Origin of the sequence: Vagococcus lutrae (assembly GCF_003987555.1) — a bacterium.
Taxonomy (GTDB): domain Bacteria; phylum Bacillota; class Bacilli; order Lactobacillales; family Vagococcaceae; genus Vagococcus_A; species Vagococcus_A lutrae.
The window spans coordinates 1-115,343 of record NZ_NGJW01000001.1; the positions used below are offsets into that span (position 1 = coordinate 1).

The window sequence follows — 115,343 nt, forward strand, 5'->3', positions numbered from 1 at the left end:
TTGCTAGCGAATTGACTTCACTATCAGTTTTTATAAAAAACTGTAAAATTGTGTTTGTTTTTACACTTGTAAAAACGCCCTACACATTTGGTTCGTCTTACTTTGTTCAGTTTTCAAAGGTCTACTTCGTTGCCGTTTGTGACAACTTCTAAATAATATCACAGTTAGTTGACTGTGTCAACAACTTTTTGAAATTATTTTTTATTTGTTTTTTCCGTTGTCGTTTGTGACAACTTCTAAATAATATCATGATTAGTTGAATCCGTCAACTATCTTTTTTAAAAAATATTATTTATTTTTTTGTCGTCTCTTTTAAAAGCGACAACTTTTAAATCTTAGCACATGATTAATATTAATGTCAACTATAAAATAAAAAAAGCTAGGAACGATTAATATAATATTTGTGCTGATAAATACTATATCAAACTTCCTAGACTTTTGCAAGTATGAATTATTGAAAGATTGGAACGCCAGTCACTTGACCTCGACTTAAGACTTTGCGTAGTGTTTCAGGTGTTTCCCATTGAAAAGACTTCGCAATGTTTTTCACTTCTTGATTTTCATCAATTTCAAAAACATATAATGGTATCTTCTTATCATCGACCTGCACATTTGTTAATTCAACTAAATTCAAATTTGTGACATCAACTAATACATCTGTTTTTAAACGATGAAGAATTGAGGCTAAACTTGTGTAAGTTTCTTCAATTGTGGTCATGATAAAATCAAATTCTGTTTGATTTTGCTTCACTAAAAACTTTTTACTTCCATCTACACCATTTAATATCACTGTTCCAGCAACAAGTTGATTCCCCACAACTTCCACCTCTGTTTTCATTGATTTCCAACATTTGCCAACCTTTTTAATCAACTATAACATATTTTCAGAAAAAAAACACTTATTTATCTGAAAGGCGTGTCATGGCTTCATCAATCCAAGCTGGCATATTATCCGCTAATGATTGGAAGCCTATCTCATGATGTGGATGCGTAAAGAAATGCTTTTTTCGATAGCGTCGCGTGTAATTTTCTTGGCTAAGACTTCTTAATGAAAGGCTACATTTTTTTGTATACTCATCTATATCAATAATTTGGACAGTTATCTCCTGTCCAATTTCAAGATATTCTGCAATATCTTTGATATAACCTGATTTTACTTCCGAAATATGTATTAACCCTTGAAACTCATCATCCACTAAAACAAACGCTCCGTATGGTTGTATACCTGTCACGACACCTGTTACAATGTCTCCTATTTTATACGTCATGACCATCACTCAATTATAAAGTAATCTCGATCGTGTCAATGACCACATCATGGACAGGTTTGTCTTGTGGGCCACGTTGAACGTTCGCGATTTCTTCCACAACCGACATCCCATCTAATACGTGACCAAAGACTGTATGACGGAAGTCTAACCAAGGTGTACCGCCTTTTCGGTAAGCTTCTACGATTTCTTCAGGAAAACCTGCATCTTGCATTTGTCCAATCATATTATCAGGCATTTGGTTGCTTTGAACGATAAAGAACTGACTACCGTTTGTATTTGGGCCTGCATTCGCCATAGAAAGAGCCCCTTTAAGGTTGAATAATTTATCTGAAAACTCATCTTCAAATGCTTCACCATAAATACTCTCACCACCCATACCTGTACCTGTTGGGTCGCCACCTTGAATCATAAATTCTGGAATAACGCGATGAAAAATAACGCCGTCATAATAACCTTTTTTTGATAATTCAATAAAGTTTTCAACTGTTTTAGGGGCGTGTTCTGGGAATAATACTAATTGAATATCGCCTCTATTGGTTTTGATTGTCGCTTTTGGACCTTGTTGATTTTGTAAATCTAATTGTGGGTAACTCATATTTATCGCTCCTCTTCAAATTAACTGTTCTTTACTATCATACCCAATAATTTCTCTTTTTACTATCATAAAGTTTTAAAATAAAAAGTTTGGCTTATCTTTAAATTTTCACTATAATATGAAAGGATAAGGTAGATAAATGAAAAAGATGGAGGTCTTTTCTTAATGACTGAAACAAAAGAGATATTCGATATTATTATTATCGGTGGCGGACCTGTTGGTATGTTTGCTTCCTTCTATGCTGGAATGAGACAAGCAAAAACGATGATTATTGAAAGTTTACCCGCTCTAGGTGGTCAACTAACAATGTTATATCCTGAAAAAGAAATTTATGATGTCGCTGGCTTTCCACATGTAAAAGCCAAAGATTTAGTTACTAATCTTCACGAGCAAATAGATATGTTTAATCATGATATTCACTTAGAAGAGACGGTTAAACACATTGAGCCTCTAGAAAACCAATTGCTCGAAGTAACGACATCAAAAGGATTCTATATAACAAAATCAGTGATCATTGCAGCTGGTAATGGCTCTTTCCAACCACGTCGACTAAAAATAGACGACATTGAACCGTGCGAGCAAAAATCTATGCACTACCATATTACTAATCTTGAGCGTTTTAGAGATAAAGAAGTATTAATCGCTGGCGGTGGTGATTCTGCTATTGATTGGGCGCTTACTTTAGAAAATATCGCCAAGACCGTGCATGTCGTGCATCGTCGTAATCAATTTCGCGCACTTGAACATAGTGTCGACTTACTAAAACAATCGTCCGTTCAAGTTCACACTCCTTACGTCATTCAAGCAATCGAACACGAGGAAGGTCAAATTCACACTGTTACCTTACATAACCCGAAAGAAGACTTGAAGGAAACGTTGATGATTGATGAATTAATCGTCAATTACGGTTACAGTTCTTCTCTAGGTCCTATTAAAAATTGGGGTCTCGATTTAAACAAACAATCTATTTCGGTAAATAGCGATATGTCTACCAATATTCCAGGTGTTTATGCCTGCGGTGATATCGTAACGTACGATGGGAAAGTGGCACTCATTGCTACTGGTTTTGGCGAAGCTCCCACAGCTGTTAATAATGCGTTACATTTTGCTAATCCTGATTTACGTGTCCAACCTGGACATAGTACTAGTTTATTCGAAAAAAACAGAACAGAGAAAAGAGGAAACTAAATGGTAACAGATAAAAACATTTTAGAAATGACAGCACGCAACTTACTCAATGAACGTGGTGTTTCCGTTGATGATATAGCGGAACTCGTCCATTTTTTACAAGCTCCCTACGTTGAAAATCTGGATTTAAAAACCTGTGCTGAAAATGTTGATAACGTCTTGAAAAAAAGAGAAGTCCAAAATGCTATTGTGACAGGAATTCAACTTGATATATTAGCGGAAAAAGAAGCATTGCTTGAACCACTTCAAGAAATCGTGACGAGCGATGAGGGGTTGTATGGAATCGATGAAATCATGGCGCTATCGATTGTCAACGTGTACGGGTCAATTGGTTTTACCAATTATGGTTATATTGATAAAGTAAAACCAGGTATCCTTGAAAAACTAAATGACAAAAATAGTGGGCACGTTCATACATTTTTAGATGATATTGTCGGTGCAATAGCTGCCGCTGCTGCCAGTCGTCTAGCACATGCCAAAGAAGGTATTGAATCATAAAAAAAAGAGTTGCGATGATGAAAATCGCAACTCTTTTTAATTTATGACGCGCCATTGACGTTTTCCTTGAACATAAGCAATCCCCACAAACAGTTCAAACAATATAATCGCTAACACAAAGGAATGCATGAAAAACATCTCTGGTAAGACGGTTATAATGGGGTCTGTTACTGGATCGAAAAGCCACGCATCGTTATTAAAAAACAACTGATGAAATAACACGAAAAAGGTATCAAATCCTACAAACATAAAAAAGGCTAACACAACTGGCACAATCGCGGCTAATTGGAAAAATCGCGTAAAACGCCACCATTCATTGCGTTTCCAAGAATAATGCATAAACCAAATAGCTGGAAAGGAAGATAAAAGTAATACGGCGTAGTTTAATAAAAACAAGCGTTTCACTTCATAAAAATGTAAAGCACCTGATGCTGAAACAGGAAAATCAGGTAGTGAAAGTGTTGTATTCCACGGGATATTTAAATATCCTAACAAGGCACGGTAATTTCTTAATAAATCTTTTTTGCTTAAATCAACCTGATCAAGAATATTCAAAAACGAAATATCAAACTTATAAAGGGGTACCGCATTAATTGTTAACGTAATTGCTAACGAAATAAAAAATAATAAAACGATGGTAAGATAGGTCCGCTCTTGCCATTTCATCATAGCTTGTTACTCCATTCATCCAGACTGTCCAAAACATAAGTTGGCGCTATTGGAAGAAAAGCTACTTCTTCTTTTTGAGTAAATCCTGTTAAGACGAGCAAGGTGTCCATCTCATTTTGAATCCCTGTTTGTATATCTGTTTCATAGTTATCACCCACCATGATGACTTCCTCTTTTTTTAAACCTAGGCGAGCTAGAGCTCCGTCTAAAATATAATGATAAGGTTTTCCGATATATACTGGGTCGACTCCAGTGGTCGTTTTAAAAAATCGTACCATAGAGCCTGCGCCTGGCAACAGTCCTTGCTCAGTTGGAATGTTTTTATCAGGATTTGTTCCTATAAAATGCGCCCCATTTTGAATAGCTAAGGTGGCTAGCGTCATTTTATGATAAGAAATCTCTTTATCTAATCCCACTACGACATAATCTGGATTCTCTTCATCCCAAATGTAGCCCGCCTCTTCAATGGGATTAACAAGCCCTTCCTCACCTACAACATACACTTTCTTGCCAAGATTTTTTTGCTTCATATAATCGACAGTTGCCAATGAAGCGGTATAAACTTGTTCTTCTTCCACATGAATATCAAACGCATCTCGCAAACTTTCAACAACGGTTTTGGGGCGACGTGTCGTATTATTCGTGACAAATAAAAAAGGAATATTTTTAGCTTGTAACGTTTCGATAAAACGTTTGCCTGCTGGTATCAGTTCATTCCCACGATAAATCGTCCCATCTAAATCAATTAAATAACCTTGATATGTCATTTCTCTGTTGCTCCCTTTTCATCTGTTTGTCGAATAGTAAAATTACGCGTTGGTTTTGAAGTCGCTTCTTTACGCTGGTCATCTTGTTTCTTAGCAGTTTTTTTTCGTATTTTACCTTTGCGTTTATTTTTATTTTGTGAGACTGTTTGTTTTTTCTCATCAATATGAGCCGCTGCTTTTTTCTTTTTCTCAGGTTCACTTTGGATTTTTTCTAACACAAAGTAGGCACAGCCAAAATTACAGTACTCGTATAAATAATCAGCTAATGTTTCGATACGTTGATCGACAGGCGTTCTTTTTTTATGATTATGAAAGAATCCTTTTAAACGAAGCTGTTCGTAACCCATATCTCCTACGATAAAATCATATTTTCTTAAAATGTCACTATATCTTTCATCAAACAGACTCATATCAAAAGATTCACGATAATCTTTTACTAGTTCGTATATGTCTTGATTGATTCGATAATGTGTATCAGATATTTTTTCAATATATTTTAACGGTTCTTTTACTGTTTCTTGTACTTGTTCGTCAATCACTTCTTGAATATTCTTTTCTGTCATGTTCGTCACGACCTTTCTAATTATCTCTAATCGCTTGACCAATCACTTCTCTTAAAAGTGAAGGACAAAGCGACGTCACATCTCCTTTTTCAGTAAGCAATGGAAAAAAGGGGATAAATATAAGATGATCGACCGTCACCATCGTATACACCCTTTCATCTTCTAACGGTTGTTGGTGAATGAAATAACGACCGTCTGCTTGACGTGTTACTCCTCTAAATGCTAAATCACCAAACACTTTCCCTCTAAACCCCATACCTATCATTGGGTAGTGCGTATGTTGGAACGATTGTTCATACAAGTCATCTAATACTTCAACTAACTCCGTTCCTTTCACAGCAATACGGACTAAATGCATGGGATGCGGCAGACTTTGATGTAAGTCGTAACGCGTAACTTTCCCTTTCGGTAGGGCTTTTAAAAATAACCCCGTATTCAAAAGACTAATATCCGCTTGTGCATAATCTTGTATTATTTCAAGACTTTTTTGACAAAAAGTACTTGATGCACCCTCGACATCCCATTCTTCATCTATATAGCCAATTGTTTGTTTTTGTAGCTCTTGATTGCCGGTCATAAACCAACCGTCACTTTCTGCTTCATCTGTGACATTCGTAGGTAAACTTGTTAAAGGATAAGTTCTTGCCTGTAAAGGTTGAAGTCCTAAGGCTGTAACTTCTGCCGTCACTTCACCAACGGCGTAACCAAATTTCCCAGCCGCCGCAATCAATGTTTCTCCAACCCACTTTCCTCGCTCATAAAGATGATGTGTGTGAGAACCCAAAATAATTTTGATCATAGGAAACGCTCGTGCGATTTCATCGTCTACATCTTTTCCTAAATGCGATAATAATAAAATCTCATCGCAATCGTTTAGCATCTTTGGAACGAGATGCGTTAATGTCTCACAGGCTTCCTGAACGCACCAACCAGCTGGTTTATAGCTAAATGGAAAAGGAGCCGTCAAACCGACGACACCAAGCTTCAAGCCATTATCTAATGGATAGACTGCATAAGACTTTGCCCAATGTGGGAGCGACTGAGTATCACAGTCGGACAAATTAGCTAAGACGACTTCAAACTCGGCTGCTTGATATAAAACGTTAAGCTCATCCTTTGTATTACTTAATCCTTCATTATTACCAATTGTTGCATAGTCATACGCCACTTGATTCATCAATTGAACATTCGCTTGTCCACTGGTTGCTTCTGTTAACGGATGAATACGATCTGAAAAATCACCTAAATCCACCGTCAGCACAGTATGTCCTTTTGCTTCTAATTCTTGTTTTCGCTGGTTTAAAAAGCGCCGAATGGCAGGCCAGTGAGCTAAATGTGAATGTAAATCGTTCGTATGTAGAATTGTAAATTGTGACATTTATCCACCTGAATTCTTTGAAATAAAAGACTATTCTTAATCGTAAGAATAGTCTTTTGTCTATTATTCAGTATAATCGTTTTGTAGCTTTTCGACAAGCTTATAAGATAGTCCTAACCCTTTCTCAACATATCCCATAACATCACCGTACTGTTTATGAATTTCTTCTAATGACGTGTAAAGATAGTCAGCTTTAACTTCTAACATGGTTTTAACCCCTGCTTGTTGCTCTAAAGATGCCCCGTTTTTAGCCATCTCTTCAATCATTTGTTGATTAGCAGCCGCACGCAAACGATTAGTTTCAAGATAATCTGACATGATTTGTTTTTCATCAACCTCTAACAGTGATAGCAACAACATGGCTGCAAACCCCGTTCGATCTTTCCCAGCAAAGCAGTGAAAAATAAACGGTTGTGTATCTTGCGCAATTTCTGTGAGAAAGGCGGCATAGCCTTTGCGTGCTGACTCTGTGGTAACAAAATCACGGTATAACTGATACATATAATTTTCAGCGTTTTCTCTAGACGAAACCAGACTTTCTAAACTACCAGAATGGTCTCCTGAATCTTTTGAAATATCAATCGCAAACGTTTTGACATGTGGAAATGACATATTAGGTCGTTGACGTCGTTCGCCATCTCCTCTAAAGTCAAAAATACGTTGAATCCCATACCTTGTTTGAAAATCACGATAATCATCCGGTGTTAAAGACGTAATTTCACCACTACGATACATAGCATGAGGACGCGTCACGCGGGATTGTGAAGTGGACATGCCACCAAGATCACGAAAATTTACTAAAGACTGCATACTTTCTACCTTCTTTCCATCTCTTTCATTTATCATACCATTTACATTATGTTAAAATAAATATACTTTTCAAATTTATTTAATCTTAATTGGAGGCTTATAATGAATCAAAAAAATCGCTCTTCCTATTTACTCATACTTTTATCTTTACTTGGTATTTTTCATGTCGCTTTTCCACTTTTACAAATCAGCACGGCTCCTGTAAATAAACAAGCTACTCTTCTTTTTAACAGTCTCCAAGTTGCCTTAGGGATATTGCTCCTCTATTTACCACCCTTTATCGAAAAAACAGCCCGTATTTGTTTACCAAAACAGTTAGTCACACTCTATTGGCTATTTATATACTTTTCCGTCTTCTTAGGAACTGGCTTAGGTTTTTATGGAAAACTACCTCTCTGGGATAAATTCTTACATACATACAGTGCCATGTTATCCGCTTCAGTTGGACTGACATTAATGTTAACACTCATCCCACCTAAAAAGTTTAAAAAAAATGCTCTTATCGGCTACTTGCTATTTGCGTTTACCTTCTCGATGACAGTGGGAGTTCTTTGGGAGTTTTATGAACACACATTTGATGGCTTGCTCTCTTTAAATATGCAACGACATACGCGTAAAGGAACCCCTTTAATAGGAAGAGAGGCTTTAAAAGACACGATGGGCGACTTATATGCAAATGCTTTAGGTGCGACCATCTATTCGGTGGGAACTTATTTTCAACTGCGTCACAACAAGCAAAAACGCTCTCACTTAACCACAAGAAAAATCACTCGCTCTTAGCTAGAAAAACTTATTTTTCTTTAATTGCCATATAATAATAACGCTTAGCAAAAGAATCAAGAGACTGACAAACCAAAAAGCAAAAGGACTTTCTGCAAACGGTAAAGCAACATTCATCCCATAAATACCACCCACAATCGTCGGGACGGTCAGCACTATGGTAATAGACGTCAAAACTTTCATCACGTTGTTTTGATTATTTGAAACAATGGATGAAAACATATTACCTAACTCACTCGCCACTTTTAATAATGTCTCCGCCGAAGAATGTGCTTGCTTAAACTCTACTAAAACATCTCGCAGTAGCTCTTTTTCTAAAGAGGTCGTAGCAAATGTCGTAAGCTGTTTCAAGTCTTCTATCACTTTTACATTTTGTTTTAAGGCTTCAATCATAAAAATCAAACTTTTTTGTGTATCCATTAATTGATAAAGCTGCTCATTTTCTGTTGCGACACGCAACTCACTTTCTAGCGTTTCAATTGAATCACGAAGTTGTCTAATTTGATCATTGTACTGATAAGCAATATACCAGCATATTTTTAACATTGTGGCTTTGGCAAAATCCACACCTTCAAATCGTTTATTAAAGCTTGGCTGATTGACAATTTTTTGTAAAACAGTCGTCGTGTAGTCACCTGCCGTAATCAAATGGTTATCGACTAAAATAATGCTAAAAGGTGACGTATCTATCTGACGAAAGCCACTTGGACTCATCGTTTCTTCTGAAAACTGCATAAGCACTAATTTCGGCTTATTTTTCTCTTCAGAATAAAATCCTTCAATACGCGAAATTTCTTGAAAATCTAAAACACTTGTTAAGTAATCTTTAGGCATCTCATAAAGGTCATGAAGTTGATTAATCTCTTCCATAGTTGGTTGACAGAGATGCACCCAATTAGCTTCTTTTACATCCCGCACTTCCGTAACCATTCCCATCTCATCTATTTGAAATAATTCCATTTTCTAACACCCCTTTGATTGTCTCTTCTATTATAAGCTATCTTAATACAAAAGTATGGCATCTCATAAAAAAAACGACCAAAAATTGGTCGTTTTTTTAAGATTGGATAGTCTCATGATTTACAATGATTCAAAGGGGGACAGATAAAAATCAATCGAGAGCTATCCAATGATTCACTTTTTCTTAGTCTACTTTGTATGCCCATTTGTAATCATAAGGAGCGCCAGCAGGATTCACTACGACATCTTTCACTTTTGCTGTACGTAAATGAGCCTCTGCTTTTTGATAAAGTGGAATTAAGCCCATTTCATCCATTAAAATTTTCTCTGCATCAAGCAAATCTTGCCAACGTGCTGCTGGGTCATTCGCATTATCAACCGCTGCTGATTTTACTAATTTATCATACTCTGGATTAGAATATTTACCTTGGTTGTAAGAAATGTTTGAAGCAAACAAGTCGATAAAACTACTTGGGTCATTGTAATCAGCATTCCAACCAGAGTTTAACATGTCAAAGTCTTGTTTTAACCCACGTTCAATACGAATCGTAAAGGTTACTGGACTGACCGTCACATCTAATCCGTCTAAGTTTTCCATAAACGTACCTTGTAAGTATTCTGATACTTTTTTCGCTGAATCCGTATCTGACGTTAAGATATCAAAAGATAGTTTATCTTTGCCTAGCTCTTTTTTCGCTTTTTCCCAATGTTCTTTCGCTTTGTCTAAATCAAATTTCGCAAAATCACCTGATTCTTTCGCAAAGTCGTGTTCCTTACCATCGATATTTTGTACCATACCGCTTGGAACAAGGCCAGTAGGAGCAATCGAGCCATCTCCAAGAATTTGTTCGACTAATGCCTCACGGTCAATTGTGTAAGATAACGCTTTTCTTACATTTTCATTTTTGAATAGCCCATCATCTTCACTTTGGTTCATTTCCAAATACATCATGGAAGCTTTCTTATCCGTCACAAAGTCCGGATCACTTGCCATTTGTTGTGCTAACTCCCCTGTCAACACGACATCTTCTGCTTGACCGTCTTGATATAAATTCAATGCCGTTGAGGCTTCTTTAATTACTTGTACTTCTACTTTATCTAGTTTAACAGCATCTTTATCCCAGTACGTATCATTTTTCTCATACGCCCACTCAGTATCCGTTCCTGGACCGTCAAAGTCAGCTAAAGTAAATGGACCGTTATAAACTGCTTTGTCACTTGTGCTAGCATAATCTTTTCCATATTTCTCAACAATGTCTTGACGTTGAGGATAAAATGTTGAAAAGGCTACTAAATAATCAAAATATGGCGTCGGTTTTTCAAGCGTGACTTCTAGTTCATAATCACTCAACGCTTTCACACCTAATTCCTCTACGGGTTTATCCCCATTAATAACATCTCCACCATTTTTTAAGTTTTCCATGAAAAAGGCATACTCAGAACCAGAATCAGGGTTCGCTGCTCGTTGCCATGCATACACATAGTCTTTGGCCACTACTGGTTCTCCATCTGACCATTTCGCATCTTCTCTTAATTTAAACGTATAAACTAAACCGTCATCACTCACTTCTGCCATTTCTGCTGCTCCAGCAGGTTGTGCTTTTCCTTCTCCGTCAAAACGATACAGTCCTTCATACACACTGTTTAAGGCAACTGAGCTGATAACATCCGTGCTTAACGTTGGGTCAGCCGTAGGCATCTCCGAGCCGACAACCGTTTTAAAAACTTGCTCCTGTGCTAAATCTGCTTTCCCTTTATCTTTTCCGGAGTCACTGGCATCCTTTCCTTCATTGGTTGTGCTACATCCTGCTAACATGACTGGTACCACTAATGCCAATCCTAATTTTACTAATCGTTTATAATTCATTCTTTCCGCCCCTTTTCTCTGCTAGTTTTGCTTGATACATTGGTACTTCTTCATCACTACAATAAACAAAATGTTCTGGACTTATCTCTTTTAATGACCTCACTTGATTATCTTGTGGAGGTGCTTGATATGGAATACGTTGACGTTGGCGCTCATACTCTGGATCGGGTAATGGAATCGCCGAGAGCAAACTTTCGGTATAAGGATGAACACCGTAGTGATAAATTTCATCACTCGTTCCAATCTCTACTAATTGACCATAGTACATGACACCTATACGGTCACTAATATATTTCACCATCGATAAATCGTGAGCGATGAAAAGATACGTTAAGTTTCTTTCTTCTTGTAATTGTTTTAATAAATTGACCACCTGTGCTTGAATCGAAACATCCAAAGCTGAGATGGGTTCGTCACAGATAATAAATTTAGGTTGTACGGCTAAAGCTCGAGCAATACCAATCCTTTGACGTTGTCCCCCTGAAAATTCATGAGGGTATCGAGTCGCATGACTTTTATCCAAACCGACAAGTTGTAACAACTCATTTACTTGTCGATCACGATCGGCTTCATCTTTGGCTAATTGATGAACATCAATCCCTTCAGCAATAATATCCTTTACTTTCATTCTCGGATTAAGTGAAGCATACGGGTCTTGATAAATCATCTGAACATCTCGTCGAAACTGCTGCATTTCTTTCTTCCCTTTAATCTCACGAATATTCCGTTGGTTAAATAGTATTTCTCCGTCTGTCGGTTCATATAAACGGATAATGCTTCGACCCGTTGTTGATTTCCCACAGCCAGATTCACCAACTAATCCAAATGTTTCTCCTTCAAAGACGTCAAAACTGACATCTTGAATCGCGACAACTTCATCATCACGACCTTGATTAAATACTTGACGTAAATGATTGACTTCTAAAATAGCGGATGACATCGACTTCCCCCCTCTCTAACTCATTTGTTCTAAATATTTTTTCTGACGCTCTTGAATCGCAACGGGTGGTAACACTTTCGGTGCTTCATCGGCTAACAACCATGTTGCCGCCTTATGCGTTGGAGACACCTCGAAGAATGGCGGCGCCATTTCAGCATCGATTTTCAAAGCAAACTCATTTCGTGGATAAAAAGCATCTCCTTTAGGTGGTGATAATAAATCCGGTGGTGAGCCTGGTATAGCGTATAATTCATCCGTCGTATCCAATGTTGGCATCGAACTTAACAAGCCCCATGTATAAGGATGTTGTGGATTATAGAAAATCTCTTCTGCTGTCCCAATTTCAATAATTTTCCCTCCATACATGACGGCAACTCGGTCAGCCACATTGGCGACGACACCTAAATCATGCGTAATGAAAATAATCGAAGTGGAAATTTTATCTTGAATTTCTTTCATCAGTTCGATTATTTGAGCTTGAATCGTCACATCTAACGCAGTCGTCGGTTCATCGGCAATTAAAATCTCTGGCCGACAGATCAACGCAATCGCTATGACAATCCGCTGACGTTGTCCACCTGAAAACTGATGAGGATAGTGATGTATCCGTTCAGTTGGATTAGGGATTCCCACTAATCGCAACAACTCGACAGCTGTTTTCAAGGCTTCCTTTTTACTAATCTTTTGATGCTTTCTTAAAGGCTCTGCTACCTGATTACCTATCGTCTTTGTAGGATTAAGCGACGTCATTGGATCTTGGAAAATCATCGCGATTTCCTTTCCTCTAATCTTTTGCATCTCTTTATCTGTTTTTTCTAATAAATTTTGTCCTTTAAAACGTATTTCCCCTGATTCTACGACCGCATTGGTTGATAATAATTGCATAATGGCACGAGTCGTCACTGATTTACCTGAACCAGACTCGCCTACAATGGCTAACGTCTCACCTTTTTTTAAATCAAAATCAACACCTCGAATGGCTTGAACTTTTCCAGCAAACGTTTCAAAGGAAATGTTTAAATCTTTTACTTCTAATAATGTTCCCATCTCATCACTCCCTATTCTGCCATTTTCGGATCAAAGGCATCTCTTAAACCGTCTGCAAGAAGGTTAAAACAAATCATAATGACCGATAACATGATAGCCGGATACCACATTAAATGCGGTAAAAATCGGAACGTTTTATACCCTTCACTCAATAACATCCCTAATGATGAAAGAGGTGGACGAATACCTAACCCGATAAAACTTAAAAAGGCTTCAAAGAATATCGCAGAGGGAATACTAAACATCATCTGAACAATGACAACACTCGAAATATTAGGTAGGATATGCTTCATCGCAATTTTTCCACTGGATTGTCCGAGTGTACGTGCAGCGAGTACATATTCTTGATCTTTTATCTTTAATGTTTGAGCACGAACAATCCGTGCCATTGTAATCCAACCTGTAATCGCCATAGCTAAAATAATGGTTTTCATTCCCGGCTTAAAAATCGTCAGCATGAGAATCATCACGACTAAGTTAGGAATACCGGATAGTATTTCTAATATCCGCTGCATGATATTATCGGTTCGCCCACCTTTCATGGCGGAAATCAAACCATACGTCACGCCAATCGTTAAATCGAGAAAAGCAGCCACAAAGGCAATAATTAAAGATGAACGAGTACCCATTAATAAACGGGAAAGTAAGTCTCTTCCTAAGCTATCCGTACCGAGATAGAAATGCACATCATCTGGTACTTTCATCTGTTCATATTTATCAACCCGCTTATCTCCTACTACCGCCGTCCCATTAAAGCCATTCAAGGAAACACCAGGTATTTTAGGGGGGAGGTTAATATAATTAACATTTTGTTTTGCTGGGTCATGCGGTGAAATCCATTGAGCACTAAAAGCAATCACGGAAATAACCAATAATAAAAATAATGAAATGACCGCTCCACGATTTTTTTTCAAACGTCTCCAAGAGTCTTGCATAAACGTTAAGGACGGAGCAGCTATCTCATCGCTTTGATGAAATTCACGATGTCCTACTGGTTCAAAAAGTTCTGGATTTATCGTTGTTTTTTCAATAGATGTCATTATGAATGTTCACCTCCTGATACACGAATACGAGGATCAATTAAGCCATATAGTAAGTCGACAATTAAAATGACTACGACTAACATGGTTGAAAATAGTATCGTTACCGCCATAATCGTCGGGTAATCATTATGTAAGATAGATTTAACAAACTGCTCACCAATTCCCGGTATTGCAAATATATTTTCCACAACTAATGACCCCGTCATAAGTGAAACCGCTAAAGGCCCTAGTAACGTCACAAGTGGAATCAGACTGTTGCGCAAGCCATGTTTAAAGGCAACTTCCCAACTACTTAATCCCTTAGCACGCGCTAGTTCAATGTAGTCGCTATTTAACACTTCGACCATTTCCGTTCGAATAAAGCGAGCGGTATCAGCGAGTGGTGACATAGCTAAAGCGACAGTTGGTAGAACGGTTGAAGCAAACCCTTGATTCCAAAGTGCAATCGGCAACCACTGTAACTTAATCGCAAAAACATATTGTAAAAGAACGGCAAAAACGAAGTTCGGTATCGACCGACCTAAGATAGCAAGTAAAGTGGCACCTGTATCAATCCAAGTGTTCTGCCGCATGGCTGCAATCAGCCCTAATAATATTCCTAATACTGTTCCTAGAATAATTGCTTGAATCCCCAACTGCACTGAGGGTCCTATCCTGTCTACAATCAATTTAGAGACAGGTTGATTTTTAAATTTAAATGAGGTACCAAAATCTCCTTTTAAAATATTACGCAAATAAATGACGTAACGCTCGGCAACTGGTTTATCAAGACCAGATTGTTTGTTTAAAATTTCAATTTGTTCTGGTGTTAATTTTTGTTGATTGACATACGGTGAACCTGGAATAAGATTCATCAAGAAAAAGGTTACCGTGATAATCAACCAAAGCGTAATCAACATATACATCACACGCTTTAAAAAATACTGTGAAAAATATTTCATCGTTTCGTCCCCTTTACTTTGCTTTGACATCTTTAAAAAAATGCATTAAGGTAATCTTGACATTCCTTTAATGTTAAAAAATACGAAACAGGTGACTTATGCAAAAATTCCGACTGCCCATTGTAACAAATATTTTCTTTTTAATACTTATCACGCTAATCTCTGTCATAAAAAAGGAAGAAATAACGGTCATACTATTGTCCGATCGCCTTTTTTTATTTGGCTTATTCACTCTCATGATGAGTGCCTTTGTCCAAATCGTGCGTTCAGGTTTTATCGATAACTTTCAAAAGTCATTTCATCAGCGTTCAAAAAAGAAAAAGTATTCATATGTATTAGCGTCACAGTGGTTTAAAACAAAACCTGTGGTTCTCTTTGCGACAAGTGTTGTTTCTTTCTCCTTATCCTTTCTCCTACTCATCTTTAAATGATAAAACGATAAGTAAGATTAGAAAATAATGAGAATGTTTTTTTATTTAAAGACTATAATAGTCTATTTCTAATCTAATTGCAATCATTTTTTAAGTAAGTTTTCAAATATGTTTCAATTATCAAAAATAAACCACTTTGTTTGACAAGTGACACAATGTCATCTACACTGTGAAGTGACGCTGTGTCATCAATAGAAAGGAGGTCACCATGCCTACAGCGACTTTTTTTAATTTAAGAGAGGACAAACAAGAAACCATTGTCCAAGCAGCTCTTTTAGAGTTTTCTCAACGGAGCTTACCTGAGGCATTAGTTTCTAATATTGTAAAAGAAAGTGATATAGCACGAGGTAGTTTTTATAAGTATTTTGAGGATATGGAAGATTTGTATTTATACGTTTATAGTTTAATGTCAAAACGTGCTCACTTAGATGTTATTCAAGCTATTCAAGAAGCGGATGGACATCTGTTCAATGGACTTGAACGTTATATGGAGCAAGTCATCCACCTTTATGAAAACCCTGTTTACTATCATTACTTTAAAACCGTCACCTTAAATTTAAACTACACATTAGAACAGCACATACTTGACTATCGTCAGCAAAATGCTCGTGAAAATACGATGGCCAGTTTCATTGATAAAATTGACCTAAGTTCTTTAGACATTCACTCTGTCGAAGAGCTACGTAGCTTTTTCAAAGTTTTAACCCCTGTTATTCATCAATGCATGAGCGACTATTTTGCTCATTCTTGGGATAACGAAACACTCAAAAAAGAATATCAACGTCGAATTAATTGGCTTAAGAAAGGCGTTGAAATATCAGAATAGAAAGAAGGATTATCATTATGACAAAATTAACACGCACAAGTGCTTTTTACGGAATATTAGGATTAGTTTTAGGTGTTTATTATCGTGAGCTATCAAAAATGAATAATTTTACTGGTACGACACAGTTAGGAACAAGCCATACCCACGCTTTTGCTTTAGGGATGTTAGTTTTCTTAATCGTGTTACTCTTAGAAGCGAACTTCAAACTTTCAGAACAAGGTAAAACGTATCGCCTTTTCTATATTTTTTATAATATTGGATTAATTATGACGATTGCGATGCTTACTTTCCATGGTACGATGACAGTATTAGGTAATGAAACAGGCGCAGCCGTTTCTGGTATTGCTGGTTTAGGCCATATTTTTCTAGCAATTGGAATGATGTTATTATTCCACACATTAGCGAAAGCTGTTAAAAATAAATAAAAAAAAGTGTTAGGTTGAAAACCTAACACTTTTTTATTTGATATTATAATTCTGGTGCACGATTTAATTTCGCTGTTAGCATCCAAATATTTTTTTCAACCGCACCTTTTATCTCGATGAATAAATCTTCTGTTACATGATCTTCTTCATCTCCTGCAGCATGAATCCCTTCTAATGCTAACTTTTGTAAATAGCGATAGCCATTAATTAGTGTTTCAATATGCTCATCCATACTTACATCATAGCTTCCAGGTTTGTCTTCTAATTTAGTATGCTCCGCAAATTCTTTTAAGGTTGAGTAAGGAGCGCCACCAATGGTGATTAAACGCTCGGCTACTTCATCTAAGAAGCCATCTACTTCATCCATATACTCGTCCATTTGAGGATGTAAAGTTAAAAATTCTGAACCACGCATGTACCAATGAGCTTGATGAATCATAACTGAAAATTGACTTAAATCAGCTACCATTTGGTTTAAAACTTTTTTTGTTTGTTCAACGTTCATATTCTTTCTTCCTCCTTAATTGTTTCTACTATAAGTATACGCTTTCGTGACATTTCTTTCAAAGAATCTGCTTGTAAATATAACAAAAACCTATCACTAAAGTGATAGGTTTTTATAACATATTATAAATATTTTTCTAAAATACTTGCTAGTTGTTCTTTACGGTGAACACCGACTAATGTTTCAACGACTTTATCGTCTTTTTTCACCATTAATGTTGGAATACTCATAATTCCAAACTTGCTAGCTGTTGCTGGGTTTTGGTCCACATCAACTTTAGCGATAGTCACTTTGTCGCCCATTTCTGCTGCTAATTCGTCTAAGATAGGCCCTTGAATACGACATGGTCCACACCATGGTGCCCAAAAGTCAATTAAGACTACTCCGTTTTTTGTTTCGCTTGCAAATGTTGCATCTGTTACTTGTTTAACCATTAAAAAATCCTCCTAAAATATTAATATTTCTTTATCTAGGAACATTATAGCAAACGGTTATCGAAGTCCCAAAAAGTCTGCTTGTGAAACAAAAGTTATTTAAACTCTACCACTGTAGCTCCTGAACCACCCTGATTTTGAGGGGCTAAGCCAAATGATTTAATCCCACGATAACTACGTAAAAACTCATTAACACCCGTACGCAGCGCACCCGTTCCCTTACCGTGTACGATAATAATCTGACTGTACCCTGATAAAATCGCTTCATCCAAATAATTTTCTAATTCGTGCATCGCATCATCGTAGCGTTTCCCTCTTAAATCAAGTTGACTTTCAACTTTACGACGGCCTACTTTTCCGTCTGAATCTTTAATCGTTACAATTGAAGACCGTGTTTCTTTTTCAGGCGCTAATTTGGTTAAATCACTTTCCGGAAGCGCCATTTTGATAATCCCCATCTGCACTTCCCACAATCCTTCTTTTTGTTTACCAATAATCGTCCCACGTTGCCCAAAGCTTTCGACTTTCACATCGTCGCCAACTTTTAATTGCTGTTCTTTTTTCGCTTTTTGTAAGACTTTATTTTTCTTTAATTGTTTTTGCTCGTGTCGTAAATCATCTAGCTGAGCATGCATCTCAATAAACTCATGCTCTTTGACTTGCATTTCTCCTACCCGTTTTTGTTTTTCGCGAATATCTGACACTATCGTTTCTGCTTCACGACGTGCTTCTTCGATAAGTTCATTTGCAGCTTCTTTTGCTTTTTCTAGTTCTTTTTCTCGCTCTTGTTTCAAATAGCCCACTGCATTTTTCAACTCAGCTAAAAGAGTTTCACTTTCTTCTACCACTAAATGCAAGTGAGAAGCTTCTTCTTCCGCTTGTTTTTTAGACGATTCCAAGTCAGAAATCATATCGTTTAAATCATGACTTTCCCCATCAATAAGTTGTTTAGCTTGGGTAATAATCGTAGTGGAAAGACCTAAACGTTGAGAAATTTCAAACGCATTACTGCGCCCTGGCACGCCAATCAATAAACGGTAAGTCGGACTTAGCGTATTCACATCAAACTCCATACTCGCATTCGTTGTAAAGGGACGATTATAGCCATATACTTTTAATTCTGGATAGTGAGTTGTTGCCATTACATACGCATTTCGAGACCCGACTTCATCTAAAATAGCAATCGCTAAAGCGGCACCTTCTTGAGGATCAGTCCCCGCTCCTAGCTCATCAAAAAGCACAAGAGAGGTATCATCTACTTCTTCTAAAATCGACACAATATTCGTCATGTGAGAAGAAAACGTACTTAAGTTTTGTTCAATCGACTGTTCATCGCCTATATCAGCAAAAATATTGCCAAAGACACCTAACACACTATCTTCCGCTACGGTAACAGGAATTCCTGCTTGTCCCATTAGTTGTAACAACCCTAATGTTTTTAAAGTAATGGTTTTCCCACCAGTATTCGGTCCCGTGATAACGATTGCTTGATAGTCTTTTCCTATTGTTAAGTCATTGGCAACCGCTAGTTCACGGTCTAAAAGTGGATGACGAGCTTGACGTAAAGACACATGATTCTCTTCACTTAATGACGGAATCACTCCACCAATTTGTTTTCCAAACAGTGCTTTCGTATTAATCACATCGAGCTGTGATAGTACGTAGGCATTGTGACGAATCTCTGGCACGTGTGGGGCTATTGCAGCTGAAAGTTCTGACAATATCCGTTCAATTTCCTGTCTTTCCTCACTTTGCAACTGTTTCAGACGATTATTTAACTCGACAACTTGTTTTGGTTCAACATACACTGTTTGCCCAGAAGCACTTTGATCGTGCACGATTCCACCAAACATACTGCGATACTCACTTTTAGCTGGAATAACGTAACGGTCATTTCGAATCGTTATAAGTGTGTCACTTAAATAACGGGCTTGTTTACCACGTACGATTTTTTCCAATTCTTCACGAATCGTCATCTCACTACGACGCATTTGACGGCGGATTTGCTGTAAAGCAAGCGATGCTTCATCTTGAACACGTCCATCCTCATCTACTGCTTGGCGAATTTCACCCGATACAGCTGGTAAAACAACAAGCTTATCTCCCCAAGCGAAAACAGCTGGAAAATCATGTTCATTGTCTTTTAGCTCTTCAAAGAAACGCACTGTTTCAGACGTGGTATATAACACTTTTCCAATCTGAGCTATTTCCAGACCATTTAGATTGGCGTCCATCTCTAAACGTTTTAAAGCCGGACGAATATCCGCCAACTTAGGAAGTGGTAAACCCCCTTTAATCCGTAAAATATCTAACCCTTCTTTGGTTTCTTTTAATCGTTCTGCGACGCGTTCGTAGGTTGTTTCTGGTTTTAAAGATAACACGTGTTCACGGCCTAGCTCGGTCACAGCATGCTCGCTCATCATTCGAATAATCTTATGATAGTCGAGCGTTTCATATATCTTATGATTCATTCTTATCACTTCACTTTCATTCATTAAAAAAGAACACTCGAGAGTGTCCTTTTACCTCGCTATTTTGGTACACTCGACCAAAGTAACATGATTTTATTAGAAAAATAGGGAATATGTTCAATCAATCCTTGCGCTAGCCGACTGCCTTGTAAAGTGTTTTGAACTATATCAAGCGGAATCATTGCTACAAGTGACAACACTGTTCCCCAAGCAATCAATGATACGGCTAAAGCCAGTCCTCCCCCAACGGTAGCGTTAAGTGTTTCAGGAATTCGAGCAAACGTTAATTTATAACACAGTATGCCTATTAGCCGAGTTATCGCCCAGCCAATAACTAGCAGTATTAAAAACGAAACCCCTGCATAGAAATAGCGATCTAAGTCAAAAAAAACGTCTGGTGAAAAAAACAATAATTTAGACTCTGGTGTTGGCTGTGGATAAGGAATCAACAACTCTAACTTATCAACATACTTAATATAGTTTTTCGCGGCGTAAATAAAGCTAAATAAGTACCCCAATGTATAAACGCCTTGTAACACTGCCCCTCTACGTACACCTGTATGAACCGTAAACAGCAGCGTCAAAATAATGATTAATGATAACATAATTTTACCCTTTTCTTTTTTTGTCTTGTTCAATCTTTGCCAAAGATTGCTTGTTCATAATTTTTTGAACCTCTGCTGGTGATAACTCTTGACGACTTTTCGTTGAATTTATAATGGCTCGTTTTGCTTCAGCTTCAATCGATTCATAACGATGCAAACGTTTTTCAAGCTCTTTCACTTTCGCTACTTCTTTTTCCAACACTTCACATTCGGATAATTCCGCTTGTAAAATAGCCATTTGATCTTTTAACTCATTAATCGTATGTTGTAAGGTTAGCTGATCTGATAAGGCATTAATCGCTAACAATACCGACTTTTGCTCCAAACTAATATCAGGACTTTTCTTTCCTATCATTTCTAGCTGATGATTAGCTAACGACACGACGGCGTCCATATGTGCTTTTGATTCATTACCTATAATAGTATAATTTTTATCCCCTATCACAGCTTTATAACGTTTTTTACTTTGTGACATTTTCTTTCCTCCCCATTTGTCATTGGAAAGCATTCCCTATTATTATAAATTAGTTTATTTTAATTTACAAACCTTTCTCCTCTTTCCTTCTCGTGATTGTTATTCTATCATTTATTCGTTAAGATAAGAGAGAACGAAATAGAAATGAGGTACATTATGTCTAGTTATACACTCAAAAAACAATCACCCGAAACGTTAAAAAAAATGGCCACTTTTTATAAAGATTATATTCAGAAAAAAGTCCCACAACATGCTCTGTTTCAAGCAAAATATCAAGGAGTCACTATTACCGCTTATAAAACAGGCTCTGTTTTATTTCAAGGAAACCAGGCAGAAACAGAAGCGGCACGGTGGACATCTCTTCCCACCACCGCTACTCCTAAGAAAACTAGTACGGCTTCTCCTCAAACAAGCGCGACACTGCCTCGTGATTTTTCACATTGGTCTGTTATCGGAAGTGATGAAGTCGGAAACGGCAGTTACTTTGGCCCCTTAGTTGTATGTGCTGCCTATGTTAGTCGTGAGCAGTTAGCCGCCGTCAAAGCGCTTGGTGTGAAAGATTCTAAACTGTTAAAAGATAGCGATATTCAACGGATTGCGTCAAAAATCCAAGACCATATTCCCCATCAACTATTAATCGTTTCACCAAGTAAATATAACGATATACAACCAACCTATAATGCCACGCACATGAAAGTGGCGTTGCATAATCAAGCGATTCGTTTATTGTCCGAGAAAATAGCTCCTACTAAACCAGAAGGAATACTTATCGACCAATTTACAAGCGAAAAAAATTATCGCAAGTATCTTGCGAGTGAAGCTCAACCTGTCACAGAAAATTTATATTTTCAAACAAAAGGAGAAGGTGCGCATTTAGCTGTCGCTGCCGCATCGATTCTATGTCGTAACGCTTTTCTTGTTTCACTTGAACAAGCGAGCCAAGAACTTGGTTATACGATCCCCTCCGGTGCAGGTCACGTCTCTGATACGGTCGCTGCTCGTCTTTTAAAACAAGGGGGTATGCCTTTGCTCCGTCAACATGCGAAACTCCATTTTGCCAATACCAAAAAAGCACTAAAATTAGCTCAGCGCTAAACCAAAGAACCCTTCTGTCATAGAAGGGTTCTTTTATTCATCTAATTTATCTTTGATAGCGCTTGGTATTTCTGACGCCGCTACTTCTTCCCATTCACTCACATATTTACCTTTTGTAGCGAGTTTTAAATAAGCATCTTCTCTTAACTGGTGACCTGCAAAAAATGACAATGTGACCTCTTCTTCTCCCTCGCTTATCCCAGTTTGCGTATATAAATAACCTCCCGGCTCTTGTTGCGTGCCGTACTGATTAGCTGTTTTCACATAGACATCTTGTTCAGCAACTAGCGGATTAAAACGGTCGACTAGTTGTTTTAACTCTGACGTTGCCATACCGGATTCGTCCGGCATTAAATAAGTAAACCCAATCGGAACGATTAAAACAATCGTCATGATAAAAAATAGTGTTCTGCCGATTTTTTTCATACAAACACTTCCTTTCCTATCTAACATTATCTCAACTCTTCTCCCATTTAACATCCGTAATAAGATGGAATTTAAGTCATACTTGAGGCCGATAAAATAACAGCCACTCCTCTGAAATAGTGCGATTATCACAAACGTATGATTTGCAAGACTGATTTATTTTGTTAGTATTCTTTCTTTATTAAAGAATAGCTCTTTACAAAAAGAACGTATGTTCGTATAATAAACTTAACATGACTCACAAGGAGGCCGTTACATGGTAGAACTTAATCATTACTATCATGACCGTGGTATCAAAAAATATCTAGGTTTTTATTTATCGGAACACACGAATGCACTTGAAACGCTTAGTTCTAAAAATAATGACGCTGATTTTGCTGAACAGATGATGTCTGAAGAGCAGATAACAGAGGTGATTGACTATGCCCTAGTTAAAAATCTTCCCGTGCTAGTTCAACCGAATATTTATGAAGAAACGGTCGAACGACCACTCCCTCCTATTAAAGGCTATATTTCCGGATATACGTCACAGAATCTTTTTATTCACAATACACCTGTACCGCTGTCTTTAATCCGTTCCGTTCGCCTACTTTCTCCAACCAAGTGGTTCACAGAACAGACAGTAGATGATGACCATGTCTTTTAACTATACGCAACACTTTAATTATGCCTTAGAGCGTCAAGAAGACTATCTCTGTATTGATATGAAATCTTTTTACGCGTCAGTCGAATGTGTCGAACGTGGTCTTGATCCTTTGACGACCTTACTTGTCGTCATGAGTAATAGCGACTCACCTGGTGGACTCGCATTGGCGACATCTCCCCGTGCCAAAAAGGAACTAGGACTAACGAACGTTTCACGACGCTTTGAAATACCAGACCACCCAGATTTACATATCGTGCCACCACGCATGCATCTTTACATTGAAAAAAATATTGCCGTCAATCAAATTTTACAACGCTTTGTAGCGGATGAAGATTTACTCATTTACTCCATTGACGAGTCCTTTATTCGAATTACAGCGTCTAAAAAACTCTTTGGTTGGAATGCTTATCAGTTCGCCAAAAATATTCAACAATCTATTTTTCAAGAACTTGGCCTTTATTGTACGATTGGCATTGGTGATAATATGTTACTGAGTAAATTAGCACTGGATAACGGTGCTAAACTACAACCAGATATGATTGCAACGTGGCACTATCAAGACGTGCCTAATACCGTCTGGAAAATTGCACCTATGACAAATTTTTGGGGAATTAATACTCGAACAGCTGAACGCTTAAATAAAATGGGGATTCGCTCGATTTACGAGCTGGCTCATTTTGATTTTTTTGAAATGAAAGAACGCATGGGCGTGATCGGACAGCAGTTAATCGCTCATGCATGGGGAATTGACCGTGCCTTTATTTCAGAAAAATATATCCCTAAATCAAAAAACATCAGCAATAGTCAGATTTTAATGCGTGATTATACGGAGCCAGAAGAAATCAAACGTGTGCTACGTGAAATGCTCGAACAAATTGCCACACGTCTTCGAACGAAAAAATTACAAACGAGTTGTTTGCAAATTGGCGTAGGCGTTTCAAAAAACGAAACACTTCCAAGTTTCTCGCGACAAGTGACCTTTACCCCGACCAATCACTCTGCCGACTTAGTAAGAGAAGGCATTGCTTTGTTTGAACGCTACTATACCCGTCAAGTCGTCAGACGATTGAGCGTCAGCTGTTCACAGCTACGAGAAGAAGCAGGTATTCAACTCAATCTCTTTGAATCTCCTCTTAAAACACTCGATAAGCAACAATTAGACACGACAATCGACCTCATCCGTCAGCGCTACGGTTTTGATGCTATCATTCATGCCTCATCGCTTATGGAAGGCGCGACTGCCATTCAACGCAGTCACTTAATCGGTGGACACGCTGGTGGCTTAGACGGTATTTCCACAAAAAAAAGCTTGCTAGAAAACTAGCAAGCTTTTTAGATATACATTTTTTGAAGAAATGATGTTTTCATGTTTTTAAGCACTTCAAGCTGACGCTGATGAAGAGCGATAGTGTCGTCTAGTTGTTTGAAGAAAGTGCCGATTTTTTGTTGTTCTTCAATATTTGGAATAAATATGTTGATATTTTCAATGTCTGAACTGTTGTAACTTGGTAGTGCTCCAACTTGTGCGTACTTAGGAAGATTGATAGTTTCAAACATGGTTTTACCAAAATCAGCATCCCAACTATTATCAAATATGTACGCCATAGTATTATTATCTAACAAGAAAAGAGATCGAACAATTCGCTTTCTATTAAGCATTATGGCAGCTCCAACTTTAGCAAATATAACTGCTGGAACATCTTCTATAGGCTTCCACTTTTTTCTTTCAATTTGTTCTTTAGAAACATAGTTGTTAGCTGTAATCATCTCATTTTCATTTCCTTCATTATTCATGTCAGAAACTTTAAAAAAAGGAATTCCTGCCGTTCCACCTTGTTCCGTATTTGGAAAACCAACCCCTGACTGAGTTTTTCCTATTTCCCCCAACTTACGCTGTTCCCAATCGTCAGTAAATCCTGAAAAACGAATTTCTGGTTTTGTTTCGTCTTTTTTCGGAAACATCTTTTGCAAAAAAGACTTTTTAGTTTTTTCTAACACTTCAAGCTGTCGCTGATGAAGAGCGATGGTATTATTAATATTCTCAAAAACATCAGCAATTTTATTTTGTTCCTCATATATTGGCATTAAAACATCAATTGAATTTAAAATTTCTTGACTAACATTAAACCTTGTACTTCCTCCAGCTTTTCGTTCTATTTGTTTTCTACCAGCGCCATTATTCAAATTAATCTCCATAAATAATGGATTGTACTCTGCTTTCCTTTTTCCTCTAATTGAAAAGCCACTATATAAGGCATACTCACTATCAGTATAAGCTTTTGATAATCCTACTTCTTGAACAATTTCAGACGACCTAACAAAAATCAAATCCCCATTTTCAACCTTATTTTTTGATTCAATAGCTTCAGAGACACTTACAGAATTTCTTATATTTTGGTAGGTAATTTTATTAGGAGAAAGAATATCCATTACACTTATCATTTTTCTGCCCTTGCCATAATTTTCTTTAGGCGCATTTATCCCATTAGAAAAATCCATGAATTCATTTAACTTACGCTGTTCCCACTCGTCCGTGTAGCCTTTAAAACGTATTTTTGGTTGTTTATTTATCGTTTTCATATGTCATTCCTACTTTATCTTATTTAACTTTATCATAGCATATTTTAAACAATCTGGTCGTCTATTCCAATAAAAAAAGAACGCTTATCTAAGATAAACGTTCTTTTAACTTATTATTCTTCTTCCGCTGCGAAAGCGTTGAAAACTTCTTCAATCATGTCCCATTCTTCTTCTGTTTCAATGTTCAATAATTGACCTTCCGTACCGGATGGGCCTTCGATATATTGGTAAGCAAGTAAATCTACTTCTTCCTCATCATCTTCAGCGTCATCCATTTCAGCTGGATATAATAATACGTATTGTTTATTGGCAAAATCTTCTTCACCATCAATAGTCATTAAGATTTCAAATAACGCTTCGTTACCATTTTCATCTACTAATGTGATGTATTCTGATTCTCCATGGTCGTGTGTGTGTTCTTCTGTCATGAGTGCCATCCTCTTTTCTTTTAGTTATGACGATCTAAATAGCCTTGTAAAATCATTACCGCGGCTAATTTATCAATCACTTTTTTTCGTTTTGCTCGTGAGGCATTTGCCTGTTCTACCAACATACGCTCTACTTCTGCCGTAGACAGTCGCTCGTCTTGGTAAATCACTTCGACATCAAAATGGTCGACGAGATACTGACCGTATGCTTGTGACGCTTCTGCACGTGGTCCTAGCGTATTATTCATATTTTTTGGCAATCCTACTACGACTTTCTGACATTGGTATTCATCGAGCAATTCTTTTACGCGATCATAACCAAAGTCACCTTGATTTTCATTGATTTGGATGATTTCTAATCCCTGTGCGGTCCATCCTAACCGGTCACTCATCGCTACGCCGACTGTTTTAGAGCCGACATCCAATCCCATTATTCGCATTAAACGTCCATCCCGTGATGGGTTAGGTAAGTTTTAATTAATTCTTCCATAATCTCATCTCTTTCGTGACGACGTATGAGATTTCGAGCATCTTGGTGACGTGGTATATACGCAGGGTCACCTGAAAGTAAATATCCCACTATTTGGTTAATCGGATTGTACCCTTTTTCTTCTAATGCTGCATAAACCACCTTTAAGGTTTCACTGATTTCTTGTTTACGATGATCATCAAAATCAAATCGAACAGTTTTATCGGTATAACTCATCCATCTCCACCTCTTTTCTTTCTTTATGTCTTTCATTTTACAAGATAGCCACTGAAACTACAACTAAAGCCACTCTTTAACGCTTATCTTTTAATGTGACTTCCGCAATAGGTTTTCCGATAGGTGTCTCATCAACTAATTCCATAATCCCTGATTGCGCCTCACTTTGAGGTAAGCCTAATTCCCTAGCTGAGCAAATCATACCATAGCTATCGACACCACGTAGATTCCCCGGCCAAATAATCAAGCCGTTTGGCATCATCGCACCGGGTTGTGCTACGACGACACGTAGTCCTTCACGAATATTCTTCGCACCACAAACAATTTGTAACACTTCGCCATTTGCAACTTCTGTTTGTGTCACAGAAAGGTGGTCGGAATCTTCATGCGGTACGCATGATTGCACATAACCTGTCACTAACTTGCCATAGCCGTTATCACTTAAACGATCTTGAACGCCTGCTTTTTCTAGTAGCTCGTTTAAGACGTTCATCTCTTTTTCTGATGGGTAAATTTGCCCATTTCCTTCTATTTCAGGTAAATACTTACTAATGTTGAAAAAATTCAATCCGACTGTTTCTTTCGTGTCCTCTAAATAAATACGTGCGACATCATCCACACGTTCTACCGCTACTTCGCCACCTTTGGCATTAGCAACCACCACAACTAAACAATCTCCAACTGCTTCTTTGTTATACGAAAAAATCATGACTATCTCCTTATGCGTTATTTACTCATTTTCTTCTTTTGGACGAACAATTAAAACATCACATGGCGCGTGGCGAATCACATGATCACTCACACTTCCAATCATGAAACGTTCTACGGCATTTAAACCAGATTGTCCGACCATGATTAAATCAACGTGATACTTTTCTGGCAACTCCTCGGCCATTAACACTTTTGGTGAACCAAATGTTAAGACGGATTCCACATTATCAATTCCTTGTTTCTTAGCAAATGCGACATATTCTTCCAGCATCTCTTTTGAACGGGCAGTCTCAACATCAATTAATTCAGAGGTCGTTAGCGTATACCCCATGTTACCGTACAAACGGTTTTCAATAATATGGGCCACAATCACACGTGAATTATTACGTTTAGCTACTGCCAACGCTTTTTCAAACGCCTCACGCGCTTGGTCACTACCATCTGTTCCAACTAGAATTGTTTGATACTCTTGTGCTTCCATCATTTTTTTCACCTTCCTGTTTTTTTAAAGATATGTATGTAAGAATGATAAAACTTCTTCTTTTGTTTTACGATTCTTATCAACAAAACGTGCGACCTCTTGACCGTCACGTACGATAACAAGGCTTGGGATACCAAATATTTGCATGCTTTCACATGCTTCAATAAATTTATCACGATTAATCTCTACAAAATCTATTTTGGGAAACGTCGCAACAATATCAGCAAGATGCGGTTTCAAGTAAACACAATCACCACACCAATCTGCCGTAAAGTAAAAAACATGCGTCCCAGTTTCTACCAAGCTTGCAAATTCTTCTAACGTCTGTGGGATAAGCATCCCATTTTCATTATTTTTTTCCATAGACAATTTCCTCAATCTTTTCGGGTGTTAAAGTTTGCATCGTTGTGATTAACATCTGACGCGCTGCTTCGTAGTCTTCAATATTAAACATCGTTTGATGCGTGTGGATATAACGTCCAGGGACACCAATAACAGCACTTGGGATACCGTCACGCACTTGATGTGCCGCTCCAGCATCAGTGCCACCTTGTGAAACAAAGTATTGATATGGAATGGCGTTTTCTTCTGCTGTGTCGATTAGGAAATCACGCATACGATGTAACATAATCATACCCGGGTCAAAAATACGCATTAAAAATCCTTTTCCAAGATGACCAAAAGCCAATGGATCATCACCCGTATCATTGGCAGGAGAACAGTCAACCGCAAAGAATAAGTCAGGATTAAACTTGTGCGTAGAAGGACGAGCACCACGCAATCCAACTTCTTCTTGAACGTTCGCACCTGCGATTAAGGTAAACGGCAACTCGACATCTTTTAAAGATTCAAGCAGTTCAATAACTGCTACACAGCCATAACGGTTATCCCATGCTTTACTAATAATATGTTTTCCATTAGCTGTACGAATTGTCTCAACATCTGGCACGATGCTATCTCCTGGTCGCACGCCATAAGACAATGCCTCTTCTTTAGAAGTAAAACCAGCATCAAATAAAATATCCGTCACAGCAACTTTGGCTTGTGCGCCTTTTCCACGCAATAAATGCGGAGGAACTGAAGATGAAATAACAGGATAATCTCCTTTTTTTGTCTTCAATGTATAACGCTGTGCTGATACGACGTAAGGGTTCCATCCTCCTAGTGGGACAACTCTAAACAAACCATTGTCTTGAATCTGAGCTAACATAAACCCGACTTCATCCATATGTGCCGCGACCATTACTTTTGGCGCTCCGGGTTGTTTACTCTTCTTAATACCAAAAATACCACCTAGACCATCGTACTCAATTTTATCCACATAAGGACTCATCTTTTTCTTCATGACGCGACGTACGTCATCTTCAAAGCCGCTTGTTCCTTGTATTTCTGTTAATTCTTTAATAAGTTCAAATGTCTTATCTCCCATGAAATTGTTCTGCTAAGGCAGAACACCACCTCGCTTTCTCTTTAATACTATTATACCGTATTTCAGTTTTTTTTTCAGTGTTTTATCTTACCTAGATAGACTGATAGTAAAAGAAGTCATCTATTTTTTTGATAAAATGTGCTACAATAAGAACAAGAAGTTTGACAGAGAGGTGGGAGAAACATGACAAAAAACAAAACATTAAAATGGACGGGGATTGGATTATTATCTGGCATCGCTATCGGCATGGTAAGTGGCGTCGTAGCACATCGTTATTATCAAGAAAAGAAACATATTGATCCAGAACTGATTTTACAACAAGTAAAAGAAGCCTTTTTAGAACAAGGGGAAATCGAGGGTTCATGGATTGAGTTTAATACCTATCCACTTGAAAAAGTGGCTGTTACTTATGATACTTACACTGGTGGTATCACACGTTGGGAAGAGGGAGAACTCGTTCAGCATGAGTTTATCGCTGACGCTAATACAGGCGTTGTGTTGGATTTGTATCGTATATAGTAAAAAAACGTTTCATTGCTCTTTAGCAATGAAACGTTTTTTTAATTGATATATGCCGTTTCAACACGGTAAATCGGTTGTCCTTTTGCTGAGAACTTTTCTTCGTACTCCGTCATAATATTCTCTGGACAGTCATCTTGATGTAAATCAAGTGAGACCTCTTTTAATTGCATACCATAGGTTGAAAAACTAACCAGCGAGTATTCAAACAAGCCGCGATTATCGGTTTTAAAATGAATTTCTCCACCAGGAACTAAAATTGTTTCATACGTTTCTAAAAATTGAGGTGACGTTAACCGACGCTTAGCATGACGCTTTTTAGGCCAAGGGTCTGAAAAGTTTAAGTAGACTAAGTCCACTTCTCCCACTTCAAAATATTCAGTCAACGCCGCACCATTCGCATGTAATATTTGTAGGTTTGGCAATTGTTCCTCGATTTGTTTTTCTAAGATACTTACTAAAACATTAATCTCAATTTCTACCGCAACATAGTTGATCGAAGGATTTTGTTTCGCCATCCCGACAATAAATTGTCCTTTTCCAGATCCTACTTCAATGTGTAACGGTTGATTCTTAGAGAAACGTTCTTGCCATTTTCCTTTGTAAGCCGTTGGATTTTCCACTACAAATTCAGGATGAGCTAGTACTTTTTCTTTTGCCCATGGTTTATTTCTTACTCTCATTTATGTTCTCCTTCATTAAAAAACTCTCAGTGTTTACACTGGGAGTTTTAAAAATTAAATATTTTTTGTAACAATAGTATCTCTCGGTTCATTTTTTGTAGTTCAAATTGTTCATAGTAATGTTTAATACGACGCAAAAAGTCCATACCGCTATACCAATAAACACGTTCTAAAACTTCTTCCGTCACGTGATAACCGTAAAATTCCAACCATTTTCGCCATTGATTATAAGGGACATAGCGGCCCAGTATAATCCCTAAATCTAAAGCTGGGTCAGCTAGCACGGTCGCGTCCCAATCGACTAAATATAAACGATCTTCTTCCGATAAAAACCAATTGGAATGGATGGGGTCTCCATGACACACTTGGATATCTCCATCGTTTGGCAAGTGGTCTTCTAAATATCTAAAGACACGATGCAAATAAGGATTATGACGCAGCTCTGCTGGCAAGTCCGTACTATATTGACTTAAAAAAGCAAATGCGGTCATCTCTTCGCCACCGAGTCGGTATAACATATTTTTAAGGGAACGTGAATGATGTATATCGTGTAAAAGTTGAATAACGGCAGGAAACTCACTCATCTCTGTTGGCGTTAACGTTTCTCCTTCTAACCACTCTTGTGCAGTCAAAACATTGCCGTCACCTAAGCGTTTCGTCCAAACTAGCTTTGGCACAATCCCTTCACGCGATAAGGCAGCTAAAAAAGGGGTAGTATTTCGTTTTATAAAAACTTTTTGAGAATCTTTCATCCCCATAAAAGTTTGACCGGTTTCTCCATCTATTGGCTGGAGAGACCACGTCTTATCAAATTGAAAATTTAATTCTGTCATTGCTCTCCACCAATCCTTTATTCTCTAGAAACACGTGCCAGTATTATTCATTTTAAGACTCTATATCTCACTCGTCAAGTCTCAAAAGTCTTTTCTCATTTTACCTTTTTAGACGTTTTGGTAAATAGTATTTAATTAAAAACAGTAACTCTATCATCATCGCTGTAATTGTAATGAGTAGATAATCTAGGGACACTGGTCCTATTATCGCAATAACGCTAAAAACGACCAAAACAGCGCTAAGAATGACTGTCCATAACCGTTGAACAGCTCTCGCCTTTTCTGTAACAGGCACAGGATACAGCTGTGTCATCACTTGATAATCATAATGTTGATAAAGTGGCACAAGTTGAAAGCCTATGCCGAAGATAATAACTAGAAAAAGGGGTAACAATAAGCGGCCATCATCGATAAACAGCCCACTAATCATGCCAATTAACACTAAGCGAAAAGTAACCCCTAAGTAACTCGTCCCTCTTAAAAAACTTCTAATATATAAATAATCGTATGTTTGTGGGTAACGTTGACTATAGCGTTCAATAATGTTGTCCAAATAGCGGCGGCGACGTATCGGTGTTGCCATATTAGGAACATCCGTAAATAAATTAATCATCGCAGCGATTCTCTTTTGACGTGCCTGTTCCAATTCTATCGCTAATAGCCAGTTAAAACTTCCTCTTCCACCTTTTTTTTCGGCATAAAAAAGTATCATACCATAAATAACGATTAAAATGCTACCTAGCCAACTATAAAAAAGTGTACTTGAAAATACAATAATCACTGAAAAAAGCCAGTGGTACACTAATGATGTCTGTGAATATACTGATGACTGTTTAAATGTGTAAAGTCGGTCTATTAAGACTCTGAGATGAATCATCTTTAAACCAAGCAGAGTGACTAAGTAAAAAATTAATTCATACCACTCAACATGACTTATTCTTATTAAAAGTGGCATCGCACCTAAAGTAACTGCAAATATAATAACCGATGGAATTTTCAAAGAATGAAAAAATGCGGCGCGGAAATATTCGCTCATTTCATCTTCTTTCGGTAGCAAAAACTGTGCGTCAGCTGCCACTACTAGCGTTGCTAAACTGCCAATGCTTAAAGCTATAAGCCAAACCAGTGCGACAATGATTTTTCCAACAAAAAAAGTAGCATCGACTTGTTCTAAAAATTGACTGTAATAGAACATGCCGCCTCCTAAAATAAAAATCAATACTAACCCAATATGGTCGTTAAAAACATATTTTAAATATTTATTGAGTTGTTTTTGATGACGGCGTTGTCGTTCTCTATAAAAAGCTTTCATCACACACGCTCACCTGCTTCTTGTGTTAAACGTATATAGATATCATCTAGGGAACCTGTTGGTAAAGAAAACTCTGAGCGCAAATCAGTCATTGTTCCACTCGCACGAAGTTCTCCCTCGTGTAACACGACTAAACGGTCACAATGTTTTTCTGCTGTTGATAAAATATGGGTCGACATCAATATAGCTGCGCCACGTTCTTTTTCTTGATGCAATAATTCTAAAAAATCATGAATGGCTAATGGATCTAGTCCTAGAAATGGCTCATCAATAATATAGACATCTGGTTGAATTAAGCACGCACAGATAACCATTACTTTTTGTTTCATTCCTTTTGAAAAACGTGAGGGTAACCAATCTAAATGTTCTTCTAAACGAAACATCTCTAATAACGGTTGAGCTCGAACGAACACGTCCTCTTTATCAATCCCATAAGCCATAGCCGTAACATTTAAATGCTCCCTTAAGGTAAGCTCTTCGTATAAGACTGGTGTTTCTGGAATATAGCCAATTTTCTTACGATAGTTATCACCATCTGTCTTCAAACTTAAGCCGTCGATTTCAATTGTTCCACTCATCTTAGGCAATAATCCAATAATGTTTTTAATGGTCGTACTCTTACCTGCACCATTTAATCCAATCAAGCCGACAATCTCGCCGGCATTGACTTCAAATGTTAATTCTTTAAGGACGGGAGCTAGACCATAGCCACTCGTCAATTTATTTATTATTAAACTCATGTTTGTTCCTCCACTGTAATAGTGTTCATATTATACCATATTTTACTATTAGACAGACACTAGCTTTTGACAGATTGCCCCCTTTTCCGTATGATTAAAGAAAAGAAGAGAAGGATGGTGTTAGAATGGAAAACTGTATTTTTTGTAAAATCATCAACAAAGAAATTCCTAGCTACCCTGTCTATGAAGATGACGTCGTCTATGCATTTTTAGACATCACTCAGACAACGAAAGGGCACACGTTAGTCATTCCTAAACAACACGTAACAGATATTTTTGAATATGATGAAACACTTGCTGGTGAGCTTTTTTCACGGATTCCTAAAATCGCTCGTGCGATTGAACAAGCTTTTCCAGAGTGCCAAGGTTTAAACATTGTCAATAATAATCGTGAGTTAGCTTATCAGTCTGTCTTTCACTCACATATCCACCTCATTCCACGATATTCAAAAGAAGATGATTTTAGCTTAACGTTTAATGACAATAGTCAAAAGTATTCTACTGAGGATATGACGTCGATTGCCCAAGCCATTCAAGAAAAGGTGAAAAATCATGATTAAAAACTTTACAAAAGGCTTACTATTCGGTGCTACTTTAGGTGGGACCTTGGGTATTCTTTTCGCCCCCAAAAGTGGTAAAGACTTACAACGAGATTTAACACAAGAGGTCGATGAAGCGACGGAAATTAGTATGGATTTAAATCGTAGCTTACAAAATTTTAATCGCTCTGTCATGAATTTAAAATTGACGGCTGAAAATACCATTCCAGCCTTTAAAGAAGATATGGAAAAGCGTCTGACACGTTTTCAATTCGAAGCAGAACCCCGAGTAAAAGAAATTCAACAATCCGTTTCAGATATTCAAAATCAACTATAATCACAAATCGCCAACGTCTCTTTGATAGAGGTTGGCGATTTTTATTTACAATTGTGAAAAAAGTATGACTTCATTTTAAATATTCTTTTGAAGGACTAGGCGTATTCTCTGATATTATGGTATAGTGATTAAGTGATGACTAAATTTTTATTAAAGAAGAGGAGTACAGAAATGAAAGCAAAGAAACTGACATTAGCAATGCTTGGATTGGTAAGCGCGTTTACATTAGCTGCTTGTTCAAATAGCCAAGATATTATCACGATGAAAGGTGGCACCATTACTGTTGATGAGTTCTACGAAGAAGTCAAAACTGATCAAAGTGCTCAACAACGCTTAACCACAATGGTCATCTCCAAAGTCGCTAACGATAACTATGGAGACAAAGTCGATAAAAAACAAGTCGACAAACAATTTAAAGAAACAAAAGAACAGTTTGGCGATAGCTTTAGTCAACAACTTGCTATGGCTGGGATGACTGAAGATTCTTATAAAGACTCTATTAAAGACGGTCTAGCTTTCCAAGAAATGTTGAAAGCTCATATTAAAATTACCGACAAAGACTTAAAAGAAATTTGGGCGACCTATCATCCAGATGTCGATGTACAATTAATTTCAGTTAATGAAGAAGATAAAGCAAAAGATTTAGCTGAAAAGGCTAAATCAGAAGATTTTGCTAAATTAGCGAAAGAAAATTCAACACACGCTTCAGCAACCGATGAAGGAAAGGTAACTATTAAATCAACAGATGCTACTTTACCTGAAGAAGTTAAAGAAGCTGCTTATAAACTAAAAGACGGTGAAGTTTCTGACTTAATTACTGTCTCAGGTTTTAACGGTTACGAAGAAACAAAAGAGTTTTATATCGTAAAAATGGTTAAAAACAAAGAAAAAGGCAACGACATGACGCCTTACAAAAAAGAGTTGAAAAAAATTGCGACAGACCAAAAAATGTCTGACCAAGCATTCCAAACAAAAGTATTAAGTGATGAGTTTAAGAAAGCCAATGTTAAAGTCAAAGATAAAGATTTAACATCATTACTTGCTGCTTTCTTACCACAAGAAGAAAAAACAAACGAAACCAAAGAAAATAAAAAAACAGAGAAAAAAGATACAAAAAAAGAAGACGATAAAAAAGAAGAAAAAACAGACGAAACAAAATAATAAAAAGCACGACGTTGCCCAAACGTCGTGCTTTTTTCTTTAATGTGGTAAATAAAAACTACGATTATCTAAACCAAATATTCGCTCCGTTCTTTCTCCAGGTTCAATCGATTTTAATGCCCCTAACATCATTTGAATAGATGCATCTAAATTATCTATCTGATGTAAGATTTCTGCTTCCATAATTTGCGGTCTGACTGGCGAACCGTATTCCAACTTACCATGATGAGCTAAAACCATATGTTTCAAAACAATCACATCTTCGCTATATTCATCAATTTTAAGAGCCAAACATGCTTTCGTAATTTCTTCATCCATAATCACTAAATGGCCTACTAAATTACCTACCAATGTATACTCTGTCGAAACAGGACCACTTAGCTCGACTGTTTTCCCAATGTCATGAAGTAAGATGCCGGCATAGAGTAACGGCCCATTGATTTCTGGATATTGCTTAGCTAGTGCTTTCCCTACGCGTAACATCGATACCGTGTGGAAAGCCAAGCCGCCAGCATACGCATGGTGATGTCGTTTAGCTGCTGGATGTTCAAAGAATGACTGGGCGTATTGTTTCATTATGTAACGAACAATCCGATTCCAGGTAGGATTCGTAATCTCAAAAATAGTTTGATTGATTTCCTCTTCCATCTCTTCGCGACTAACAGGAGCTTTTTCCATATAAAGACTTGGATGGTGTGGCTCTGTTTCCGTTGCTAGACGCATTTGTAAAATTTTAATTTGTGGCATGTTTTGATACATTTCTCTTTTACCACCTAGTAGAACGACCTTACCTGCTTCAAATCGTTTAATCTCTTCTTCTGACGCATCCCAAAATTTCCCGTCAATACTACCTGAAGCATCTTGAAACGTAAACGCGATAAATTTTTTGCCATTTTTGGCAACGCGGACATCGGCTTGTTTAATCAATACAAACATTTCAAATGTTTCATCGACGACTAATTCTCTTAATTTTTTCATTGATACCACTCCTTTTTATTCCCTATAAATACGAAGGAGAGCCTGTTTCATCTTCATATTTTCTACTTTCATCATACCTTTTTCTAGGTAATTGTCCAGAAAAAAACAAAAAAGCTCCTCATAAAACGAGGAGCTTCCTATCTTTTATTCTGCGTATAATTCTTGGATAGGTTGCATGATAATGCGGTTTAAATCGTTAATAATCATGCTGAAGGCTTGTTCTTTAGCCATTAAAGTATTGATGCGCTCTGATTCTTGCACTTTTTCTGCTAATTCTTGCGCTTGTTGAATTTCTTCCTCTGTGAAGTCTTCACCTTGGAATTGTTTTTCTTGTAGTTGACGTTGTAAGTTTTGGAATTCGCTAAATAAGGCAAAGTCTGCTTCGTCTGCTTTAATTGCTTCGTAAGCTGCTTTTAACTCTTCAAATTCTGGTAATTGGCGAATCTCTCTTTCAATCTGATTAGCACTATCATAAATATTCACAGTCATGTAATTAGCCTCTTTCTCTTCATAATTAGTTTACGTTTTCATTGTAACATGTTCGCTTTTGTTTTCATAGACTAACGGTTAGTTTGAAAATCTTGCCATAATTCACTCACACGGTCACGGACATATTTAGCGCCTTCTTTGACTTGTCCACCCCAGTATTCAGCTCCCTCTTTCACTTTTCCTTCAAAGTCTTCCATGAGCTTGTCCCTATCAATCTTATCTTTTTGATTTTGAGCGTTTTGAGCAGCTATATCATCCGCATCAAAAGGCGTTCCCGCTGTGTGTGGTAAAATACGCTGTGCCTCATCTTTAAAGATTTGAGAAACAACTTGTCCACTTGTCCCAGTTAAATAGTGCGTTTCACTACTTTTATCAAAGCCTATCCAAGTAGCCAGCACAACGTCAGGTGTATAACCGATAATCCACTGGTCTTTTGATTGAGAGTCTGCATAGACACTCTCGGTTGTTCCCGTTTTACCTGCCATTTCATAGCCATACGGTTGAGCTGCCATGCCTGTTCCTGAACTAAAGACACCTCGTAACATCCCTGTCATTTCATTTGCAATTTTACGGGTCGTCACGGCAGTGGATTTCGCCTCTTCATTTTCATAAACGACAGCACCTGAAGCATCTTCAATCTTGCGAATAAAATGCGGTTCTTTGCGTCGTCCTTGATTAGCAAAGACCGTATAGGCACTTGCCATACGCATTGGTGTGGTTCCTTTTGTCATTCCTCCAAGAGATAAGCTATAGTTGAAATCCGCTTTTTCTAGCTTAATACCAAACTTCTCAACTTTTTGAGCACCACGCTCGACGCCAATTTCATTATATAGCCAGACTGTTGAAGCATTTAAACTTTCTCGTAACGCATCGTACATTGTCACTTCGCCACGATAAACACGGTCGTAGTTTTCAACATCATAGAATGGCAATGCCTCATCTTTTAATAATGAGTCAGGACGATAGCCTGCCTCTAATGCTGGTGTATAAACTGCAAGTGGCTTCATCGTTGATCCTGGTGAAAGTGACGATTGTGTTGCACGGTTGAGTCCTCTAAAGGTATGTTCACCCCGTCCACCAACAACCGCTCTTACACCACCTGTTTGAGGGTCAATAGCAATCGAAGCTCCTTGAACCATCTCACCATCTTCAGCATTCGGTGGAAACAGGGCATCATTTGCAAAGGTCGTATCCATTCCTTGTTGATGCATTTGATCCATAGTGGTATAGACTTTATATCCCTTATTTAATAAATCATCTACTTTTATCGACGTTTTTCGTTCGACTTCATTGATGACCGCATCAAAGTAATAAGGATATTGATACCCTCTATCTCCTTCTTGATAATTATCTTGCGTGTAAAGAGGTTCGTTTTTCAACTGGTCGCACGTCGCCTGATCGAGTTTACCGTTGTCGACCATCACTTGTAAAACAGTATCACGCCTTGCCACTGCATTATCCATATAATCAATGGGGTTATAGATTCCCGGTCCTTTTAACATCCCTGCTAAAACAGCCGCTTCATCAATCGTTAAATCTTTTGCACTTTTAGCAAAATAACGATGTGACGCATCTTCCACGCCCCATACACCATTAGCAAAGTAGGCATGATTTAAATACATTTCTAATATTTCATCTTTAGAATATTGTTTTTCTATTTCAATCGCTAAAAATAATTCTTTAGCTTTTCGCACCATAGTTTGATCTAAATCGAGATAGGCATTCTTTGCCAACTGCTGTGTCAATGTACTCCCACCGCCAGTAATGCCACCTGTCCTTAAAATCCCGAATACAGAACGCAATATCCCTCTAATATCAAAGCCATTATGTTCGTAAAAACGACGGTCTTCTGTTGATATAACAGCATCCACGACATACGGAGAAATCTCATCTAACGTCACAAAGGTTCCAGTTGCTCCCCTTAGCGTCCCTGCTTCATCCCCGTCTTTATCATAGACGGTTGTCACACGTTGTAAGCCATCTCGCAACGTCTTAACATCGGACTGCTTGGCAAGATAGAATAAATAAATACTTACAATTAAGACACTTAACATCGCCAACAATAACAACACTTTATTGACTTGATACTTTTTCCATATACGCTTGCGTTGTTCGTGAAACCGAATCAGATATGGTTTTAACCATTCCCAAAAGACAAACCACTTCTCTTTCACCTTTTCTATAATTGCTTTTATATCCATTCTTTTACCTCTTTATCATTTAATAGATTTGTATTACACTAAGTTTACCATACTTTCTAAAACGTACATCCGACTCAAGTATGAACTCAGTCGGTGTGTATGTTAACATTAACACGAAAAAATTAATAAAGTATGATACCTTTTTTAAAAATATATTAAGAAAATGAGGAAACAAGATGTTAACCTATCATATTACCTTACCCGATACGTTTGAAACATGTGATTTACGCACGCTTTTACAAGATAAGTGGTTAATCCCAAGAAAGGTACGCCATTATTTACGAATGAATAAACAAGTTTTAGTGAATGATGTCTCCCAACACTTTCACGAAAATGTCCACGCTGGCGACCTAATTACGATTCACTTGGATGAAAAAGACTATCCAAAACCAGAAATTATACTAGGCGATCGAGAGAAAATAACCCCTTTATATGAGGACGAGCATTTGTTGATTGTGGATAAACCAGTTAAGATGAAAACACATCCTAATCAACCAGATGAAAATGACACTTTACTTAACCATGTAGCAAGTTATTTGGCTGACGAACAGGTCAGTCCTTATATCGTCCATCGCCTTGATAAAGAAACAAGTGGCGTCATTATGTTAGCTAAGTCCCCTCTTATTTTACCAGTGCTAGGGCGCATGTTAGAGAACAAAGAAATCCGTCGTACGTACCAAGCGGTTGCTAGTGGCAAATTAAATGAGCCACAGTTTGTCATTTCAAAACCGATTGGGCGTGATCGTCACGACAAACGTAAGCGACGTATTAGCGAGCGCGGTCAGGAAGCTATTACACACGTTTCTGTATTGAAAACCTCTGCTAAGCAAAGTGAGATTTCTTGTCAACTTGAAACTGGACGAACCCATCAAATTCGTGTTCACTTAGCATCAATAGGACATCCGATTATAGGCGACCCCCTCTACCATCCTAAATCAACCTCTACAGAACGATTAGCGTTACACGCTAAAACCCTATCCTTCAAACATCCGTTTACAGATGAAGTGATAACCGTAGATAGCCCATTTTCTCTCTACTAAAAAGCAAAAAGAAGAACGTCGTATTATAGCGACGTTCTTCTTTTATTTTATAAACGAGAAGTATCTAGCGTATGATACGCTTTGAAAAATGGCGTTAAACATTGCAAGGTCTCGGCAACCTTACCTTCGACATCATTTTCCACTTGCAAGACTAACAACGGCTCATGCAAACTTAAACGCAGTAAAAACCAACCTGAGCCTAGTTTTTCTCCAACATTCACACGAATACCTTCTTCATTTTCTGGGTCTAATGAAAAGCCATCCGTTTTTTCAACAAATTCTGACATATCTTCAATGATTGCCATACCTGTTTGACGGACATCATCCGCCTGAATATTGAAACGGACTTCATGGGTTTCTGCTGGTTGTTTTAAAGTAGCAATCAGGTCTGATAGCGTCCGTTTTTCTTTCATTAGTTGCGGTAAAGCGATAAGCAACTTAGCAATCACATAGGCACCATCATCTAAAAAGTAATTTTCTCTAAAAGCAGCGTGTCCACTCGTTTCAATCGCAAGTGGTGTATTAATACCCGCTTTGTTTAATTCAATTCCTTTATTTATCACATTTCGATAACCACTAATGTAGCGATATTGTTTACCGCCTAAAGACTCAATATAAGCTTTTAAATGACTTGATGTAGGCGAGTTTGTGACAATCGTTGCACCTGGCTCATCTTGTAAAACAAAATAAGCAAGAACTGCAATCAAGTTATTACGATTAAGCGGCAAACCGTCACTCGTAATCACAGCAGCACGGTCGACATCCGTATCAAAAATAATACCTAAATCGGCGTCACTTTCTTTTACCGCTTTTTGAATACTTGCAATCGCCTCTTTATTATCTGGATTGGGTATGTGGTTGGGAAAAGTCCCATCTGGTTCTAAAAACTGACTGCCTGTCGTATCTGCCCCTAGTGGTTCTAATACATGCGTAGTAAAAAAGCCTCCCGCACCATTTCCTGCATCAACTATTATTCTCAAGCCAGATAAGGGTTGTTCAGAAACATTGCCAATCCCTGCTCGTATTTTCGTCACTAAATCTTTTGCATATGGGGTAATTAAATCTTTTTGTAATATATCCCCTGGTGTTTCAGCGGCTTCAATAGGCGTGTTAGCATACGTGAGTATTTTTTCGATATCTTCATGTTCTGCGCCACCTTCAACAGTAAAAATCTTTAAACCATTATAAAAGTAAGGTAAATGACTTGCAGTAAACATGACGCTAGCATCACACGCAAATTTATTAAATTGTGTCGCCATAAACATAGCTGGTGTTGTCGCTAGTCCCACATCAATGACTGTCACACCCAGTTCGGATAAAACCTCTTGTAAAGCTGTTTTCAATCCATCTCCAGATAAACGACTATCCTTCCCTAAAGCAATTCTTAACTGCTTACGTGAAAGCCCTTTGTCTTTTTCAAGCCACTGGACTAACCCATAACCTATCTTTCGTACTTCGTCTGGTGTTAAATTTGCCTCGTGCTCAGTAGTTGTAATTGAGATACCACGAATATCTGAGCCATTTTGTAAGTCATTCATGTCTATGCGCCCCTTTTCTTTTTAATCTAACTCTTTTAAAATATGATTTTTCAAGCGAGTAGCCGCTGCTTTATCAATCGCGATAATCACTAACGTATCTTTCCCTGCCAAAGTTCCAGCAACTTCTGGATAGTTTTTCTCATCCAGTAACGCCGCCACCATATCGGCTGAGCCTAATTTCGTATGAATGATTAAAGTGAACTCTACCTGTTTGATGTCAGTCACTTGTTGTAGCACCATTTTTTCTGTGCCAATCTCTTTGACAGTCTTTTTTGGCTCTTGATAGAGTCCGTACTTTACTTCTCCTTCTGCCCCATGCTCTTTTACTAAGCCTAACTCACTTATGTCACGTGAAAGAGTAGCCTGTGTAACTTGAACGTCTCTCAAGTGAAGGGCTTCCATTAATTCTTGCTGTGTACGAATAACATGGTTACTGATGATGTCGATGATTAAATCTTGACGTTGTTTTTTATTCATCACTTTATCCTCTTGCTATCTTTTATTGAGTTTTAAAAAAACTCGTTTCATCTATTCTATCATATCTTATTTTTTCTTAATAGAAAAGGTAGTAACTCACCGTTTTATTATCTAATGATAGTCACTGACTCAAATTTTTGCTATAATTTAGAGTGATGTTTTATCCACTCTTTTAATTAGGGTAAAAATAAATAGATCATGATATCATAGGAGGTCTCTCATGAATGAAAGACGATTAGTCGCAGAAGCGTTAGCCCAAGTCATTGGCGAGCATCTATCTGTTGACGACATATTAACGTTGTTAGAACAACCCAAATTAGCACAGTACGGCGATGTGGCGTTTCCTACTTTTTCACTGGCTAAAACCATGCGCAAAGCGCCTCAACAAATTGCAGCAGAAATTGCGGAAGCATTACCAACACAAGATTTTGATGAGGTCAATGTCGTAGGCCCTTACTTAAACTTCTTTTTAAATAAAGAAAAATTAAGTGCGGCAACGTTACAAACTATCATCGACCAACCAGAAAGCTATGGCGATTTAGCAATTGGAAAACAACAAACTGTTCCGATTGATATGTCTTCGCCAAATATCGCTAAACCCATGTCAATGGGCCATTTGCGTTCGACTGTTATCGGAAATAGCTTAGCTTTAATCATGGAAAAAGTTGGCTACCAACCGATTAAGATTAACTATATTGGCGACTGGGGAACTCAGTTTGGTAAGTTAATTGTTGCTTATAAACTTTGGGGGTCAGAAGAAGCAGTTAAAGCCGACCCTATTAAAGAATTGTTACGTTTATATGTTGATTTCCATGAGAGAGCAGAAGAAGATCCTGCTTTGGAAGATGAAGGACGTTTATGGTTTAAAAAATTAGAAGATGGAGATGAAGAAGCTCTAGCTTTATGGGAATGGTTCCGTCGTGAGTCACTTGGTGAATTCCAACGTATCTATGACCTTTTAGGCATTTCTTTTGATTCTTACAATGGTGAATCTTTCTATAATGATAAGATGGATCGTGTCGTAACGCTACTAGAGGAAAAAGGCTTGCTCGTTGAAGACCAAGGTGCACAAATTGTTGACTTATCTGCGTACGACTTAAACCCAGCTCTTATTAAAAAATCAGATGGTGCGACTCTTTATATCACACGTGATTTAGCATCTGCTCTATATCGTAAGGAGACGTATGAGTTTGCACAAGCGCTATATGTCGTTGGAAATGAACAATCGATTCACTTCAAACAACTAAAAGCCGTTCTTAAAGAAATGGGATATGACTGGTCTGAAGATATTCACCATGTACCTTTTGGCTTAATTACAAAAGACGGTAAAAAACTTTCGACACGTAAAGGTAAGATTGTCTTATTAGAAGAAGTTTTACAAGAGGCCATTACACTTGCTCATAAGCAAATTGAAGAAAAAAATCCAACTCTAGAAAATAAAGAAGAAGTGGCACGCCAAGTCGGTGTCGGCGCCGTCATTTTCCATGACTTAAAAAATGACCGCCTAAACAATTTTGACTTTGCCTTAGAAGAAGTTGTACGTTTTGAAGGAGAAACAGGTCCGTATGTCCAATATACACATGCTCGTTGTTCGTCTATTTTAAGAAAAGCAGATTGGCATGCAACAGCTGAACAAGACTATCGTTTGCAAGATAGCGAAAGCTGGGAAGTTATTAAATTGCTTCAATCTTTCCCAGCAACGGTAGAACGTGCCGCAACACGCTTCGAACCTTCAGTCATCGCTAAATATGTCATTCAATTATCTCAAACCTTTAATAAATACTATGCACACGTCAAAATACTAGAAGACGATGCACAACGTGATGCTCGATTAGCTCTCGTCTACTCAGTTAAAGCAACCTTAGCTGAAGGCTTGCGTTTACTCGGTTTACAAGCTCCTGAAGAAATGTAAAGAAAAAAACGGCTAAATTAGCCGTTTTTTTTTTATATATTTTCTAATTTCAACACTTTATTAACACCGTACATGATTGGTGCAGATAGCGACATTATCAGTAACTCGCTTAATGCGGTTGTCGCATACGTCATCCAAAATGGTAAGCCTAACATCATCGTTAACATTAGTGCAATTAAAAACATACTTACTGTGAAGAAAACGATGTTCAATACTAACCGTTTTGGGACACTCTTGATATAGCGATGCATTAATGCAGATAAACTTAACGCAATAAACGTTTGTCCACCGCCAAATAAGACATCTACTAGACCAAACTCGGCAAAAAACAGGTTGAAAAGGACAACCCCTGCCAGCACGCCCCAACGTAATTTCCGATTAAATACGACGAGATGATTTAATCCTTCTGAAATCCTAAATTGGATTGCACCTTGTGCAACGGGACTGACAGCCAATGTTAATGCAATATATAACGCTGCAATCATGCCGTTTAACACTAAATTTTTTGTTTTACTTGTTGTCATTTTATTTCCCTCCTCCTAGTTTTGATAACGCGGGATGGTATGAATGAACCGCGGAGAGTGACGCTCTCAAAAAATATCTTTTACAGACGCCTTTCACTTTACGCTTTTTCGCTTAACATGTCAATCTCTCTTTTTAATCTTTTCTATTGCTTTTTAAAAACTAGCGTTATATAATGACATCAGGAATTTCGTTATGACTATCGTTATGGTTTGCCTTTCGTAGCACGATTCAGAAAGGAGTTAATACTATGATGTTAGCTAACAAACCCATGACATACCGTATCGCGTTAGACACTGTGCAACAAGTCTTTATGGCTTATGATGTAACAGATGAAACAAAAGTCGGTTATGGTATAACCATCGAAAAAGCCATTGCAGCTTTAAAAAACATAATCTAAAGGAGACTCGGTATCCAATGGACGACGCTTGTTGTAATACAAGATAAAAGGGATTTAGTAAACAACAGTTACTAAATCCCTTTTTTATTTGGCTATCATTTCGGTAATTTCTCGCTTCATCTTTATAAAAGACAAATCTTCATCAAGATGGTAGGTTGGATTATTTAATAGTTCTTCTTGGAAAGTTGGATGGAATGTTTCCACTAATCTACCCGGATTGGCGCTCATGACGACTACTTTCGTTCCTAAACGCAATGCTTCCTCAATGTCATGGGTAATCAACAACACCGTTTGATGATTTTTTCGCCATAAATCGCTTAAAAAATCTTGCATTTTCTTACGTGTCATCGCATCCAATGCACTAAATGGCTCGTCCATTAACATTAACTCTGGTTCATTAATCATAACACGAGCAAGCGACACACGCTGCTTCATCCCACCAGATAGCTCAAATGGATAGTTCTTCGCAAAGTCAGCCAGCCCTACTTCTTCTAAATACTTTTCTGTCAATTCTTCAATGCTTTTTTCATCTAAATGACGAACGGTCGGACCAAAACGTATATTGTCTTCAATCGTCAACCACGGATACAAGGTAGGCGACTGGAAAACAACACCGCGTTTCCAATCAGGTCCCTGAATTGCTTCACCGTGCATGAGTACTTCTCCTTCTGTTGGTTGCAGGTAACCAGCAATCGTCTTTAACAATGTACTTTTCCCACATCCTGAAGGCCCTACTAAACAAACAAATTCGCCTTTTTGAATCTCCATATTTACTTTTTCAATCGCTTGAACGCTATTTTGATTAGATTCATAGCGCACAGAGACATTGTTCATTTCAATGATGGTATCTGAGTGTGTCATCTGTTTACTCCTTATCTGTTTGGATAGCTTCCAAGTATTCTGTATTTATAAATTTCTCAACGGCTTCTTTTGTAGGAACTTTAGAAATAGCTCCTTGTTCATTTAAAAAGACGGCAGTATCATAAAAGACTGTTGTAAATTGTCCTGGTTTATCGTTTGTTCCAAGATATGCGTCACTTAGTTGATCCTTAATTGATAACCAAGTTGTTCCTTCCATTTGTTCCTTCGCATCTTCTTCTGTAATTTCTAACTGCTCTGCTGCACTTTTAATCGCTTTCTCTGGTTGTTCACGGTATAACGTGACTGCTTCATTCAACGCTGTTAAATAGTCACTGACTAATTCAGGATATTTTTTTGCAAAATCTTGATGAACTAACTCAATATTAGCCGTTAAATAGCCTTCTTCAGCTAATTGTTTTGAATCAATTAAAACACGACCTGTTTCTTTTAACTCAGATAAGGTCGGCTCCCAAGTATAAGCTCCATCAATATCTCCACGCTCCCATGCGGCAACAATTTCGCTTGTTTGCATATCTAATAAGGTCACGTCTTTTTCTAACCCTTTCGATTTTAACGCATTGAGTAAGCTATAATGAGAAGTCGAGCTAAAAGGTGTCGCGACTTTCTTACCTTTTAATTCCTCAATCTTATTAATATTACTATCTTCTTGAACAACAAGAGCTTCATTTGTACCTAAAACTTCATGAATCCATACTAATTCTACTGGTATATCCGTTGCCAAAGCGACAACACCATTGGTATATCCCATTTCTGCAAAATCGATAGCCCCTGATGAAAAAGCTTGATTAGCTGCTACACCAGAGTCAAAGAACATAAACTTAGTTTTAATTCCTTTATCAGCAAAGTATTCGTCAAAATACTTTTCTTTCATTGCCACCGTCTTATCATTAGGAACTCGAATAATCCCAATTGTCACTTCTTTCGGCTGTCCTTCTGCTTCTTTTTTGCTATCGCCACAAGCGACTAATCCTATTACACCTAGTACTAAAGCAAAGGCTAATCCAATCTGTTTCATCCATTGTTTTTTCATTATGCATCTTTTCCTTTCCAAAAGACAAATTTCTTCTCTAATCGACGTAAGCCGACATCTAGTAGCACACCTGTTATTCCCATCATGATAATCCCAACAAACATCACATCACTCTTTAAGTAACGAGAAGCGTCGATTACCATCCAACCAATACCCGATGTAGCGGCAATCATCTCTGCCGAAACTAGCGTCGTATATGCTACTCCCACCGCTGTACGTAATCCTGTGAAAATCTCAGGCAAACAACTTGGTAAGACGACTTTAAAGAAAACATCTTTACTACTTGCACCAAGCGACTGAGCATTCAACAAATAATTTTCTGGTATTTTTCCTACTGATGAGGCACACGCTAAATAGATTGGCGCAAAAGCTGCTAAATAAAGAAGTAAAATCTTGGAACTTTCATCTATACCTAACCACAATATAAGTAACGTATAGTACGCTAGTGGAGGTAACGGACGATAGAATTGAACAATCGAGTCAATTACCGCTCGAACTCTCGGTAAATAACCACTTAACAAGCCTAATGGAATAGCCGTCACAATAGCTAACGAAGTCGCAACGACAAGTCGGAATAAACTAATACCGAAATGCTGCCAAAAAGAAATGCCATTGTATCCCGAACTCACAATCGTGACAAAGGTTTTGATAACTTGGATGGGTGAAGGGACTAAGCGTGATGAAACCCATCCGAATTCCGTGGCGCAAAGCCATAACACTAAGATTACTACCCATGTCATGATAGTATATCCTCTAAAATTTTCTTTTTTATGCGTCATTTTCTTCTTTTTCATGTTTATCATCACTTTCATTAAAAAAAATTGGGACAATTAAATGGCATTGTCCCAATTTATTTTATTCTTTTCTTTAGTATCTTAATTTATCATACTTGAAATCATGCTTTTTTTCAATCTTATAATAAATCAAAACGATAATTTGTGACAATTGGTTCACGACCTGTTACTTGGTCGTTATAATATTCGTACATACTTGCACCTAAGAATGAGCCCATTAAGTTGTAGATATTGTCATAGCCAAGCATACCTAATGCTTTTACCATGTTGTAACTACGTTGACTTGATAAGCAATGTACATACACTGGACGATCTTTTGGAATTTCATCTAAACGCTCTCTAAATTCACTAAATGGAATGTTGATAGCATTTTTGAAGTGTCCTTCAGCGAACTCGTCTTTTTCACGTGCATCAATAATGAAGGCATCTTGTTCTACAAGCTCACGGATTTTTGTAACAGGTACTTGACGGAATTCACCGTTTAATACGTTTAGACCAACTAACGCTGCCATGTTGACAACATCTTTCGCTGTACCAAACATTGGTGAGTAAGATAACTCTAACTCTTTCAAGTCTTCTAGGTTACCACCCATTGTAATCATTGTTGCAATAACATCAATACGTTTATCAACGTTACCACGACCTAATGCTTGAGCACCTAAAATTTCTCCTGTTGGATCAGCAAAGATTAGTTTAAAGAATAATGGTTTTGCATTTGGCATTAAACCAACTTTATCTTTTGGAATAACGTACGCTGTTTGATAGGCAATACCTGCTGCTTTTAAATCTTTCTCGTTCATACCAGTAGATGCTGCGTTCATTTCGAAACATTGGATAACAGATGAACCAATGACACCATATTGACGGTATGTTTTACCATACATGTGGTCTGCTGCTGCACGTGCTTGACGTTGAGCTGGTCCAGCTAAAGTTAAACGAGTTGGTTTGCGTGTAATTTTATGTGTTACTTCAATAGCATCTCCCACCGCATAGATATGTGGATCAGATGTTTGATAGTGATGATTAACTTTAATCCCACCAGTTTCTCCAATTTCAAGTCCTGCTGCACGCGCAAGTGATGTTTCTGGTGTGACACCAATTGCCATGATAACAGCTTTAGCTGGCACTTCTTTACCTGAAGATAAAATAACTTTATCTGCTTCGATAGTTGAAACACCGTCTGAAAGAATTAAGTCAACACCATTGTCAATAATTTCTTTATGTAAAATTTGAGCCATATCATAGTCAAATGGTGCCATAACTTGATCTGCTGCTTCAACTAATGTTACTTTTTTACCTGCCATTTGTAAGTTTTCCATTACTTCGATACCGATGAAGCCACCACCAACAACGACTACGTCTTCAACGTTATGAGTATCAATGTAACGACGGATACCGTCAATGTCTGGAACATTACGAACAGTAAAGACATGCTCTGAATCAATGCCTTTAATACTCTTAGGTAAAATAGGATTAGCACCTGGTGAAAGCATTAAAACATCATATGCTTCAACAGACTCTTCGCCTGAAACAACATTTTTAACTGTAATAGTTTTTTCTTCTTTATTGATTGATACCACTTCATGATTAACACGAGCGTCGATATTATATTGTTTATCAAACACTTCAGGTGTCATTAAGACTAAATCGTCTGCTTCTGCAACTGTTCCACTTAAATGAAAAGGTAAAGCACAGTTTGAAAATGAAACGAACGGTCCACGTTCAAACATCACAATTTCTGCACTCTCATCAATACGTCTTACTCTTGCTGCTGTTGAAGCTCCCCCAGCAACGCCACCTACTACTAATACTCTCTTACTCATTGTAAAATCCTCCCTATTTTTTTAATTTCTAGCTTTTGGTATTAAACTCATTTTTCCTGCAAATATTTTCAAACTTGCTATACCGCCTAAGCACATAGCAACTAAGAAGACCCATCCAGATACTGAGAAAGTACTCATCGCAGAGTATAACGCTCCAGCGTTACAACCTTTAGCGAAGCGAGCACCGAATCCCATTAATAAACCACCTGCTGCAAAGTAAGCAGCGTCTTTAGCTGACATTGAGAACTTGAATGAAAAACGACCAGCTAATAAAAAGGCAATTAATGATCCTAAAACTAATCCAATATTACGAATTGTACCACCATCAAGCATTAAGCCTGCATCCACATCTGCTACAATTTTAGCAAAAGCAGGAGATGAAAATGAAATGCCTAGTGGTTTTAAAAGCGCCACATTTAATTTAGAGAAAGCACTGGTTACGCCCCAGGCTTTTTCAGTTGTGACTAAAACAAAGACGGAAGCAAAAGCCACTAACAAGCCACCTGTCTTAAATGTCAAACGTTCAATAAATAATTTATGGTAAGTCTCATAACTGAAGAATCCATAGGCCTCTTTAGACTCTAATGGTTTTTCAAAGTCTTCCCAATCACCTAAAGGATCCATGTAAGTACCTTCTTGTTTACGTTTCGCTTCATAGCGAACAGTTAACCAATATAAGAATACTACACCTAACATCGATACTGCAAACGCTCCGAAAAATCCGAAGTAGTCTGGCAAGTATGCTCTAAATCCAATTTGACCAAGAGCTGATTCGTCTAATGTGTATCTAGCCCATTCTCCTGGCGCTGCACCTAGAACGAAAAAGATAAATGTTAGTAAAGCACGACCTTCTCCTTCACCCATATCCGCTAAAGTTCCTGAAGCACATCCGCCTGAGAAAATCATTCCCATACCGAATAAAAAGCCTCCTAAAACGGTTCCTAAATTAGTGAAAAAGACATTTTGTGTTCCTGGGATGAAAGCTTGACCTTCTTCGGCAACGAAAGCTGGTACAGCACCATTTTGACTAGCAAACCATTGAATTCCTAGAAATACTAGCATTGTGACCGTCAACATTAATAATAATGCTTTCGTTAAACTCCCTTCTCCTCTCACATAAATTCGTTTAATTCCTCCGGCAAAACCGAAACGTGAACGAGTGAGCACAAAACCAAACAACAAACCAGAGAATAGTTGTACAGGTAAGACTGATTTCAATCCACTTAAATAAATAGCAAAAATAATGGCAATTATCATTAATCCTGCACCAATCGCTGGTTGTTTCCAACTAAAATTGTTGCGACTCATTGCATGTTCCTCCTCTTTTTTTTGTTTGTGATTGTCGAATTAGTGAATCTTTTCTCAATCACAAACTTATTATACACTTTGCTGGATTGTTTTGAAAATAACAAAGTGTTATACTACAATTACGAAGCGTTATAGTTTGAGAAAAAGTGATCAAACTGTACGGATAAATAGGAGGAACTCAAGGTATGTTGGATTATCGTTATCACACATTTATGGCATTAGCCGAATGTTTAAATTATACAAAAACAGCAAAAAAGCTCAATATGACGCAACCTGCTGTGACAAAACATATACAATATCTAGAAGAACTTCACGGTGTTCAATTAGTTCAATATCAAGACCGCGTTTTAACGTTGACCAATAAAGGTAAGTTACTTTTATCACATTTATTAAAATTACAATCTGAAATTAATGTGATTGTTGAACAATTAGAGCAAAAAGAAGAAGCCAACTTAACCATTGGGGCAAGCAAAACAATTGGTGAATTTTACCTTTTACCACAGCTCACTTCACTAAAAACAAAAATCCAAATTCCTTCCCCCTCTCTCATCGTCGACCACACGAATAATTTATTACAGATGCTGGATCAACATGAGATTGATTTAGCGTTTATTTCCGGTCCATTTGAACCAAAAAATTATTACGTACAACCTTTTTTACATCATCCCGTTGTCCTTGTATGTCATCCCGACCATCCTTTCGCCCATCAAACAGTGAGTTTAGAAGATTTAATAAATGAGCATTTATTATTGCGAGAAAATGGAGCGGGTATGTTAGATACGCTTTCAAATTTCTTAAAAGAAGAATCATTTAACTTACAACAGTTTAAGCATCGCACTACTATCGGTAATATCCACTTGGCCAAAAATTTAATCAAAGCCAAACAAGGAATAGGCTTTTTCTATCAAATGGCGGTGAAAGATGAGCTTGAGCGTAATGAGTTAGCACCGATATACTTAGAACACGGAGAGTGGCGTCAATCATTTTATATAGTCACCCACCCAGAATATTTGGCGCTTGACCGAGTGAAACAATTAGTACAAGCAATTCCAACACTTATTGAAGAATAAAGTCGAGTATTCTTTCCTCTCACGTTCATTATTTGGTATAATAAACTTCTGTGGAAGGAGAGTACTGAGTGCATGCTACATTTACATCTTATTATTAATCAACAAGCTGCAAGTGGCGCCGCCAAGCAGAAAAGTAAAGAAATTATCACTTTATTAAATCAAAAAAATATCGAATATTCGACTTATTATACAGAATTTCCGGGTCACGCCATTACCCTTACTCATATGTTGGCGAACAATCATTTAAAAAAATGGTCTGAAGATAGTCAAAGACCTTTTCCTTTATTAACCGTTTTAGGTGGAGATGGCACGTTACATGAAGTCGTAAATGCATTACAAGCATTTACGGATATTCCTGTTGCTTATTTGCCATGCGGATCTGGTAATGACTTTGCTCGAGGTGTCGGTTTATCTCGACAACCAGAAGAAGCTCTTGAACATTTACTTAGCATACAAGCCCCTCGCTTTAAACAAGTTTTGGCTTGTACAGATCATCAGACGAATGGACGAGCATTAATTGCAAACAATTTAGGTATTGGTTTAGATGCAGCGATTGTCGCTAAAGCCAATCAATCAAAATCTAAAAAATGGTTGAATAAGTTAAAACTCGGTTCATTTATTTACTTGTCCTCTGCTTTTCACGTCTTACTTAAACAAGAAGGATTTCCCGTGACCTTTACAATGGATGAAACAACTTATCATTATGAAAACACATATCTCATGACGAGTACCAATCATCCTTTCTTTGGTGGAGGGATTCGGATTGCACCAGAGGCATCCGTCGACTCTGATGACATCGAGCTAGTCTTATTAGAAAAATTACCTTTATATAAAATAATAAAATTAGCCGGACAATTATTAAATGCGACACACTTACAGTCTCCACATGTCAAACATTTCAAAGGAAAAAAACTACGTATCCAGTCACCGACTAGACAATACGGTCAAATGGATGGCGAAGTTTTAACCCCTCAACCGATTGACGTTACTTTGCACTCAGTACAGCAGCTATTTTGGCTATGAAAAAAGGACGGATGAATCTAAATATGATTCATCCGTCTTTTAGATTATAGAGCCATAACAAGCACCTTTAAATGTAATCAAACGGTGTAATACCTTCCATTCCAATCATAGGGTCAACGGCACCAGAAAGAATTAACTCTTTTGTTAAGATAAATGACGCTTGCGTTTCAAGTTGTTCTTGAGCTATTTCTTCTTTAGGAATACTTTCTTCTTGAGATTGGGTATCAAGTGACGTTGTACTCGGAAATGTTTCTGCCATAATCCGTTCTTTCAAAGCAGTTTGACGATTAGCACCTTCATGCTTGACAGCTGTTTCATAAGCTTCCAGTTCGCCCAATAAAATCAAACGCTCTTGACTACGCGTAATCGCCGTATACAATAAATTACGCTGTAACATTCGATAATAACCATTAACCATTGGTAAAATCACAAGCGGGTATTCACTCCCTTGTGACTTATGAATAGAACAGCAATAGGCAAGTGTGAGTTGCTGCCACTGATTACGTGGATATTCCACTTCTATTCCATCAAAATCGACTACCAAGACATCCACTTTATCTTCGTGCTCTTTTGCTAAGATAATACCAGTAATTTCTCCAATATCGCCATTGTAAACTTGATTTTCCGGAACATTAACCAGTTGAAGAACCTTATCACCAATTCGATAAACAGTTTCAAACCACGTTACTTCTTTACGACGACCACTTTCATTAGGATTTAACACTTCTTGTAACATTTTATTCAATCGGTCAATGCCAGCTGGTCCGCGATACATCGGTGCTAAAACTTGTATATCGGAAGCTGTAAAACCTTTTTCTGCAGCTTTGACCACAATTTGACGAATCATTTCTTCTATTTGATACGTGTTGCCTGCAATAAAAGAACGGTCTTTCTGATTACGAGTAAAATCACTAGGCAACGTCCCTTTTTTAATCGCATGTGCTAAAGCAATAATTGACGAACCATCTTCTTGTCGATAAATATCTGTTAACTCACATTGAGGTAGCATGGGAATCGATAGCAAATCGTGTAAAACCTGACCGGGCCCAACAGACGGCAGCTGGTCTTTATCTCCAACTATAATCACTTGCATATTGGTAGGTATCGCTTTAAATAGTGCATTTGCCAACCACGTATCGACCATCGACATTTCATCTAAAATCAGCAAACTACCTTCTAATTCATTTGCAATTTCTTCTGGATGCATTTCTTGTCCGGTTAATCCTAGCAAACGATGTATCGTCTTCGCCGGTAATCCAGTCGTTTCACTCATTCGCTTTGCTGCCCGACCAGTCGGCGCTGCTAATAAGATAGGAAAGACCTCATTATGATAATCATTGATATCTAAAGAAAGCTCATTAAGCTCTGAGAATAATCGGACGAGGCCATTAATAACCGTCGTTTTCCCTGTACCAGGGCCACCTGTCAAGATAAAGAAAGAAGACTGAACGCCTTCAATCAAAGCTGTCTTTTGCGAAGGGCCATAAGCAATGCCTAATTCCGTCTCCATTTGCTTAATGGATGCTAAAATAGTTGCTTCATCATAATCAATTGATTGTTTACGTTTAAGTAAGCGATGAATGGCATGTGAAACGCCCCATTCTGCATAGAATAAACTGTTATGAAAAAGCTTTGTTCCTTCTTGCTGCATTTTTCCTAAATCAATCAAAGCAATGATTTGATCGGCTACATCACCAAGCTCCACCGGATAACGTCGGGATGATTCTAACAGTGTTACGACTTTCTCTAATAATACTTGCGCTTCAATATACGTATGTCCTTCACTTAATGAATATGACAGCAGCTCTGTTAAAATAGCCGCTTGAAAACGCTCTGGTGCATTCGCGGCAATATTTAAATGTTCTGCTAACTTATCAGCTTTTTTAAACGCAATCCCTTCAATATCTTCAATCAAGCGATAAGGATTCTCTTCTAAGAGGGTTAATGTTTGTTCCTGATACTTTTGAAAGATAGTCATGGCTAATTGACTACCAAATCCCCATTCATTCAGTTGAATAAGGATTTTTTCTGACCCGTAATTACTTTTAACTCCCGATATAATCGTATCTTTTCGTTTTTTATTTAAAAAATCTAACGCGTCTAATCTTTCAGAATCATTCATAATGACATCGATTGTTTCTTCGCCAAAATAATCTACTAATTTTTCAGCTGTTTTTTTTCCAATTCCGGGAAAGTTATCCCCAGATAAATAGTCAATTAAACCATTAGCACTGGTTGGTTTTACCTGTTCATAACGTTCCACTTGGAATTGACGGCCATACTTAGGATGTGTGACAAACTGTCCAGAAAACTGGTAACTTTCTCCTTCCATCATATCGCCAAAATTTCCTGTTACAACCATTTCTAATTCATCAATTGACGGCTCGCTTTCTTCCACTTCAATCAACATCACTTTATAAAAATTAGTAGGATTTTGATAAAAGATGGCTTGAATCCGTCCTATTATTTTAGGCGTATGTTGTAAATCTTTTTCACTTTCTACCATCTCTTATCCTCCTTTTATTTTTTCAAGTAAGCGAGTGCTTCTTTAACATTGGCAACAGGCACAATTTTCATCTTAGTCTTTAATTCTTTCGCCGTTTCCTGTGCGATTTCTGCATTGTTTTTCAAGTCTAGATTTTTCTCTTTCGCTTCTTTTGAAAAATCCTCACTCGGCACAAAGAAAATTTCCGCTCCGGCACGGTCAGCAGCGACCACTTTTTTATCAACTCCGCCAATCATTCCCACTTTTCCATCAGACGCTATCGTTCCTGTTCCAGCTATTTTCTTCCCTTGACGGTATGATTCTTTCGTCAAAAGTTCGTAAAGTTCTAATGTAAAGACTAACCCAGCCGACGGTCCTCCCACATCTTCCAAATCAAATTGAATATTGCGGTCCAATTCAATCTGACTCGCCTCTGTTAAACTAATACCAATTCCAACTTGATGACTCTCGTTCATCTTTACTAAAGTACCACTGACTTCTTGCTCCTCTTGCTGTCTCTTAATACTTAACGTCACCGTGTCTTTTTCTTTGCGTTCACTTAAATAAGCCATTAGTTCTTTTAAATCGTTAAAATTTTGACCATCGACTTTTAAAATCTGATCGCCAATTTTAAGTTTATTGTAAAAATCAGATTCGGGTAAAATCCCCATTACATTAATACCTGTAAATGTCTCTTTGTAAGGAATTTTCGCAAGGTTTAATGCTACTTTTTTAGCAAGATACTCCGACTCTAACATTTCCAGGTTGCCTAGAGCATCATCTTCTTCATCCGTCAGTTCCCCTAAATATTCTTTCTTACTAACTAATGTTCGATAAGGCATCACTTTTGCTAATAAATATGTTGCAGGTGTCGCTTCTTGGACACTAACCGTTGTCATCAAATAAGCACCTGGAGCGGTATTTTTTTGACCATCCACACTAATCGCGTTTTGAACGTCCTGTGCACTTCCCGGCTGTTCAATATAAAAAGGGATGGGAATTAACATACTGCTTACAAACAACACGGCTACAACAAAGAGACTAATGAAAAGTTTAGACTGGGTAGACAGGCGTTGTGTTTTCATGCAGACACTTCCTTTTTAACAACCGATATGTCGATCGCGATATTTATTTTCTAAAGCTTCATTAACAGACTGCGGAACAAACGGAGAAACATCCCCTTCAAATTTAGCGATTTCTTTAATCACGCTCGAACTAATATTAGCATAGGCTGGGTCTGCCAATAAGAATAGCGTTTCAATATTAGGTGCTAAGCGTGCATTCATATGAGCAATATTTTTTTCATATTCATAGTCGGTAATATTACGAATCCCTCTAATGAGCACCTCAGCCCCTAGCTTTTCTGCAATATGAACGGTTAATCCTTCTTCATGCAAAATGACTTCGACATTATCTAAATGTGCAATAGAAGCCGCAACTAATCGTTTTTTTTCTTTCGCCGTGAATAATGGTCGTTTACTCGTATTTGTGACAATCGCTACAATAACTTTGTCAAACATCTTCGCAGCACGTGTCACCGTGTTCAAATGTCCTAACGTAAAAGGGTCAAAACTTCCAGGAAATAAGGCTATCTTTTCTGTCATTGTTTCTGCTCTCTTTCATAATAAGTTATTTTAGTTTGGCCATAAATCACATCTTTGGATACAACCATCTCTTCAATTCGTTCCGGTAACATCACCTGTTTATCCGTTTCACAAATAATTTGTGCATTTGGTGTTAATAACTCCAATGCGAGTAATTGTCGAATATCTTTCTCAATCGTTTCCTCTGCGTAAGGGGGATCAAGAAATACATAATCAAATTCATATGATTGCTCACTTAATTGCGTCATCGCTTGATGCGCATGCGATTTTAAAATGGTCATGCGTTTCTCTAGCTTTAATAAGGCTGCATTTTCTTTGATAATCATAATTGCTTTATAATGACGGTCTACACATACCGCATGGTCACAGCCTCGCGATAAAGCTTCTATTGCTAAATTACCACTACCGCCATATAAATCTAAAATAGTTCCCCCATTAAAATAAGGCCCAATTCGGTTAAAAATAGCCCCTTTCACTTTATCAGATGTAGGGCGTGTATTATCTCCCGGCAAAGATTTTAGCTTACGACCACCATGTTCTCCCGCTACTACTCGCATCTTGTTCTCCTTTTATTTTTAGTAAAAAAATTCATCAAGTATCATGCGACTTGATGAATTTTTGTTTATGACTTTTACAATCAGATACTACTGTGCAAACATTTCACTCACACTTTGGAAAGTAACTGGAATGTCTGGACGATAGGATTGTTCCACTGAACGTATAAAGTGCAATTTTTCTAATCGTTCAATATTTTTTTCAATATCCCATTCATTCATATACAAGTACACATATTTTTGTTTACGCGACACATGTTGAATGACGCCAAACTTTTTCAATTGTCTAATAGGTCTTAATGTATAGACCCATACAATCACGCCGCGGCGCGGTACTTCTTCAAATAAAGAGGAACGTGTGATTTCTTTATCCAATATGACAACTCCCTCCACATCCTCGCGTAGCAAATTCAAAAAAAGGATTACCCGCATCCACCTTAATATCAGGTGAGATACTTTGTGCGATATCATAACTAATATAGTCTAACACTTCTTGCAATTCTCTTTCCGCCACGCGAAAGCGCATAATTCTTTCATCGGTATCTAACAATCGCTTTTGCTTTCTTAAAGCTCGACGTTTTTCTGTATAATCTGGTGCGTGATTCCCGTACGGCTCCACTCGTTCAAAAGAACGTTTCGCTTGCTCAAAGGCGGTAACCTTTTGCTGTGTTTCAGCATTTTTAAGCAACGCTACTTTTGTCACAACATAGTTTTTAACTACGTCACTCTCTATTATGTTATGACACAACAAATCAATCGTATCTTCAATAGCTAATAATTCATCTGTATAAATCATTTTATCGCTCATCCTTTTCATTCGTCAAGGTTTCTGAAGTCTTTCTCATTTCATGATTCATTAATAACAATAATATTGTATCTTCTTCAAAATCTATGCCAACAAACGCTTTTTCTGAACGGTTAATCGGTAATAAATGGAGTAAGTCACTATACCAGTTCATGACCATATAGGGAATGTCATGAGTCGGGCTATACAAGACACCTGTTGTTTCTTCTAATGACTCTTTTTTAAATAACTGTTGTAACTCTTCTTTTTTTAAATAAAAGGCATGGTCATACGTATCAAACTGTTGGGCTATTTGTTTATCTTCTAGCCGTGAATCTTCTAGGTAGGCTTCTGGTCGCTCAATAAACTCTTTTAACAACCGTTCCGCAACCTCATCTGCTTCTTGCACGCGGCTTAATGGTGCCAGATTTAAACGACTGCGAACAATATTAATAATCGCTAAAAGTTGTTGTCGATTTTGCTCGTCCGATTCAGGTGTACTTGTTTGCTCGGCTGGACGAATTACTAAATTCCCTTCTAATAGTTGATATGGTTGAAGTTCTAAAAGCATTTGTTGCGATAAGTAACGCAAGCCTACGACTTCTCCTGTTTCTTTACTCATATGTAGAATAACAAAAACATTATTATCAAATGCCATTAGAGGTTGATAATTCATATCTTTTTCACTGAGTTCCATAACGTAAGTTTGATTATTAAAAACAAAACTAAAATTAGAATAAATCGTAGAAATTTCAGATACTTCATTTAAAGATTGCCCGACTTCAAACGGAGCTAGCCCTAATTCATCTCCTAAAACAAAAATCGATTCCACTTGATTATTTCTCACATAAACTTGAAAATAATCACGATGCGTTTCACCATAAAACCACCACTGGTCTGTATCGTTTTGACGGTGCATTGTTTTCGGTTCGCCGTACTGCTTAATCAGTTCCTGTGTTGAAACCCCTATATAATTAGCCATTCCCGATGCAGGTAGCTTTCCTTGCACGAACTTTTGATGAGACTGAACAACCGGAGTCGTCGGTCGTTCAGTTTTATCCTTTATTTCACTTTGAAAAACAATCGGCTTTGTATAAGCAACGATTACCAACAAGAGTAAGACGAGTAAAAAATGCGTTAAACGCTTCATATCATCTCTCCTCTTATTTTTCCGCTAATTCTAATAATAAATCACCAGACTGAATCGGTTCGCCATCTTTCACATGCAACGCTGTCACCACTCCGTCAAACGCCGCTTGAATAGCTGTTTCCATTTTCATCGCTTCTGTCACTAATAATGTGTCTCCACGTTTGACACGGTCACCTACTGCTACGCAGACATTTAACACCGAACCAGACATCGTCGCGCCAATATGTTCTTTTTTCGTCGGCTCTGCCTTTTGTTTTAATACGACTTGTGATTTCACTTGAGCATCTTTCACATGCAATTCTCGACGCTGTCCATTAAAAGTAAAGTACAACGTGCGTACACCTTCAATATTAGGTTCACCAATTTGATCCAATCGAATATTTAACAATTTTCCTGCTTCTAGTTCTACTCGAACCGTTTCATCTTTTCGCATACCGTAAAAGAAAGTCGGCGTGTCTAAAACTGTCACGTCACCAAATCGTTGATGACTAGCACGGTAATCTAAAAACACTTGCGGGTACATAATATAACTTAAGACCTCTTCTTCAGATGGTTGATAACCAATTTGCTCAGCTAAATAATCAGCAGTTTCTTTGAAACGAATTGGTTCAGCCAAGCTACCCGGTCGCACATTAAACGACTGTTCTCCTTTGAGAATAATCTGTTGCAGTTCTTTAGGGAATCCACCGACAGGCTGTCCTAAATCACCACGGAAAAAGCTCACTACTGATTCTGGGAAGCTTATCGTGTCGCCACGTTCGTATAAATCGGCTTCAGTCAATTCATTTTGAACCATGAAAAGGGCCATATCTCCTACAACTTTAGAAGAAGGTGTAACTTTTACAATATCACCGAACAAATTATTAACAAGCGTGTAAGTTTCTTTAATCTCTTCCCATTTGTCCGCTAAGCCGACTGCTTTGGCTTGTTGTTGTAAGTTGGAATACTGTCCACCAGGCATTTCATGTGTGTAAACTTCTGTCTGTGGCGCACTAATCCCATTTTCAAACGGTGCATAGTAGCGACGTACGTCCTCCCAATAATGATTGATTTTTTGGACGTTATCAATTTGTAAGTCCGGCGTGCGTTCACCTGCTTGTAGCGCATAGTATAAACTACTCATGCTAGGTTGACTCGTGGAGCTACTCATCGCACTTGTCGCAACGTCGACAATATCGACTCCTGCTTTCGTGGCCGCTGAGTAAGTAATAATGCCGTTGCCACTTGTATCATGCGTATGCAAGTGTATAGGTAAGTCCGTCGCCGCTTTTAGCTCGCTAATTAAACGATATGCTGCTTGCGGTTTTAATAAACCAGCCATGTCTTTAATTCCAATGATATGAGCTCCCATTTTTTCAAGTTCTTTAGCCATATCAACATAATACTGAACGTTGTACTTCGGACGCGTTTCATCAAGAATATCTCCTGTATAACAAATAGCTGCTTCCGCTATTTTCCCTGTATCGCGAACTACTTCGATACTTTTTTCCATTTGTGGCAGCCAGTTTAAACTATCGAAAACACGGAAAACATCAATACCTTTTTTAGCTGATTGACGGATAAATGCTTCAATCGCATTATCTGGATAGTTTTGATAGCCAACACCATTAGCGCCTCTTAACAACATTTGTAACAGTGTATTTGGCATTGCGTTACGGATTTTTTCTAAACGTTCCCAAGGATCTTCATTTAAGAATCGGTATGAAACGTCAAAGGTCGCGCCTCCCCAAACTTCACTTGAAAACAGTTGAGGGATAGCGGCTTCAGTCGCAGCTGCAATCCGAACTAAATCTTTTGTACGCACGCGAGTGGCTAATAAACTTTGATGAGCATCGCGCATGGTCGTGTCAGTTAATAAAACACTGTCTTGTTCTTTAATCCAACTGACTACACCTGCCGCGTTTTGTTCGTCTAAAACTTGTTTAGCTGTTGTAAATTCTGGCAATCTTTCAATCTTTTTAGGCATCCTTGGTTTTTCAAAATATGGTTTTTCTGTTTTCGTTATTCCTGGAAAACCGTTGACTGTCACATCCCCGATATACTGAAGGAGCTTATTCCCTCTATCTCGCAGACCTGGGAAAGTAAACAGCTCTGGCGTTTGATCGATGAAGGTAGTCGTAGCGTGTCCACTTTGAAAAGCCGGATGATTAATGACATTAAATAGAAACGGAATATTCGTTTTAACACCACGAATTCGAAACTCTTTTAACGCGCGATTCATTTTTTGAATAGTGTTTTCAAATGTCGGGCCATGCGTACAGACCTTCACTAATAAAGAATCAAAGTAAGGTGTCACCAGTGCACCAGCATAAGCATTCCCAACATCCAAACGGATACCTAAACCACCAGGTGAACGGTAAGTATGTATCGTTCCTGTATCTGGCAAAAAGTTATTGGCTGGGTCTTCTGTCGTAATACGACATTGAATCGCAGCTCCTCTAAGCTGAATCGCTTCTTGCTTAGGAATATGAATCTCTTCATGTAAATCTTTTCCCTGAGCAATCTGTATTTGAGTCGTCACAATATCAATATCGGTAACTAATTCCGTAATCGTGTGTTCCACTTGAACGCGTGGATTTACTTCAATAAAATAAAAAGCGTCACCTGACACTAAAAACTCGACGGTACCGGCATTAATGTACCCAACATGTTTCATCAATTTTACGGCACTTTGACAAATCTCTTCACGTTTCTCCTCAGTTAGCGAAACAGATGGGGCAACTTCAACCACTTTTTGATGACGGCGTTGGACAGAGCAATCACGTTCAAATAAATGAACAATATTACCATGAGTATCCCCTAAAATCTGTACTTCTATATGGAGTGGATTCTCAATGTATTTTTCAACATACACCTCATCGCTACCAAATGCGGCTTTCGCTTCACTTTTAGCGCGTGAATACCCTTCTCTAGCTTCTTGCTCATTACGTGCTACACGCATGCCACGTCCCCCACCACCAAGAGCGGCTTTTATCATGATTGGGTAGCCATGTTCTGCACCAAATTGAACGACTTCTTCTACATCTAAAACAGGTCCCTCAGACCCAGGTATAGAGGCGACTCCTGCTTTTAAAGCAGCCGTCTTCGCCTTAATTTTATCTCCAAAAATATCTAAATGATGAATTGAAGGTCCGACAAACGTAATCCCTTCTTCCTGACATCGTTTAGCAAATGTGATATTTTCCGATAAGAAACCATAGCCGGGATGAATCGCATCTGCCCCAGCTTGTTTCGCTACTCGAATAATGTCTTCAATGTCTAAATACGCATCGATAGGTTTCTTTCCTTTACCAACGAGATACGCTTCATCTGCTTTAAAACGATGAATCGAATTTTCATCTTCTGCCGCATAAATACCAACAGTTGGAATATTTAACTCCGTACACGCACGAAAGACTCGAATTGCAATCTCTCCACGATTAGCCACTAACATTTTCTTCATTATTCGCTCACCTCTCTAATTACTAACGGTGCATTGGCACCACTACTTGTTCTTGACGCTCTCGACGTTGCTTTAATTCATCTGCTCGAATATTTAAAACAAAGCCGATACCGATTGAAAGTGTTAATAAACTGGATCCTCCTTGACTCACAAAAGGAAACGTCACACCCGTCAACGGAATAATCCCTGTGATACCTCCAACGTTAACAAAAGTTTGAATTAACAATAAACCCGCGAATCCTATGCAGATTAAAGAATTAAAAGTATCGTTAGATTTTATCCCAATCATCATGATACGCAAAATCAAAAAGAGTAAGACTAATAAAATAAAAATCGCTGCTATCACGCCTAACTCTTCCACAACGATAGAAAAAATAAAGTCATTTTGAGCTTCAGGTAAAAAGCCTTTCTTTTGAATACTATTACCTAATCCCAATCCAAACAATCCACCGTTAAACATCGCGTAGTAAGAATTAATCATCTGATGACCATCTCCGTACGCATCTCCAAACGGATTACGAAACGTTTCAAACCGTTTATAAACGTACTGCATTTTTTTAGGGAATATTTTCCCTTTACTTAAAACAACCGCTTCAATCACAAGTGAGCTTAATGCAATGCCTCCACCAGCAAATAATATGCCATACCAGTAACTTATCCCACTAGCTAATAACATAATGCTGACCATCAAAACTAAAATAGCTGCCCCACCTGTATCGGGCTGTATCAAAACTAAAAAGATTAACATACCAACGATCATTAAAGGACGCTTCATCGCCTCGTAAAAGTTCGATACAATTTGTTGTTGTTTAGTCGACATCACATCGGCTAAAAACCAGATTAAAATAATTTTTAAAAATTCAGCAGGCTGAATTTGTATCGGTCCGATTGATAGCCAGGCACGTGCTCCTTTTACTTCTTCTGCAAAGATTAATGTTAAAACTAATAATAAACTGATGCTAACAACCGCCGTCATGATTAGTTTTTTATTTTTCAAGAAACTCGTTTTCATTTTATAAATGAGACCAACTAATACTAAGCCTATTACAAAAAAGATTCCTTGCTTTACAGCTGCACTTGATTCTGGAAGTCCTGCCATCACTAAATTATAGGACGTTGCACTATAAACCATGATGATTCCTATAATAGATAAAAATAAATACGGTATTAAAATACCATAGTCAATATACATACTTTTACGTTGCTTCTTTTTTCTCACCATTTTCAACCTTTCTATCGTTCGCGATGTTGTTTACTTTCTTCGTAAACATCCATATAAACGCGATTCAATTCTCGCTCTAAATCTAACAATCGCTGCTGTCCTTCTTCATATGAAATCACGCCTATTTTTACAGCGAAATCAACTTGACGGCTAAAGCCATACATTTGTGTATCTACCACTTCTTCAAAGGCTTTGCACTGAGCAATACACATATGATTTTGCTGGTTACTGATTAAGTTTTTTATCTTATTCGCTTCTGTTAATAACACTTCCAAAGCGACTTCTTCTGTCGTTAATTGACTCATTTTGATAGACCTCCTTCAATTTATCTATTATAGCATAAACTCGTTCGCATTTTCTTTTAATTATACAACCTTTCCACTTGTTTTAATCATTTTTTATAGAAAAAAGACTTTAAAAAGAAAAGTCTTTTTTCTCTTTAAAGTCTCCTGTTGTATTAATATTTAATTTGCTTTAACATATTCACTTGCTTGGTTACCTGATTGACGTCCATAAATGATAATATCCGCAACGGCGTTACCACCAATTCTATTTTTACCGTGCAACCCACCTGTAGCTTCTCCTGCTGCATATAAGCCAGGTATCGCATGACCGTCTTTATCTAGCACTTCAGCATTCGTATTGATTTTCACCCCACCCATTGTATGGTGAATTCCTGGGGCAATCTTTATAGCATAAAATGGCGCTTGTGATAACTCATGTTCCATTCCAGTTGTTCGGTCAAATTCAGCGTCTTTGCCATCTTTGACAGCTTGATTCCATGTCTCAACTGTTTCCTTCAAAACATCTGGTTTTAACGCTAATGTTTTCGCTAAATCTTCTATTGTATCGCCTTGTTTCACTAAACCTTGTTCATCATAAAAATCAATCGCTTTGACACGGTCTCTTAATGACGCATCAAAGATTAAGTACGCTGCTTTTTCAGGTAAGGCAATAATCGCTGCTGAAACATTATCACGCGTTTCCAACTCGTTCACAAAACGTTTACCTTCATCCGATACTAAAATAGCTCCTTCACCGCGTACAGCTTCGGTAATTAAATAAGAAGTTTCTTGTTCGACTGTTGGATGAATTTGAATTTGTTCTAAATCCACGACTTGTCCACCCAGTTTTTCAATCATCTTAATGCCGTCGCCTTGACTGCCTTCTTGGTTCGTAGTGACAAATCCTTTTAAGTCAGGATTGTACTCTGAAACCATCTCCAAGTTTGCTCCAAAACCACCTGTGGCAACAATGACCGCTTTACTTTTAATCTCTTTTTCTTCTTTGTTGTTAAATGTCACTTTAGCACCTGAAACTTTGCCATCTTTTTCAATAATCTCTTTGACATCAGCATTTGTAAATAGTGGGATTTCGCGCTCATAAACATTGCGTTGTAAGCCATCTACTAAATATTGTCCTACAGCCGAGCCATCAGCTGGACGATGCGTACGTTTAACACTCATGCCACCGGTTGTTGTAATATTACTTAACTCGATTCCCAAACCATCTAACCAATCAATCGCTTCTGCTGAATGATCGACAAAGTAGCGTAACAATTCTTGATCGTTTGTTTCCTTACCACCTTTTAATGTCTCTTCAAAAAACAAGTCATTGTTATCTTCAATCCCTTGTTCCTTTTGATAATGCGTGTTGGATGCATTCATCCCAGCTGAAGCTTTCACCGTATTACCACCAGCTACTGGCATTTTTTCAAAAATGACAGGATTTAACCCTTTATCTTTTGCCTCAATCGCTGCTGACATCCCGCCACCACCAGCTCCTACTATGATGACGTCATAACTATCTTTTAATTCTTCTAAAGGTGTGCTTTGATGCTCAGAAGCACCTGAAACGGCTTCAGTTGTCGCGGTTTCTTTTTCCTTCGTTACCGCTGTTTCTTCTTTCTTAGCGCCACACCCCGCTAAAAGTAACGTTCCGGCTAAAAATGTCATGATCCCTTTTTTCCACTTCATTTGTTTTTCCCCTTTTCCTTTGTTTGCTTTTTCACAATAATAGTAACAAACTCAAATAAAAGTTTCAATTGTTTTTTTAGTGATGAGAAACAATATATGCTCGGTAGTAAAAAAGCGACACTAAAATGGCCCCACCTAGAATGTTTCCTGCATAAACGGGTAGCACATTACTTAATAAATCTATCCATGTATAATGCCCTTCAAAAATAGCAGCTGGAATAACAAATAAATTGGCGACACTATGTTGAAATCCAATAGCTACAAAGGTCATGACTGGAAACCAAATACTTAAAATTTTGTCACTAGCACTTTTAGCCCCGTAATTTAACCAAACCGCTAAACCTACAAACCAGTTACAACCAATTCCGGAAATAAACGCTTGTAATGGCGTGGCACTAATTTTAGCTCCTGCTACTTTAACAGTCTCTTCTAAATAAATACCAGTCCCTGTTAAACCTACTACATGCCCAAAGAAATAAGCGACAAATAAAGCCCCTAAAATATTGGCAAAGGTAATAACTGCCCAGTTATTCAATAACTCTTTTAAAGTAATTTTTTTCGCAAAGTAACTAATCGATACGGCCATCATATTTCCCGTAATAAGCTCACCACCTGCGAGTAATATCACAATCAAACCAATAGGGAAAACAGCTGCGCCTGCTAGTGACGCAATACTTGGTAGTGTTTCCGCAATCGAAGCTACTACACGAATATAAGCTAAGTAACCAAGTGAAATCATCGCTCCCCCGATAAACCCTAGAATCAGTTTAGCTTCTAGCGTTTTGTGAATTTTTTTGTACCCCATCTCAATCGTAATCTTTGTAATTTCTTCAGGCGTATGCATCTTTTTTCCTTCTTCCTTATAAATAGTGTATAATTTCACATATATTCATCAGTTAAAAGGTTACCAAAGCAAACGCCACCTGTCAATGCTTTCTCCTCATCGTTTCATCGTCCTTTTATAAAAAAGAGCAGAACGTTTTAACTTAACGTCCTGCTCAACTATTTAAAAGGCAACAGAGATGGTATCTCCATGTTCTTTCTCTAAAAATTCACGAACTGCTTCACTCGTCATCGCTTTTTTCAATGCTTTAATTTCAGCTGTATCTTGATTATCTTCACGCGCCGCTAAAATAATAGCAAAGCGTTCATCAATATTTGTTTCTAAAAATAACGCATCTTTTGGTGTTAAACCTATTTTTGCGATATAAGCTGGATAGTTATAGACAAGCGATACATCTTTCTCATCATAGGTTTCACTTAAGTTTAGTAAATCAACCGTTAACCATTCTAATTTTTTAGGATTTTCTTCTACATCCTTTACCGTTCCATTAAAACCTACGCCTTCTTTAAGTTTTATAATGCCTTCACTATCTAGAATAGCTAAAGCACGTCCTTCATTTGACTCATCGCTTGGAATGGCAACTTTTGATCCTTCAGGTATATCTTTTTTATCCGTCACATTCTTTGAGTAAAAACCTACCTTCGCATTATAAATCTTTTGAATCGCAACTAAATCCGCTTTTTTCTCTTCATTAAATTTATTCATAAAAGGCTCGTGCTGAGCGAAGTTAGCATCGACTTCTTTATTTTGTAACAGTTCATTGTACTGTTGATTATCATTGACTTGCACTAGTTGTAAATCATAGCCTTCTTTTTCCATTTCTTTTTGTGCCACTTTAATAATATCGACCATGGTAGGTAAGTGAGCGGCGATTTTAACCACTTGTGGCTCTTTCTTTTCGGCTGCTGTCTCTGTATCTGCTGTATCAGCTGCTTTATTTCCACACGCCCATAACCCTACTAAAGTAGCTGTTAAACCAATACCTAACCATAATTTTTTCTTCATCGTATCCACTCTCCTATTTTCTTTTATCTAATTGGTGAGCCCATCGCGTGCCTAGCCACTGAACGAGCATCACAAAAATAATCATTAAAACAATTGTTGTATACATCAAGTCATACTCATAACGCTGATAACCATAACGAATGGCAAAGTCGCCAATCCCTCCTCCACCAACAACGCCCATAACAGTGGAGTATGATACCATGCTAATTAAGACTGACGTCAAACTTAAAATCAATCCAGAACGTGCTTCTACTAGCAAAAAATGCCAAACAAACTGAACACCTGAAACACCTAAAGACTTGGCTAAATCCACTACCTCTTTTGGAACGTCTAATAACACTTGTTCAACTAAACGTGCGTAAATGCCAATCGACACAATTGATAAAGGAATCGCTGCTGCATAAACACCAAAAGCCGTTCCTAAAATCAGACGAGTCAACGGTATTAATGCGATGACGAGCAATAAAAATGGAAATGAACGCACGATATTCACATACGTATTTCCTAGTGTGGCAAGTAGTCGATTAGGGTAGCGACCATTTTGACTAAACAAATAGAGCCCTACTCCTAAAGGTAATCCTAAGAGAACCGCCATCAGTAAAGAAATACCTAACATTAAGCCGGTTTCTGTTATTGCTTTTGTCATTTCAGGTAAGAAGGTCACAACTTTATTAACGTAATCGGTCATCTTTGAAGTGCCTCCTTCGCTCGTTCATGAAAGCTTATTGGTGCTTTTTCTTTTTCATCATGATTGACTGTTAAACAATCAATCATACGTCCTTGCTCAAGGATATAGGCTTTATCACAAAGCACGCGAATGGCTTCAAAATCATGACTAATCATCACGAGCGTCGTCTGATACTCACTCTGTACTTTTTTTAATAGTGATAAGACTTCTTGCTTGTGATGCTCATCTAACGCGGAGGTTGGCTCATCACATAGTAACAATTTTGGTTGCGTGACAAGTGCACGTGCAATTGCCACCCGTTGTTTCTCTCCTCCACTTAAATCGCGAGGATACGCTTCTTTTTTATGAGTAATATTCACAAATTTTAAAAGCGCATCCAACTCTGTTGCTGACATTTTTTGACTCTTTTGCCATTTTAAAGGAAGTACAATATTCTCTAAAACAGTGCGATTATGCAACAAGTTAAAATGTTGAAAAACCATACTCATCTCTTGTTGTAATAAGCGTTTTTGTTTAGATTTAAGCTGAGATGTTTCTTCATTTAAAAAAGATAGCGAACCACTCGTTGGCTCTTCGACTAAATTCAAAATTTTTAACAAAGTTGATTTACCCGATCCACTAGGACCTGTAATGCCAATCGCCTCGCCCTTTTTAATACTAACTGTTATATCATCTAAAGCTGTTATTTTATTATCTGAACTTCCATATTCTTTTGTGATATTTTTCAATCGTAAAAGCAAACGATATCTCCTCTCTTTATTGTTTTTTCACACTTTCTATATTGTGCTTGAAACTGACGATTCTCGCAATTTATTCTAGTCGCTTTTACGTTTTTTTCTTGAAAGAGAATTCAAAAACATTGATAGTATCGGATTCTGTTATAAGCGCTGATAGAAAATAATAAAAAACACGTACAAAATTGTACGTGTTTTTTATTATTTGAGATAATCCCAAGTTTCGATTTGATAAGACATCTCCCAGAAATTCAATTCATATTGACTACTAATAAGGAAAGCTTCTTTCATTTTTGCTCGTGTTTCCTCTGAAGCTTGTTCAGCCAGACGGTCTACCAAGTCAATTTGTGTTTGGGTTACACTTGAAAAACCTTCACTATCATATGTTTCAATCCATTCTTGATATAAAGGAACAGGAGAACCTTTTTCCACAAACGTTTGACCTAATTCATTATACAGCCAGTAGCATGGTAGTAAAGAAGCTATGGCAGTTTCAACACTTCCAGTAAAAACATGACGGTAAATGTGATTGACATATTGATAGGCAGTCGGTGCAATAATCATTTGTTGATACTCTTCATCTGTAATGTTTAATGTTTCGAAAAACATATCACGAATATCAATTTCACTTGCTTGCAATCCAGCTTGACAACTCAGTTGAATCTCTCGTACCGTCTGGTTATCTGTTTTATCTGCTAACAATTCATGTGCTTTTGAAAAATGGATTAAGTAGTAACAATCTTGTAATAAGTAATAACGAAATTGTTTTTCTGTTAACGTACCAGCTACTAGCTCTTGCACGAATGGATGCTCGTGACTTTTTTTCCAAATAGGTTTCGCTAATGAATACAACTCTTCTGTGAATTTTGTCATGATTATTCTCCTTTTATTTTAAAATATTTACAAACGATTCTTTTGCTTTAACAGAGTCATCAATCAGTGATTGCTCTACCATCCAATCGATTAACGCTTGGTATTGCTCTTCACTTTGGTAGCCATAAGGTTCTGCTTCATCCCCCATTAAAGGTAGTAGCGTTTCAAGACTTTTCTTTTCAATCTCAGGGTCCAAAGGCGAGTCCTCATTAGCATGATCGAGTAAGACTTTCAGTGAAGCCTCTGGATTTTTTACAACCTCTTCTTGTCCACGTTTTACAGCTCGTAAGAATTTTTCTAACGCTGCTTGTTTATTTTTAACCGTTTTTTCACTTGCAACAAAGACTAATTCTTGTGACGTTGGTACACCGTAATCTTCTTGTAAAAATTGCTTGATTGGATAGCCTTCTTTTTCTAATAACGGTAATTCGTGATTGATGTAGCCCCCCATAATAGCGGAAACGCGATCAGTTGCGATAGCAGGTATTAAATCAAACCCAACATCGACAAACGATACTTTTTCCGGATCGCCCCCATCATTTTTAACCATGGCTTTTACAATCGCCTCTCGTACTTCAGATGAAGAGTAGCCGACTGTTTGTCCTTCTAAATCTTTTGGTGAAGTAATCTCACTATCTTTTTTCAACATCATTTGGTCTAAAGGACGTTGCACATTTGATGCAATTGCTTGAATCGGAATCCCCTCTGAACGTGATAATAATAATTGTGTTTGATAGCTACTTGCGATATCCACTTTATCAGCTGCCGCTAGTTTTAAAGGATCATTCGCATCGGAAGGCATATGAATCTCTACTTCGACGCCTTCGTCATCAAAATATCCTTTTTCTTTTGCTACATATATATTGCTATGCACCGCATTGGGATACCAATCCAACATAATCGAAACTTTATCTTTCGCTGACTCTGCCGCGCCCGTTTCATCTGTTGCCTCATTCTTATTTGCTCCACATGCAGTCAAAACCATTCCTGCTACTAATGTCATGCCTAATAAACCTAACCATTTCTTTTTCATTTTTTTCTTTCCTTTCTCCATCTAAAATAATATGTTTCGATTAATGTAATCATGCCAAAAAAAATCATGCCCGAAATCGAGAGTAATACAATGGCTGCGAAAACACCCTCTGCTTGTAAATTTCCAGACATTCTTCGCGTATAATATCCCAAACCTTGAGAAGCCCCTAGCCATTCGCCAATTGTTGCGCCAACCATCGCATAGATGACTGATAATTTTAATCCTGAAAAAAAATTAGGCATTGCGGAAGGCCATTGCAATTCTTTTAAAATCATCCAACGAGAAGCACCCATTGTTAAAAACAATTCGACTGCTTCAGAATCGGTTTCTTTTAATCCGTCGTATAAGCCAATGACGATTGGAAAAAAGGCCAGTAAAAATCCCATGCCCACTTTACTCCAAATGGTATAACCAAACCATAAGATAAAAATCGGGGATAACGCGATAATCGGGATGGTTTGCGAAATTAAAATAAACGGATAAAATAAGGTTTCAAAAAAGGGGAAAAGATACATGAGTAGCGCTAATCCTACTCCTATTAATAACGCTAGACTAAATCCCAAAAGCGTTTCAAAAAGTGTCATTGGTAAATGTTGACCTAATAAACTGACACTGTTATCTCGCAAAGCGTGTAAGACGCCACTGGGAGCGGGAATTATAAAATGCGGGATGACTTTTTGTCTAACGAGCCACTCGATAAGTCCTAATAATCCTAGAAAGAAAACCGTAAAAGGAAGATACCGTGTCCCTTTAAAATTCCGCATATCGTTTTAGACTCCCTTCTAACTGATGTCGTTCGGCTAGAAATTCAGCTGTGTATCGTAACTCACCCATCCGCGGACGTGCAAATGGGACATATATCTCCTCTGATTGTTTCTCTTCATGATCGAGCATAATAATACGGTCGCTAAGAAAAAGCGCCTCTTCTAAATCATGTGTCACAAACACAACTGTTTTATTTAATTCGGTAGTAATAGTTAACAACCATTCTTGCATGACTTGTTTAGTCATACTATCTAACGCTCCAAATGGCTCATCTAATAATAAGACATCTTGATTCGACATTAACGTTCGTAAAAATGCGACACGTTGTTGCATCCCACCAGATAACTCATGGGGATAGGCATTTTCATACTCAGCCAGTCCCGCTCGATTTAACCAGATTTTTAATTCTTCTTCAGTGATTGTTTTTTGACCTTTAATTCGATCGGATAAACAGATATTTTGCTTGACCGTTTTCCATGGCAGTAGTAGAGGTTTTTGAGGCATATAAGAGACCGCCCCTAATGTCACAGGTGTTTTCTGATAAAGAATTGTTCCACTGTTAGGTTCTAACAAACCCGCGATTAACTTTATCAACGTACTCTTACCACAACCGCTTTTACCAATCACGCTGATAAATTCACCAGGTTCAATCGTTAAAGATAAGTTCGATAAAATGGGACGTTCTTCATAAACAAAACTGATATCTTTTAACTCTAACATAAAATCTCCTTTCATTTAATTGACACTTTTGTTTGATTTGTCTATTATCTTCTGTTATGATGATGTCAACAAAACAAAAGGGTGGTTTTTTACATGAAGACAAAAAAATTAGTTTACACCGCCATGTTAATGGCAATCAGTGTAGTCGGAGGCAGTTTATTATCCTTTAACATCGGCATTGCAAAAGTTGCGCCCGTTCAACATTTTATTAACTTAATTAGTGCCGTCCTCTTAGGTCCTGGATACGCTATACTTCAAGCATTTGGCAGTTCCATTTTACGAAACCTACTAGGAACTGGTACACTACTTGCTTTTCCGGGTAGTATGTTTGGAGCAGGTTTAGCAGGTTATTTTTACCAACGTCACCAAAATCTTATCTCTGCTACACTCGGTGAAATCATAGGAACCAGTCTACTCGGTGGCACCACCAGCTTTTTCTTAGCGAAATGGCTACTCGGACTTAACATGCCATTTGGGCTACTCGTCCTTAGCTTTGCAGCGAGTACAGCTGTCGGTGCTTTAGCCGGATTCGCCTTACTGAAAATGGTCTGGTCACGCTTAGAACCTTTTTTCCAAAAGATTAGTTAAGCTTTAAATGAAACAGGTTATCTTAAACAGATAGCCTGTTTTATTTTTTTAGTGCCTTACGAAATGCCTGAATCGTTTGCTTTCGATTTTTGCTTTGCGTAATCGCTGAAATAAGAGCCACTCCACTGACTTCGTAATCCGCCACCTGGTAGATATTCGCTAATGAGATACCACCAATCGCGACCGCTGGCTTTCTCTTATCAAGTTGGTCGATTTCCGCTAGAAGAGATAGACCAACAGTTGGTTGTGCATCACTTTTCGATTGCGTAGGAAAAATCGGACCTACTCCTACATACGCTACACCGTCAATTTCTGCAGCTTCCTGATATTGACGAAGATTATTAGTCGATAAGCCTACCTCGATGCCAAACGGCGCAACATAGTCAAGTGTCTCAGCAATCGGTGTGTCGGACTGTCCCACATGCAAAGCATCCGCTTGGACTTCAATTGCTAAATCAATATCATCGTTAATAATAAATGGCACATCATAACGTTTACAAACTTCTTGACAGCGGCGCGCCATATCCAAGCGTTCATCAGGATTCGTCATACTCCCCGTTCCTTTTTCTCTATATTGAAAACAAGTAGCTCCTGCTTTTAACGCCTCTTCCAAAACATCTATCAGTTCTTCATTTGGCTGAATATCTTGCGTTCCTGCAATAAAATAAACTGCTAAAGCTTCTTGCCAATTAATCGTCATGTGATCTCTCTACCTTTCTATACGCCCAGTGATTAGTTGGACCATGTCCATGTCCGATACCTAAACCATCACGAATGGCAGCATCAATATAACGTTTCCCTACTTCGACCGCTTCTATCATAGTATGTCCTTTCGCAAGCTCTGCCGTGATACATGCGGAATACGTACAACCAGTACCGTGAGTGTCTTTCGTATCATAACGAGGCCCTCCAAACCAACGTACTTCTCCTTCCGATGTCACTAAACAATCACGTGCCTCATCATCATTTAAAGCATGCCCACCCTTAACAAGAACATTCTTACTTCCAAGAGCTTGAATCTTTTTGGCAGCATTTAACATATCCTGCTCGGTTTTAATCGTCATACCAGTAATCGTTTCTGCTTCAGGAATGTTAGGTGTAATGAGTGTCGCAAGCGGTACCATTTCTTCAATCATCGCTGATAATGACGCGTTTTCCATCAATGCTGCGCCGCCTTTAGCTATCATGACAGGATCTACCACTAAAGGTACATTAGGATACTGCCTTAAAAAATGAGCTATCTCGCGAATATAAGTTTCATCAGCTAACATCCCTGTTTTAATTGCACCTAGATTAAAATCATCAAAAACCGCTTCTAACTGCGCGCGAACACTTTCATGTGGTAATTTATCAATCCGATGAACCCCTTTTGTATTTTGCGCTGTTATGGCGACAATCACAGAAGTGCCAAAAACTCGACGCTCTTGAAATGTTTTTAAATCTGCTTGAATCCCCGCACCTCCACCACTGTCAGAACCAGCAATCGTACATGCTTGCGCTATCGTCATTTTAAGTCCTCCACTTCTATTTGTTTATAATAATCCGAAAGATTTTTACTATCATAAATCGCTAATAAATCGACAAACTCACGTACGAAACTACCTGGTAAGGAAACACTTTGTGCCGCCATACTTCCTACTTGACTGTACCAAGCATGCGCTTCTACAACTGCTAATAAACGTTCACTACTTTGAGGCGTGACACCGATAAAAGCGCCGCATACCGCACTTAATAAACAACCCATCCCAGTGACTTTTGTCATAAGAGGACTTCCCCCCATTACACGATACGTCGTTGTTCCATCACTAATCCAGTCAATTTCTCCACTAATCGCCACTATTGTTTGAAACTCACGTGCCACTGTGACAGCTAAATCTTGCAATGGATACACGCCTTCACCACTGTCTACCCCTTTTGCTTCCCATGGTACGTTCCCAATTGCTGCTAATTCTCCAGCATTGCCACGAATTAACGTCATCTTAACTTCTTCTAATAAACGTTTCACCACATCGCGACGATATTGACTTGCTCCCACACCAACCGGATCCAGTACGACCGGAATATTTTTTTGATTCGCTACTTTTCCAGCCACTAACATGCTTTCAAACGTTGTTTCCGTAATCGTTCCAATGTTTAAAACTAAACATGAAGCAAGTGAAACAATGTCCTCCATTTCAGCCTTTTCATACGCCATAATCGGTGATGCTCCTAAAGCTAGTAAACCGTTAGCAACTTGATTGGCTACCACTTGATTGGTCATATTATGAACCAAAGGCTGTTGTTCTCTTATTTTTGCTAATTGACTCAATTATTTTCCCTCCTTTATTAGAATAAAAAAACACCACTTCTCGCAGGAAGTGGTGTTGTAAACGCTTTATCAAGCGTTATTTAGTTGCAGTCTTTTGGTGATACATTGTCATGACTATCAAACATCCACATTTCCTACGCTGGTACTAACCAGATCAGGTCTAAGGGTCAGGATTTTTCATCCAATCTCAGCTTCAAGCACCCCTAGTGGTCTTTCTTATTCAATTAACTAAAAGATAACATGTTCTATATATAAGAGCAAGCTTTTATGTGAAAACTCTTACTCTTTGAAACTTTTTATACATCTACACTAACGACTATCCTAGAGAGGACGTGGTTTTAACTCCTTTTTATCGCTAGTCTACTTTCACAAAAAAGAACGCATAGTTTGGCTATGCGTTCTTTAACTTTAATACTTTAAGCTTCTTTTTCAATCAAATCTAAAACAGGATCTGCCTGTTTCTTGACCGTTTCTTCCGTCACAGTAACTTTCGCTATATCTGTGCGACTTGGAATCTCAAACATAATATCCATCATGACCGTTTCAATAATAGAGCGCAAACCACGTGCTCCAGTATTACGTTCAATCGCTAAAGCAGCAATCGCTTTTAATGCTTCTGGTTCAAATTCTAATGTCGTTTCATCTAACTCTAAGAGTTTAACATATTGACGAACTAAAGCATTTTTAGGCTCAGTTAAAATACGGACTAAATCATCCTCTGTTAGCTTTTCAAGTGCTGCCATGACGGGTAGACGACCGATAAACTCAGGAATTAAACCAAATTTTAATAAGTCTTCAGGAATAATGGCTTGCATTAAGCTTTCTGACTCATCCATTTTTTTAGTCGCTTTTCCAAAACCAATCACTTTTTCGCCTAGACGTTCTTTAACAATCGTTTCAATACCGTCAAAGGCTCCGCCAACAATAAACAAGATATTCGTCGTATCTAACTGAATAAAATCTTGTTGTGGGTGTTTACGTCCGCCTTGTGGTGGCACACTTGCAACGGTTCCTTCTAGGATTTTAAGTAACGCTTGTTGAACCCCTTCACCTGAAACATCACGAGTAATCGAAACGTTTTCGCTTTTACGAGCTATTTTATCGATTTCATCAATGTAAATAATGCCTCGTTCAGCACGTTCAACATTATAATCAGCAGCTTGCAAGAGCTTTAACAGAATATTTTCTACATCTTCTCCGACGTAACCTGCTTCTGTCAGACTAGTCGCATCTGCAATCGCAAACGGCACATTCAAGGTGCGGGCAAGTGTCTGTGCTAAAAAGGTTTTCCCTGAACCTGTTGGCCCAATCAAGCAAATATTACTTTTTTGTAATTCCACTTCGCCTTTTTCAGCCATATCCATATGTCCGATTCGCTTATAATGATTATAGACTGCCACAGACAAGACCTTTTTGGCCCGTTCCTGACCAATGACATACTCATCAAGAGCGGCAAGAATCTCATTCGGTTTTGGTACCTCTTCAAATTCTTGAACGGCTTCTTCATAAAATTCCTCGTCGATAATGTCTTTACACAAATCAATACACTCATTACAAATAAATACGCCCGGACCAGCTACTATCTTTCTTACTTCATCCTGTGATTTCCCACAAAATGAACAACGAACGGTACTCATATCGTCACTTGAATCATTATACATTTTCTGGCCTCTCTTTCACTCCGTCATGATTTGTTGCATGCATGTCGTAGGCACCTGATAAAGAAAAGAGCTGAAACATAGCTTGTAAGCCTGTTCCAGCCTCTTTACGGTTAATCAGATTTATGCTTCTTTCGCTGATTCTGTAATTAAATCTAAGGCTTTCTTCAAGACAATGTCATGTTCTAACATATCTTTAGATAAAGCATTACGAACTGCATCTACTTCCATACCATATGCTTCTGCTAATGACGTTAATTCTTTTTCTAAATCTTCGTCTGTTACTTCAAAGTTTTCAGCTTTAGCAATCGCTTCTACTACTAAGCTTGTTTTCACACGTTGGTCAGCATCTGCTTCATATTGTTTGTGTAAGTCAGCTTCTGTTGTCCCTGTGATTTGGTAGTATAACTCTGGTGTAATACCTTGTTGTTGCATGTTATTTAAGAAGTTTTCCATACCACGGTGTACTTCATCATGAACCATTACTTCTGGTAATTCTACAACTTCAGCGTTGGCAACTGCTTGCTCAATGGCTAATTCTTCAACGCGTTCTTTCGCCAAGTTTTCTTTCGCTTCTTCTAAGTCTTTGCGAACTTTTTCTTTATACTCTGCAAATGTTTCTACTTCTTCATCAGCATCTTTAGCAAAGTCATCATCTAATTCTGGTAATTCTTTTGTTTTCACTTCATGAACTTTCACTTCGAAAACAACCGCTTGACCAGCTAAATCTTCTGCTTGGTAGTCTTCTGGGAAGCTTAATTTTACTTCCACATCATCGCCAGCTTTAGCTCCAACTAATTGGTCTTCAAAACCAGGAATAAATGTGCCTGAACCTAACTCTAAAGAGTAGTTTTCAGCAGTCCCGCCGTCGAATGCAACGCCGTCTTTAAGACCTTTATAGTCAATAACGACTGTGTCGCCATTTTCAGCAGGTGCGTCTTCTTTTAAGACTAATTCTGCTAATGATTGACGTTTTTCTTCGATTGCTGCGTCAACTTCTTCTTCTGTTACGTCACGTTCTTGTTTTTCAACTGTTAAGCCTTTGTACTCACCTAATTTTACTTCAGGTTTTACTGTGACTTCAGCTGTTAAGACCCATGCGCCTTCAGCTTCCATTTTTTCAATGTTTAGTTGTGGTTGAGAAACTGGGTCAATCCCTGCTTCTTCAATCGCTGCTTCATACGCTGCTGGTAATAAAGCATTTAATGTATCTTCATATAATGCTGCTTCTCCGTACATTTTGTTGAAAACTTGACGTGAGATTTTACCTTTTCTAAATCCTGGAACACTGATGTTTTTCTTTACTTTATTGAAAGTTCTAGTTAATTCTGGTTGAATTAAATCTTGTGAAATTTCAAATGTTAATACACCGTCGTTGGTGCCTTTTTTTTCCCATTTGGCTGTCATGTTACTTTTCCCTCCACGTTTCTAATTACTTCATATTTCTATTAATTACATACCATACAATAGTACACTAGTATCACTTAAATGTAAACATTTTTACCTATTATTTGTCAAGATGTTCATTCTGTTCTAACACTTTTTTTATTTCATTAATATGTGTTTCATACGGCTTCAAATCCACATCTAATTTAGCTTTTCGTTCTGACATCTCTGGCAAATAGGTAGATAAAAAACAGATGAGCCATACTTCCATATTCAAAGATTCCGGCCATGCTTTCGGATAAATAGTACTCAGATATAACCGCAGTATCTCTTGCAAGTCATGATACTGATAGTCATCGCCAATTAACTCATACAAGCACGCTTGTAACATCTGAACGTGCTGTTGCTCTGGAAACGGGACGAGACTTGGTAAGGAAAATGTTTGACGGGTTCCATCATATAAATAGATTGACCAGTCAGCCGTTAATTTTAAGCGGACTGCTTGCTCCAAGATATAACGGCGATATATCGGTAGTGTCGTTGCTTGAGAAATCAAGTATTGACTCGTTTCTTCAAAAGCAGCTATCGGTAAGCTTTCTAGCTTTTGATAAAACAAATGACTATATAGTGAAGAAGTTGCTTGTTTTTTAAGCCACGTTTGTGTTGCTTGTATTTCGGTTTTATTAATTGTTAATAACGTTTGGTCTAATGATGCAAGTTGCTCTGTTAACTCTTTTTCTAACGATTTGGATAGACGCGCATTTCGAACTAATATATGAGCTTTCATTAGTTTTCTATTATGCACTAACACTGAAATATATTGAGCAAACCCTTCTTCCCCTTGCAAATAATCTGTTATATACTCGTTTGCAATAATTAACGCCTCCTCAGGCTGTGCCACTTCGATATAAGCCGACACTAACAACCGATTCCGTTCCCAGTTGGCTTCTAACTCATAAGCTTTTTCCAAATGAGCAACGGCCTCGAGATAGGCACCTGTTTCCAACTCTTTTCTGCCCATTCGTTCATAACTCGCTGCTTGATTAGGGAATGGTAAAATATCACTCATATTTTGCGCCCTTTCTTTTCTTACTGACTACACTCTGTTGCTCGTAAGACATTCACCGTCACAACACTAGTATCTGTCAACCAATCACCGACATGCTGTTTACGTTTCGTAAATATCGCTAACAAATAACCTAATAGCCAAAAACCCGACTTCATTATAAATCGACATGCCCCTTCACGAATCAAGACAGTTTGCCATGAGAGTGTTTCTTCGTTAAAGCAGATGACTTTTAAACCAAATATCATCTTTCCAAGCGTTTGACCGTTCGTCCATTTCGTCATCACTATAAAATAAAGCAAGTATATAATAACACTACCGATTACATAACTTTTACTTAACGCTTCCAGATTAGCAACATAGCTTAGCAAAATATACGTGAGTGACTGGATGACAATCAGGTCGGTTAAAAACGCCCACATTCTCATCCAAAAACCCGCATAAAAATAGGATGGATACTGATGCGTTTGGCCAACTTGCCCTTGCCACATCTCCTTTATTTTATTCATGAATCGCACTCCCTCCGTACCAATACATAAGCTGTGGTGTCTCTTCTGAAAGGGATGGCAAACCGAGTGGCGTTAATTTGTTTTTACTTGAAAATCCTTTTATCCAGTTATTCATGATTTTAAAAGGAAAGGCTTTTTCCCAAGCGCTCGCAGATGTTTCATACGAAATGACTGACGCACCTTTTAGCGTCTTCTCTTTTTTCATTTCTTCTAGTGCTTCTTCTGGAAATGCCAAAGCGTCGACTAAACCATTTTCGACGGCTTGCTGTCCGTCATAAATACGGCCGTCAGCAATTTCTCTCACTTTATCTTCCGGCATGTCACGCCCGTCTGCAACAATTTTTACAAAGCGATTATAAGAATTATCGACCATTGTTTGCAAAACTTCGCGGTCTTTATCCGTCCATGGGCGATTAGTTGACCCCATATCTTTCAAGTCGCCACTTTTTACCGTCGCATCTTTAATACCTAGCTTATCCAGTAATTCAGAAATATTCAAGTTGCTCATAATCACACCAATTGACCCTGTGATGGTTTCTTCCGTAGCAAATATCTTATCCGCACTCGCCGCCACATAGTAACCACCACTTGCTGCCATATTTTTCATTGAAACATAAAACGGTATTTTTTTATCTTGTTGAATTTGCTTAATTAAACGAGCAATCTCAGCACTTTCATAAACGCCGCCACCCGGAGAGTTTACTTCTAAAAATAAACCTTTTACATCCGGATCTTCATACGCTGTTTGCAATTGATTAAGGAAAAATTCATGATCATATCCTTCTCCTCCAAAGAGGCTACTGCTACCGCCAGACATTATTCCACCATCAATCGTTAACTTCACGATTTTTTTCGTTGGTGACCCCGGCTCAACTATCTCTTCTGTCATACCCTCTTCATTGAAAATATCTTCAAATGCGAGATTGGCTTCCTTTTTTGGAACAGTTATCGCAAAAAGCGCAATCGCTATCGCCACAATTAATGCTACCCATCTTTTCGTTGTCATCATTTACTCCTCCTTTTAATTGATTTCATTTTAACATAAAAAAAGTACAAGGAAGTATAATTTCCTTGTACTTTTTTGACATTAGTCTTGTAACAATTCGTAAATCTCAATGGCTACTAAATCAACATCATCAAACTGATAGACTTGTGATGAACCTGATTCGGTTAATTCAAATGTTTCACTGGTTGAATCATATGTCACCAGACATTTCTCAACGCCATCACGTTCAAAGCGGCGTACTTGTATTTCGTTGTCTGTCGCTTCCGTCATCGCTTCTAAGCGTTTAATAATCGCAACTAATTGTGAACTCTTCATATTGCGAGCCTCCTTCGCTTCCACTTTCTGTTACATTGTATCAAAAAGCGAAGATAATTGCACCGATATTGATGAAAGTTTTCGATATTTTTTAAGAAAAGCAGATTATTTTAACGTTATTGACACATAGATTGCGTATTAGATTGGCGCTGTCGCTTTCTTAAAATTATCTTTATTTTCAGTTTCGATATAAACAGGATGGTCTAATAAAGAAAGTGATGTCGGTAATGCTTTTTCCGTTTCAAAAATAAGTAACTCATTGTCCGTTTCTTTTAATAAGCTTGACGGAATATATAAGTAACCAACTGGCCCAACATTCCAGTAGCGACCGAGATTAAAGCCATTTAAAACAGCTATCCCTTTTCCTAGTTCGCGAATATCTAAAAAGGTGTGTGCTTGTCTGTCAACCTCCACATGATAGCGTCCAATGACTGGTAACGCCGCTGATTGAGTGTCCTTTTCAAACGTTACCTGTGAAAAATCATCTAATGGTAATGGGTAGATTTCCCAATCCGATTCGAAATGCAAATCTAAACGTAAACCACGTGTTAAACCTTTCGACTGTTTGACACTTTGCAAATGTGGGCCATAGTTCACTCGTCCCATATTTTCAATCAAAATATCTACTTGGTTGCTACCGACTTCAAAGTTTAATTCAAATTCTTCAAGTAAGTCTTCTTGGTAAAGCGTTTTTTGCCATTGATGATTAACATAGATATGCGCACGGTCTTGCGCACCCACTAGTAAGGCATTTTGTTGCGTGTTTTTACTATATATTGTCGTACGATATAATATATAACCATAGTGTTGGCCGAACGACTCCATCCCTTTTGGATACTTACTATATTGTCTTTCACTTAAGCATGACAAGTTATCAAACAAGCTAGTGACACCCGTCTGCTTAGCCAGTCCTTTAGTTTTTTCAACGTAGCGCGGTGTATCCACTTCACCGTAGTCTTTTAAAACTTTTTGAGCTAAGAAATATTTTTCAGTGGGATCTCCCCATTCTGTTAAAGGAGCATCATAATCGTAAGACGTGACTTGAGGCAAACGCTTTTCACCACGCGTTGAACAGCCATTCATAAAGCCGAAGTTTGTGCCACCATGAAACATATAAAAGTTAAACGACCCTCTCTTAGCCATTTCAGATAGTGTCTCTGCAAATTCCTGTGGGTCACGACGAATAATCGGTTCATTATAACGATTAAACCAACCGTCCCAAAACTCCATACACATTAACGGCATCTCGACGTCATGTTCATCAAAATAAGCTTGCATGTTATCGAAGTTTTCTTTTGGTTTTGACCCAAAATTTCCAGTCGCTAAAATACCTTGTTCAATCATACTTCCTGCGCGCAACGTTTCATCCCAACTACCGTCAGACGTAAATAACGGGACATCCACACCCATTTCACGCATCATCGTGACTAAGGCTGACAGGTACTCTTTATCATTGCCATAAGACCCGTATTCATTTTCGACTTGCATCATTAAAATAGGACCACCTTGCGTGACTTGAAGTGGTGTCAACCGACTTAAAACTTCACGATAAAAAGGACGGACTTTTTCTAAAAATAACGAATCGCTTGAACGATAAATCATTTCCGGATAGTTTAACAACCATCCTGGCAATCCGCCAAATTCCCACTCAGCACATACAAATGGCGAAGGACGGACTATTACATGTAATCCTAAATCTTCTGCTTGCTTAATGAAAGCGACGATATCGTAGCGTCCTGAAAAATCAAACACGCTTTCGTGTGGTTCGTGAATATTCCAAGGTATATAGGTTTCAACCGTATTACACCCCATCGCTTTTAAATTATAAAGCGTATGCTCCCAGTGAGCAGGTAAAATCCTAAAATAATGGACGGCACCAGATTTTATCTGAAACGGTTGTCCGTCTAATAAAAACTCTTTTGTTACATCAAAAGTCGTCATATTCCTACCCTTTCTAATTATAATTTAGGTAACAAGTCGTTAACAAACTTAATCCCGTCTTGAGCATCAGTCACACCATTAAAGTCCTGACCAGTTAGTTGAGCATTTAAGAAACTAATAACCATTGGCATATTCATCCCTGAATATAACGATAACGATTCACCCGTCATGACTAATTTTGATAATTGATTACAAGGAGTTCCACCAAATAAATCGGCAAATGCGACTAACTCTTCTTCTGGATGCGCGTTTTTGATTACCTCAAATTTCGCTAAAAATTCTGCTTCGCCTTCCTCTTCTAAAAACGGTAGCGTCACAATTTTTTCTTGTGGTCCAAATATCATCTCAACACTTTCTTTTAACGCTTCACAAAAGCGACCGTGACTACTTAAAATTAAAACACTCATTCTATAACCTCTTCTTTCTAAATTTTAATTAGAAAGAGGCCACCATAAAGGAAGCCTCTGTTCATTTGTCATGCTAACTAGATTTTTGCAATCACACCTAATGCAGAAAGCGCTACTGATACGATTAGTACAATAAAGATTGCCTTTGTGGCAGTCATTTTCTTACGACCTAATAACCAGTAGACACTTCCCACTAAAGCAGCAGGAACGATTCTTGGTAAGACCATGTCAATTTTCTCTTGAATATCAACTGTTAATTCACCAATTTGTGGTGCAAAACCAATTTTAATGTTAATCATTGTTGCAATTAAAGCCCCAACCATGAATACCCCTAATAACGTAGCAGCATCCGTTAATGCTGATAGTTTACTTTGCATTCTTGTTACAAGGGTAACCCCTTCTTTATAAGCAAACTCTAGTTGACGCCAACGGAAATACATAATCCCAATATTGACGGCAATCCAGATGAAAATCCCTGTCGGGTTACCATTTACTGCCATATTGGCAGCGATAGCACCAAATATCGCTGGAATTAACGCTGCAAAAATAGAGTCTCCAATAGCCGCAAATGATCCCATTAAACCGACTTTAATTCCGGCAACTGTTTCTTTTGCTTCGATACCTTCTTGCTCTTCAATCGCTAAGTTAGTTCCCGTAATAATCGTGTTGAAAAAGTTACTCGTATTAAAGAATTGCGTATGGTTTTTCATCGCTTCTTTTAAGTCATCTGTGTCATCCCCGTAAATTTTACGTAATTGTGGTAACACGGTGTATAAGTAACTCGTATTTTGCATACGTTCATAGTTCCAACCCAATTGAAATGTAAATAAGTTACGACGATTAATTTGATTGAAATCTTTCTTAGTTAATTTATAGTTTGGTGAGTTTGTTTTAGAGTTCGTCATCGAGTATTTCTCCTTCCACTGTTTCTTCCACAACCGCTGCTTTTGGTGCACCCTCTGTCACCGCTTGTTTTGAACGGTTCATGCTACGTTTATATTCTACCGCAGCAATTGAGAATCCAATTAACGCAACACCTAACATTGGTAAACCTGAGAAGCTACGAGTAAATTCTTCTGTCAATCCAGCGACAGCACCACCAATTGCTCCAACATCTCCGTATAGAGTCGCTAACATCGCAGTAATAACAAACCCTAAAATTAGGTATGGGAAGTGTTCTTTCACTGGTAAGTAGCGTAAAAGAATCGCGAAACCGACTGCCGGTAATACTGCTCCAGCTGTTTCTAAACCAGTAGCTAACCAACTTAAATCATTGTTCATATAGTCCACGACAGAGTTTACTAACCCACCACCGAAAGCTAGCGCAAGGAAAACAGGTAATGCACGAGATAATGCCCAAGGTATTGCTCCTAATAAATAATTGCGTTCAATAGCACGATAGTTATGATCTTCAATATGTTTATCAATTCTATGTGCAAAAAATGTGTTAGTAAAACGTGCTAAAATATCCGTTTGAATCATTAGTGCAGCAACAGGTACCGCAATAGATGAAATCGCCAATTCACGACTCATACCTAAACCGATTGAAAAAGCAGTTGCTAAGACGGTTCCTGAGTTCGCATCAATACGAGAAGATCCACCAAATGTTCCGACTCCTAAAATCGTTAACTGCATGGCTCCACCAATCATTAAACCAGTCGTCACATCGCCCATTACAAGTCCAGCTATAAATCCAGCAAAAACAGGTGAACCCGCACTTGAGTTAATGGTTAACTCATCTAGGATTTGATATCCTGCATACAACGTCAGTAATACTATTTGCCACCATTCGATTCCCATTTTATTCCCTCATTTCTTATATTTTTTTCAATAATTCCATAAAATCAGATGATTTTTCGCCTGGAACCATTTGATGTACTAACTTAACACCATGCTTATCTAACGCTTTAAATACTTCGACATCAGCCGGTGTAACATTGACCGATTTTGTGACAGATTTCGTTTCGCTTGTTTGTGACATGTTCCCCACATTAATTTCTTCAATTGGAACGCCGCGTTCAACTAATGCTAGTAGTGGCTGTGGACTTTTTACGACAATAAATACTTTTTGAGAGTCATAGCGCCCGTCTAAAATGTTTTTAGCTGCTTTCTCAATAGGTAACACACTTAGCTTTGTCGCAGCTGGACACGCCATTCTTAACCCTGACTTTTCAATATCATTTGTTGCCACTTGGTCGTCTACGACCATGATTCGTGTCGCTCCCAACGAAGGTGTCCATAAGTTTGCTACTTGACCGTGAATAAGACGGCCGTCGATTCTTACTGCTCTGATTGTCATACGATCTCTCCCTTTCCATCCTTTTGATTTCAAACGCTTTCAATTTTGATAAGATAAAAAGAGCGCACTCTTTTTATCTTATCTATATGGTTATTGATGCACCTTAACTTCTGACATCATTTGTGTCATTTTCGATGCCTCAATCATGCCCGTTGCTTGTTGTTGAGCATTTAACATACCCGCTGCCATAGCTCGCTTTAAAATAACTTCTGGTTGCTCTTTTCGAGATAATCCCACTGCTAATCCAGCAAGTGTCGCATCTCCTGAACCAACCGGACTGACCACGTCTATTTTAGGAATCGTCACACGGTAAAATGAATCATGCCATTTCACAAAAGCGCCATCTGCTCCTAATGAGACAACAATAATATCCACTCCTTTGAATAAAGGTTGCTGTAAATACTCAGCGAGGTTATCCGCTATCTGCTGCTCGTCCGTTTGTAATAGGCTTGCTAATTCCGATAAGTTAGGTTTAATCACTGTCGGTTTAGGTTCTCTTGATAAAGCTTGCTCTAACGCTGTTCCCGATGTATCAAGTAAAACGGGAATATGATGCTGAGTCGCTTTAGCAATCAAACGCGTGTAAAACGCTGATGGGACCCCAGCCGGCAAACTTCCCGATATCGTGACCACATCTGAATCTGGAAGTAATGTTTCAAATTCCGTGATAAACGCTTCTACTTCCTCTTCACTAATAGAAGGCCCCGACTCTAAAATCTCTGTTTGATTTCCTTCATGGATAATGGCAATACAATTACGCGTTTTACCATTAATCATTGAAAAGTGATGTTGAATACCTTGTTCGGTTAGTTGATGTTTAACAAACTCTCCTAATTCTCCACCGACTAGACCGGTTGCGGTAACAGCTTCTCCCTGTTGATAAGCAACACGACTCACATTAAGTCCTTTGCCTCCCGCTGTTTTCTTAATCGTTTGAACACGATTCACATCATCTAGTACCAGTTCATCTAGTTGATACATGATATCAACAGATGGATTCATCGTCACAGTTAAAATCATACCTTTTTCCTTTCCTATTGACTCAATTTTTCAGTCCAAGGTTGCGCTGTTCGATTAATGACTTCATTTAATTCCTCAATGTTTTGACGCCCTTGCGTACGCAGCCATTCACGTGCTTTCTCTTCACCGTGTTCGACAAAAACAGGAACGCCACCTTTCCAAGTAGCTCGGCCACATAATACACCATTAAATTTCGCACCTGATTCATACGCAAATTCAATTGTATCTTGGAAAAGCTGGGCACTTACACCAGCACTCAAGAAAATATAAGGTAAGTGAGTCGCATCGCTCTGATCCTTAAAGAGCTGCAAAGCTTCTTCTTTTGTGTGTAAGATGTCGCTGTCATTTTCAGCAAAGCCTTCAACAAATCGCATATTTACAGGAACTTCCATTTTCAATACATCAACATGGTATTGAGGTTTTGAAAATTCTTTCATCATTTCTATAACTTTTCTCGGTTTTACTTTTGCAAATTCCGCACTACTGTTATCAGCAATTTTCGCGTCATAAGATAATAACTCTAAATAAAATGGAATATCTTCTGCAACACATTCCGAACCAATTCGCTCAACAAAAGCATGTTTGCGTTCATTTACCTCATCGCCCTCGTCGATATCATAGTAAAGGAGGAATTTAACGCCGTCTGCTCCCTCATGACGAATACGGAAAGCCGACATATCATGAATTAAGTCTGGGAAACGTCCTGGTTCTGTTGCATCGTAACCTGTTTGTTCATAAGCTAATAACAAACCAGCTTCTTCATCTCTTACTTTAGCAGCTGGCAAACCGTACTCAGGGTCCAACAATATCGAAGAAGAATAAGGTGTTAATTCTTCAGAAACTAATTCTTTAAACGAAACAATCGTTTGCTCGACATCGCCTGAAAAATCATCGGCCTTTAACATTTTTTTCAGTGCACCCCGTTGGTCAATCGCCAAAGCGGCAATAATATGATCTTTCGTAGATAGTCGTTCCATTGCTTGATACTTGTTTTTTGATATTTTCATAATGAACTCCTTTTTTTAAGCTTGATAGGGATAGATTTGAACACCTTTAACAACACGATTTACAGTACCTGTTGGAGATGGCGTATCTGGTGTATTGCCTACTTTAATTGCAGTTAAAATCGCAACAGTTTGTGCAAACATAACATACGGTAGCGCCAAATATGCATCCGGTAAAACACGTCCCGCTTCTTTATAATCAAATGTATGACCTGTATAAGTCTTGAGTTCGTTCGTTGTTAAACCAATCACACCCGCTGCAATACCGTCTTGATGAATCTCTTCTAAAATATCTTCATCATATTGAGCTGTATATGGTTGATTGGATACAAAACCAAAAATTAACGTTTCGGAATCAACAAATGATTTCGGTCCATGACGGAATCCCATAGATGAATCAAAGACAGTTGCCACTTTCCCAGCTGTTAGTTCAAGTATTTTTAATTGTGCTTCACGCGTTAAACCAGATAGACTACCTGATCCAAGATAAACCACACGATTAAATGGCACCTCTAAAATTTTCGCAATGCTTTCTTCATTTGCGATGACACCTTTACCAAGCTCCATCATCACATTCAAATATTCTTCTTTATCTTTTTCTGACGTTGTATCAAAAACAAGTAAGGTCATCAATGTCATGCAAGAATAACTACCTGTCATGGCAAATCCTTTATCATTTGAATCTTCAGGCATTACTAACAATAGGTTACGTTCATCACCATGAGCATTACGAGCAAGCTCTCCGTCTGCTGCACACGTAATTGTCACTTGATAAAAATCTGAGACTAATTGTTTACCTAATTCAACGGCTGCCACACTCTCTGGACTATTACCACTGCGAGCATATGACACTAATAATGTTGGTAACGCTGGATTAAAATATTCACGAGGATTAGAAACTAAATCGGTTGTAGCAACACTTGAAAGTGTCCACTGTGTTTCGTCTACTTGCCCTTTTAAATAAGGAAGAACCGTATTTCCCACATAAGCTGACGTTCCCGCTCCAGTAAAAATCACTTGAACATGTTCATGTGCTTGGGTAACGTTTTCAAAAAATTGAGTAATTTTCTCACGACTGTCTTGATAAATCCCCCACGTTTCTTCCCATAAACGAGGTTGCTGTTCAATTTCACGAGCTGTGATGACCGCACCTTTTTCTTTTAATGCGTCATCCGATAATGAATAAATCATGTTATATACCTCCTACTATTTTCAACTGGTAACTACCAGTAGTGACAAGTTAAATATAACGTGTTTCAAAACACTTGTCAACCATTTAAAAATAAAAAAAGACAACATTCTTAATAAAATAAGAATGTTGTCTTTGTTATTTATCTGTAATGTTTAATTTTATAATTGAATTGATCGCTACGCGCCGTACTTACTGTAAACTCAATTGCTTTATTCGTATCATCATATGTGACACGTTTTAATTTTAAACACGGTGCCCCTGTCATAATATTCAATAACTTCGCATCCGTTTCCGAAACGATACTAGCAGAAAACTCTTCTTCAGCCACTTTGATATGTTTATTGTAAATATCTCCATAAATATTATAAAGTGGTTTCATCTCCAATAGTTCTTTCGTCATATCTGGAAACTCTTTAGCAGGTATATATGTGTACTCAATCATCATTGGGACATCATCTGCCAGTCGTAGTCGTTTTAACCAATACACCTCTTCAAAATCCTCTAAATTTAACTTGTGGGCAATGTAGCCATTAATCTTTGTTTTTTCAAAAGATAAGATTTGTGTAGAGGGAACTTTCCCTTGTTGACGCATTTGTTCCGTAAAGCTGTAAAAATCCATTAAGTTCTCTTTATCACGATTGAGTGTCGCAACAAACGTCCCCTTTCCTGGACGCTTATAAATATACCCCATGTTTTCTAATTCTGATAGGGCTTGGCGAACCGTCGTCCGACTTACGTCATATTTCGTACAGATTTCTCGTTCAGACATCATTTTATCGTTAGGCTTTAATTTTGTATCAATTTCTTTTAATAATATGTCCACTAATTGATTATAAAAGGGAGTGGCACTATTCTTTTCTATCATAAAAACGCTCCTCTAGTTAATAGTAAGTCTATTATAATTCAGATGCACTATAAAGACACTACTCTTTTGAAAGCGTTTTGTCAAATCGTCACGCATATCGTCATATTAAGAAGGAAGACTTCCCTCTGGCCACCATAATTTAATAAGCGCCTGTGTTCCATCATCTTGATAGCCTTTATCCATGAGCTGTTCATATAACTGAACGGCCTGTTTTGTCGCAGGTAATGCGATAGCCATTTTATCCGCTTCATCCAAAGCAATTTTCAAATCTTTAACAAAATGTTTCACAAAAAAACCGGGTGAATAATTTTCTTGTAAAATTCTTGGGGCATAGTTGCTTAGCGACCAGTTTGCCGCACTGCCGCCACCGACTGTCGTTAATACTTTTTCTAAATCTAAGCCCGATTTTTCAGCATACACCAGTAACTCCGTCATACCAGTCATCGTACCGGCAATCATAATTTGATTGGCCATTTTCGTATGTTGCCCGCTTCCAGCTACTCCTTGATACATGATAGTCGTACCAAAAACCTTAAATATCGGTAGTAATACTTCAAAGTCTTTTTCCTCTCCACCGACCATAATCGTTAAAGTTCCATTTTTAGCTCCTAAGTCACCACCTGATACAGGTGCGTCCAAACTTTTAGCCCCTAAGTCATGAGCAGCCGTTGCAATTTTTTTAGCTAAGGTAGGCGTACTTGTCGTCATATCTACCACATATTTCCCAGTAACATCAACACTAAAAATCCCTGACTCTCCAAAATATGTTGCTTCAACATCTGAAGGATAACCGACCATCGTAAAAATAATATCACTAGCAACCGCAACCTCTTGCGGCGTATCACACCAAATCGCCCCTAGCTCAACTAAATCATCCGTCTTACTCTTGGTACGATTATGCACGTTTACAGAATAATCTGCTGCCAATAAATGCTTAACAATGGCACTCCCCATAACGCCTGTTCCAATAAAACCAATTTTTTTCATGTTCATTCCTCCTTATTAATGATTATACCTTAAACATCCGTTAATCAGAAGTCAGAACCTATCAAAAAAGGCTGACCAAGTCAGCCTTTAAAGAGTCGTTCCCGAAGTCTCTAAACTATCAGGTTTGATAAATAAAGCAATCAATCCCAAAAAGACACCGCTATAATGTGTAATTAATCGCCATAGAAAAATCGCTAGTAACAGTTGACTTGGACTTGCGATAAACCCGCCAAAAAGTAAGGTAAAACTGTATTCTGCCCCACCTGTTCCACCAGGTATTGGAAACAACGAGATAATTAAAATAATAAACGCATGAAAGATGATAATTTGCCAAATGTTTATTTGATTAACACCCATACTTAATAAAATAAAATATGGCACGATGTAATAACAAATCAATTGAAAAAAAGTCAGGACAAAGGTTCGAAACATCATTTTCTTTTCTTGCTTCATGTATCTACTTTCCTGATAAAAGTTCGTCATTTTTTCTGTTAAAATACTTTTCCAATGCGTGGCTTTTTCTTCTCCTACTACTTTTTCAAATATTTTAAAAAAAAGAGTGACCACTTTATTCGTAAAGGTATAATGATACATAATCATCAATAACGTGACGACGACGATTAAATTGATGATAAAACCTAGTAGTACGAGATAAGAGAGATGTTGAAATTCTTGTTTTAATAAAGAAAAACCAAATATCAAACACCCGATAAAATTCAGGACAATCATCACTTGATAAACAACAAATTTCATCATGCATACCGACCCGCTGACTCCAGGGTCAATGCCCGATTTAACTAACGTTAATAACTGTGCGGGTTGCCCACCTGTTGAAAAAGGGGTAATCGCATTAAACAAGTGTTCAATCAACGGTATTCTTAACGCATTTTTAAATGAAAAGTTTGCTGCTTCACGCCGTAGAAGCCCCTGAATTATCTTGCCTTCAATCGCCCAATGCATCAGCATACAACTTAAGGCAACGATTAACCAATACCCATTCACCTTCTGAGCCTCTTGCCAAACAGCTGCTGGTGTGACTCGAAATAATGGTACGATAAAGACAAACAACCCAATAGCTAGCGCGATGATTAACAATCTTCGATATTTCTTAGTCATGAAGCCTCCTACTTATGTTTCCGCATTTTTTGAAACCACAAGTTAGCTTTTAACATCGATTCATGTTCATCAGTCATCTGTGAAAGATCCTTTTCACTTGGCACACGGGCTTTCTTCATGGTTTTATTTTTTTTAATAAAATAGTGATGATAGGAAATAGCCGACTCATAGAACTCGAGCACTCGTCGTGCAAAAGTTTGACTGGAGATTTCCGTTAGTATTTCTTGAACGACCGATTCTGACGGTTCTAACTTCAACGCTATCACATCTAACACTTGAGCAGATAAGGTCGATTCATCTTCAAACAATCGGCCTAGACTTTCATCTCTCATCAAAGAAGCAACATACGGACTGGTTTTGACAACCATCGGGATACGGGCGGCTAACGCTTCAATATAAGTTAAACCTTGCGACTCTGAAGTCGAGGCATTGACAAAAATATCGGCCGCACGATAATACTTAGCTACCTCTTCAGGTTGAATTTCTCCTGTAAATAGTACATAATCTCCTAACGATAGAGAATGAACTAGCTGCTCTAACTCTTCTTGATAAGGCCCTTTTCCGCATATCATTAAACAGGTATCTGGCTGTTTTTCCACAATCTTTGGCAAAGCTTTTAAAACAGCTTGAATGTTCTTTTCATAAGACAAGCGACTTAACGATAATAACAATTTGGTTTGTTCACTAATTCCCCACTTTTGACGAACCTTGTAACGCGCTTCTGAAACACTAACTTCTTCAAACTGTTGGAGTTGAATCCCCGTTGGAATAATACTTAACGGGGCTGTTACTTCATACTCGGTTAGTTTATCAACCACACGCTGACTTGGACAAATGATACCGCTCAAATGACGACAATAAGCACGCGTCGCTTGTTTCACATGACTCGGTCGGATTATTTTCCCATTTGCAATATAATGCAAATAATCTTCGTACATCGTGTGATACGTGTGAACGACCGGAATATCCAATAGTTTCCCAATCTGTTTACCGAGCAAGCCCGTTCCAAATTCCGTATGCGTATGAATTAAATCTAAATCTAGCTGTTTCGCTCGTTCATAGGCATCTAACAGACCACTAACAACAATACGCCGATCTTTAAAAGAAACAAACGGAATACTAGGCAATCGCATAATTTTTTCGGTTGACTCTTTCGCTTGAGGGTCTGTCGTAGTAAAAATATAGACGTGATGACCGTTTGCTTCTAACTCTTCAGATAAGATACGAATGGACGTTGCAACGCCACTTACTTGGGGCAAATAAGTATCTGTAAAAAAAGCAATCTTCATTTCGACTCTCCTATCCTTTTTTCAATCAATTTATTCAGACATCTTTTTTTGTTCATGATAAAAAGCTCGCCATTTTTTTAAAATATTTTGTTCAGAATAATACGCTGCCGCATCTTTTGATCGCAGCTGATAGTGTTTTAATTCCTTTGGAGACGTCTGATACTTTACTAATAAACGTGACATCTCCTCTTTATCTTTCGCAGCAATATAATCATCTTCAATGATTGCTTGATAAAGCGGTAAATCACGCAACATGACTGGCGTACCACAGTTAAATGCTTCTAAAATACACATTGGAAATAATTCACTGTGTGAAGGCAATAAGAAAATATCGGCCAAATTGTAGTACAGATGTAACTCCTCGCGTGAGACTATCCCTGTAAACAATAAATTATTAGGAGGATGCTCGACCTTTTCTTTTAGCTGTTCATAGCCATTACTCAATTTTCCAAAAGAAAAACCGCCCGCCCAGATAAATTGAATTGATGGGTTTTCTTCCGCCAATCGGATAAAATCATCGACGCCTTTTCTCATCTGGATTTGCCCTGCACCAAGCACGACTAAACGTTCATCCCAACCTCGTTGAACACGTTCCGCCTTGCGTACGCTATTAGGCAACGGATAAAATCTTTCGCTTGAGACGAAATTAGGAATATACGTAACTTTTTCCTTTGAAATCCCATATTTCTCTAAGACAGGGATAAAGCTTGGATTGACTACAACAAGATGATCCATTCGTTTATAAAAAGCTATTACATAGCGGTAAAAAATATGCTTAAAGAGCCTAGGCATTTCTAGACTATCTTCTAACGTTTCCGGTACAAAATGAACATATCCAATCCTACGTCCTACTATTTTCGGAAAAAATGTGGACAAATAATAACTAAGATTAATCGTATGATAATGACTAATATCTGTTTTTTTAAACTCATTGATTCGCAGTTCTAACTGACTTTCCTTCTCATACTTTCTTAACAATGCTATCAGTTCTAAATAGGCACTACCAACACCTTGTCCTTTAACTGAATCAGCTTGTGAAAACATCGTTACTCGCAACACTGCAGACACTCCGTTCTGTTTTGGTAAAGCTCATGATTTCTTTCAGTATATCATGAAAACACCTGTAATCAGTCCATCTTAAGACTGATTATGCTGTAAGGTTATCAAAATATTATAGCATATTTAAGGTTTTATGGTGTTTTACATGACAAATAATATCTCTATAATACTTAAATTCTATAATTTAAAGGGCTGATGAATCTAAACATGATTCATCAGCCCTTTTTTAATTTTAGGTATTAAAAAGCATACCGTTCTCCTATATGATTAATTTACGACAAAAAAACAAACGGGAGGCGATATGCTCATGTCTAATGATATCAAAAAATTACTACGAATCATAGAGCCAAATTTAATCACATCTGATATTTCTTACGAAATGGTAAAAGGACAACAAACATGTGTGGTGAACGCTACTTTTTCACCCCTCTAACACCTTGTTATCATTGTGGTTCAACGGTGTATAACGAAAGTGGGAAACAAGTAGTCGTAAGAAATGGTAAGAAAAAAGCGGTCGTGCGTTTTGATCAATTTTATCAGATACTTTTGTTTATGAACGTCGCAAAACATTGTTATAGTTGTAAAAACTGCGCACGTTATTGGATAACTTCTCTTTATTTTTTCAAAACATAAAATTAAAAATATTTAAGATGAATCTATTATTTAATCTTATTATCCTTATTTAATAAAGAGTTGTTGTTTTCTTTGGTAAAAATCAAGAATAAATCACATGTCCTTCTCACTTTTATCTCAAGCAGACTTAGTCTAGCAAATATTAAATTTGATATATATAAGCTGTAAAACTAACTTTTATGAACATTTAAATAGACCCAATCATTTATTTTATCTGTCAATTCTTTAAATTGAGATGAATTGATCGGCTCATTCCAAATAATTGTTTCCAGTTTATCTCTGTATAACTCTGGATGGTCTGTAATGATTAACTGAGTCCCTTCAGTTAAACTCCAACTAACTTCAACTGGGAATAATAAATGCATGGTTAAATACCTTTTGATTGCTTTATTATATGATTGAGAACCTCTAACATCCACACATATATAATATTTCGGTAGTATTTCATATAGATTTACGTTTTCAATTAAACTAATCAACATTTTTTCTAAAACATAACAACTGTTAAATAACATCTCTGTTCCATCATATACTTGAACAAAATCCTCTATTATTTGATAATGAGCAGGATAATACTTCTTAAAAAAAATAAATTCTTCTCTCGCGATGATATCTCGTTTATCATTCAATATATTTTTCGATAAACAAAAATATTTTATTGTGTCTTCTTTCAATTGTTGAAATACTTCTTCTTTCAAATCCAAATCTTTTCTTTTCAAGTAATTTAAAAACAATTTCCCTTCGTTTAAAACACTCTCATCTCTTACATTTTCTATACTAAAATTAAAATGATTTTCAAAATAAATAATGATATTCTTTTTTATAATTAGTAAATCTTTAGCGTTCAGTCTAGGATAGTGCTTTCTTATCAATTCTTCAATCTCTTCATTTAACTTACTCTCTTCATTCACCTTGTAATAATCCAGACACGTTATATCATAGCCATTATATGATCTATAATTTGCTACATTTAAATATACCTCACAATGATAAATAAAAGTCGTAGAAACAACTACATCATAATTTTTTTTAAGAATTCTCATTAAATCTTGACGATAAGATGTAACCTCTTTATCATCGAAAATAATATAAATATCCATCATCAACATTTCCAACGTTTCTAACGGCCCTGTAATAGAAAAACCAGTCGAAATGTTTACTTCAATATATTTTAAAGTTGTTTTTAATATCTGAAGCTCTTTATAAACTTTTGATTGACTAATAAAAAAACACATAGAAAAACTTACAATAGTAAATTTTTTTAAAAACAAATGATGTAATAGGTTTATTTTTATTGATTTTTTTAAGTAATAACGTAACAATTCTTTTTTATTGCAATTACGATTGGATGATAACTTAACAAAGTGATGATCTTGTTCAAATAAGTATGTTCCAAATACACTAAAGACATCTTGATTTAATTGTAATAAATATTTCTCCAATAAAAAGGTAGATATGTTTAATTTTTGTCTCAATTCATTTTTACTACTAATTGGCTTATCAGCAATATTCAATTCATCAAACAACTCAATTTTTGATTGAAAATTATCATCTAACAATTCTTCAAATATCCTTAAATATATATTCTCTCTCATTTATCTCCTTCCGAATAATAAGTGCGTAAAAGACTATCAGTTTCCTGATAGTCCTTACCTACGATATGCTATTTACCTGGAGCGTCAGTTAGTGTCCAATTAAAAGCTGTAGTATATTGTGTTTTATATTTTACGGCCTTACCCGGTACATGTAATTTAATATTACTTCCTGCTGTCTGTTCATCTCCCCAACGCGTTAAGAAAGTTCCTGCTCCAGCACCTTCTTTTGCTGACATAACAAGTGTTGCTACACCGGGATCTAATTTAACGTTCTCTAAAGCAATTGGTTCATCTGATTCAGATACAGTTTTGACATTAGCATTAGTAAATTCTACCATAGCTCCGTTCAATTCATGACCCTTTTCATCTATAAATTGACCATTTTGTTCAACTGTTAATGTCCACCCCGCTAAATTCCCTCGATTATCGGTGATCTGTACATAGTTAGGTCCTACTTTTTCTGCACCATCTTTTAATTTATATTTCAAAGCATCAGCATAGTATACTTCATCCTTAGATGAAATTTTTTGTTCCCCAAAATAAAAGCTTGAAGCAAAATCAATCGATAACGGTCCAGGCGTACCTGGATTAGGTCCACCCTCTGGATTTGTTGGATTTTCTGGAGAAACTGGAATATTTGGATCTGTTGGGTCGACAGGGCTTGTAGGGCCATCATTATAAATAAACTCAAGTAACCCATTAGATGTATAATTTGTTCCATGTTCCTCCGCAAAAACGGATAATGTGCCGATACTTAAGCCTACTATCATTACAGCTGTAAGTCCACTTATTTTATTATACTTCATATCGATTCTCCTTTAATTTTTTTTAACAATTTACATTACTTATACTCCAGGAATATCACTTAATGTCCATGTTAAGGTTGTTCTGTAAGCAGCCGCATCTTTAGGTGTCGAACCTGGTACAGACAATGTGACACTCTTCGTTATATCCACTTCTATATTATTATTGTCTTTATCTTTTTCGATAACTTGTGATACTTCTCCCCAATAATCCAACCATGTCCCTGCACCAGTATCTTTTTTTGCTGCCATAATAACACGCTCTTCACCTGGAACTAAATTTTCTATATCAAAAACATCTGGTTTATCGACATCTGTGATACTATTCGCTTTTGAATCAGCAAATGATATAGCGGCACCTGTAAGTATGTTATTTAAAGTGTTTTTCGCCTCAAATTGCTGTTCTTGTTTAACTTTTAATGTCCAACCGGCATTCGTTCCACGTTTATCTGAAACTTGCACATAGTTAGGTCGGTTATCATAACTTCCAAATCTTTGCGCCCGTGCATAGTAAATTTCATCTTTATTCGTAATCTTATTTTCACCAAAATCAAAACTTGAAGCAAAATCAATCGATAACGGCCCAGGTGTTCCGGGTTGTGGATTCGGATTTTCTGGATTGGTTGGATCAATAGGATCTACTGGTGTATCAGGTTTTGTAGGATCTACAGGTTCAGTCGGGTCTAAATCTGGGACAAATTTCACCATACCATTCGAGCTATATACCCCGCCATTTTCATCCTGTTCTGCTGCTAAAACACTAGGTGCTAACAAAGTAGAACCTAAAATAGTTAGTGTTAATACTGACATGAATTTTTTATTATTCATATTTATTCCCCTTTCAGAATTTTTTTATATTTAGCAGATTATTAAGTAATCTGTTAATATCAAGAATTTATTAAAAACAATTTGATTATTAACCACGTCAAGATGATATATAAACTCATCAACCATAGTGATTTACTTCCTTTATTACTATTAAGTATTGTTGGTTTGTCGACTAATTCATTATTTTGAAAATAATCTATACGCTTCATTTGCCTATCACTTGTTTCTTTATAATGAATAAGGTCAGCATCGACTATTAATCTTTTTTTCGTATAGTTAGGTTGATCACATGTTATCAATGTCATTTTCGGCTTAGTTGTCGGTGATAACACCGAAACATTTTTTTCATCAGTAATATAAACTTCCGTTATTTCATACATATATTCGTGAGTTGGGGTAGTTAATATTAACTCATCGCGTTGTTTTAACTTTGAAATATCTCCAAACAATAAATCTCTATCCGATAAGTGATGTCCTAAAATAACCAAATTATCTCTCATAGGATCTCTTGTTGGATACATGTTAACACCCCCGGTTAAAAAACTCGTACTAGACGTGTCATTTGATACTGGTAATCGTTTATCTAGAGGTAATAACGATAAAACTGATGAAAAGTTAGTACTTGAATTCATTTCTAAAATTTGCTTCATATTAGGTGCTTGTAACTTTGATAAGTCAAATAATTGTTTGCTTTCTTCTGCAATACTCTTATCGTATACATACTTTATCCGACTCGTCTTTTGAGTAAGTATCGTCATTTTAATATAAGGATAGAATAATAATGTTATCCCCACTATGAGTAACATTGTAGTTATTATATTATTCTGTTTTTTGCTCATTGGTTTGCCTCTTCGTCATATAAATGTTCATAAGCAATGCTAGAATAACTATAGTTAGCCCACCTATGATATACCACATAGTGTAATCCTGTTTGATTGTAACATCTTCCCTATTCAGTGCACGTGCTTTTTCTTTAGTAATTGTAAACTCTTCAGAAAAGCTCCATTTATTTCGATATCGGATAGGCTCACCATCATTATTTTCACCATACTCGTATTTTCCATCTTCATGCTGATTAGCAAAAACAGTAATAGATGCGATATGTTTCCCTGCCTCTATTTTTTGCTTCTCTTCTCTAACTGGATAAGCAAATGATGTATTCGGAGCTACTTGCATAAACTCTTTAATAGCTTTAATAGTAGGCTCTTTTTTATTTTCTCTACTTATTTCAGACACAACAATCATGTTGTTCAAATACACAGGTGTCGTATTTTGGAAATCGGTCATAATAACATTTCGAGCATTAACTTGTGATGGATAAACTTTTTTTACTTTCAACTCAGGTTCTATATGTTTTAAGCTATCGGAATGTAGGATTATTGCGACTACATATGAATACTCATTTTTAATAGCAAGACCATTTTCTTTATTGTTCTCAGTCGACTCTTTAATATTTTCCTTTAATGTGATTCCTCCGGCAATAACCCCTTCAAACTTTTCATTCGGAGGTATCACTGTTAATGTCAAATTATATGTACCCATCTTTGGTATAATTATTGTATCTTCTGTTTTTACTAAATCTGCTAAATCATATTTTAAAGTTTCATCAGGTTTAATATCATTTTTTGAATACTCTACTACACCATTACCATTAGTTGTAGCAGATGCTATATTAGGACTAATTTCTATATCTTGATCTGTATCATTTCTCAAATGTATAGTTAATTTCTGTTCCACTCCAGGCTCAACTTGAATATCAAAATATGTTTGGTTTTTATCTATCTGCGTTTCCGCTTGAATAGGTTCTACTGAAAAATTAAATTCATTGGCTGAAACATATGTTGCATTTATATCTAGTATGAAACAAAAAATTAGGATTAGCACTTTTTTGATTTTCATATTCCTATCTCCTTATAATAAAAACTTCTTCTTTATATCTAACTGTTTCAGATAGAGGAGAAGAACAATAATGATTATGCTGCCTGTTTGTTGTATCCAAAGACTTCCTACATCACCTAATCTTGGAAGAATCATTATTGTCTGTTCATTATTTTTAGAGTTTCCTGAATATGGTGTAATCGCATATGTAGATGGTATTTCATTTAAATCTCCTTGTGGCGTATTAGGTACATACTTTCCATAGAACCCGATTTGGCCGTTAGATTGGTAATTGTTTTCTGCTTTTACCACTATAGGTAATAAGAAACTCAGTATTATTATCCACTTAAATAAGTTTTTCCTTTTTAACGTCATCTGATTCCATCCTCTCATTCACTATGGTGTAACTTTTAACCGCCATTCTAATTTCCCTTGATACTGACCAACATATTGCCTATTCCAAGGTATTTCGATACTTATTCCTCTTTTATTTTTCTCATTCCAGTCTGTATTTACAATGTAATCACCACTATGTTTATAGGTCTTGATTACAGTTTCCGAAGTTGTAATTCTCTCTTTCTTCGGTCCGTCATTCCACCACATTAAATCAGATAACACTTTTTCTTCGTTTTCTTGATTTGTTAAAGGCTCTACTTCATTTATTGTAAGCGTCCAATCATTGGCATCTTTATTTCTATTTTCCCTTACTATTAAGTCGCCAACTATTGTTGCCCAAAACTCATGTGATTTCGAGTCTATCATGTGCTTCCCAAAATCAATCGAACTCGGAACTGCAATAAGGTTTAAAATTTCTTCTTTGATATCTACTGTTACAACATTTGAAACATTGTCATATTGTGGACCGCTGTATCTGAAATCAAAAGAAAGAGCATCTTGTTCAAGTTCTTGCTTGACGGTTGCTTCAATAACTACTTCAAGCCTATCTTTTTGATTCAACGTTTCAATCCATCTGTCATCAAAAAAAGATATGATTAGTTGATCTCCTTCAAATCGAATAAACTTTTTCTCTTTCAACTCTTCATCATTTATTTTCACTTTCAAACTATCAGTATCCAATCCTGACAAATTTGTCGAAATAGAATCATATTTTTCATATTTAGTTCCTGTAGTCATTTTTTCAATATCATTTCTAATACTAACTCTTTCTCCTGCAAATACAGAGATATTTTTTCTATACATTTGATCACTATCAGTCACTTTTTTAATTTGACTACTTAAAAAGTATTGGGGTTTCTCTTTCACAAAATTAATTTTAACCTCATTAGAATCACTAATAACACCATCGTCTAAATAAAAAAATCGGTACGACTTAGTGGTTCCAGGTGTCGAGTTTTTTATTTTCGCTTTAAAATTCAAGTCAGCTTCTTTCTTCATTTCAGATGCCATTTCATCTAATGTCACAATTAATTTATTTTTCTCAATTTTAATATTATTTTCTGTCACTTTCTTATTATCAATTTTCAAAGAACCAGCTTGATATTCTAAATTATCCATTTCAATCATTATTTGGGCTTCTTTAGTAAATTCGGAATACTTGTCATCTAAGATTAAATGATCGTTAATGTCTATTATATTTTTTTCATTAGCTTCTATTTCATTAGTATACGTATTCTCTTGTTCCTTTTTTAGCGTTGCAACGTGGCTAACTGAATTAGGAATAGATGTCATAGCAATCGCATTTTCAGCCCAAAGTGCTCCCGTTGAACCTGTAAACCCCCAGTGAACATAGGAACCACCAAAACGACTTTTGTAATCACTCAAATCAAAACTTATAGTTCCATCTGTTGGTATCAGAGAATTATTGTTCATTCTTTTTTTTAATTCTAAATCCGGCAATAAGATACTAAGTCGCTTACTTGTAGTATCCCAATTCACATCGAACTGATGCCACCTACCGTCTGATAAAAAATTCGTTGGGAAACGTGCTTCTATGTGATTTCCTGCTTGATAAATATGGCTATTACCCGATGGTATTGTATACGCCACATGCCCTTTATGTTCTTCATTATTTCTTATCAATCCGTAATCCATATCGTCTTTAGGACTCCTGCTGTTGTTGTAATAAGTATCAAACTCAAAAGATAAAGCTCTAGAAATATGTTTCCTTGAATTTCTTGTACTATAAGCACCAAGTCCCGATCCGCTACTTCCAATGGCTCTTGCACCTAGCGAATCGTTATGCAACGTAAATGTGATACCATCTGCAGCATCCTTTCCTTGATTTCCTAAATATATCCAAGATCTCATTCTGAAATCTTTATCTAAGTTAATTTTCTGTTTTGACCAAATAGCTCCTGATTGATAAATGTCAGATGTAATCTGTAAAACTTTTCCATTCTGAATAATAGCTAGACCTTTTCCTACGGGTACATTAAATATCTGGTTCAATGGCAAAATATTTTTTTCATCCGGAATCTTAGGAACATCTCTACTAGTAGAAGCATCAAGAACCGATGAATCCACCATATCGACGATAGACTCCTCACCTACATTTTCAACTGAAATAACAGCTTCTTCTTTAACACTCTCTTGATTAGATAAATCCTTTTTGTCAACTTCTTCTGCAATATTTTGATCATCGTTTTGGACTATAGAATTTTCTTTGATATTAATTTCAAATTTTTCATTATTAGTTATCTCTAATTGAATAATTTCTCCTATACGGTACTCTCTTTCATTTTCATCTTTGAAATAAATATCTTTCCAATCAATATTTTCTAACAACATCTCTTTAATGCTTTCTTCAGATATTTTCTGTTTTACCGTCTTAATATTGATATTCTCATTTTTTAATAGAGGTTTTATTGTTTTATTGTCTATAATTTCAATTTCGTATTCATCTTTATTATCAATTATTTCAATCTCGTCTTCATTTTTATTATCAATTATTTTATTTTCCGAATTTATGTTTTCAATTTTTGTATTAGGAATCGGAATCGTAGAAATCGGTATTAATAGACTTGAAATGAAACTCAATAAACATATTTTTGTTATCCATCTCATAAAAGACAACTCCTTTCTTTCACTTTTTTTTATTATATAACATTTTAAATACTCTTTTTTTTTATATTTTTTTGTTTTTCTAAAAAAAAATGTAACGCAGTTTTGTTTTTTATTTACTTTTAGAATATCCCTTATTTCAAGATCAAACATAATTATTTCCAAATAAAACGTTTTATACAAGATAGATATTGCTTTTAATCATAATTTCAAAACGGAACAAACAAGTTATTTAATTAAAACGAATGTAAAGACAATTAAATATAACTAATCCAAAATAAGAAGAAGATCTTAGATAAAATTGACAATAACTATCATGTTTAGATTCTATAGTTTAAAACACTATAAGATAAAGGGCTGATGAATCAAAAAATGATTCATCAGCCCTTTATCTATTTTTATATGCTTAATTTAAGTAACATCAATCTAATTTTTAGCTACTTACCGATTAGATTCAAACCATTCCATAAAACTGAGTAAAAGATACTTATGGGGAAATAATTAATAAATATCAAATAAAAAAGATGAATAGAACGAATCCGTTCCATCCATCTTCTCTTTACTTTATTTGACTAACCAGTCAATTTTTAAAATCAACATGTTTAACTATTTTGTATATTCTTCTACTAAACGTACGACTTCATCAGCTGTATCACATTCATTGATTGCTTTATCAGCTAATTCTGCCATCTTAGTAGAGTCTAAACGTTTCATCAAACTACGTGTCTTAAGGATACTTGTAGCACTCATAGAAAACTCGTCTAGGCCAAGTCCCATTAATAATGGCACAGCTGTTTGATCGCCCGCCATTTCACCACACATACCTGCCCATTTACCTTCTGCATGAGCAGAATCAATCACGAACTTCAATAATCGTAAAATTGATGGGTTATATGGTTGGTATAAGTAGGAAACGCGTTCATTCATACGGTCTGCTGCCATTGTATATTGAATTAAATCATTGGTTCCAACACTAAAGAAGTCGACTTCTTTAGCAAATTTATCAGCAATAACTGCTGCCGCTGGGATTTCAATCATAATACCCACTTGGATATCATCTGATACAGCGACACCGTCTGCTAATAATTTAGCTTTCTCTTCTTCTAGCATCGCTTTCGCTTGACGGAATTCTGGTAATGTTGCCACCATTGGGAACATGATACGTAATTTACCATGAACAGACGCACGTAGTAAGGCACGTAATTGTGTACGGAACATATCGTCTTCAACCAATGAAATACGCAAAGCACGGTATCCTAAGAACGGGTTCATCTCTTCAGGTAATGTTAAATAAGGTAGTTCTTTGTCCCCACCAATATCCATAGTACGAACAACTACTGGCTTACCATCCATACCTTCTAAAACAGCTTTATATGCTTCATATTGATCGTCTTCTGTTGGGAAGTCGGCAGAATCCATGTATAAGAATTCTGTTCGGTACAGACCAATTGCTTCAGCACCATTGTTATGCACACCTTCTAAATCTTTTGGTGTCCCAATGTTTGCAGCTAATTCAAAATGTTTACCGTCTGCTGTGACTGTCTCAGCATCTTTTAATTTATCCCACTCTGCTTTTAACGCAGCAAATTCTTCGCCCACTTTTTTAACGGTTTCAATTTGTTCATCAGTCGGATGAACAATAACTTCGCCTTCAATACCGTTAACCGCTAACATGTCGCCTTCTTTAACACTATCTGTAATAGATTTAGTTCCAACAATGGCTGGAATTTCTAAAGAACGTGCCATGATAGCCGAGTGAGAAGTTCTTCCCCCAATATTCGTCACAAACGCTTTAACAAAACGACGGTCTAATTGTGCTGTGTCACTTGGTGTTAAGTCATGCGCGATGACTACAACTTCTTCGTCAATCATAGAAGGATTTGGAAGTTTAACTCCTAATAAATGACTCAATACACGTTTCGTCACGTCTTTAATATCTGCCGCACGTTCTTGCATGTATGGATTGTCTTCCATCGCTTCAAACATACCGACAAACATATCTGCAACAGACTTCAAGCCTGCTTCAGCGTTTACTTTGTTATCGCGAATATTACTTTCTATCGCACCAATCATTTCTGGATCCGCTAATACCATTAAGTGAGCATCAAAAACTTGCGCTTCTTCTTCTCCAAGAGAAGCAGCAGCCTTTTCGCGAATAGCTTCAATTTCTTTTGTTGAAACAGCAAGAGCTTCTTCTAAACGAGTGATTTCTCCTTCAGAATCTTCTACTGTTTTTTCAGAAAATGAAAGATCTGGCTCCACTAAAAGATATGCTTTTGCAATTGCTACACCATCACTAGCGGCAATCCCTTTTAGCAACTCAGCCATTATTCAGATAATCCTTCTTTCTGCATTGTTTCTACGATAGCTGCCATAGCGTCTGCTTCGTCAGCACCTTCTGTTGTAATTGTTACGTCAGCACCTTGGCCAACACCTAAAGACATAACACCCATGATTGATTTTAAGTTAACAGACTTACCTTTGTACTCTAAGCTAATTTCAGAATTGAACTTGCTAGCTGTTTGTACTAATAAAGTAGCTGGGCGTGCGTGAATTCCTGTATCTGCAATAATGTGAAAATCTTTTTTTTCCATAATAATCGTTCTCCTTTGTGATTGTCATATTATAAGATTTTTTTTCGCATCAAAAAAAACACGAAAAAAGATCCTTTCACTTGTTTAGGTTACCATTTTTTCATCGTTCTTACAACATTTTTATGCTGCGAACCTTTTTTAGAACAAGATAATTAGTTTTCAACGTCATCTTCTTGACGACGATAGATTACTTTACCGCCTAGGTGAGCTTCCCCGGTTATTTTTTTTCGTTCTGGATGGGCTAACCATACTTCACGAAATGCAAAAAAATCATCTTTTTCAACGACTAACTCCGAACATTCACCAGATAACAATTGAGCTATCTTTTCTTCAAAAGGATTTCCCACTCACTTTCACCTCCACTTGTCTATCTAGTATTATATCGAAAAAAGACGATAGCACAACGACAATTTTTGATTTTTGTCCAGAGACAGCTCTGACACAAGCATCTCACTTGAATTACTATACTAGCATGCTATAATAAACTTATGGTCAGTGAAGGTCAAACAACTGATTACTATATCAAAAAGGACGTGACAAGAATGCTATGTCAACATTGTAAACAAAACGAAGCAACTATTCATTTTTCCGTCCTAATGGGACATGAATCAAGTAAAATATATCTATGTCAAAATTGTTATCGTCAATTGAATTCACAGTATCGTGGACAACTGATGAATATGAACCGCGACCCGTACGGTTTTAGTTCGATTGAAGACTTCTTTAAATCGATTTCCGAGCAAATGTCGAGTTCGAGTCGTCCTAGTCAAACGCCTCCTACTCAGGCAAATGGCGGTGGTCCTACACCACCCCAACAAGGTGGCGGCAGCGTGCTACAAGAATATGGATTAAATCTAACCGAAGAGGCTCGACAAGGTCGAATAGACCCCGTTATCGGACGTGATGCTGAAATCACACGTGTTATTGAAATTTTAAATAGACGAACTAAAAATAATCCCGTGCTAATCGGTGAACCAGGTGTGGGTAAAACAGCCGTAGCCGAGGGATTAGCTTTACAAATCGTCAATGGCAAAGTCCCTCAAAAACTTGCAAACAAAGAGGTCATCCAACTCGATGTCGTCTCTCTCGTGCAAGGGACAGGGATTCGCGGACAGTTTGAAGAGCGCATGCAAGCGTTAATGAATGAAGTGCAACAAGATGAACGTATTATTTTGTTTATTGATGAAGTGCATGAGTTGGTCGGAGCTGGTAGCGCTGGTGATGGCAACATGGATGCCGGCAATATTTTAAAACCTGCTCTTGCTAGAGGTCAGTTACAAATGCTTGGTGCTACCACTTTAACAGAGTATCGCATTATCGAAAAAGACGCTGCTCTGGAACGTCGTTTGCAACCTGTTCAAGTAAAAGAGCCGACTGTTGAAGAAACCATTCAAATTTTAAAAGGAATCCAGCAACGTTACGAAGATTATCACCATGTTAAATATTCCGATGCTGCGATTGAAAGCGCCGCTGTATTATCAAATCGCTATATTCACGACCGCTTTTTACCGGACAAAGCGATTGATTTACTAGATGAAACAGGGTCTAAAAAGAACTTGACGATTCAAACTATTGACCCCGCTACTATCGAAAAACGTTTAGCTGAGGCTGAGAATCAAAAAGAAAAAGCCTCTCAAGAAGAAGATTATGAAAAAGCTGCTTATTATCGTGATCAAATAAGTCACTTTACAAAATTAAAAAATCAACAAGTGGCAGATGAAGAAATGCCAACTATTTCTGAAAAAGATATGGAAGAAACTGTTGAATTAAAAACTGGAATTCCAGTCGGTGAACTAAAAGAAAAAGAAGCGTCTCAACTCAAAACACTGGAATCCGACTTACAAGCACACGTTATCGGACAAGATGAAGCGATTGAAAAAGTCGCCAAAGCGATTCGTCGCAATCGTATTGGCTTAAATAAAAAGAATCGCCCAATTGGCTCCTTCTTATTCGTCGGCCCAACTGGTGTTGGAAAGACAGAGTTAGCAAAACAGCTCGCTCATGAATTATTTGGTTCTAAAGAAACGATGATTCGTCTAGACATGAGTGAATATATGGAGAAACACAGCATTTCAAAATTAATAGGCTCTCCTCCTGGCTATGTAGGTTACGATGAAGCAGGTCAGCTTACAGAACAAGTCCGTCGTAATCCTTACAGCCTAATCTTACTAGACGAGATTGAAAAAGCACATCCCGATGTCATGCACATGTTCTTACAAATCTTAGATGACGGACGATTGACTGATGCTCAAGGACGAACCGTTAGCTTTACGGACACGCTTATCATTATGACGAGTAACGCCGGTACGGGTAACGTCGAAGCGAGTGTTGGCTTCAGCGCCATTCAGTCTGGCACTACACAATCCGTCTTAGGACAGCTAAAACATTACTTTAAACCAGAATTCATTAACCGTTTCGACGGCATTATTGAATTCCAACCCCTGTCAAAAGAAAACTTACTTAAAATTGTCGATCTCATGTTAGCTGATGTAAATGACATGCTTAGCGAGCAACATCTTACATTAACGGTATCAAATGATGCTAAACAAGAGCTAGTTAACTTAGGTTACAACCCGGATATGGGAGCTAGACCTTTACGCCGAGTGATACAAGAACACGTCGAAGATCAACTCGCTGCTTACTATTTAGACCATCCAGAAACGACACAATTTTATGCCGATGTGGATGATAAACAACAGTTATATGTCACCAAAGAAACTTCTGAATAAATTATTAATGCTCTTTCACTTTAGTCGTGAAAGAGCATTTTCTTATCTTTGAAAAATCTTCTTAAAAAAGTTATAATATGATTAAGAAAAGTTTAAACTACCAATGGGGTGATAAAAATGAAATTAATCGATGTGACGAATAGTTATATTGATTTAGTCCAAAGACAGCTAGACAATACTGACACACGTTTTATGAAGGTTTACACCTTAGGGAAATCAACCGTTCTATATTCTGAAGCGCCAACTCACCGTGAAATCGTCATAAAAAATGACTATCGAAAAGTGAAACGTAATGAAATTGACTTAGTCATCGAACGACTACTGCCAAAAGATGCGACGGCTGAACAGTACAACATGATTGAAATGCCACATCTTGTGACAATTTCAATGCCTAAAGCCCATCACTAAACAATAAGAAATATTTAAAAAGTATGTTGGTATAAAAGAAAGAGGCTGCCCGCCGAATGGGTAGCCTCTTTCTTTTATCTTTTTTTAAGCTGAATAAAACACATCTTGAACGGCATTTAACACTGCAATTTTAACATGTTCATACGTCAAGCCACCTTGAACATATAGTTGGAAAGGTTCGCGAATGGGGCCGTCTGCTGTTAGTTCTAAACTACCACCTTGAACGAACGTACCCGCAGCCATAATTACCTCGTCTTCATAACCTGGCATTGAAGACGGTATTGGCGAAACATGCGCGTCAACCGGTGAATAACGTTGAACAGCTTGACAGAACTTCACCATGTCTTCTTGATTCCCTAGTTCAATCATTTGAATTAAATCTGTACGAGGGTCTTGCCATTTTGGCGTGGAAGCAACGTCAAACTCTTCTAATAACGCTGCTGTAAATATTGCCCCTTGAATCGCTTGGCTAACAGCATGCGGAGCTAAGAAGAATCCTTGTAACATTTCATGCGTGCTATATAACATCGCACCTGCTTCTTTACCAACTCCTGGTGTCGTCATTCGATTCGCACATTTCTCAATGATGCCGTGACGTCCAGCGATGTATCCCCCCGTTTTAGCAATCCCGCCACCCGGGTTCTTTATCAACGAGCCTGCCATGTAGTCTACGCCTACCTCCGTAGGTTCCATCGTTTCAGCAAATTCACCGTAGCAATTATCCGCAAAAATAATGACATTCGGAAACTCACGACGTACAAAGTCTGTCATCTCTTTTATCTCTTCGATGGTAAACGAAGGACGTTGATCATAGCCACGTGAACGTTGAATTGCTATCACTTTTGTTTTATCCGTGACTTTCGCTTTAATCCCTTCAAAATCCACCTGACCATTTGGTTTCAATGCGACTTCATCGTAGCCAATCTGATATTCTTTAAATGAGCCAATACCGTCACCTGTAATCCCAATCACTTCTTGGAGCGTGTCATAAGGCGTCCCAGTGATATATAGTAAATCATCTCCTGGACGCAACACACCAAATAGTGCTGTCGCAATCGCATGCGTTCCTGAGATTAACTGTGGTCGTACAATGGCATCTTCTGCACCAAATACCGTAGCGTAAACAGCTTCCAAAACATCACGTCCCATATCATCATAACCATATCCAGTCGACATAGCAAAATGGCTATCTGAAAGATGATGTTCACGAAAGGCGTTTAATACCTTTGCTTGATTAAAAAGAGCCACTTCTTGTATCTCTTCTCGTCTACCGATAATTTTTTGATCCACTTTTCTCATTTTTTCTACTAAATCTTGATTAAATCCTGCTGTCCAACTCACTTTTCTGACGCTTCCTTTCTTATCCATGGAGATGTTTGAGGGGCAAATCCTCGATAGTCATAACTATTTTCATCTTCGTTATATTTTTCCGACATTAATAATGTCGTTTGCTTTAAGCTTTGAGCTTGATAACTTTTTTCTGCTGGTAGTTTAATATGATACGGCACAAATAGTTCCTTTAAGAAGGTCACAATCGCCTTTTCTAATTGTTCTAAAGACGCTTCTGATTTTGCCGAGATTTGTACGTTAGGAAATAGCGTCGGCATAAATTGATCCGCATCAACACAATCCATTTTATTATACACAGTCAACACGGGGATTTCTGACATCCCTAACTCATTTAATAAGCTCATGACTGTTTCTTCTTGTAAATGTCTTTGTTCAGCGCTCGCATCTACAACGTGTAATAAGACATCCATGTTGCGACTTTCTTCTAATGTCGATTGAAAAGCCTCAATCAACTGTGTTGGTAAATCTTGAATAAACCCTACCGTATCCGTTAACGTAACAGCCATTGCTTCACCAATCGTCCATTGTTTCGTTAAAGGGTCTAGCGTCGCAAAAAGCTCATTTTTCTCATACGTATCGGCTGTTGTCAAACCATTTAAGATAGTTGACTTTCCAGCATTGGTATATCCAATCAAGCCAATCTGAAATACATTCGCATTTTTTCTTTTTTGACGATTTCGCTCACGGTGAGCTGACACATCTTTTAGCTCTCGTTTAATCGCGGTGATTTTATCGCGAATGTGACGACGGTCCATTTCTAGTTTCGTCTCACCGGGACCTCTCGTTCCAATTCCTCCACCAAGCCTTGACATCGCCGCACCTTGACCTGTCAAACGTGGCAGCAAGTAATTAAGCTGAGCTAGCTCAACTTGTAACTGTCCTTCCTTAGAACGTGCTCTTAAAGCGAAAATATCTAGAATCAATTGTACCCGGTCAATCACTCGCACGTCTAGTTGCTCCTGAATGTAACTTCCTTGACGAGGCGATAACTCATGATTAAACACTACTAAATCAGCTTCTTCTCGGTCTACCACATCAGCAATCTCTTGTAATTTTCCTTTACCGACTAGTGTTTGACGGTCAACAGCTGGTCGCTTTTGAATCAAAGAAGCGACAACTTCTCCTTGGGCAGTTTCTGTCAATAAAACCAACTCTGACATTGACGCTTCAAAATACCGATAGTTTTCTTGCGTTTCTACTCCTACTATCACAACTCGTTCACTCATGTTAATTGCCTCCTTTCCACCATTGTTCTAATTGTTGTTCAAGACGAGACACTTGTTCTGGTTCTTTTACAATATCCCACCAGTCAACCGTCATGCGATTACGAAACCATGTCAGCTGACGTTTGGCGTAGCGACGTGAATTTTGCTTAACTGCTGATACCGCTTCTTCCAAGCTTATTTCTCCGTCCAAATATGGGAAAAACTCTTTGTACCCAATCCCTTGCGCACTCTGATAATCGCGATGATTCGCTAACAGTCTGACTTCATCTAATAGTCCTGACGACATCATTAAATCTACACGTTGATTGATGCGCTCATAAAGTAAGGGTCTATCGGTACTTAAACCAATCAACTGGACATCATATATTGCTTCAGATAAATCAGTAAAATCCACCGTATCTTGTTCAAGCAAACTTATGCCCGTATGCTCTTTCACAACTAACGCTCGCTGGACTCGTCTTGTATTATTAGGATGAATAGCCTGAGCTGCACGTTCGTCTACTTGTGCTAATGCTTCCCATAGTCGTTGCTTCCCATAACATTCCAAGTACGTCTCCCATTTTTTTTGCAACTGCGTTTCTTGCTCTGTTTTTTTCTGTCCGAGCTGAAAATCGAATAAAAGTGCCTGAATGTAAAGTCCTGTACCACCGACAACGATTGGGAGCTTACCACGGCTTGTTATATCGCTTATCTTTTTTCGAGCTTGTTCTTTAAAATCATGCACAGAATAACTACCTGATATTGGCACACAATCGATGAGATAATGAGGGATTCCCTCCGTTTCATCAGCTGTCACTTTCGCCGTACCAATAGAAAGTGATTCATAAACTTGCATTGAATCAGCACTGATAATCTCACCATTCAATTTCTTAGCAAGTTCTACACTCAAGGCAGTCTTCCCTACGGCAGTCGGCCCTACAATGACGATAATTTTATCCTTCTGCTTTTTCACGTAACCATTCCTTTTTAATCGCCACTGCTAATCTCGGAACGTCCGTATGAATAGCGGCAAGGTTTTCTTCATAGCACATGACCATATCCGCCACGCAGTTCACCGTCCATGGTCGAATCGCTTTATCAAATTTTCTAAACGATTTAGACGGTTGCTCCAACCAAGTTATCTTCGGATGTACTCCTTCGATAAAGTCTGTTTCCTGCGCTTTTTTCACTGACGCTTCTTTTTTAAAAATAATATAGGCTTTCGGCACGAATGGCGCTATTTTTTCCATACGCGTTAAGGTATCAAAGTTAAAACTAGAATACATGTAAATAAACGGCCATGACTCACTAGTCATTAACTGCTCTACCTTCTCCTCAATACCCGGATAGTCATAAATATCTGTTTTAATTTCAATATTTAACAACCCTTTAAATTCACGCTCTTTTAAAAAAGATAAAACTTCTGCGAGTGTAGGGATGGTCGTTCCTTCGTACTCCGCGTCAAACCAACTTCCCGCATCTAATTGCTTAATCTCGGCTAAAGTCATTTCTTTGACTTCTCCTTCGCCATTAGTCGTTCGGTCGACTCGTTCATCATGTATGACAATGAGTTCATCATCTTTTGAAACATGAACATCTAATTCAATCCCGTCGGCTCCTGCCACAATCGCTTCTTCAAAAGCCGGTAATGTATTTTCAGGATGTGTCCCCTTGCTCCCTCTATGTGCAATAATTTTTGTCATAATACCCCTCCGTATCGTTATTATTCTAACATATTCTATCTAAAAAGATAACACGCGACCTCTAGACACAAAATAGTGGATTTTTTTTGTAAAATATACGATAATAAAGAGGTAGAGGAAGGTGATATTCATGAAAAAATTCACTTCAGGATTTGTAACAGGAGCTGCTGTTACAATCGCAACAGTCGCAGGTTTAGCTCTTGGTATTAAAAAAACTGTGATTGATCCAATCGAAGAAAAAGAAAATATTATTGAAGAAAATCGTCGTAAAGCTATGCGTAAAAGTCGCGCTCGCTAATCCCATTTTCTTCAAAAAGCCCCGATTTTGTCATCGAGGCTTTTTTATTTTACCTATAAATACAAAAAAACTTCCTTATCAATCACATGATAAGGAAGGTAGGTTCTATGCTTGTTTTTCTACGTTTGTTGCTTGTGGTCCACGATCTGACTCTTCAATATCAAAAGTCACTGCTTGACCTTCTTCTAATGTTTTAAAACCTTCTCCTTGAATAGCTGAGAAGTGTACGAATACATCGTCGCCTTCTTCGCGTTGGATAAATCCAAAACCTTTTTCTGCATTAAACCATTTTACTGTACCTTGTTCCATCTCTTGTTTCCTCCTTGTGTCATACGACACATTATAAATTCGACAAATCGATTATATGACTTGCCACAAACCTATTTTATACGATGATGAAAACCTTTTCAAGTTTTTTATAGATTTATAAAAGATTTTCTTCACGAAAGCTGATATATCCTTCATGTCCGACAATAATATGGTCTAATAAATCAATTCCAATAATTTCCCCACATTCTTGGACTCGCTTTGTTAATAAGCGGTCTTGCTTAGAGGGCTGTGGATTTCCTGATGGGTGATTATGGGCTAAAACTATTCGTGCGGCTGAGCATTTCACCGCTTCTTGAAAAATTTCTCTTGGATGAGCAATCGATTGATTTAACGAGCCAATAAATACTGTTTTTTGTTTGATAATGTCATTTTTAGTGTTTAAATATAAAGCAATAAGATGTTCTTGCCGTAAATCTTTTAAGCGTATCATCAGTTGTTCTCCGATTTTTTGACTAGATAAAACCTGCCCATA

General features: G+C 37.5%; 123 protein-coding genes and 1 riboswitch (1 of these 124 running past the window's edge). Of the genes, 23 read left to right on the forward strand and 100 right to left on the reverse strand.

What is annotated here, in order from left to right:
• Positions 1 to 451: 451 nt before the first annotated feature.
• The 3 genes from CBF33_RS00005 to CBF33_RS00015 form a co-directional block, all read right to left on the reverse strand.
• The gene (locus CBF33_RS00005; RefSeq protein ID WP_126760599.1) at positions 452 to 838 is read right to left on the reverse strand and encodes a hypothetical protein; all 387 of its coding nucleotides are present in this window, start codon (positions 836 to 838) and stop codon (positions 452 to 454) included.
• A gap of 61 nt (positions 839 to 899) precedes the next feature.
• On the reverse strand, positions 900 to 1,268 hold the full coding sequence (locus CBF33_RS00010) for a CvfD/Ygs/GSP13 family RNA-binding post-transcriptional regulator (RefSeq protein ID WP_126760600.1): 369 nt from the start codon (positions 1,266 to 1,268) through the stop codon (positions 900 to 902).
• A 13-nt stretch (positions 1,269 to 1,281) separates the two neighbouring features.
• On the reverse strand, positions 1,282 to 1,866 hold the full coding sequence (locus CBF33_RS00015) for a peptidylprolyl isomerase (protein ID WP_126760601.1): 585 nt from the start codon (positions 1,864 to 1,866) through the stop codon (positions 1,282 to 1,284).
• A 165-nt stretch (positions 1,867 to 2,031) separates the two neighbouring features.
• Here CBF33_RS00015 and CBF33_RS00020 point away from each other — a divergent pair, with 165 nt between their 5' ends.
• Together CBF33_RS00020 and CBF33_RS00025 are read left to right on the forward strand one after the other, a co-directional pair.
• The gene (locus CBF33_RS00020; RefSeq protein ID WP_126760602.1) at positions 2,032 to 3,054 is read left to right on the forward strand and encodes an NAD(P)/FAD-dependent oxidoreductase; all 1,023 of its coding nucleotides are present in this window, start codon (positions 2,032 to 2,034) and stop codon (positions 3,052 to 3,054) included.
• Positions 3,055 to 3,552, forward strand: coding sequence for a phosphatidylglycerophosphatase A family protein (locus CBF33_RS00025; RefSeq protein WP_023606529.1), 498 nt, complete (start codon positions 3,055 to 3,057; stop codon positions 3,550 to 3,552).
• Positions 3,553 to 3,588: 36 nt separating this feature from the next.
• On the opposite strand, the gene CBF33_RS00030 is transcribed toward CBF33_RS00025, so the two are convergent.
• The 5 genes from CBF33_RS00030 to CBF33_RS00050 form a co-directional block, all read right to left on the reverse strand.
• On the reverse strand, positions 3,589 to 4,221 hold the full coding sequence (locus CBF33_RS00030) for a TIGR01906 family membrane protein (RefSeq protein ID WP_126760603.1): 633 nt from the start codon (positions 4,219 to 4,221) through the stop codon (positions 3,589 to 3,591).
• Positions 4,218 to 4,988 carry a TIGR01457 family HAD-type hydrolase gene (locus CBF33_RS00035; RefSeq protein ID WP_126760604.1) on the reverse strand — a complete coding sequence of 257 codons (771 nt, stop codon included), beginning with the start codon at positions 4,986 to 4,988 and terminating at the stop codon, positions 4,218 to 4,220. Before CBF33_RS00035 ends, CBF33_RS00030 begins: the two co-directional genes overlap by 4 nt.
• A complete protein-coding gene (locus CBF33_RS00040; protein ID WP_023606526.1) occupies positions 4,985 to 5,551 on the reverse strand; it encodes a YutD family protein in 567 nt (188 codons plus the stop codon). Before CBF33_RS00040 ends, CBF33_RS00035 begins: the two co-directional genes overlap by 4 nt.
• Before the next feature lie 16 nt (positions 5,552 to 5,567).
• On the reverse strand, positions 5,568 to 6,929 hold the full coding sequence (locus CBF33_RS00045; protein ID WP_126760605.1) for a bifunctional metallophosphatase/5'-nucleotidase: 1,362 nt from the start codon (positions 6,927 to 6,929) through the stop codon (positions 5,568 to 5,570).
• A gap of 63 nt (positions 6,930 to 6,992) precedes the next feature.
• The gene (locus CBF33_RS00050) at positions 6,993 to 7,739 is read right to left on the reverse strand and encodes a tyrosine-protein phosphatase (protein WP_170167710.1); all 747 of its coding nucleotides are present in this window, start codon (positions 7,737 to 7,739) and stop codon (positions 6,993 to 6,995) included.
• A gap of 102 nt (positions 7,740 to 7,841) precedes the next feature.
• Between CBF33_RS00050 and CBF33_RS00055 the strand changes: the two genes are divergently transcribed.
• Complete coding sequence (locus CBF33_RS00055; protein ID WP_126760607.1) at positions 7,842 to 8,519, forward strand: DUF2238 domain-containing protein; 678 nt, start codon at positions 7,842 to 7,844, stop codon at positions 8,517 to 8,519.
• On the opposite strand, the gene CBF33_RS00060 is transcribed toward CBF33_RS00055, so the two are convergent.
• The 6 genes from CBF33_RS00060 to opp3b form a co-directional block, all read right to left on the reverse strand.
• Positions 8,520 to 9,479 carry a magnesium transporter CorA family protein gene (locus tag CBF33_RS00060; RefSeq protein ID WP_126760608.1) on the reverse strand — a complete coding sequence of 320 codons (960 nt, stop codon included), beginning with the start codon at positions 9,477 to 9,479 and terminating at the stop codon, positions 8,520 to 8,522. It lies immediately after the preceding gene.
• A 184-nt stretch (positions 9,480 to 9,663) separates the two neighbouring features.
• Positions 9,664 to 11,346 (reverse strand): peptide ABC transporter substrate-binding protein, encoded by a 1,683-nt coding sequence (locus CBF33_RS00065; protein WP_126760609.1) that lies wholly within the window; start codon positions 11,344 to 11,346, stop codon positions 9,664 to 9,666.
• Positions 11,336 to 12,286, reverse strand: coding sequence for an ABC transporter ATP-binding protein (locus tag CBF33_RS00070; protein WP_126760610.1), 951 nt, complete (start codon positions 12,284 to 12,286; stop codon positions 11,336 to 11,338). The genes CBF33_RS00065 and CBF33_RS00070 overlap by 11 nt, the downstream gene beginning before the upstream one ends.
• A 15-nt stretch (positions 12,287 to 12,301) precedes the next feature.
• Positions 12,302 to 13,333, reverse strand: coding sequence for an ABC transporter ATP-binding protein (locus tag CBF33_RS00075; protein ID WP_126760611.1), 1,032 nt, complete (start codon positions 13,331 to 13,333; stop codon positions 12,302 to 12,304).
• An 11-nt stretch (positions 13,334 to 13,344) separates the two neighbouring features.
• Positions 13,345 to 14,373 carry an oligopeptide ABC transporter permease gene (gene opp3C, locus CBF33_RS00080; protein ID WP_126760612.1) on the reverse strand — a complete coding sequence of 343 codons (1,029 nt, stop codon included), beginning with the start codon at positions 14,371 to 14,373 and terminating at the stop codon, positions 13,345 to 13,347.
• Entirely contained in the window at positions 14,373 to 15,317 is a 945-nt protein-coding gene (gene opp3b / locus CBF33_RS00085; RefSeq protein WP_023606517.1) for an oligopeptide ABC transporter permease, read from the reverse strand. The genes opp3C and opp3b overlap by 1 nt, the downstream gene beginning before the upstream one ends.
• 98 nt (positions 15,318 to 15,415) lie before the next feature.
• Between opp3b and CBF33_RS09715 the strand changes: the two genes are divergently transcribed.
• The 3 genes from CBF33_RS09715 (at position 15,416) to CBF33_RS00095 (ending at position 16,999) form a co-directional block, all read left to right on the forward strand.
• Positions 15,416 to 15,748, forward strand: coding sequence for a DUF3899 domain-containing protein (locus CBF33_RS09715; protein WP_483409795.1), 333 nt, complete (start codon positions 15,416 to 15,418; stop codon positions 15,746 to 15,748).
• A gap of 208 nt (positions 15,749 to 15,956) precedes the next feature.
• A complete protein-coding gene (locus CBF33_RS00090) occupies positions 15,957 to 16,574 on the forward strand; it encodes a TetR/AcrR family transcriptional regulator (RefSeq protein WP_126760613.1) in 618 nt (205 codons plus the stop codon).
• Between the two features lie 17 nt (positions 16,575 to 16,591).
• The gene (locus tag CBF33_RS00095; RefSeq protein ID WP_126760614.1) at positions 16,592 to 16,999 is read left to right on the forward strand and encodes a DUF2871 domain-containing protein; all 408 of its coding nucleotides are present in this window, start codon (positions 16,592 to 16,594) and stop codon (positions 16,997 to 16,999) included.
• Between the two features lie 43 nt (positions 17,000 to 17,042).
• Here the strand turns inward: CBF33_RS00095 and CBF33_RS00100 are convergent, their stop codons facing one another.
• The 5 genes from CBF33_RS00100 to zapA form a co-directional block, all read right to left on the reverse strand.
• The gene (locus CBF33_RS00100; protein WP_023606514.1) at positions 17,043 to 17,504 is read right to left on the reverse strand and encodes a Dps family protein; all 462 of its coding nucleotides are present in this window, start codon (positions 17,502 to 17,504) and stop codon (positions 17,043 to 17,045) included.
• 122 nt (positions 17,505 to 17,626) lie between these two features.
• On the reverse strand, positions 17,627 to 17,938 hold the full coding sequence (gene trxA / locus CBF33_RS00105) for a thioredoxin (protein ID WP_126760615.1): 312 nt from the start codon (positions 17,936 to 17,938) through the stop codon (positions 17,627 to 17,629).
• A gap of 95 nt (positions 17,939 to 18,033) precedes the next feature.
• The gene (locus CBF33_RS00110) at positions 18,034 to 20,409 is read right to left on the reverse strand and encodes an endonuclease MutS2 (protein WP_126760616.1); all 2,376 of its coding nucleotides are present in this window, start codon (positions 20,407 to 20,409) and stop codon (positions 18,034 to 18,036) included.
• A gap of 59 nt (positions 20,410 to 20,468) precedes the next feature.
• Complete coding sequence (locus CBF33_RS00115) at positions 20,469 to 21,014, reverse strand: CvpA family protein (protein WP_126760617.1); 546 nt, start codon at positions 21,012 to 21,014, stop codon at positions 20,469 to 20,471.
• A gap of 4 nt (positions 21,015 to 21,018) precedes the next feature.
• Entirely contained in the window at positions 21,019 to 21,489 is a 471-nt protein-coding gene (gene zapA, locus CBF33_RS00120; RefSeq protein WP_170167711.1) for a cell division protein ZapA, read from the reverse strand.
• Between the two features lie 156 nt (positions 21,490 to 21,645).
• Between zapA and rnhC the strand changes: the two genes are divergently transcribed.
• A complete protein-coding gene (rnhC, locus tag CBF33_RS00125) occupies positions 21,646 to 22,584 on the forward strand; it encodes a ribonuclease HIII (protein WP_126760619.1) in 939 nt (312 codons plus the stop codon).
• 33 nt (positions 22,585 to 22,617) lie between these two features.
• Here rnhC and CBF33_RS00130 read toward each other — a convergent pair whose 3' ends face one another.
• The gene (locus CBF33_RS00130) at positions 22,618 to 23,010 is read right to left on the reverse strand and encodes a YxeA family protein (protein WP_170167712.1); all 393 of its coding nucleotides are present in this window, start codon (positions 23,008 to 23,010) and stop codon (positions 22,618 to 22,620) included.
• A 256-nt stretch (positions 23,011 to 23,266) separates the two neighbouring features.
• Between CBF33_RS00130 and CBF33_RS00135 the strand changes: the two genes are divergently transcribed.
• Positions 23,267 to 23,656, forward strand: a complete 390-nt coding sequence (locus CBF33_RS00135; protein WP_126760621.1) for a hypothetical protein — start codon at positions 23,267 to 23,269, stop codon at positions 23,654 to 23,656.
• Positions 23,646 to 24,980: a Y-family DNA polymerase gene (locus CBF33_RS00140; protein ID WP_425330192.1), complete on the forward strand. Its 1,335-nt coding sequence runs from the start codon at positions 23,646 to 23,648 to the stop codon at positions 24,978 to 24,980. The genes CBF33_RS00135 and CBF33_RS00140 overlap by 11 nt, the downstream gene beginning before the upstream one ends.
• 8 nt (positions 24,981 to 24,988) lie before the next feature.
• Here CBF33_RS00140 and CBF33_RS00145 read toward each other — a convergent pair whose 3' ends face one another.
• The 8 genes from CBF33_RS00145 to pepA form a co-directional block, all read right to left on the reverse strand.
• Positions 24,989 to 26,236, reverse strand: a complete 1,248-nt coding sequence (locus CBF33_RS00145) for a restriction endonuclease subunit S (protein WP_126760622.1) — start codon at positions 26,234 to 26,236, stop codon at positions 24,989 to 24,991.
• 113 nt (positions 26,237 to 26,349) lie between these two features.
• On the reverse strand, positions 26,350 to 26,664 hold the full coding sequence (locus tag CBF33_RS00150; protein WP_126760623.1) for a DUF1292 domain-containing protein: 315 nt from the start codon (positions 26,662 to 26,664) through the stop codon (positions 26,350 to 26,352).
• A 20-nt stretch (positions 26,665 to 26,684) separates the two neighbouring features.
• Positions 26,685 to 27,104, reverse strand: coding sequence for a Holliday junction resolvase RuvX (ruvX, locus tag CBF33_RS00155; RefSeq protein ID WP_023606503.1), 420 nt, complete (start codon positions 27,102 to 27,104; stop codon positions 26,685 to 26,687).
• Positions 27,104 to 27,370 (reverse strand): IreB family regulatory phosphoprotein, encoded by a 267-nt coding sequence (locus CBF33_RS00160; protein WP_023606502.1) that lies wholly within the window; start codon positions 27,368 to 27,370, stop codon positions 27,104 to 27,106. Before CBF33_RS00160 ends, ruvX begins: the two co-directional genes overlap by 1 nt.
• Before the next feature lie 76 nt (positions 27,371 to 27,446).
• On the reverse strand, positions 27,447 to 28,079 hold the full coding sequence (gene ytpR / locus CBF33_RS00165) for a YtpR family tRNA-binding protein (RefSeq protein ID WP_126760624.1): 633 nt from the start codon (positions 28,077 to 28,079) through the stop codon (positions 27,447 to 27,449).
• A 21-nt stretch (positions 28,080 to 28,100) separates the two neighbouring features.
• The gene (locus tag CBF33_RS00170; RefSeq protein ID WP_038100787.1) at positions 28,101 to 28,562 is read right to left on the reverse strand and encodes a universal stress protein; all 462 of its coding nucleotides are present in this window, start codon (positions 28,560 to 28,562) and stop codon (positions 28,101 to 28,103) included.
• 24 nt (positions 28,563 to 28,586) lie between these two features.
• On the reverse strand, positions 28,587 to 28,901 hold the full coding sequence (locus CBF33_RS00175; protein ID WP_237662104.1) for a thioredoxin family protein: 315 nt from the start codon (positions 28,899 to 28,901) through the stop codon (positions 28,587 to 28,589).
• Positions 28,902 to 28,911: 10 nt separating this feature from the next.
• Entirely contained in the window at positions 28,912 to 29,991 is a 1,080-nt protein-coding gene (gene pepA, locus CBF33_RS00180; RefSeq protein WP_126760626.1) for a glutamyl aminopeptidase, read from the reverse strand.
• Positions 29,992 to 30,174: 183 nt separating this feature from the next.
• Between pepA and CBF33_RS00185 the strand changes: the two genes are divergently transcribed.
• On the forward strand, positions 30,175 to 30,510 hold the full coding sequence (locus CBF33_RS00185) for a PepSY domain-containing protein (protein WP_126760627.1): 336 nt from the start codon (positions 30,175 to 30,177) through the stop codon (positions 30,508 to 30,510).
• Positions 30,511 to 30,551: 41 nt separating this feature from the next.
• Here CBF33_RS00185 and trmB read toward each other — a convergent pair whose 3' ends face one another.
• The 4 genes from trmB to CBF33_RS00205 all read right to left on the reverse strand — a co-directional run bounded on the left by trmB (position 30,552) and on the right by CBF33_RS00205 (position 34,078).
• Positions 30,552 to 31,193, reverse strand: coding sequence for a tRNA (guanosine(46)-N7)-methyltransferase TrmB (gene trmB, locus CBF33_RS00190; RefSeq protein WP_126760628.1), 642 nt, complete (start codon positions 31,191 to 31,193; stop codon positions 30,552 to 30,554).
• Positions 31,194 to 31,240: 47 nt separating this feature from the next.
• A complete protein-coding gene (locus CBF33_RS00195; RefSeq protein WP_023606495.1) occupies positions 31,241 to 32,026 on the reverse strand; it encodes a phosphotransferase family protein in 786 nt (261 codons plus the stop codon).
• Between the two features lie 100 nt (positions 32,027 to 32,126).
• Entirely contained in the window at positions 32,127 to 33,338 is a 1,212-nt protein-coding gene (locus CBF33_RS00200) for an ABC transporter permease (RefSeq protein ID WP_126760629.1), read from the reverse strand.
• Positions 33,338 to 34,078 (reverse strand): ABC transporter ATP-binding protein, encoded by a 741-nt coding sequence (locus CBF33_RS00205; RefSeq protein WP_023606493.1) that lies wholly within the window; start codon positions 34,076 to 34,078, stop codon positions 33,338 to 33,340. Before CBF33_RS00205 ends, CBF33_RS00200 begins: the two co-directional genes overlap by 1 nt.
• A gap of 125 nt (positions 34,079 to 34,203) precedes the next feature.
• Here CBF33_RS00205 and CBF33_RS00210 point away from each other — a divergent pair, with 125 nt between their 5' ends.
• The 3 genes from CBF33_RS00210 (at position 34,204) to CBF33_RS00220 (ending at position 36,115) form a co-directional block, all read left to right on the forward strand.
• Positions 34,204 to 34,638: an HIT family protein gene (locus CBF33_RS00210; RefSeq protein WP_126760630.1), complete on the forward strand. Its 435-nt coding sequence runs from the start codon at positions 34,204 to 34,206 to the stop codon at positions 34,636 to 34,638.
• Positions 34,631 to 34,954 carry a YtxH domain-containing protein gene (locus CBF33_RS00215; RefSeq protein ID WP_126760631.1) on the forward strand — a complete coding sequence of 108 codons (324 nt, stop codon included), beginning with the start codon at positions 34,631 to 34,633 and terminating at the stop codon, positions 34,952 to 34,954. The genes CBF33_RS00210 and CBF33_RS00215 overlap by 8 nt, the downstream gene beginning before the upstream one ends.
• Before the next feature lie 171 nt (positions 34,955 to 35,125).
• Entirely contained in the window at positions 35,126 to 36,115 is a 990-nt protein-coding gene (locus CBF33_RS00220; RefSeq protein WP_126760632.1) for a peptidylprolyl isomerase, read from the forward strand.
• Between the two features lie 39 nt (positions 36,116 to 36,154).
• Here CBF33_RS00220 and CBF33_RS00225 read toward each other — a convergent pair whose 3' ends face one another.
• From CBF33_RS00225 to CBF33_RS00235, 3 genes are all read right to left on the reverse strand, one after another.
• Complete coding sequence (locus CBF33_RS00225) at positions 36,155 to 37,093, reverse strand: 3'-5' exoribonuclease YhaM family protein (protein ID WP_126760633.1); 939 nt, start codon at positions 37,091 to 37,093, stop codon at positions 36,155 to 36,157.
• Between the two features lie 144 nt (positions 37,094 to 37,237).
• The gene (locus tag CBF33_RS00230) at positions 37,238 to 37,582 is read right to left on the reverse strand and encodes a YlbF/YmcA family competence regulator (RefSeq protein WP_023606488.1); all 345 of its coding nucleotides are present in this window, start codon (positions 37,580 to 37,582) and stop codon (positions 37,238 to 37,240) included.
• 71 nt (positions 37,583 to 37,653) lie between these two features.
• Positions 37,654 to 39,783 carry a PBP1A family penicillin-binding protein gene (locus tag CBF33_RS00235; protein WP_126760634.1) on the reverse strand — a complete coding sequence of 710 codons (2,130 nt, stop codon included), beginning with the start codon at positions 39,781 to 39,783 and terminating at the stop codon, positions 37,654 to 37,656.
• 176 nt (positions 39,784 to 39,959) lie between these two features.
• Between CBF33_RS00235 and CBF33_RS00240 the strand changes: the two genes are divergently transcribed.
• Positions 39,960 to 40,823 carry an RluA family pseudouridine synthase gene (locus CBF33_RS00240; protein ID WP_126760635.1) on the forward strand — a complete coding sequence of 288 codons (864 nt, stop codon included), beginning with the start codon at positions 39,960 to 39,962 and terminating at the stop codon, positions 40,821 to 40,823.
• A gap of 47 nt (positions 40,824 to 40,870) precedes the next feature.
• Here the strand turns inward: CBF33_RS00240 and CBF33_RS00245 are convergent, their stop codons facing one another.
• Together CBF33_RS00245 and argR are read right to left on the reverse strand one after the other, a co-directional pair.
• Complete coding sequence (locus CBF33_RS00245; RefSeq protein WP_126760636.1) at positions 40,871 to 42,361, reverse strand: phosphohexomutase domain-containing protein; 1,491 nt, start codon at positions 42,359 to 42,361, stop codon at positions 40,871 to 40,873.
• A gap of 21 nt (positions 42,362 to 42,382) precedes the next feature.
• Entirely contained in the window at positions 42,383 to 42,838 is a 456-nt protein-coding gene (argR, locus tag CBF33_RS00250; RefSeq protein ID WP_126760637.1) for an arginine repressor, read from the reverse strand.
• Between the two features lie 220 nt (positions 42,839 to 43,058).
• Here argR and argS point away from each other — a divergent pair, with 220 nt between their 5' ends.
• Positions 43,059 to 44,750 (forward strand): arginine--tRNA ligase, encoded by a 1,692-nt coding sequence (gene argS, locus CBF33_RS00255; RefSeq protein ID WP_126760638.1) that lies wholly within the window; start codon positions 43,059 to 43,061, stop codon positions 44,748 to 44,750.
• 32 nt (positions 44,751 to 44,782) lie between these two features.
• On the opposite strand, the gene CBF33_RS00260 is transcribed toward argS, so the two are convergent.
• A complete protein-coding gene (locus tag CBF33_RS00260) occupies positions 44,783 to 45,274 on the reverse strand; it encodes a QueT transporter family protein (protein WP_126760639.1) in 492 nt (163 codons plus the stop codon).
• Positions 45,275 to 45,522: 248 nt separating this feature from the next.
• Here CBF33_RS00260 and CBF33_RS09540 point away from each other — a divergent pair, with 248 nt between their 5' ends.
• Positions 45,523 to 45,672 (forward strand): hypothetical protein, encoded by a 150-nt coding sequence (locus CBF33_RS09540; RefSeq protein WP_023606481.1) that lies wholly within the window; start codon positions 45,523 to 45,525, stop codon positions 45,670 to 45,672.
• Between the two features lie 84 nt (positions 45,673 to 45,756).
• Here the strand turns inward: CBF33_RS09540 and CBF33_RS00265 are convergent, their stop codons facing one another.
• From CBF33_RS00265 to CBF33_RS00285, 5 genes are all read right to left on the reverse strand, one after another.
• Entirely contained in the window at positions 45,757 to 46,533 is a 777-nt protein-coding gene (locus CBF33_RS00265) for an ABC transporter ATP-binding protein (RefSeq protein ID WP_126760640.1), read from the reverse strand.
• A 4-nt stretch (positions 46,534 to 46,537) separates the two neighbouring features.
• Entirely contained in the window at positions 46,538 to 47,584 is a 1,047-nt protein-coding gene (locus CBF33_RS00270; protein ID WP_126760641.1) for a taurine ABC transporter substrate-binding protein, read from the reverse strand.
• Positions 47,584 to 48,378 (reverse strand): ABC transporter permease, encoded by a 795-nt coding sequence (locus tag CBF33_RS00275; protein WP_237662099.1) that lies wholly within the window; start codon positions 48,376 to 48,378, stop codon positions 47,584 to 47,586. Before CBF33_RS00275 ends, CBF33_RS00270 begins: the two co-directional genes overlap by 1 nt.
• A 119-nt stretch (positions 48,379 to 48,497) precedes the next feature.
• Entirely contained in the window at positions 48,498 to 50,201 is a 1,704-nt protein-coding gene (locus tag CBF33_RS00280; RefSeq protein ID WP_126760642.1) for an FAD-dependent oxidoreductase, read from the reverse strand.
• A 21-nt stretch (positions 50,202 to 50,222) separates the two neighbouring features.
• Entirely contained in the window at positions 50,223 to 51,509 is a 1,287-nt protein-coding gene (locus tag CBF33_RS00285; protein ID WP_126760643.1) for a YeeE/YedE family protein, read from the reverse strand.
• Positions 51,510 to 51,694: 185 nt separating this feature from the next.
• On the opposite strand from CBF33_RS00285, the gene CBF33_RS00290 reads away from it, so the two are divergent.
• Positions 51,695 to 52,579 (forward strand): LysR family transcriptional regulator, encoded by an 885-nt coding sequence (locus CBF33_RS00290; protein ID WP_126760644.1) that lies wholly within the window; start codon positions 51,695 to 51,697, stop codon positions 52,577 to 52,579.
• A gap of 72 nt (positions 52,580 to 52,651) precedes the next feature.
• Positions 52,652 to 53,602 (forward strand): diacylglycerol/lipid kinase family protein, encoded by a 951-nt coding sequence (locus tag CBF33_RS00295; protein ID WP_126760645.1) that lies wholly within the window; start codon positions 52,652 to 52,654, stop codon positions 53,600 to 53,602.
• A gap of 67 nt (positions 53,603 to 53,669) precedes the next feature.
• Here CBF33_RS00295 and recD2 read toward each other — a convergent pair whose 3' ends face one another.
• From recD2 to CBF33_RS00390, 19 genes are all read right to left on the reverse strand, one after another.
• Entirely contained in the window at positions 53,670 to 56,108 is a 2,439-nt protein-coding gene (gene recD2 / locus CBF33_RS00300) for an SF1B family DNA helicase RecD2 (protein WP_126760646.1), read from the reverse strand.
• A 14-nt stretch (positions 56,109 to 56,122) separates the two neighbouring features.
• Positions 56,123 to 57,172, reverse strand: coding sequence for a SepM family pheromone-processing serine protease (locus CBF33_RS00305; protein WP_126760647.1), 1,050 nt, complete (start codon positions 57,170 to 57,172; stop codon positions 56,123 to 56,125).
• A 15-nt stretch (positions 57,173 to 57,187) separates the two neighbouring features.
• Positions 57,188 to 57,691 carry a pantetheine-phosphate adenylyltransferase gene (gene coaD / locus CBF33_RS00310; RefSeq protein ID WP_126760648.1) on the reverse strand — a complete coding sequence of 168 codons (504 nt, stop codon included), beginning with the start codon at positions 57,689 to 57,691 and terminating at the stop codon, positions 57,188 to 57,190.
• Positions 57,688 to 58,248: a 16S rRNA (guanine(966)-N(2))-methyltransferase RsmD gene (gene rsmD, locus CBF33_RS00315; RefSeq protein ID WP_126760649.1), complete on the reverse strand. Its 561-nt coding sequence runs from the start codon at positions 58,246 to 58,248 to the stop codon at positions 57,688 to 57,690. The genes coaD and rsmD overlap by 4 nt, the downstream gene beginning before the upstream one ends.
• A gap of 87 nt (positions 58,249 to 58,335) precedes the next feature.
• The gene (locus CBF33_RS00320) at positions 58,336 to 58,620 is read right to left on the reverse strand and encodes a YlbG family protein (protein WP_023606469.1); all 285 of its coding nucleotides are present in this window, start codon (positions 58,618 to 58,620) and stop codon (positions 58,336 to 58,338) included.
• Positions 58,613 to 59,041 carry a YlbF/YmcA family competence regulator gene (locus CBF33_RS00325; RefSeq protein ID WP_023606468.1) on the reverse strand — a complete coding sequence of 143 codons (429 nt, stop codon included), beginning with the start codon at positions 59,039 to 59,041 and terminating at the stop codon, positions 58,613 to 58,615. The genes CBF33_RS00320 and CBF33_RS00325 overlap by 8 nt, the downstream gene beginning before the upstream one ends.
• 1 nt (position 59,042) lies before the next feature.
• Positions 59,043 to 60,179: a CAP-associated domain-containing protein gene (locus CBF33_RS00330; protein ID WP_126760651.1), complete on the reverse strand. Its 1,137-nt coding sequence runs from the start codon at positions 60,177 to 60,179 to the stop codon at positions 59,043 to 59,045.
• Between the two features lie 13 nt (positions 60,180 to 60,192).
• Positions 60,193 to 63,621, reverse strand: a complete 3,429-nt coding sequence (locus CBF33_RS00335) for a pyruvate carboxylase (protein ID WP_126760652.1) — start codon at positions 63,619 to 63,621, stop codon at positions 60,193 to 60,195.
• 22 nt (positions 63,622 to 63,643) lie between these two features.
• Positions 63,644 to 64,843, reverse strand: coding sequence for an FtsW/RodA/SpoVE family cell cycle protein (locus tag CBF33_RS00340; RefSeq protein ID WP_126760653.1), 1,200 nt, complete (start codon positions 64,841 to 64,843; stop codon positions 63,644 to 63,646).
• Between the two features lie 11 nt (positions 64,844 to 64,854).
• Positions 64,855 to 65,148, reverse strand: a complete 294-nt coding sequence (locus tag CBF33_RS00345; RefSeq protein WP_023606464.1) for an Fpa/YlaN family protein — start codon at positions 65,146 to 65,148, stop codon at positions 64,855 to 64,857.
• 159 nt (positions 65,149 to 65,307) lie between these two features.
• On the reverse strand, positions 65,308 to 66,819 hold the full coding sequence (locus CBF33_RS00350) for a flavocytochrome c (RefSeq protein WP_126760654.1): 1,512 nt from the start codon (positions 66,817 to 66,819) through the stop codon (positions 65,308 to 65,310).
• Positions 66,820 to 66,895: 76 nt separating this feature from the next.
• On the reverse strand, positions 66,896 to 67,663 hold the full coding sequence (locus tag CBF33_RS00355) for a formate/nitrite transporter family protein (RefSeq protein WP_126760655.1): 768 nt from the start codon (positions 67,661 to 67,663) through the stop codon (positions 66,896 to 66,898).
• Between the two features lie 162 nt (positions 67,664 to 67,825).
• Positions 67,826 to 68,668 (reverse strand): MetQ/NlpA family ABC transporter substrate-binding protein, encoded by an 843-nt coding sequence (locus CBF33_RS00360; RefSeq protein ID WP_126760656.1) that lies wholly within the window; start codon positions 68,666 to 68,668, stop codon positions 67,826 to 67,828.
• A 13-nt stretch (positions 68,669 to 68,681) separates the two neighbouring features.
• Positions 68,682 to 69,356, reverse strand: a complete 675-nt coding sequence (locus CBF33_RS00365; protein ID WP_126760657.1) for a methionine ABC transporter permease — start codon at positions 69,354 to 69,356, stop codon at positions 68,682 to 68,684.
• Positions 69,353 to 70,096 carry an ATP-binding cassette domain-containing protein gene (locus CBF33_RS00370; protein ID WP_126760658.1) on the reverse strand — a complete coding sequence of 248 codons (744 nt, stop codon included), beginning with the start codon at positions 70,094 to 70,096 and terminating at the stop codon, positions 69,353 to 69,355. Before CBF33_RS00370 ends, CBF33_RS00365 begins: the two co-directional genes overlap by 4 nt.
• A 195-nt stretch (positions 70,097 to 70,291) precedes the next feature.
• Positions 70,292 to 70,963: a thiaminase II gene (tenA, locus tag CBF33_RS00375; protein WP_126760659.1), complete on the reverse strand. Its 672-nt coding sequence runs from the start codon at positions 70,961 to 70,963 to the stop codon at positions 70,292 to 70,294.
• A 13-nt stretch (positions 70,964 to 70,976) separates the two neighbouring features.
• Positions 70,977 to 71,996 (reverse strand): ABC transporter substrate-binding protein, encoded by a 1,020-nt coding sequence (locus tag CBF33_RS00380; RefSeq protein WP_126760660.1) that lies wholly within the window; start codon positions 71,994 to 71,996, stop codon positions 70,977 to 70,979.
• On the reverse strand, positions 71,993 to 72,760 hold the full coding sequence (locus tag CBF33_RS00385) for an ABC transporter permease (protein ID WP_126760661.1): 768 nt from the start codon (positions 72,758 to 72,760) through the stop codon (positions 71,993 to 71,995). The genes CBF33_RS00380 and CBF33_RS00385 overlap by 4 nt, the downstream gene beginning before the upstream one ends.
• Positions 72,747 to 73,481, reverse strand: coding sequence for an ABC transporter ATP-binding protein (locus tag CBF33_RS00390; RefSeq protein ID WP_126760662.1), 735 nt, complete (start codon positions 73,479 to 73,481; stop codon positions 72,747 to 72,749). Before CBF33_RS00390 ends, CBF33_RS00385 begins: the two co-directional genes overlap by 14 nt.
• 93 nt (positions 73,482 to 73,574) lie before the next feature.
• On the opposite strand from CBF33_RS00390, the gene thiW reads away from it, so the two are divergent.
• Positions 73,575 to 74,069: an energy coupling factor transporter S component ThiW gene (thiW, locus tag CBF33_RS00395; RefSeq protein WP_202585023.1), complete on the forward strand. Its 495-nt coding sequence runs from the start codon at positions 73,575 to 73,577 to the stop codon at positions 74,067 to 74,069.
• 40 nt (positions 74,070 to 74,109) lie between these two features.
• Here the strand turns inward: thiW and thiE are convergent, their stop codons facing one another.
• From thiE to CBF33_RS00505, 22 genes are all read right to left on the reverse strand, one after another.
• A complete protein-coding gene (gene thiE / locus CBF33_RS00400; protein ID WP_126760664.1) occupies positions 74,110 to 74,769 on the reverse strand; it encodes a thiamine phosphate synthase in 660 nt (219 codons plus the stop codon).
• Positions 74,759 to 75,577 (reverse strand): bifunctional hydroxymethylpyrimidine kinase/phosphomethylpyrimidine kinase, encoded by an 819-nt coding sequence (thiD, locus tag CBF33_RS00405; RefSeq protein WP_126760665.1) that lies wholly within the window; start codon positions 75,575 to 75,577, stop codon positions 74,759 to 74,761. The genes thiE and thiD overlap by 11 nt, the downstream gene beginning before the upstream one ends.
• Complete coding sequence (gene thiM, locus CBF33_RS00410; RefSeq protein ID WP_126760666.1) at positions 75,574 to 76,377, reverse strand: hydroxyethylthiazole kinase; 804 nt, start codon at positions 76,375 to 76,377, stop codon at positions 75,574 to 75,576. Before thiM ends, thiD begins: the two co-directional genes overlap by 4 nt.
• Positions 76,378 to 76,490: 113 nt before the next feature.
• Positions 76,491 to 76,592: riboswitch (TPP riboswitch) on the reverse strand.
• Positions 76,593 to 76,793: 201 nt separating this feature from the next.
• On the reverse strand, positions 76,794 to 78,038 hold the full coding sequence (gene clpX, locus CBF33_RS00415) for an ATP-dependent Clp protease ATP-binding subunit ClpX (protein ID WP_126760667.1): 1,245 nt from the start codon (positions 78,036 to 78,038) through the stop codon (positions 76,794 to 76,796).
• A 120-nt stretch (positions 78,039 to 78,158) separates the two neighbouring features.
• The gene (gene tig, locus CBF33_RS00420; protein WP_126760668.1) at positions 78,159 to 79,442 is read right to left on the reverse strand and encodes a trigger factor; all 1,284 of its coding nucleotides are present in this window, start codon (positions 79,440 to 79,442) and stop codon (positions 78,159 to 78,161) included.
• Between the two features lie 100 nt (positions 79,443 to 79,542).
• Positions 79,543 to 80,490 (reverse strand): hypothetical protein, encoded by a 948-nt coding sequence (locus tag CBF33_RS00425; RefSeq protein WP_126760669.1) that lies wholly within the window; start codon positions 80,488 to 80,490, stop codon positions 79,543 to 79,545.
• Positions 80,491 to 80,510: 20 nt separating this feature from the next.
• Positions 80,511 to 80,996: an RDD family protein gene (locus CBF33_RS00430; protein ID WP_126760670.1), complete on the reverse strand. Its 486-nt coding sequence runs from the start codon at positions 80,994 to 80,996 to the stop codon at positions 80,511 to 80,513.
• Complete coding sequence (sppA, locus tag CBF33_RS00435; protein WP_023606446.1) at positions 80,989 to 82,002, reverse strand: signal peptide peptidase SppA; 1,014 nt, start codon at positions 82,000 to 82,002, stop codon at positions 80,989 to 80,991. The genes CBF33_RS00430 and sppA overlap by 8 nt, the downstream gene beginning before the upstream one ends.
• An 81-nt stretch (positions 82,003 to 82,083) precedes the next feature.
• Positions 82,084 to 82,317, reverse strand: coding sequence for a YkuJ family protein (locus CBF33_RS00440; protein ID WP_023606445.1), 234 nt, complete (start codon positions 82,315 to 82,317; stop codon positions 82,084 to 82,086).
• Between the two features lie 138 nt (positions 82,318 to 82,455).
• Positions 82,456 to 84,258, reverse strand: a complete 1,803-nt coding sequence (locus CBF33_RS00445) for a glycoside hydrolase family 35 protein (protein WP_126760671.1) — start codon at positions 84,256 to 84,258, stop codon at positions 82,456 to 82,458.
• 17 nt (positions 84,259 to 84,275) lie between these two features.
• Positions 84,276 to 84,665 carry a PTS sugar transporter subunit IIA gene (locus CBF33_RS00450; RefSeq protein WP_126760672.1) on the reverse strand — a complete coding sequence of 130 codons (390 nt, stop codon included), beginning with the start codon at positions 84,663 to 84,665 and terminating at the stop codon, positions 84,276 to 84,278.
• 77 nt (positions 84,666 to 84,742) lie between these two features.
• On the reverse strand, positions 84,743 to 85,570 hold the full coding sequence (locus tag CBF33_RS00455; protein WP_126760673.1) for a PTS system mannose/fructose/sorbose family transporter subunit IID: 828 nt from the start codon (positions 85,568 to 85,570) through the stop codon (positions 84,743 to 84,745).
• Positions 85,557 to 86,465 carry a PTS mannose/fructose/sorbose/N-acetylgalactosamine transporter subunit IIC gene (locus CBF33_RS00460; protein WP_126760674.1) on the reverse strand — a complete coding sequence of 303 codons (909 nt, stop codon included), beginning with the start codon at positions 86,463 to 86,465 and terminating at the stop codon, positions 85,557 to 85,559. The genes CBF33_RS00455 and CBF33_RS00460 overlap by 14 nt, the downstream gene beginning before the upstream one ends.
• Before the next feature lie 16 nt (positions 86,466 to 86,481).
• A complete protein-coding gene (locus CBF33_RS00465; RefSeq protein WP_023606440.1) occupies positions 86,482 to 86,964 on the reverse strand; it encodes a PTS sugar transporter subunit IIB in 483 nt (160 codons plus the stop codon).
• A gap of 90 nt (positions 86,965 to 87,054) precedes the next feature.
• Complete coding sequence (locus CBF33_RS00470; protein ID WP_126760675.1) at positions 87,055 to 87,984, reverse strand: hexose kinase; 930 nt, start codon at positions 87,982 to 87,984, stop codon at positions 87,055 to 87,057.
• 14 nt (positions 87,985 to 87,998) lie between these two features.
• On the reverse strand, positions 87,999 to 88,994 hold the full coding sequence (gene lacD / locus CBF33_RS00475) for a tagatose-bisphosphate aldolase (protein ID WP_307726197.1): 996 nt from the start codon (positions 88,992 to 88,994) through the stop codon (positions 87,999 to 88,001).
• A 12-nt stretch (positions 88,995 to 89,006) separates the two neighbouring features.
• Positions 89,007 to 90,176, reverse strand: coding sequence for an SIS domain-containing protein (locus CBF33_RS00480; RefSeq protein ID WP_126760978.1), 1,170 nt, complete (start codon positions 90,174 to 90,176; stop codon positions 89,007 to 89,009).
• 143 nt (positions 90,177 to 90,319) lie between these two features.
• Positions 90,320 to 91,045 carry a GntR family transcriptional regulator gene (locus tag CBF33_RS00485; RefSeq protein ID WP_126760677.1) on the reverse strand — a complete coding sequence of 242 codons (726 nt, stop codon included), beginning with the start codon at positions 91,043 to 91,045 and terminating at the stop codon, positions 90,320 to 90,322.
• A gap of 105 nt (positions 91,046 to 91,150) precedes the next feature.
• A complete protein-coding gene (locus tag CBF33_RS00490) occupies positions 91,151 to 92,032 on the reverse strand; it encodes an NAD(P)-dependent oxidoreductase (RefSeq protein ID WP_126760678.1) in 882 nt (293 codons plus the stop codon).
• Positions 92,033 to 92,119: 87 nt separating this feature from the next.
• Positions 92,120 to 93,148: a lysylphosphatidylglycerol synthase transmembrane domain-containing protein gene (locus CBF33_RS00495; RefSeq protein ID WP_126760679.1), complete on the reverse strand. Its 1,029-nt coding sequence runs from the start codon at positions 93,146 to 93,148 to the stop codon at positions 92,120 to 92,122.
• An 8-nt stretch (positions 93,149 to 93,156) separates the two neighbouring features.
• Entirely contained in the window at positions 93,157 to 94,437 is a 1,281-nt protein-coding gene (locus CBF33_RS00500) for a glycosyltransferase family 4 protein (RefSeq protein ID WP_126760680.1), read from the reverse strand.
• A 30-nt stretch (positions 94,438 to 94,467) separates the two neighbouring features.
• The gene (locus CBF33_RS00505; protein WP_126760681.1) at positions 94,468 to 95,496 is read right to left on the reverse strand and encodes a glycosyltransferase family 4 protein; all 1,029 of its coding nucleotides are present in this window, start codon (positions 95,494 to 95,496) and stop codon (positions 94,468 to 94,470) included.
• Between the two features lie 307 nt (positions 95,497 to 95,803).
• Between CBF33_RS00505 and CBF33_RS09645 the strand changes: the two genes are divergently transcribed.
• A complete protein-coding gene (locus CBF33_RS09645) occupies positions 95,804 to 95,929 on the forward strand; it encodes a hypothetical protein (RefSeq protein ID WP_280530228.1) in 126 nt (41 codons plus the stop codon).
• 370 nt (positions 95,930 to 96,299) lie between these two features.
• On the opposite strand, the gene CBF33_RS00510 is transcribed toward CBF33_RS09645, so the two are convergent.
• From CBF33_RS00510 to CBF33_RS00555, 10 genes are all read right to left on the reverse strand, one after another.
• The gene (locus CBF33_RS00510) at positions 96,300 to 97,724 is read right to left on the reverse strand and encodes a helix-turn-helix domain-containing protein (RefSeq protein ID WP_126760682.1); all 1,425 of its coding nucleotides are present in this window, start codon (positions 97,722 to 97,724) and stop codon (positions 96,300 to 96,302) included.
• A gap of 68 nt (positions 97,725 to 97,792) precedes the next feature.
• The gene (locus tag CBF33_RS00515) at positions 97,793 to 98,530 is read right to left on the reverse strand and encodes a WxL domain-containing protein (protein WP_126760683.1); all 738 of its coding nucleotides are present in this window, start codon (positions 98,528 to 98,530) and stop codon (positions 97,793 to 97,795) included.
• A 39-nt stretch (positions 98,531 to 98,569) separates the two neighbouring features.
• On the reverse strand, positions 98,570 to 99,355 hold the full coding sequence (locus tag CBF33_RS00520; RefSeq protein WP_126760684.1) for a WxL domain-containing protein: 786 nt from the start codon (positions 99,353 to 99,355) through the stop codon (positions 98,570 to 98,572).
• A 59-nt stretch (positions 99,356 to 99,414) separates the two neighbouring features.
• Entirely contained in the window at positions 99,415 to 100,194 is a 780-nt protein-coding gene (locus CBF33_RS00525; RefSeq protein WP_126760685.1) for a class A sortase, read from the reverse strand.
• Positions 100,175 to 101,254: a WxLIP family cell surface protein gene (locus CBF33_RS00530; protein WP_126760686.1), complete on the reverse strand. Its 1,080-nt coding sequence runs from the start codon at positions 101,252 to 101,254 to the stop codon at positions 100,175 to 100,177. Before CBF33_RS00530 ends, CBF33_RS00525 begins: the two co-directional genes overlap by 20 nt.
• A gap of 12 nt (positions 101,255 to 101,266) precedes the next feature.
• Positions 101,267 to 101,608 (reverse strand): EF2685/EF0750 family sortase-dependent surface protein, encoded by a 342-nt coding sequence (locus CBF33_RS00535; RefSeq protein ID WP_126760687.1) that lies wholly within the window; start codon positions 101,606 to 101,608, stop codon positions 101,267 to 101,269.
• A 21-nt stretch (positions 101,609 to 101,629) separates the two neighbouring features.
• Entirely contained in the window at positions 101,630 to 104,257 is a 2,628-nt protein-coding gene (locus CBF33_RS00540; protein WP_126760688.1) for a lectin-like domain-containing protein, read from the reverse strand.
• A 603-nt stretch (positions 104,258 to 104,860) separates the two neighbouring features.
• Positions 104,861 to 106,582: a phosphoenolpyruvate--protein phosphotransferase gene (gene ptsP / locus CBF33_RS00545; RefSeq protein ID WP_126760689.1), complete on the reverse strand. Its 1,722-nt coding sequence runs from the start codon at positions 106,580 to 106,582 to the stop codon at positions 104,861 to 104,863.
• Entirely contained in the window at positions 106,582 to 106,848 is a 267-nt protein-coding gene (locus CBF33_RS00550; RefSeq protein WP_023606430.1) for a phosphocarrier protein HPr, read from the reverse strand. The genes ptsP and CBF33_RS00550 overlap by 1 nt, the downstream gene beginning before the upstream one ends.
• Before the next feature lie 152 nt (positions 106,849 to 107,000).
• On the reverse strand, positions 107,001 to 107,195 hold the full coding sequence (locus CBF33_RS00555) for a hypothetical protein (RefSeq protein WP_126760690.1): 195 nt from the start codon (positions 107,193 to 107,195) through the stop codon (positions 107,001 to 107,003).
• Positions 107,196 to 107,390: 195 nt separating this feature from the next.
• Between CBF33_RS00555 and CBF33_RS00560 the strand changes: the two genes are divergently transcribed.
• Entirely contained in the window at positions 107,391 to 109,577 is a 2,187-nt protein-coding gene (locus CBF33_RS00560; protein WP_126760691.1) for an ATP-dependent Clp protease ATP-binding subunit, read from the forward strand.
• 117 nt (positions 109,578 to 109,694) lie between these two features.
• Complete coding sequence (locus tag CBF33_RS00565) at positions 109,695 to 109,985, forward strand: DUF1827 family protein (RefSeq protein WP_126760692.1); 291 nt, start codon at positions 109,695 to 109,697, stop codon at positions 109,983 to 109,985.
• 84 nt (positions 109,986 to 110,069) lie between these two features.
• Here CBF33_RS00565 and CBF33_RS00570 read toward each other — a convergent pair whose 3' ends face one another.
• The 4 genes from CBF33_RS00570 to CBF33_RS00585 are packed head-to-tail and all read right to left on the reverse strand — an operon-like array spanning position 110,070 to position 114,243.
• Positions 110,070 to 111,326: a methionine gamma-lyase family protein gene (locus tag CBF33_RS00570; protein WP_126760693.1), complete on the reverse strand. Its 1,257-nt coding sequence runs from the start codon at positions 111,324 to 111,326 to the stop codon at positions 110,070 to 110,072.
• The gene (gene hflX, locus CBF33_RS00575) at positions 111,323 to 112,561 is read right to left on the reverse strand and encodes a GTPase HflX (protein ID WP_126760694.1); all 1,239 of its coding nucleotides are present in this window, start codon (positions 112,559 to 112,561) and stop codon (positions 111,323 to 111,325) included. Before hflX ends, CBF33_RS00570 begins: the two co-directional genes overlap by 4 nt.
• A gap of 1 nt (position 112,562) precedes the next feature.
• The gene (gene miaA, locus CBF33_RS00580; RefSeq protein WP_126760695.1) at positions 112,563 to 113,513 is read right to left on the reverse strand and encodes a tRNA (adenosine(37)-N6)-dimethylallyltransferase MiaA; all 951 of its coding nucleotides are present in this window, start codon (positions 113,511 to 113,513) and stop codon (positions 112,563 to 112,565) included.
• A complete protein-coding gene (locus CBF33_RS00585) occupies positions 113,494 to 114,243 on the reverse strand; it encodes a glycerophosphodiester phosphodiesterase (RefSeq protein ID WP_126760696.1) in 750 nt (249 codons plus the stop codon). Before CBF33_RS00585 ends, miaA begins: the two co-directional genes overlap by 20 nt.
• Before the next feature lie 130 nt (positions 114,244 to 114,373).
• On the opposite strand from CBF33_RS00585, the gene CBF33_RS00590 reads away from it, so the two are divergent.
• Positions 114,374 to 114,541 (forward strand): DUF3042 family protein, encoded by a 168-nt coding sequence (locus CBF33_RS00590; protein ID WP_023606422.1) that lies wholly within the window; start codon positions 114,374 to 114,376, stop codon positions 114,539 to 114,541.
• A 105-nt stretch (positions 114,542 to 114,646) separates the two neighbouring features.
• Here the strand turns inward: CBF33_RS00590 and CBF33_RS00595 are convergent, their stop codons facing one another.
• Entirely contained in the window at positions 114,647 to 114,850 is a 204-nt protein-coding gene (locus tag CBF33_RS00595; RefSeq protein WP_023606421.1) for a cold-shock protein, read from the reverse strand.
• Between the two features lie 115 nt (positions 114,851 to 114,965).
• Positions 114,966 to 115,343 carry the 3' portion of a RadC family protein gene (radC, locus tag CBF33_RS00600; protein WP_126760697.1) on the reverse strand. It continues 309 nt past the right edge of the window, so only the last 378 of its 687 coding nucleotides appear in the window; the start codon falls outside the window, past its right edge; it ends in the stop codon at positions 114,966 to 114,968.

Excerpts from the sequence above, each read along its gene's own strand:
- CBF33_RS00350 (WP_126760654.1), bottom strand. The coding sequence starts at position 66,819 with ATGAAGTGGAAAAAAGGGATCATGACATTTTTAGCCGGAACGTTACTT.
- CBF33_RS00530 (WP_126760686.1), bottom strand. The coding sequence starts at position 101,254 with ATGAAAATCAAAAAAGTGCTAATCCTAATTTTTTGTTTCATACTAGAT.
- zapA (WP_170167711.1), bottom strand. The coding sequence starts at position 21,489 with ATGTCACAAAGTAAAAAACGTTATAAAGCTGTGATAGGGGATAAAAAT.
- coaD (WP_126760648.1), bottom strand. The coding sequence starts at position 57,691 with ATGACAGAAAAGATAGCCTTATTTCCTGGAAGTTTTGACCCTTTTACG.
- CBF33_RS00150 (WP_126760623.1), bottom strand. The coding sequence starts at position 26,664 with ATGACAGAAGAACACACACACGACCATGGAGAATCAGAATACATCACA.
- CBF33_RS00330 (WP_126760651.1), bottom strand. The coding sequence starts at position 60,179 with ATGAAGCGTTTAACGCATTTTTTACTCGTCTTACTCTTGTTGGTAATC.
- CBF33_RS00005 (WP_126760599.1), bottom strand. The coding sequence starts at position 838 with ATGAAAACAGAGGTGGAAGTTGTGGGGAATCAACTTGTTGCTGGAACA.
- CBF33_RS00525 (WP_126760685.1), bottom strand. The coding sequence starts at position 100,194 with ATGAGCAAAAAACAGAATAATATAATAACTACAATGTTACTCATAGTG.
- CBF33_RS00270 (WP_126760641.1), bottom strand. The coding sequence starts at position 47,584 with ATGAAAAAACAATGGATGAAACAGATTGGATTAGCCTTTGCTTTAGTA.
- CBF33_RS00430 (WP_126760670.1), bottom strand. The coding sequence starts at position 80,996 with ATGAATAAAATAAAGGAGATGTGGCAAGGGCAAGTTGGCCAAACGCAT.
- CBF33_RS00360 (WP_126760656.1), bottom strand. The coding sequence starts at position 68,668 with ATGAAGAAAAAATTATGGTTAGGTATTGGTTTAACAGCTACTTTAGTA.
- CBF33_RS00550 (WP_023606430.1), bottom strand. The coding sequence starts at position 106,848 with ATGGAAAAAAAAGATTTTCACATTATTGCAGATACAGGAATTCACGCA.
- CBF33_RS00385 (WP_126760661.1), bottom strand. The coding sequence starts at position 72,760 with ATGCGGAATTTTAAAGGGACACGGTATCTTCCTTTTACGGTTTTCTTT.
- opp3b (WP_023606517.1), bottom strand. The coding sequence starts at position 15,317 with ATGAAATATTTTTCACAGTATTTTTTAAAGCGTGTGATGTATATGTTG.
- CBF33_RS00275 (WP_237662099.1), bottom strand. The coding sequence starts at position 48,378 with ATGAAAAAGAAGAAAATGACGCATAAAAAAGAAAATTTTAGAGGATAT.
- CBF33_RS00215 (WP_126760631.1), top strand. The coding sequence starts at position 34,631 with ATGATTAAAAACTTTACAAAAGGCTTACTATTCGGTGCTACTTTAGGT.
- rsmD (WP_126760649.1), bottom strand. The coding sequence starts at position 58,248 with ATGCGAGTAGTAGCGGGAGAACATGGTGGTCGTAAGCTAAAATCTTTG.
- CBF33_RS00240 (WP_126760635.1), top strand. The coding sequence starts at position 39,960 with ATGTTAACCTATCATATTACCTTACCCGATACGTTTGAAACATGTGAT.
- CBF33_RS00325 (WP_023606468.1), bottom strand. The coding sequence starts at position 59,041 with ATGATTTATACAGATGAATTATTAGCTATTGAAGATACGATTGATTTG.
- CBF33_RS00050 (WP_170167710.1), bottom strand. The coding sequence starts at position 7,739 with ATGCAGTCTTTAGTAAATTTTCGTGATCTTGGTGGCATGTCCACTTCA.
- hflX (WP_126760694.1), bottom strand. The coding sequence starts at position 112,561 with ATGAGTGAACGAGTTGTGATAGTAGGAGTAGAAACGCAAGAAAACTAT.
- rnhC (WP_126760619.1), top strand. The coding sequence starts at position 21,646 with ATGTCTAGTTATACACTCAAAAAACAATCACCCGAAACGTTAAAAAAA.
- CBF33_RS00380 (WP_126760660.1), bottom strand. The coding sequence starts at position 71,996 with ATGAAAAAGAAATGGTTAGGTTTATTAGGCATGACATTAGTAGCAGGA.
- CBF33_RS00055 (WP_126760607.1), top strand. The coding sequence starts at position 7,842 with ATGAATCAAAAAAATCGCTCTTCCTATTTACTCATACTTTTATCTTTA.
- CBF33_RS00225 (WP_126760633.1), bottom strand. The coding sequence starts at position 37,093 with ATGAAAAAATTAAGAGAATTAGTCGTCGATGAAACATTTGAAATGTTT.
- CBF33_RS00130 (WP_170167712.1), bottom strand. The coding sequence starts at position 23,010 with ATGAAAAAAATCGGCAGAACACTATTTTTTATCATGACGATTGTTTTA.
- CBF33_RS00095 (WP_126760614.1), top strand. The coding sequence starts at position 16,592 with ATGACAAAATTAACACGCACAAGTGCTTTTTACGGAATATTAGGATTA.
- thiE (WP_126760664.1), bottom strand. The coding sequence starts at position 74,769 with ATGACGATTAATTGGCAAGAAGCTTTAGCAGTTTATTTTATTGCAGGA.
- CBF33_RS00490 (WP_126760678.1), bottom strand. The coding sequence starts at position 92,032 with ATGAAAAAAATTGGTTTTATTGGAACAGGCGTTATGGGGAGTGCCATT.
- CBF33_RS00010 (WP_126760600.1), bottom strand. The coding sequence starts at position 1,268 with ATGACGTATAAAATAGGAGACATTGTAACAGGTGTCGTGACAGGTATA.
- pepA (WP_126760626.1), bottom strand. The coding sequence starts at position 29,991 with ATGGGAGATAAGACATTTGAACTTATTAAAGAATTAACAGAAATACAA.
- CBF33_RS00065 (WP_126760609.1), bottom strand. The coding sequence starts at position 11,346 with ATGAATTATAAACGATTAGTAAAATTAGGATTGGCATTAGTGGTACCA.
- CBF33_RS00510 (WP_126760682.1), bottom strand. The coding sequence starts at position 97,724 with ATGAGAGAGAATATATATTTAAGGATATTTGAAGAATTGTTAGATGAT.
- CBF33_RS00495 (WP_126760679.1), bottom strand. The coding sequence starts at position 93,148 with ATGACTAAGAAATATCGAAGATTGTTAATCATCGCGCTAGCTATTGGG.
- ptsP (WP_126760689.1), bottom strand. The coding sequence starts at position 106,582 with ATGGCTGAGTTGCTAAAAGGGATTGCCGCTAGTGATGGTGTAGCAATT.
- CBF33_RS00220 (WP_126760632.1), top strand. The coding sequence starts at position 35,126 with ATGAAAGCAAAGAAACTGACATTAGCAATGCTTGGATTGGTAAGCGCG.
- CBF33_RS00195 (WP_023606495.1), bottom strand. The coding sequence starts at position 32,026 with ATGACAGAATTAAATTTTCAATTTGATAAGACGTGGTCTCTCCAGCCA.
- CBF33_RS00445 (WP_126760671.1), bottom strand. The coding sequence starts at position 84,258 with ATGACGACTTTTGATGTAACAAAAGAGTTTTTATTAGACGGACAACCG.
- CBF33_RS00015 (WP_126760601.1), bottom strand. The coding sequence starts at position 1,866 with ATGAGTTACCCACAATTAGATTTACAAAATCAACAAGGTCCAAAAGCG.
- CBF33_RS00140 (WP_425330192.1), top strand. The coding sequence starts at position 23,646 with ATGTCTTTTAACTATACGCAACACTTTAATTATGCCTTAGAGCGTCAA.
- CBF33_RS00535 (WP_126760687.1), bottom strand. The coding sequence starts at position 101,608 with ATGACGTTAAAAAGGAAAAACTTATTTAAGTGGATAATAATACTGAGT.
- CBF33_RS00540 (WP_126760688.1), bottom strand. The coding sequence starts at position 104,257 with ATGAGATGGATAACAAAAATATGTTTATTGAGTTTCATTTCAAGTCTA.
- CBF33_RS00455 (WP_126760673.1), bottom strand. The coding sequence starts at position 85,570 with ATGACGAACTCTAAAACAAACTCACCAAACTATAAATTAACTAAGAAA.
- CBF33_RS00585 (WP_126760696.1), bottom strand. The coding sequence starts at position 114,243 with ATGACAAAAATTATTGCACATAGAGGGAGCAAGGGGACACATCCTGAA.
- CBF33_RS00305 (WP_126760647.1), bottom strand. The coding sequence starts at position 57,172 with ATGAAAACACAACGCCTGTCTACCCAGTCTAAACTTTTCATTAGTCTC.
- CBF33_RS00340 (WP_126760653.1), bottom strand. The coding sequence starts at position 64,843 with ATGGTGAGAAAAAAGAAGCAACGTAAAAGTATGTATATTGACTATGGT.
- CBF33_RS00500 (WP_126760680.1), bottom strand. The coding sequence starts at position 94,437 with ATGAAGATTGCTTTTTTTACAGATACTTATTTGCCCCAAGTAAGTGGC.
- ruvX (WP_023606503.1), bottom strand. The coding sequence starts at position 27,104 with ATGCGAATAATGGGATTGGATGTCGGCTCTAAAACAGTCGGCGTAGCG.
- CBF33_RS00200 (WP_126760629.1), bottom strand. The coding sequence starts at position 33,338 with ATGAAAGCTTTTTATAGAGAACGACAACGCCGTCATCAAAAACAACTC.
- CBF33_RS00345 (WP_023606464.1), bottom strand. The coding sequence starts at position 65,148 with ATGAGTCAATTAACGACAGAAGAAGTCGCTTTGGAAGTGTTATTAACA.
- opp3C (WP_126760612.1), bottom strand. The coding sequence starts at position 14,373 with ATGACATCTATTGAAAAAACAACGATAAATCCAGAACTTTTTGAACCA.
- CBF33_RS00175 (WP_237662104.1), bottom strand. The coding sequence starts at position 28,901 with ATGCTTATCCCACAGACGTTAGAAGAATTTGCAAGCTTGGTAGAAACT.
- ytpR (WP_126760624.1), bottom strand. The coding sequence starts at position 28,079 with ATGATTTTTTCGTATAACAAAGAAGCAGTTGGAGATTGTTTAGTTGTG.
- CBF33_RS00185 (WP_126760627.1), top strand. The coding sequence starts at position 30,175 with ATGACAAAAAACAAAACATTAAAATGGACGGGGATTGGATTATTATCT.
- CBF33_RS09645 (WP_280530228.1), top strand. The coding sequence starts at position 95,804 with ATGTCTAATGATATCAAAAAATTACTACGAATCATAGAGCCAAATTTA.
- sppA (WP_023606446.1), bottom strand. The coding sequence starts at position 82,002 with ATGACAACGAAAAGATGGGTAGCATTAATTGTGGCGATAGCGATTGCG.
- CBF33_RS00390 (WP_126760662.1), bottom strand. The coding sequence starts at position 73,481 with ATGTTAGAGTTAAAAGATATCAGTTTTGTTTATGAAGAACGTCCCATT.
- CBF33_RS00295 (WP_126760645.1), top strand. The coding sequence starts at position 52,652 with ATGCTACATTTACATCTTATTATTAATCAACAAGCTGCAAGTGGCGCC.
- CBF33_RS00040 (WP_023606526.1), bottom strand. The coding sequence starts at position 5,551 with ATGACAGAAAAGAATATTCAAGAAGTGATTGACGAACAAGTACAAGAA.
- CBF33_RS00280 (WP_126760642.1), bottom strand. The coding sequence starts at position 50,201 with ATGAGTAAGAGAGTATTAGTAGTAGGTGGCGTTGCTGGGGGAGCTTCA.
- trmB (WP_126760628.1), bottom strand. The coding sequence starts at position 31,193 with ATGAGAGTAAGAAATAAACCATGGGCAAAAGAAAAAGTACTAGCTCAT.
- CBF33_RS00205 (WP_023606493.1), bottom strand. The coding sequence starts at position 34,078 with ATGAGTTTAATAATAAATAAATTGACGAGTGGCTATGGTCTAGCTCCC.
- argS (WP_126760638.1), top strand. The coding sequence starts at position 43,059 with ATGAATGAAAGACGATTAGTCGCAGAAGCGTTAGCCCAAGTCATTGGC.
- CBF33_RS00210 (WP_126760630.1), top strand. The coding sequence starts at position 34,204 with ATGGAAAACTGTATTTTTTGTAAAATCATCAACAAAGAAATTCCTAGC.
- clpX (WP_126760667.1), bottom strand. The coding sequence starts at position 78,038 with ATGTATAATGATTCAAGTGACGATATGAGTACCGTTCGTTGTTCATTT.
- CBF33_RS00090 (WP_126760613.1), top strand. The coding sequence starts at position 15,957 with ATGCCTACAGCGACTTTTTTTAATTTAAGAGAGGACAAACAAGAAACC.
- CBF33_RS00335 (WP_126760652.1), bottom strand. The coding sequence starts at position 63,621 with ATGAAGAAAATGTTAGTGGCTAATCGTGGAGAGATTGCAATTCGAGTC.
- CBF33_RS00115 (WP_126760617.1), bottom strand. The coding sequence starts at position 21,014 with ATGTTATCATTAATCATTATTTTGACGCTGCTGTTTACGGTTCATACA.
- CBF33_RS00595 (WP_023606421.1), bottom strand. The coding sequence starts at position 114,850 with ATGGAACAAGGTACAGTAAAATGGTTTAATGCAGAAAAAGGTTTTGGA.
- argR (WP_126760637.1), bottom strand. The coding sequence starts at position 42,838 with ATGAATAAAAAACAACGTCAAGATTTAATCATCGACATCATCAGTAAC.
- CBF33_RS00560 (WP_126760691.1), top strand. The coding sequence starts at position 107,391 with ATGCTATGTCAACATTGTAAACAAAACGAAGCAACTATTCATTTTTCC.
- CBF33_RS00520 (WP_126760684.1), bottom strand. The coding sequence starts at position 99,355 with ATGAATAATAAAAAATTCATGTCAGTATTAACACTAACTATTTTAGGT.
- CBF33_RS09715 (WP_483409795.1), top strand. The coding sequence starts at position 15,416 with ATGCAAAAATTCCGACTGCCCATTGTAACAAATATTTTCTTTTTAATA.
- CBF33_RS00285 (WP_126760643.1), bottom strand. The coding sequence starts at position 51,509 with ATGAGTCGCAACAATTTTAGTTGGAAACAACCAGCGATTGGTGCAGGA.
- CBF33_RS00110 (WP_126760616.1), bottom strand. The coding sequence starts at position 20,409 with ATGAATCATAAGATATATGAAACGCTCGACTATCATAAGATTATTCGA.
- CBF33_RS00160 (WP_023606502.1), bottom strand. The coding sequence starts at position 27,370 with ATGAGTTATACCGATAAAACTGTTCGATTTGATTTTGATGATCATCGT.
- CBF33_RS00025 (WP_023606529.1), top strand. The coding sequence starts at position 3,055 with ATGGTAACAGATAAAAACATTTTAGAAATGACAGCACGCAACTTACTC.
- CBF33_RS00070 (WP_126760610.1), bottom strand. The coding sequence starts at position 12,286 with ATGTCATCCGCTATTTTAGAAGTCAATCATTTACGTCAAGTATTTAAT.
- CBF33_RS00245 (WP_126760636.1), bottom strand. The coding sequence starts at position 42,361 with ATGAATGACTTACAAAATGGCTCAGATATTCGTGGTATCTCAATTACA.
- CBF33_RS00425 (WP_126760669.1), bottom strand. The coding sequence starts at position 80,490 with ATGAGTGATATTTTACCATTCCCTAATCAAGCAGCGAGTTATGAACGA.
- CBF33_RS00590 (WP_023606422.1), top strand. The coding sequence starts at position 114,374 with ATGAAAAAATTCACTTCAGGATTTGTAACAGGAGCTGCTGTTACAATC.
- CBF33_RS00355 (WP_126760655.1), bottom strand. The coding sequence starts at position 67,663 with ATGCATACGCCTGAAGAAATTACAAAGATTACGATTGAGATGGGGTAC.
- thiW (WP_202585023.1), top strand. The coding sequence starts at position 73,575 with ATGAAGACAAAAAAATTAGTTTACACCGCCATGTTAATGGCAATCAGT.
- CBF33_RS00075 (WP_126760611.1), bottom strand. The coding sequence starts at position 13,333 with ATGGGAACATTATTAGAAGTAAAAGATTTAAACATTTCCTTTGAAACG.
- CBF33_RS00100 (WP_023606514.1), bottom strand. The coding sequence starts at position 17,504 with ATGAACGTTGAACAAACAAAAAAAGTTTTAAACCAAATGGTAGCTGAT.
- CBF33_RS09540 (WP_023606481.1), top strand. The coding sequence starts at position 45,523 with ATGATGTTAGCTAACAAACCCATGACATACCGTATCGCGTTAGACACT.
- CBF33_RS00145 (WP_126760622.1), bottom strand. The coding sequence starts at position 26,236 with ATGAAAACGATAAATAAACAACCAAAAATACGTTTTAAAGGCTACACG.
- CBF33_RS00485 (WP_126760677.1), bottom strand. The coding sequence starts at position 91,045 with ATGATAGAAAAGAATAGTGCCACTCCCTTTTATAATCAATTAGTGGAC.
- CBF33_RS00035 (WP_126760604.1), bottom strand. The coding sequence starts at position 4,988 with ATGACATATCAAGGTTATTTAATTGATTTAGATGGGACGATTTATCGT.
- tenA (WP_126760659.1), bottom strand. The coding sequence starts at position 70,963 with ATGACAAAATTCACAGAAGAGTTGTATTCATTAGCGAAACCTATTTGG.
- CBF33_RS00265 (WP_126760640.1), bottom strand. The coding sequence starts at position 46,533 with ATGACACACTCAGATACCATCATTGAAATGAACAATGTCTCTGTGCGC.
- trxA (WP_126760615.1), bottom strand. The coding sequence starts at position 17,938 with ATGGTTAAACAAGTAACAGATGCAACATTTGCAAGCGAAACAAAAAAC.
- CBF33_RS00135 (WP_126760621.1), top strand. The coding sequence starts at position 23,267 with ATGGTAGAACTTAATCATTACTATCATGACCGTGGTATCAAAAAATAT.
- CBF33_RS00440 (WP_023606445.1), bottom strand. The coding sequence starts at position 82,317 with ATGAAGAGTTCACAATTAGTTGCGATTATTAAACGCTTAGAAGCGATG.
- CBF33_RS00260 (WP_126760639.1), bottom strand. The coding sequence starts at position 45,274 with ATGACAACAAGTAAAACAAAAAATTTAGTGTTAAACGGCATGATTGCA.
- CBF33_RS00565 (WP_126760692.1), top strand. The coding sequence starts at position 109,695 with ATGAAATTAATCGATGTGACGAATAGTTATATTGATTTAGTCCAAAGA.
- CBF33_RS00170 (WP_038100787.1), bottom strand. The coding sequence starts at position 28,562 with ATGGAAGCACAAGAGTATCAAACAATTCTAGTTGGAACAGATGGTAGT.
- CBF33_RS00030 (WP_126760603.1), bottom strand. The coding sequence starts at position 4,221 with ATGATGAAATGGCAAGAGCGGACCTATCTTACCATCGTTTTATTATTT.
- CBF33_RS00020 (WP_126760602.1), top strand. The coding sequence starts at position 2,032 with ATGACTGAAACAAAAGAGATATTCGATATTATTATTATCGGTGGCGGA.
- CBF33_RS00060 (WP_126760608.1), bottom strand. The coding sequence starts at position 9,479 with ATGGAATTATTTCAAATAGATGAGATGGGAATGGTTACGGAAGTGCGG.
- CBF33_RS00290 (WP_126760644.1), top strand. The coding sequence starts at position 51,695 with ATGTTGGATTATCGTTATCACACATTTATGGCATTAGCCGAATGTTTA.
- CBF33_RS00470 (WP_126760675.1), bottom strand. The coding sequence starts at position 87,984 with ATGATTTTAACTGTGACGATGAATCCATCTGTTGATATCATGTATCAA.
- CBF33_RS00365 (WP_126760657.1), bottom strand. The coding sequence starts at position 69,356 with ATGACCGATTACGTTAATAAAGTTGTGACCTTCTTACCTGAAATGACA.
- CBF33_RS00045 (WP_126760605.1), bottom strand. The coding sequence starts at position 6,929 with ATGTCACAATTTACAATTCTACATACGAACGATTTACATTCACATTTA.
- CBF33_RS00465 (WP_023606440.1), bottom strand. The coding sequence starts at position 86,964 with ATGACAATCAGAGCAGTAAGAATCGACGGCCGTCTTATTCACGGTCAA.
- CBF33_RS00230 (WP_023606488.1), bottom strand. The coding sequence starts at position 37,582 with ATGACTGTGAATATTTATGATAGTGCTAATCAGATTGAAAGAGAGATT.
- thiD (WP_126760665.1), bottom strand. The coding sequence starts at position 75,577 with ATGACGATAGCGCAAGCATGTACGATTGCTGGTTCTGACAGTGGTGGA.
- CBF33_RS00450 (WP_126760672.1), bottom strand. The coding sequence starts at position 84,665 with ATGAGTGTTTTAATTTTAAGTAGTCACGGTCGCTTTTGTGAAGCGTTA.
- CBF33_RS00235 (WP_126760634.1), bottom strand. The coding sequence starts at position 39,783 with ATGGATATAAAAGCAATTATAGAAAAGGTGAAAGAGAAGTGGTTTGTC.
- tig (WP_126760668.1), bottom strand. The coding sequence starts at position 79,442 with ATGACAGCCAAATGGGAAAAAAAAGGCACCAACGACGGTGTATTAACA.
- CBF33_RS00460 (WP_126760674.1), bottom strand. The coding sequence starts at position 86,465 with ATGGGAATCGAATGGTGGCAAATAGTATTACTGACGTTGTATGCAGGA.
- recD2 (WP_126760646.1), bottom strand. The coding sequence starts at position 56,108 with ATGGTAGAAAGTGAAAAAGATTTACAACATACGCCTAAAATAATAGGA.
- CBF33_RS00515 (WP_126760683.1), bottom strand. The coding sequence starts at position 98,530 with ATGAAGTATAATAAAATAAGTGGACTTACAGCTGTAATGATAGTAGGC.